The sequence below is a fragment of the Streptomyces nogalater genome (genome assembly GCF_039532885.1).
Lineage (GTDB): Bacteria > Actinomycetota > Actinomycetes > Streptomycetales > Streptomycetaceae > Streptomyces > Streptomyces nogalater.
On sequence record NZ_BAAASM010000015.1, the window covers coordinates 50,350 to 164,050 of the forward strand.

Below are 113,701 nucleotides of genomic sequence, written 5' to 3' on the forward strand. Positions count from 1 at the left end.
CACGCCAACCTGCGCGCCGCCTTCCACTACGGCGACCTGGACCAGCCGGTCCAGGTCCTGCCGGCCCGGGTCGCGCTGCCCTGGCGGGAACAGGACCTGACCGGCCGCGCCGATCCGGAGGCGGAGGCCGCACGGCTGGCCGGCGCGGACCGCCGCGCCAGGTTCGACCCGGCACGGCCCCCGCTGCTGCGGTTCCTCCTGCTCCGGCTCGGCGCACGGCACCACCGGCTGGTGCTGACCGTCCACCACATCGTGTGGGACGGCTGGTCCACCTCGGTGCTCGTACGGGAACTGTTCGCCCTGTACGCGGGCGGCCGGCTCGCGCCCGTCGCGCCGTACGGGCGGTACGCGGCCTGGCTCGCCGGCCGGGACCGGGACGCGGCACGCCAGGCCTGGCGGGAGGCGCTGGCCGGCCTGCCCGGTCCGACCCTCGTCGGCACCACCGGCCGTACCGAGGTGCCGCACGGACTGGTCGTCCACGAGCTGGACGAGGCCACCACCCGGGCGCTGACCGCGCGTACCGCGGCGCACGGTCTGACGCTGAACACCGTCGTCCAGGGCGCCTGGGCGGTGGTGCTGGGCGAGCTGACCGGCGGCCACGACGTGGTCTTCGGGTCCTCGGTGTCCGGCCGGCCGCCCGAACTGCCCGGCGTCGAGGGCATGGTCGGGCTGTTCACCAACACCGTCCCGGTGCGGGTGCGACTGGCACCGGACGAGCCGTTCCCCGCCGCGCTGCACCGCCTCCAGCGGGAGCAGGCCGCACTGCAACCGCACGACCACCTGGGCCTGGCCGAGATCCAGCGGGCGGCCGGCCTGCGCTCCCTGTTCGACACCACGACGCTGTTCGTGAACTACCCGATGGACCCCTCCGCGTGGGCGGCGGCCCTCGACGGGCGGCTGCGGATGCGCGCGTTCGCGGCCGCGGACGACACCCATTTCCCGCTCCGGCTGGCGGTGGTCCCGGGCGAGCGGCTGTCGCTGCGGCTCGGGCACCGGCCCGACGCCTTCGGCCCCGGCGAGGCGCGGCGGCTGGCCGCGCGCTGCGCCCGGGTGCTCGAAGCGGTCGCGCGCGGCCGGGACCCGCTGGTCCGCGAGCTGTCCGAACCCGTTCAGGAAGGAACGTCATGACCGAGGACCACGTATTCACCCTCACCGAGGCGGAGCGGGAGCGGACCGGAGCGGTCGCCGAAGCGCTCGCCGGGGTGGAGCCCCGCCTGGTCGACGACCGGAGCTGGCTGGACGCCTGCCGGGGGATGTCCGAGGAGCTCCCGCAGCGGCTGCGCCGCAGACTGCGGGCGTTCCGGCACGACCCGGAGGCGGACGGCATGCTGCTGGTGCGCAACCTGCCGCTGGGGCCCGCGCTCGTGCCCACCCCGGCCGTCCGGGAGTCGGTCGAGCGGGCGGCCACCCCGGCCGCCGGGACCATCGCCCTGGTCTCCTCGCAGATCGGCGAGGTCATCGCCTACCGGGACGAGAAGAGCGGCGCCCTGGTGCAGAACGTCGTCCCCGTGGCCGGCCGGGAGGAGCAGCAGAGCAACGCCGGATCGGTCCCGCTGGAACTGCACGTGGAGAACGCCTTCCACCCCTACCGGCCGGACATGGTCGCACTGCTGTGCCTGCGCCCCGACCACGACGGCGGCGCCGGTCTGCGGATCGCCTCGATCCGCCGGGCGGTCGCGCTGCTGCCGTACGACGTGCGCAAGGTGCTCGGCGAGGAACGGTTCCGCACCGAGGTCCCGCCGTCCTTCGGCAGCCCCGGCGGTCAGGCCCCGCCGCACCCGGTCCTGTGCGGCGACTTCGACGACCCCGACGTCCGGGTGGACTTCCACGCCACCCACCCCGAGGACGAGCAGGCCGCCGAGGCGATGACGGTCCTGCGGGCCGCGCTGGACACCGTCACCCGCGCCGTCTACCTGCGCCCCGGCGACCTCGCGATCGTGGACAACCGGGTCACCCTGCACGGCAGGACCCACTTCACCCCGCGCTACGACGGCGAGGACCGCTGGCTGCACCGGACCTTCATCCACCTCGACCACCGCAGGTCCCGCGCCCTGCGCGCCGACAACGGGCAGGTGCTGTCGTGAGACGGCTCGCCCTGGCCGTCACCGCCCTCCTCGTGGGGCTGGCCTCCTCGGCGCCGGCCGTCGCCGCGAGGGAAGCCGGGCCGCGGCGGGCCGCCGGGCCCGAGGTGGTCGTGATCGGCACCGGCGGCACCATCACCGGCGTCGCAAAGGACCGGGCCGGCTTCGAGGACTACGACGGCAGCGCGCTGCCCGTCGCGGACATCGTGTCCGGCCTGCGTCCGGAGCTGGACCAGGTGGCGCGGGTCGTCACCCGGGAAGGGCCCGAGCAGACCGCGATGACCGACTACTACGACCTGGCCCGGCAGGTCGACCGGGCACTGCGCACGGCGGACGCGGTCGTCGTCACGGCGGGCACCAAGTCGCTGGAGGAACTGGCCTACTTCCTCGACCTGACCGTGCGCAGCCCCAAGCCGGTGGTCGTGACCGGATCCATGCGGCCGTCCAACGTGTTCGGCGCGGACGGCCCCGCCAACCTCTACAACTCCGTCGTGCTGGCCGCGAGCGGACGCACCCGGTGCTTCGGCACGGTCGTCGCGTTCGGCAACGACATCCTCGCCGCCCGCGAGGCCACCAAGACCACCACGCTCAGGCCCGGCGCGTTCCACGCCGGAGAGGCGGGGGTGCTCGGCACCGTCGACGGCGACCGGATCCGGCTGCCGCGGGCGCCCGCCCGGGTCCAGCGGTGCGGCGAGAGCGGCTGGCGCACACCGTTCGACCTGGCCGGGATCAAGCGGGAGGAGCTGCCCCGCACCGAGATCGTCGCCTCCTACCCGGACGCCGGCGGCGAGGCGATCACCGCGTTCGCCGACGCGGGCGTCGAGGGCATCGTCGTCGCCGGCGACCCCTCGCCCGGCGAGGCCGGCGCGCTGCGCGGGGCGCTCGGCAAGGGCGTGACGGTCGTGGCCGCGGCCCGGACCGGCGGCGGCGCCGTGTACGACGCCCACGCCCCCGGCGTCCTGCCCGCCGAGGACCTGCTGCCGCAGAAGGCCCGGATCCTGCTGCTGCTCACGCTCGCCACCACCCGGGAACCCGCGGACGTCGCCGAGCGGTTCGCCCGCTACGGCGTCCCGCAGTTCACCCCCTGACCCGCTCCGGCACCCCGGACCCGCTGCCGCATCCTGGCACACCCGCACTCCCGGCACACCCGAAGGAGACCCTGTCATGACCGCCCCGACGCCCGTCCCCGAGCTGGTGGCCCGGCAGATCGCGCTGACCCCGGACCGGCCGGCGGTGGCCGCGGCCGGCAGGCAGCTGACCTACGCCGAGCTGGGCACCCGGGCCGACGCCCTGGCCCACGCCCTCGTCGCCCACGGCGCGGCACCGGACCGCCCGGTCGGCGTCCTGCTGCCGCGCGGCCTCGACCTCGTCGTCACCCTGCTCGCCGTCTGGCGGGCGGGGGCCGCCTACCTGCCCCTGGACCCCGGCCACCCCTCCGCCCGGCTGTCCGGCCTGATCGAGCAGACCGGCCTCACCCTGATCGTCACCGACCACACCGGCCACCCCCGGGTCACCGCAACCGGCGCCACCCCGATACTCCCCGACGCTCCGCCCCCGGCGGAGGGGTTCGCGTGGGCCCTCGCGGAGCCGGACGGGGCCGCGTACGTGATGCACACCTCCGGCTCGACCGGTCGCCCGAAAGGCGTGGTGATCGACCACGCGGGCCTCGCCAACCGCGTCCGCTGGGCGGTCGACTCGCTCGGGCTGGACGCCTCGGACCGGGTGCTGCAGAAGACGCCGGTGACCTTCGACGCGGCCGGCTGGGAGATCTTCGCGCCGCTCACCGTCGGCGGCACGGTCGTCCTCGCGCCGGAGGGTGCCGAGCGGGACCCGGCGGCCCTGCTCCGGGCCGTCGCCGACACCGGCGCGAGCGTGCTCCAGCTGGTGCCGTCCGTGCTGCGCGCGCTGGCCGAGGAGGACGGCTGGGACCGCTGCGGCGCGCTGCGCGTGCTGTGCTGCGCCGGCGAGCCGCTGCACGCGGAGGCGGTCCAGCGGGTGCTCGCGCTGGCCCCTTGCGAGGTCACGGTCTGGAACACCTACGGGCCCACCGAGTGCTCCGTCGACATCACCGCCCACCGCTTCGACCCCGCGCAGCGCACCGGTCCCGTGCCGATCGGCCGGCCGATCACCGGGACGCGCGTGCTGGTGCTGGACGACAGCGGCCAGCCGGCCGACGTGGGCGAGCTGTTCGCGGGCGGGGTGGGGGTCGCCCGGGGCTACCTCGGGCGGGCCGGCCTGACGGCCGAGCGGTTCGTACCCGACCCGTACGGGCCCGCCGGCGCGCGGCTGTACCGCACCGGCGACCGGGTCCGGGTGCGCCCGGACGGAGCCCTGGAGTACCTGGGGCGCATCGACCGCCAGGTCAAGATCAACGGTGTCCGGATCGAGCCGGGCGAGATCGAGGCCGTCCTGGAGGCCCATCCCGCGGTCGGCGGCGCCGCCGTCGTCCCGGTCGAGGCGCCGGGCGGCGGACCGGCCCTGGCCGCCTACGTCCGGGCACCGAAGGTGCCGGACGGGCTGCGTGACTACCTCGCCGAGCGGCTGCCGGGCACCCATGTGCCGTCGGTGCTGCTCGCGGTCGACCGGTTCCCGGCCACGTCCAGCGGCAAGCTGGACCGCGCGGCGCTGCCCGCGCCGTCTTTCGCGGCGCCGGCCGTCCGGCGGGAGTCGGCGGCCGAGGAGACGGTGGCCCGGGTCTGGCGCGACCTGTTCAAGAGCGACGGCATCGCCTCCGACGCCGACTTCTACCAACTCGGCGGAACGTCACTTCAGTTCACCCGGCTGGTCAACCGGCTGCGCAAGGCGACCGGCCGCGACCTGGCCCTCGCGGACCTCCTGACCGCCACCACGATCGCCGACCAGGCCCGCCTGCTCGACACCCGCAACGACGGGAGCGGCCCGGACGACGGCTACGGCGCGGCGGACAGCCACGGCGCGGACGACACGTACCGCCCGGTGCCACAGGACGACGAGACCGGTCTCCCCGACGGCCCGGTGCCGTTGCCCCGTACCGGGCCGCTGCCCCTGTCCTTCGGCCAGCGCCGGCTGTGGGTGCTGGACCGGATGAAGCCGCGCAGCCGCGAGTGGGTGTCCGCGCTGTTCCTGCCGGTGCCGGACGGCACGGGCCCCGGCCTGGTCGCCGCCGCGCTGGACCGGCTGGTCGAGCGGCACGAGGCGCTGCGCACGGCGTTCGTCGTCCAAGGCGGCGAACCGATGCAGCTGATACGGCCGCCGGTCCCGCTCGAACTGACCACGGCCGAGGTCACCCCCGGAGAACTGCCCGCCGTGCTCGACCGCGAGCTGGACCGCGGCTTCGACCTGGCGGGCGGTCCGCTCGCCCGGGCCCTGCTGGCCCGCGACCCCGCGCCCGGTGGCCGGCAGGTGCTGGTGCTGTCGGTGCACCACATCATCTGCGACGGCTGGTCCTCCTCGGTGCTCGAACGCGAGTTCGCCACGGTCCTCGCCGCACTGCGAGCCGGCCGCGAGCCGCGACTGCCCGCCCTGCCGGTCCAGTACGCCGACTTCGCCGCCTGGCAGCGGGAGCGGATCACGCCCGCGGCGGTGGAGCGGGAACTCGCCTACTGGCGGGCGGCGCTGGACGGCGCGGCCCCGCTGGAGCCGAGGCCCGACCACCCGCGGCCCCGGGTGCGCGACGGCAAGGGCGCGATGGTGCCGCTGGAGCTGTCACCCGAGGTCACCGAGGCTCTGGTCGCGCTGGGCCGGCGCCACGGCGCCACTCCGTTCATGACGCTGCTGACCGGGTTCGGCACGCTGCTCGCCCGCCGGACCGGACAGTGGGACGCCGTACTCGGCACCCCGGTGGCCGGCCGGGACCGGCCCGGGACCGAGGGCGTGGTCGGCTTCTTCCTCAACAGCCTGGTGCTGCGCCTGGGCCTGTCCGGCGGCATGACCTTCGACGCGGGCGTCCAGCGGGTCAGGGACGCGTGCCGGGCGGCCTTCGCCCACCAGGACCTGCCCTTCGAGCAGCTCGTGGCCGACCTCGCCCCCGAGCGGGACTCCTCGCGCACCCCGCTGTACCAGGTCGCCTTCGACCTCCACGACGAGGAGCTGACCGGATCGGCCGCCGACGCGGCGGACCTCGCGGCCCTGGTGGAGGTCTCCCGGATCGCCAAGACCGACCTCACCCTCTATCTGCGCCGCCGCCCCGACGGGGGGATGTCCGGGGGACTGGAGTACGCCACCGCCCTGTTCGAGCGGGACACCGTCGCGCGCCTGGCTAACCAGCTCGTCCTGCTGCTCCAGCGGGCCGCGGCAAACCCCGGCACCCGCCTGGACGCCCTCGATCTGCTCCCGGCCGCCGAGCGCGGCGCGCTGCTGCGCTGGAGCGGCACCCCCGCCCCGGCGTACACCACCGACGCACCCGGCCTCTTCGAGCGGCAGGCGGACGCCTCCCCCGACGCGGTCGCCCTGCGCACCGAGGCCGGCGAGGTCACCTTCGCCGAGCTGGACCGGCGGGCCAATCGTCTCGCCCACCGGCTGCGGGACCTCGGCGCCGGCGCGGACTCGGTCGTCGGCGTCCTGGTCGACCGCGGCGCCGATCTGATCACCGCCCTGCTCGGCGTGTGGAAGGCGGGAGCGGCCTATCTGCCGATCGAGCCGGGCACCCCGGCCGAGCGGGTCCGGTACATGCTGGCCGACGCCGGGGCCGGCCTGCTGGTCTCCACCACCACCGTCGAGGGCGCCCGGACCGTGTCGCCGGCTCCGGACGGCGCCGAGACGTCCCGGCCCGCCCGGCCGGCCGACCCGGAGCGGCTGGCCTACGTCATCTACACCTCCGGTTCGACGGGCAGACCCAAGGGCGTCGGGATCACCCACGCCGCGCTCGCGGGCCATCTGCGGTGGGCGGTGGACGAGTTGGCGCTCCCGGCGCCGGGCGGCGCGGCGGTGTTCACCTCGGTCGCCTTCGACCTCGGCGTCCCCAACCTGTGGGCGGGGCTGCTGGCCGGCCGGCCGACGACGCTGCTGCCGCAGGACCTGGACCTGACCGAGCTGGGTGACCGCCTGGTCGCCGCCGCCCCGCTGGCCTTCCTCAAGCTCACGCCCGGTCACCTGGAGATCCTGTCCGGGCTGCCCGAGGAGCGGATCGCCGGCCTCGCGGCCCGGATCGTCGTCGCGGGCGAGGCGCTGCCGGTCGCCCTGGCCGAGCGGTGGGCGGCCCTCCTCGGCCCGGGCCGGCTGATCAACGAGTACGGCCCCACCGAGACCTGTGTGGGCGCCACCGTCCACCCGGTCACGGCGGGCTCCGGCCGGGACGGCGTGCCGATCGGCCGGCCCCTGCCCGGCGTGCGCACGCACGTGCTGGACTCCTGGCTCCGGCCGGTCCCGGTCGGCGCGGTCGGCGAACTGTGCGTCGGCGGCGCGGGCGTCGGGCGCGGCTACACCGGCAGGCCGGAGCAGACCGCGGAGCGGTTCGTCCCCGACCCGTTCGGCGAGCCGGGCGACCGGCTGTACCGGACCGGGGACCTCGCCCGGGTGCTGGACGGCGGCGAGGTGGAGTTCCTCGGCCGCGCCGACACCCAGGTCAAGATCCGCGGCTACCGCGTCGAACTCGCCGAGATCGCCGCGGTGGTCGCCGAGCACCCGCAGGTGCGGCAGGCCGTGGCCACCGCGCACGACGGGCTGATCCGGGTCGCCTACGTCCCCGACGGCAGCGAACCCTCCCCGCGGTCGCTCACCGCACTGTGCGCCGCCCGGCTGCCCGCGTACATGCAGCCGGCCGTGTTCACCGCGCTGGCCGCGATGCCGCTGAACGCCAACGGCAAGGTCGACCACGGCGCGCTGCCCGCGCCCGTGCCCGGCGAGCGGGAACTGGTGCCGCCGCGCGGGATCGTCGAGGAACGGGTCGCGGAGATCTTCACCGGGCTGCTCGCGGCCCCGGTGGGCGCGCACACCGGGTTCTTCCGGGCCGGGGGCAACTCGATCCTCGCCATCCGGCTGGTCGCAGCGCTCCAGGACGCCTTCGACGTGGACCTGCCGATCCGGGCCGTCTTCGAGGGCCCGACCGTCGCCGAACTGGCGGCCCTGATCGAGGACTTGGTCCGCTCCGAGCTCGACGCGATGTCCGACGCCGAGCTCAACGCCTACGGAAAGGAGGACGTCAATGGACTTCGCCTTGACGACCGAGCAGCAGCGTCGTCGTGACCGGCTCCTGGCCGCGATCAGGGAGGAGCTGCCGGGACGCCGGCGCACGGACCCGGCGGACCATTTCGACCGGGAGGACTGGGGCAGGGCGGCGGCCCTCGGACTGACCGGGCTGTGCCTGCCCGAGGAGTTCGGCGGCGGCGGGCTCGGCGCCCTGGACACCGCGCTGTGCCTGGAGGCGTTCGGGCAGGGCTGCCTGGACACCGGGCTCGCCTTCGGGGTCGCCGCCCATCTGCTGGCCTGCGCGGTGCCGGTCCGGGACTTCGCCGGCCCCGAGCTGCGGGAGGAGCTGCTGAAGGGCCTGTCCACCGGCTCGGTCATCGCCTCCAACGCGATCACCGAGGACGGGGCGGGCTCGGACACGGCCCGGCTGGAGATGACCGCCCGCCGCGACGGCGACGCCTACGTGATCGACGGCGTGAAGTCGTTCGCGAGCAACGCCCCGCTGGCCGACGTGATCGTCACCTACGCGGTCACCGAGCCGGCGGCCGGGTTCCTCGGCACCAGCGGGTTCGTGGTCCCGCGTGGTCTGCCCGGGCTGAGCGTCAGCCCGCCCCTGGAGAAGATGGGCCTGCACGGCTGCCCGGCCGGCCGGATCACCTTCGACGGGGTCCGGGTCCCCGCCCGCTGTCTGCTGGGCGTCGAGGGCCAGGGCCGGGCGGTCTTCCAGCACTCGATGGGCTGGGAACGGGCCTGCCTGTTCGCGATCTACCTGGGAGTGATGACGTACCAGCTCGAGCGGTGCGTCGCGCACGTCCGCTCGCGCAAGCAGTTCCGCCGCAGGCTGGCCGACTTCCAGGCCGTCTCGCACAAGATCTCGGTGATGTCGGAGCGCCTGGAGGGGGCGCGGCTGCTGCTGTACCGCGCCTGCTGGCTCACCGACCAGGGCACCGCCGACGCCGGTGCGGTGTCGCTGGCCAAGGTCGCGGTCTCCGAGGCCGCCGTCGCCAACGCCCGGGACGCGGTACAGGTCTTCGGCGGCATCGGCTACCTCGCCTCGACCGGCATCGAGCAGCAGCTGCGCGACGCCGTGCCCAGCACGCTCTTCTCCGGCACCACGGAGATCCACCGGAGCGTCATCGCGAGGGAGAGAGGACTGTGAACCTCCAGGAACTGGTCATCCGTTCCGCCCGGCGGTATCCGGACCGTCCGGCCGTGGCGGGACCGGGGCGCGAGCTGAGCTACCGCGAACTCGACCGCGCGGCCGACGCCTACGCCCTCCTCCTCGCCCGGGCCGGGGTCGGCCACGGGGACCGGGTCGTCCTGTGGGGCGACAAGTCGCCCGAGGTCGTGGTGGCGATGCAGGCGGTGCTGCGCCTGGGCGCCGTCTACGTCCCCCAGGACGGGACGGCACCGGTCGGCAGGGTCGCCACCGTGGTCCGCGACTGCGCCGCCCGGGCGGTGTGCACGACGGGCACCCGCCTGACGGAGATCCACTCGGCGCTCACCGCCACCACGGAACCCGCCGCCGCAGCGGGCCTCGCCGACACCACAGAACCCAACCCCGCAGCCGGCCTCAACGGTGCCGCGGCACTCGACGCCGTAGCCGGGCTGGACGGTGCCGCGGTGCTCGACCTGGCGGAGCCCCTGCCCGGTGACGGTCAGGCGCCCCCGGTCGACACGGAGGTGAAGCCGGACGACCCGGCCTTCATCCTCTACACCTCGGGCTCCACCGGGACACCGAAGGGCGTGAGCATCAGCCACCGCAACGCCCGGGCGTTCGTCGACTGGGCCGTGGACCTGCTCGGCGCGGGACCCGAGGACCGGTTCGCCAACCACGCGCCGCTCGTCTTCGACCTGTCGGTGCTGGACCTGTACGCCGCCTTCTCGGCCGGCGCCTCGGTCCGCCTGGTCCCGGCCACGCTGGCCTACGCGCCCGGCGAGCTGGTGGAGTTCCTGCACCGGGAGCGGATCACGGTCTGGTACTCGGTGCCGTCGGCGCTGATCCTGATGATCCGCGGCGGCGGCCTGCTCGACCGGCCCGCCCCCGCCGGGCTGCGGGCGGTGCTGTTCGCCGGGGAGCCGTTCCCCATCGCCCACGTCCGCAGCCTGGCCGCGTGGACGAGGGCCCGGCTGCTCAACCTGTACGGCCCGACCGAGACCAATGTGTGCACCTGGCACGAGGTCGTCCCGGCCGACCTGGAGCGCGACCGGCCGGTGCCGATCGGCAGGGCGGCGAGCGGCGACGAGGTGTGGGCCCGGACCGACGCCGGCACCGTCGCCGGGCCGGGCGAACACGGCGAACTCGTCGTCACCGGGCCGACGGTGATGCTCGGCTACTGGGGCCGCACCCCCGGCTCCGGCGAGTACGCCACCGGCGACATCGTCACCGTGCTGCCCGACGGCTCCTTCGACTACGTCGGCCGCCGCGACCACGCGGTGAAGATCCGCGGCCACCGGATCGAACTCGGCGAGATCGAGACCACCTGCAACGCCCACGCGGAGGTGGAGAGCGCGGCCGTCGTCGTGGCCGGCGAGGGCATGGACGCCCGGCTGGTCGCCTTCGTCGTCCCCCTGCCCGGCGCCCGGCCCGGCGCGCTCGCACTGCGCCGGCACCTGGCGGAGCGGCTGCCGAGCTACATGATCACCGACCACGTCCATCTGCTCGACGACCTTCCGCGCACCCGCAACGGAAAGATCGACCGTCCGGCGCTGGTCCGGCGGCATCTGGCCCTTTCGAAAGGACGCTCATGAACACCGACGACGTGACCGCACGCGTGCTGGACTTCATCAGGACCGAGTTCCTCTGGTCCGACGAGGACCGCGCGATCGACGCGGCCACCCCGCTGCTGGAGTGGGGCATCATCGACTCGCTCCGGATCGCGCTGCTGCAGGCCTTCATCCTCAACGAGTGGGACGTCTCGGTGCCCACCGCCCGGATCGACGCGAAGAACTTCAGGAACGCCGCCTCGATCGCCGCCATGATCCGCGAGCTGGAGCAGGAGACCGTCCGATGAGCACCGACTTCGACATCGCCGTGATCGGCGGCGGACCCGCCGGCTCCACCGCCGCCTCCTACCTGGCCCGCGCCGGCCTCTCCGTGATCGTCTTCGAGAGCGAGACCTTCCCCCGGCCGCACGTGGGCGAGTCCCTGGTCCCGGCCACCACACCGGTGCTGCTGGAGATCGGCGCCCTCGACAAGATCGACGAGGCCGGTTTCCCGCGCAAGTACGGCGCCTCCTGGACGTCCGCGGAATCTCGTGACATCCCCCGGCTGGGCTTCAGCGGCCTCCAGCACGACTGGACCGCGGACATCCAGTTCGTGGAGCGCGACCAGCGGGGGGTGGACCGCGACTACACGTACCACGTGGACCGGTCCCGCTTCGACGCGATCCTGCTGCGGCACGCCGAGGAGCAGGGCGCGACCGTCCTCAACGGGGCCCGGGTCCTCGGCGTCGACTTCGGCGACCCCGAGGTGGTGGTCCGCACCCGGATAGCGGGCAAGCCGGTGGACTACACGGTCGGGATGGTCGTGGACGCCTCCGGCCGGCAGACGATGCTGGGCCGGCAGCTGAAGACCAAGGTGCCCGACCCGGTCTTCGACCAGTACGCGGTGCACGCCTGGTTCGAGGGGCTGGACCGGGAGGCGCTGTCCACCTCCGCGGCCCAGGCGGAGCACATCTACGTGCACTTCCTGCCGATCAAGGACTCCTGGGTCTGGCAGATCCCGATCACCGACACGATCACGAGCATCGGTGTGGTGACCCAGAAGAAACGCTTCGCGGAGGGCAGCGGCGACCTGGACGAGTTCTTCTGGGACTTCGTCGGCAGCCGCCCCGAACTGCACGACGCGCTCAAGGGCTGCCGCCAGGTCCGCCCGCTCAAGGCGGAGGGCGACTACAGCTACTCGGTCAAGGAGATCACCGGTGACCGCTACGTCCTGATCGGCGACGCCGCCCGCTTCGTGGACCCGATCTTCTCCAGCGGGGTCAGCGTGGCGCTGAACAGCGCCCGTATCGCCTCCCGGGACATCATCGCGGCGCACGCGGCCGGCGACTACGGCAAGGAGCGGTTCGCCGGCTACGAGACCAAGCTCCGCCGGGCGGTGCGCTACTGGTACGAGTTCATCTCCATCTACTACCGGCTCAACGTCCTGTTCACCGCGTTCGTCCAGGACCCCCGGTACCGGACGGACGTACTGAAGATGCTCCAGGGCGACGTGTACGACGACGAGGAGCCCAAGGCCCTGGTCGCCATGCGCGAGGCGGTGGCCGCGGTGGAGGCCAACCCCGACCACCTGTGGCACCCCTATCTGGGCACCCTCAAAGCCACCCGCTGACCGGCACCGCCCACCCCTTGAAGGAACGGAAACCCGTCATGCTCATCCTGCGACACAGCGAGGTCGCGCGGCTTCTCGACGGCTGCGAACTCGACACCATGTCGGTCGTCGCGGACGCCTACCGCCTGCACGAGCGGGGCGACACCGCGGTGCCGCACTCGACGTTCCTGCGGTTCCCCGGGCGGCCACGTGACCGCGTCATCGGGCTGCCCGCCTACCGCGGCGGGCAGCGGCCGGCGGCCGGCATGAAGTGGATCGCCTCCTTCCCCGCCAACATCGAGCGCGGGATCCAGCGGGCCAGCGCGGCCATCATCCTCAACTCCCTGGAGACGGGCCGCCCCGAGGCCCTGATCGAGGGCTCGCTGATCTCCGCCGCACGCACCGCGGCGAGCGCGGCCCTCGCCGCCGAGCTGCTCACCCGCGACCGGCGCCCCGACGGCCTGTCGCTGATCGGCTGCGGAGTGATCAACCTGGAGATCCTGCGCCATGTGCACGCGGCCCTGCCCGGCCTCACCTCGCTGGCGGTCTACGACAGTTCGCCCGAACGGTCGGCCGAGTTCGCCGCCCGGGCGGCCGAGGTGGTCCCCGGGGCGCGGGTGCTCGTGCTCGACAGCGCGGAGAAGGCGCTGGCCGCGCACGGCCTCGTCGCCATCGCCACCTCGGCCATCGAACCGCACCTGGATCTGGGGGCGGCCGAACCGGGCACGGTCGTGCTGCACATCTCGCTGCGGGACCTGCTGCCCGAGTCGCTGCCCGGCGCGTACAACATCGTGGACGACACCGAGCACGCGCTGCGCGAGCGCACCTCCCTCGACCTCGCCGTCCGGGCGGCGGGCCACCGCGACTTCATCGCCCCGACGATCGGCCGGCTGCTCCTGGACGAGGACGCCGGGACGGGCAGTGGCCTCGAGCCCGGCCGGACGGTCGTCTACGCCCCGTTCGGCCTCGGTGTCCTCGACATCGCCCTGGCCGACCACGTCCTGACCGCCGCCCGGGCCCAGGGGCTCGGCGTGCGGGTGGACGGCTTCCTGCCGGACTGACCGGCCGGGAGCCCTCGCCACCGAAGCGGGGCCAGGGCCGGTACATCCCCCGGCCGGCCCTGGCCCTCCCCTGTTCCGGCGCCCCCGGCTCCTCGCAGAGAGGCACGTCATGCCCCGAACCCCGCCCGCGGCCGACGCCCCCGCCCGGGGAGCCCCTCGGCCGCTCGCCCGCGGCCGCGCGCCGTCGGTGCGCGACGGCATCGCCCGCTTCGGCCGGAGCAACGCCGTCCACGTGTGGCACGGCCGGGCCGCGGACCTCCCCGACCCGGCCGACGTGGCCTTGCTGGACGCCACGGAACTGGACACCTTCCGGCGCCGTGGCGCGCCGTTCGCCGGCCGCTACGCGGCGGCGCACGCCGCCGTGCGCCGTATCCTCGCCGACCACTATCTCGGCGGCCCGCCGGCCGCGGTCCGGTTCGGCCGGCACCCGTGCCCGCGGTGCGGTGACCCCCTGCACGGGCGGCCCGTGATCCTGGCGCCCGCCACCCGGCTGGACTTCAGCCTGTCGCACTCCGGGCCGTACTGGCTGCTCGCCGTCACCGCCGGCGGGCAGGTGGGCGTCGACATCGAGCAGCACACCGGGCGCGGCTTGCGGGACGTGCCCCGGATCGCGTTGTCGGACGCCGAACTCGACGTCCTGAGCGGGGCCGGCAACGAGCGGGAGCACGAAGAGCTCTTCCTCCGCGCCTGGACCCGGAAGGAGGCGGTCCTCAAGGCCGTCGGAGTGGGCATCGTCGCCGATCTGCGCGGCCTGGACGCCCTCACCGGCGCGCCCGGACCGGTCCGCGTCGACCACGCCGAGCCCGGCGCACCAGGCGCCTGGACGGTCGAGGACCTCCGCCTGGGCCCCGGCCGCTCGGCCGCCCTGGCCCGCGAGCACACCCGCCCGGGCCCGGTGGTCCTACGCCCCCCGGACCCGCCGGCGACGCGGTACGACCGGTCCCGCGGCGACCCGGCATACCGGGGCCTGTGAAACCCGGCGGCACCGCGCCGCCGGGCGCCCGCCCGGACCCGTTCCGGCGGGGCGGGCGGACCGCCCGGGCCGTCGCGCCTTTCCTCTGCTCTCCAGCTTGTGCGCAGTGCCGTGGAACTGCGCACAGGCTGGAGCCCCCGTCACCCTGTCGGTCCGGCCACGAGATCTCCCCGGCCGGGGAGCACCGGCGCGAAGTCGTCCGCGAGGATGGCCTGGTGGGCGCTGCGCAAGGTCGGCCCCGGATCGACCCCGAGCTGTTCGCGCAGCAGTCCGCAGCCCGCGTGGAACGTCTCGAAGGCCTCGGCCTGCCGGTCGCTGCGGTGCAGGGCGATCATCAGCTTCGCCCGGAACGTCTCCCGCAGTGGATGCGCTCCCACCAACTGCGTGAGTTCACCGGTCAGCTGCCGGTGCCGGCCCAGGTGGAGATCGGCGTCGATCCGGCTCTCCAGCACTTCCATCCGGGCCATCTCGATCCGGGACCGCTCGTTGTCGACCAGCGCGTCCGTCACCCCGGTGAGGGTGGGACCGCTCCACAGGTCGAGTGCCGCCCGGAACCGGGACGCCGCGTCGGCGGTCCTTCCCGAACGCGCCAGCGTCTGGCCCTCTTTGGCCAGCCGGTAGAACTCGTCCAGGTCGAAGCGGGCATCCCCTCTCTCGATGCGGTAACCACGGCCGCAGCGCGTGATCGTCGCACCCCCGTGGAAGTGACCCCTCAGCCGCGAGGCGTAGGTGTAGATCTGTGCCTGATACGTGGTGGGAGGGCGCCGTTCCCACAGCACCCCGCCGAGGTCGGAGTCGGAGACGACCCAGCCGTCGGCGAGCAGCAGGGCGGCCAGTATGGTCCGTTGCTTGCAACCGCCCAGTGGAGCCTCCACCCCGTCGGACCACAGTCCGACGGGCCCGAGAACGCGGAACTCTAGCATGACCGTCAGTCAGCTCCCATCTGTGTCTCCCTGTGCGTACACGACGACAACTCCCGCCCGTCCCTTGCGGATTCGCGGGGCGGGATCTCCTTGGCGACCACCCCCTGCGGTCGCGGAGCGAGGTGCCGATCAGCTTCTGCGGCTGTCCGTGTGGGGGGAGGTGGGCGAGCAGCTGCCGCTGTTCGGCCGCGGACGGGGGGATCCGGACGCCGGCCGACTCGCGTCGAGCGGGCCCAGCACACTGATCTCCATGGCAACTCCAGGTCGATTCGCCTGAATCGGCGGGCCGGAGCCCGGTGTTTGTCAACGGTGCCATCCGGCGGGGCGGCGGCACAGTGCCGTCGTACCGGGGCCGGGATGTATTCCTCAGGTGCTGGATCATGAAGAAATCACGGTGTAGGACGGCTCCGTGTGAAAACTTCACCCCCCGCTGATGACACCGACACTGGGTGCGCTCCCCCGCGCTCCGCAGAATCGTTCCCGTAGCCACCGAGCAAGCCCACTGCGAAGGGAACCGATCGCGATGACACCGCACGCCCCGCACCCGGGCACCGTCAGGCACACCCCCGTCACCGCCGCTCCGGCCGCCCGGCTGGTGATCGAGGATCTGGACGTCCCGGCCGAACAGTGCGGCGCGCTGTTCACCGTGACCTACACGCACATCGCCCCGGCGTCCGCCAGACCCGCCGCATGACCGCCGCCGGGGCACACCGCGGCACCGCCGGCCTCCTCGGCTTCAAACGCCACCTGCGGGCCGCCGTCGTACCCGGAGAGGCCGCCTACCTGCTCTCGCAGCGCGGGGTCACCGCGCTGCGGGGGCTGCCGGCCGAGGTGCTGGCCCCGCTGCTGGACGGCACCCGCGACCGGGAGACGGTGATCCGCGACGCCGCCCCGGCCCTCGGCCCGGAGGCGGCCCGGTCGGCGCTCGCCGCGCTGGAGGCCGCCGGCCTGCTCAGGCTGCACACCGCCCCCGCCACCCCGGCGACCCCGTCCGCCGCCGCGGCCGAGGCCTACTGGGACCTCGCCGGGCTGGACGGCGAACGGGCCACCCGCGACGTGGCCGGCGCCCGGGTACGGCTCCTGGCGCTGCCCGGCACCGACCCGGCCCGGACGCACACGGCACTGCGGGAGTCCGGCATCGGGATCGCGGACGCCGGCGAGGACGCCGGGTTCGCGCTCGTCCTGTGCGACGACTACCTGGACCCCGCCCTGAGGGACGTCGACGCGGCCCTCCGCGACCGGGACACGCCCTGGCTGCTGGCCCGCACCGGCGGCGCCGACCCATGGGTGGGGCCGGTGTTCCGGCCCGGCGCCGGACCCTGCTGGTCCTGCCTGGCCGCCCGGCTGCGCGGACACCGCCGCTCGGAACTGCCGCTCCAGCACCACCTCGGACTCACCGGCCCCGCCGGCCGGCCGACGACCGGGCTGCCCGCCTGCGAGTCGACGGCGGCCCAGCTCGCCGCCCTGGAGACCGCGAAGTGGCTGGCCGGCATCCGGCACCCCGGCCAGGGCGCCGTACACATCCTGGACACCCTGCGGCTGGTCTCCGCCGCGCACCCGGTCTCCCGGCTGCCGCAGTGCCCGTCGTGCGGCGACCCGCACCTGGTCGCCCGGCGGGTGCGCGCCCCGTTCGTACCGGTGTCCCGGCCCAAGGCCGCCCAGGACTCGGGCGGCCACCGGGCGCTCACCCCGCACCAGATGCTGGACCGCTACGGCCACCTGGTCGACCCGGTCACCGGCGTCGTCAAGGAGATCAGCCGGGCCAGGCACTGCCCGGACTTCGTGGAGTCCTTCCTCTCCGGCCAGAACCTGGCCATGGGCGCCGCGTCCCTGGCCGGGCTGCGGGCCGGTCTGCGCGCGCTCAGCGGCGGCAAGGGCGTCACCGAGACCGAGGCGAGGACCAGCGCCCTGTGCGAGGCGGTGGAGCGCTACAGCGGCACCCGGCACGGCGACGAGCCGGTGCTGCGGGACACGTACGCCGCGCTCGGCCCGGCCGCCGTGCACCCCCGCGCCTGCCAGCTCTACGCCGACCGCCAGCTGCGCGACCGGCAGGCGTGGAACGCCGCCGGTTCCCGGCTCACCCACGTACCCGAACCGTTCGCCGAGGACCGCCCGACGGAGTGGACGCCGGTGTGGTCGCTGACCGGCCGCACCCAGCGGCTGCTGCCCACGTCCATGCTCTACTTCGGCCAGGGGCCCGCCGCCGACGGCCTGTGCGCCGACTCCAACGGCAACGCCGCCGGCAGCAGCCCGGAGGACGCCCTGCTGCAGGGCTTCCTGGAACTGGTGGAGCGGGACGCCGTGGCACTGTGGTGGTACAACCGCATCCGCCGGCCCGCCGTGGACCTCGACAGCGCGGACGAGCCGTACGTCGACCGGATCCGCTCCGGCTGCCGACGGGCCGGCCGCGACCTGTGGGCGCTCGATCTCACCTCGGACTTCGGCATCCCGGTGGTGGCGGCGCTGTCCCGGCGCACCGACCGGCCCACCGAGGACATCGTGTTCGGCTTCGGCGCGCACTTCGACCCGCGGATCGCGCTGCGACGGGCGCTGACCGAGATGGGACAGCTGCTGCCCGCGGTCGCGCCCGGCCCCGGCGGCACCGGTTACGCCATCTCCGACCCGGACCCGGTGCGCTGGTGGCGCACCGCCACCCTCGCCAACCAGCCCTATCTGACGCCGGATCCGGCCGCTCCGCCGGTCGCGGCGCACGGCCGCGGCTACCGGCCGCGCCCCGATCTGCGCGACGACGTGGAAGCGGTCACCGAGCTGGTGCGCGAGCGCGGGATGGAGCTGCTCGTCCTCGATCAGACCCGCCCGGACCTGCGCCTGCCCGTGGTGAAGGTGATAGTGCCCGGCATGCGTCACTTCTGGCCGAGATTCGCCCCCGGACGGCTCTTCGACATCCCGGTGGCCCTGGGCCGGTTGTCCGAACCGACGCCCTATGCCGAGCTGAATCCCGTGCCGATGTTCGTGTAGCCCGGTAACTTCTGGGCGACGACCACCTTCACCTATTATCCCTCTCAGTGCGCGTGGCCGCGGGCTAGCGGAGGGGGCCGGTAGGACGATGTCGCCACACAACGGTTTACGTCATTCGGCCGCCGAAGCGGCGGACAGTCCCGAATCGGCCGACGGGGAAACGGAGTCGGGACGGCCCGACGCCCCCGCGCCGCGCCTGGCCCGTGTCATCCTCATGGCCGCGCTGCTCAGCTTCCTGCTCATCACGATGCTCAACGTGCTCAGCGCCGGTCTGGGCACCGGTATGAACCTGGTGGCGCTGGCCTGCCTGGCCGCCATCTTCACGCTCCAGCTCAGACATTCGCGTCCCGAGGCGCACCGGGCCCCCTGGCGGCGGAAAGTGGCCGCCCTGGGGGTCCAGGCGCTTCTGACCTACCTTCCCCTCCTCGTCTTCGAGGCCGAGTGGGGCGGAATGGCCGGATTCTTCGCCGGTTCGCTGCTGCTCCTGCTGCCACCGCGCCTGGCCTGGCCGCTGTACGCCGTGGTGGGGCTGTCGATGCTGCTGCCGCCCGCGCTGGAGGGCCGCTCGGTGCTGGACAGCGTCTATCTGTGCCAGTCGACGCTGCTGACCGGCCTGATCGTGTTCGGCCTGACCCGGCTGGCCGACCTGGTGCACGTGCTGCACGACACCCGGAACCAGCTCGCGCGGATGGCCGTCACCAAGGAACGGCTGCGGTTCGCACGGGACTTGCACGACCTGCTCGGCTACAGCCTCTCCGCCATCACGCTGAAGAGCGAGCTGATCCACCGCCTGGTCCCGGCCCATCCGCAGCGGGCCCTCGCCGAGATACGCGATGTGCTCGCCATTTCCCGGCAGTCGCTGGCCGATGTGCGTACGGTCGCCAGCGGGCTGCGCGACATGTCCCTGGCGGAGGAGATCACCACGGCCGAGGGGCTGCTGACCGCGGCGGAGGTGGACATCCGCGTCACGCTGCGGCCGGGGACGATGAGCCAGCAGGTCAACACCGTGCTGGCGGCCGTACTGCGCGAGGCGGTCACCAATCTGCTGCGCCACTCCAAGGCCGACAGCTGCGTGATCGAGGCGGTCCAGGAGGGCGGCCGGGTACGGCTGCTCGTGGAGAACAACGGCGTGGACCCCGCCTACCGGGACCCGTCCGCGCACAGCGGCAGCGGCCTCGGCAACCTCGCCACCAGGATGCGCGAGATCTCCGGCGAGCTGAGCACCGACCGGGGCCCGGACGACACCTTCCGGCTCGTCGCCGAGGCCCCGGCCTTTCCCGAACGCACCCGGTCCGGCGCCGACACCGCGGTGCCCACGACCCGGAATCCGGCGGCCTGAGCCGGAGAGGAGAACCGTCGGTGACCATTCGCCTGCTGCTGGCAGAGGACATGAACATGGTGCGGGGCGCGCTGGTGGCGCTGCTCAGCCTGGAGGACGACCTGGAAGTGGTCGCCGAACTGGAGCGCGGTGACGAGATCGTGGACGCCGCGCTGGCCTGCCGGCCCGATGTCGCGATCATCGACATCGACCTGCCCGGCATCGACGGCCTGACCGCCGCCGCCCGGCTCAGGGAGAAGCTGCCCGAGTGCCGGTCCCTGATCCTCACCAGCCTCGGCCGGCCCGGCACCCTGCGCCGCGCGCTCGCCGCCCAGGTCAACGGCTATCTGCTCAAGGACGCCCCGCCGCGCGAACTCGCCAACGCGGTACGCCGGGTGGCCGCCGGCCAGCGCGTCATCGACCCCCAGCTCGCGCTGTCGGTATGGGGCACCGCGGAGACCCCGCTGACGGAACGGGAGACGGAGGTGCTGCGGCTGGCCGCGGAGGGCCTGGAGGCCGGCGAGATCGCCGACCGCCTGCACCTGGCGCCCGGCACCGTGCGCAACTACCTCACCACGGTGGTGACGAAACTCCTGGCCCGCAACCGGGTGGACGCGATCCGCATCGCCCGCGAGGCAGGCTGGCTCCCGTAACCATGCCGGCCGCCCGCTCGGCTGGGCGACGGGGGCGACCGGGCGACCGGGCGACCGGCTGGGACGGTTCCGGCTGGTCGGCCGGGCATCTGGCTGGGACGGTTCCGGCCGGCCGGCCGGGCGACCGGATGGCTGGCTGGTCGGCCGGCTCGGTGGCTGCCTGGCCGGCTACCTGGTCGGCCGGCTGCCTGGCTGGCGGGCTAGCTCGCTGGCTGCCTGGCCAGCTAGTTGGTGGACTGGCTCGCTGGTCGGCTGGCCGACTGGTCGGCTGGTCGGCCGGCGGTCTGGCCGACTACCTGGCCAGCTGATCGGCCGACCGCCTGATTGGCCGGCCGGCTCGCTGCTTGGCCGGCCGGTCTCAAAGGCCGTCTCCCCTAACCTGCCGGGTCGCCGTCAGCCGCCCCCGCCGCCCCACCACCCCCGGCGTCACCCCGCCGGAGGACGGACGAGGGCACCCGCTCCTCCTCCACGGCGGCGGTCATGCCCGCCGCGGCGAGATAGTCCATGATCCGCTCGGCGACCCCGACGGGCAGGGCCAGCGCGGTCGACACCTGGTCCGGGGTGACCGGCCAGGCCAGCCGCCCCAGCACCCACACGGCCTCCGGGCGGTGCACGAGCACACGGTACGAGGAGCCGGGCGACTGCACGGTGACGCCGTCGCGCCCGACGGTGACCGTCGCCCCGCTGGGCAGCCGCACGGGCCGCCGGCCGGGCAGCCTCGCGAGGGCGAAGCGCGCGACCGGCGACACCGGCATGGCCGACAGCAGCGGCCCGGCCAGGTCGTCGATGCCCAGCGTGCGGACGATCAGGTGGGAGAGCCGTTCCAGGTGGAGCGACAGGCAGTACCAGTCTTCCCGGCCCGCCGCCTCGTCCGCCCCGGCCATGAGGTTGGCCAGCAGGACCGGCCCCAGCTCCATGCGGCGCAGGGCCTCCTCGACCACCGGCTGCGGAGCGGTGACCCGCTCGGTGCCCCAGCGGCCGGTGAGCATCAGCTCGCCCTCCCGGTCCCCCGGCTCGACCACCACGTCCTCGGCGAGCGACCAGAGGTCGACAGTGGGTCCGCCGGCCTCGTCCGGCATGACAAACCTCCTCGTCGCCACCTTCACGTGCGAACGCTCAGCCGCGTCCACCGGGCACCTGATTGTGGGTCCGCACCGGGTGCGGCGGACACCTATCCCCTCACAGCCTCCGCGTGAAGATTTCACCCGGGCACGGGACACAAGCGGAAGCGCCGGCGCGCGGAGCGAACCAGGGCGGGAAACGGTGTCACCTGCACACCCGCGTACCCGGACACGAAAGTCCCGCCCGAACAGACAGACCGACCGAAGCCGCACCCGAACACGGCCCGGGCAAGGCCCGGACCACCCCGATCACCGCCGAGAACACCCACCGTCCAGAACACGCACCGCCGGGAACACGCACCGGAGGGGGGCGCGTACCGGTCCCGAGCCGCGCGCCCCCGAAAATCCCGGTGCCCGATCCGCTCAACCCCTAGGGGACCTGCCCGGGGCCGCTGGGGGATGGTCCCGATACCCGTACGCGCCCCGTACCGAGACCGTGGAAGCATGACCTCGACACCCCCCGCGACCCGGCTGTCCCGACTGTGCTGCGCCCTCATCCCCCTGCTCCTGCTGTCGTACGGCGTGCTGCGCCTGATCGACGGCATGGACGGCCACCACGGCCCAGGACTGGCCTGGAACGTCGGTCACTTATGCTTCCTGGCCGCCTTCCTCCTGCTAGGAGCCCTGGTGAGGGAATTACGCGCCCTGGTCCCCACGGCCACGGCCCGCAGGAGAACCGCGGCCGGCGCCGCCGCGGCCGCGGGCCTGCTCGGCGCGGCCTGCTTCGTGTGGGTGATCCTGGGCGACCTGTTCCCCACCCTCTCCGACAGGGCCCCGCTCCCCGCCCCCCTGGAGCTGGCAGGCCCCCTGGCCTTCCAACTCGGCCTGCTCACCCTCCTGATCATGCTGGTGACCACTCGCCCCAGGCAGCTCCCGTTGTGGAGCCCGGCCCTCGCGTCCGTGTTCTTCCTCCTGATCACCGTCGACCTCGACCTGATCCCCCTGGCAGCCCTCGTCCTCATGGCCGCCCTCACCCCCCTGGCCCGCCCCCGCACCCTCCATCCGGTCCGATGACCCCGGGTATGCCGGAAGCCCGGCCATCCCTGGGGGATGACCGGGCGTCATGTCGTGTGCGTGCTCCGTACCCCGGTGGACGGTTGGCGGGATACGGCCGGAGGTCTGGAGGGCTATCGAGTGCGGAAGCGGCGGTACAGGTTCCGGGCCACGTACACGCCCGGGCCGCCGAAGCCGACGATGTCGACGCGTCCGTCACCGGTGACGTCGGCGAGGAACCGGGGGTGGCGGTCGACTCGCCAGGCGCCGGCGTCGTCGTCGTACCCGAACCCGCGGCACACCAGCTGGGCGTGCTCGAACCGGCCGTCGCCGCGGTTGTGCGACACCCAGACTCCCTCGTCGCCGAAACCGACGATGTCCCAGGTGCCGTCGCCGGTGACGTCGGCGAGGAGGCGAAGGTGCTTCTTGCCCGTCCACCCCTGGGCGGCCCCGAAGTCGTTCAGGACGAGCTGTGCGGGCTCGAACGTGCCGTCACCGCGCCCGCGTGCGACGACGACACCCTGCGGGCCAAACCCGACGATGTCCGCCGCTCCGCCCCCGGTGGTCGCGAGCAGGAAGCGGGGGTGTTCCTCGGCCGAGACCCATCCCTGGTCGACGCCGAAGTCGTCGAGGACGTACAAGGGCTCGGCGAACGCGCCGTCCTCGTCCTGGAGCGAGACCCACACGCCGTCCCCGTGACAGCCGACGATGTCGACGCGTCCGTCACCGGTGGTGTCGACAAGGAAACGGGGATGCCTGTCGGCCAGCCAGCCGCCCGCCTTCTCGCCGTGCCCGAACGCCCTGAGCACCGGTTGACCGGCGAGCGGCGCGAACGTGCCGTCCTCGCCTTGGAGCGAGATCCACACGCCGTCCTCGTGACAGCCGACGATGTCGACGCGTCCGTCACCGGTGGTGTCGACGAGGAAGCGGGGATGCTTGTCGGCCAGCCAGCCGCCCGCTTGCCGGCCGTGCCCGAACGCCTTGAGCACCAGCTTGCCGCCGGCCGGCGCGAACGCTCCCGCTTCGTCGCGGGCGGACACCCGGACACCGTCGGAGGCGAGCACGACGACATCGGGCCGGCCGTCGCCCGTCGTGTCCACGAGGGTCCACAGGTCGGCGGGATTCGAGGAGGGCGCGGTGGGGTGCAGGACGCGCTCTTCGTCGTCGAACGTACCGTCGCCCCTGCCGGGCGAGGTCACCGCCCCCTTCGCGGGTTTGAGCCCGACGATGTCCGCGCGCCCCGCTCCGGCGGTGTCGGCGAGGAACCGCGCTCCGAGCCCTGCCCACCAGCCCGTTCGCCCGCCGGTCGAGGGGGTGGGCCCGTCGCTCCTCCACCCGCCGGCGTCCTGGTCGCTTCCGAACCGTTGGAGGACCAGCAGCATGTCGCTGAAGGACGGTGTCGCGTCGGGTGCCGGCCGCAGCGCGGTCGAGCGGTCCAGCCGCCAGGACCGGCGGCCGTTCCAGTGGCTCAGGGACGCCCAGCGCAGTACGGGATCGCCGAGCCGCTCGGGTTCGGCCGTGACGAACCGCCACCGCTGGCTTTCCGCATGGTCGTCGTACTCGCGCAGGACGACACGGGTGTCCTCCGCGCCGGGGTCGGCGAGGTCGAGAACGGCCCCGTCGGCGACACCCTCGATGAAGAACAGGCCCGCTTCGCCCGCGACGGGGACGACGTGCCACTGCTGGCCCTTCCGGCCGGCGGTGGCGTCCCACTGGCGGACGCCACGGTCCGCGGCGGCGGGATCGTCGAGCACCTTGCCGCTGGCCGCGTTGCGGATCACATAGGTGCGGTCCGCTGGCGCTTGCCCGCCCTGCGCGCTCGGCACGGGCGTGAGCTGCCACTGTTGCGGATTCGGGCCCCCGTCGGGGAAGTCGCGGACGACGAGCGCCCCGTCCGCGCTCGGCACGGCCTTGGCACCGAGGATTGCGCCGGTGGCGGCGTTGACGATGTGAAGTTTCAGTTCTTCCGTGGGCACGGGCATCGTGATGCCTCTTCCAGGCGGTTGGGGCGTTGGCTCGGGACGGGTGTGGCGAGGTGGTGGCCGCGGATCACGTGAAGACGTGGTGGTACGGGACGTCCCACTCGTTGGGCAGCCGCGGGTAGAACGTGTTGATCACCGTCCCGGTGAAGTCCCCGCCCCAGTTGTAGGTGACACGTACCTCGCCGTTGGCCGCCACGGCATGGTCCTTGAACCCGAGGATGGCGTCGGGATGGGTGATCGGCACGAAGGTGATCCCGCCCCACGGCGTCACCGTGACGACCCAGAGCTGGGTGTCCTCGGGCGCGCCGTTCTTCCCGCGCCAGTTCTCCCCGACCTTGTCCGGCAGGCCCACCTGAACGGTGTCGCACGTGCTCTTCGGCGCATCCCGGTGGACGGTGACGCGCCTGCGCTGCGGCTTGCGTGTGCCGTCGTCACCGCGTCCGGCGTCGGCCTGCCCCGCGGCGGGCGGCTTGGGCGTCACCTGGCCCGCGGCGCTCTCGATGAAGTACAGCGGTCGCTGGCCGAAGAAGCCGGCGGGGGTGATGTGCCAGAGGTGGCCCTTCGCCTCCTTGGTGGCCGAGTCGAGTGCGGTGGCCAGCTGGACCCCCTTGTCGTGGCTCTCCTCTTTCAGGTCGACGGGCCGCAGATAGCCGCCGTTGAAGGCGTGGACCAGCATGACCGGCCGGTTCTCGACCAGCGCGGCCACAATCGCGTTGTCATAACTGTTCACCGCCACCGGACCGCCGACCACCAGATTCGACATCGCCGTACGTTCTTGGGTGTACATCGCGGAAACCTCACCTGTTCTGGAAGTGGAGAACAACGCGTCGGATACTCGACACCGTGGCCTGTTCACATGGAGATTCGCCGGGCTTGACCGCCGCCATCGGAAACGCGAACGGCAGAAATGAGTCAGGTCATCGGCGGCCGACTGAGCCTCAAGTTACCGTAATGGGCGACGAGTTGAGTACTGCTATGGAACACTCATCACCCGATTGAGCGTGATGCGGGAAGACCCTCCACCGGGGAATCGGGCCCGTGCTAGCTTCGATTGTCAGACCACGCGTAGATACCTGTTTCCATTTCACCCAGCACGGTTCGACCGGAATCAGTCGAGGACAGGGAATGCCTTCCACCGCGTACATCCTGGAACGTGCCAAGCGCCAGCCGCTGACGAAGAAGAACCTGCGGGAACTCGATATCGAGCAGACCTGGCAGGTTATCCTGAACCACCCCAACCTGGTCTATGTCGACAACAACGGCGTAAAGCACAAGCCCGTCGGGTTCTCGGTGAACAAGTCGAGCTTCGGCACTTTCTCCGGGACCGCGTTCGAGCGGGGCTGGCTCGCCTATATGACTCTCGGGGAGCCGCTGATCGAGGAGCGGGGCGACATCGGCCAGCCCCCGCCCGACACGTTCTCCTCGCGTTCCTACGTCAACCGCAGCCAGTCCGAGATGACGTTCACCGACTCGGTCGATTTCACCGTCTCCAACGGGGTCACGTGGTCACTCCACGGGGACGCCAAGCTCACCTTCGGCGGCAGCATCGGTGCCTCGCTCCAGCTGCAATTGCAGAACCAGCTGCGCCTGGACCTCCAGTCGCAGCTCCAGGCGTCGTGCCAGAACGGGACGACGAACCGGAACTCCAACACGGTGACCAACAAGAACAGCAAGGACAGCGTCGGAGTCGACAACGCCAACACCAGCGAGACGTCCGCGAGCACGTCGGCGACGAACTCCTCGACGAACGGAATGACCAACTCGGTGGGGTTCACGACGTCGGGCAGCGCCACCGGCAACGCCTCGCTCAACGCGTCGCTGGCGCTGGGCATCGCGGCCACCGTCGGGGGTTCCCTGACCACCAGCTGGGCCTCGAAGTCGCAGATCTCGGGCAAGGTGCCGGCGAACTCCCGCGTGCAGACCCTCGTCACGCAGCGGCGCACCCGCAAGCAGTACACCTACGAGATCCCGGTGACCTTCTCCGGGCTGATCGCGGTGCGGTACGCCGTACCGGTGGCGGTCCTTTCTCCCCCGCAGCCGGGGAATTACCCCGGTCTCGACCACGTGGTGGCCCGTGACATCGGCGACATCGACCTGGCGCCCGGTGGCTTCCGCATGAAGGGACTGGCCGAGGTGGTCTCCGCGCTGGAGGTCGACCACACGATGCTCGACGTCGAGAACCTGACCCTCAGGCAGCAGACGCTCTACAAGCAGCCGTGACCGCGCGGCGCCGCCGCCACGACGACGACCAGAGGTGACGACCATGGTGTTCGACAACATCTTCAACTCCGCGGGCAAGAGCGCCGGGCTCTTCTCCGTGACCACCGACGGCTCCAAGCCACAGCCCGGTGCGGACGTCGACTTCGAGGACGCCGACGACGGTACGTACGACGACACGAGCACCAGCCTGTTCGACAACGCGATCCACGGGGCCTCCTCCCGCGCGAAGGTCGTACAGGAGACGTCGCCCGAAGCACGCGCCATCCTGGGCTTCCTCGGCTCCTTCGTCCAGACCACCCAGGCGTCGGCCGACGCCCAGGCCCGGTACGCCCGGGACCCCGGCTCGGTGTCCACGACCGCTGCCGCCGGCATGCAGGAGTCGAGTACGACGATCACGAAGCACAGCGGCCTGCAAAAGGACAAGGACCTGGCGAACAGGCCCGAGAAGGACGACTTCGCCAAGATGCCCAAGACCCCGGAGCCCCCCACCGCCCCCGAGCCCACCGCCCAGGAGCCGGAGCCCCCCAAGACACCCAAGACGCTCAAGCCGACCGCGGAGGACCCGCCCGCGTCCACCTGACCACGCGGCTTCCGAGGGGGGGCAGGGGCGGTCTCGCCCCTGCCCCCCCTCTCTCGTGCCTCACACGGGCAGCAACTGCCACTGCCGGTCCCGGTGGTCGCCCTCCGCCCCGTCCTGCGTGATCACCGTTCGGGCGTTGGTGTCGACCCGCAGCAGCAGACCGCTGTGCCGGTTCGCGATCTCGTACACCCGCGAGGCGCCGGCCACCGGGCCCACCGGGATCAGCCTCCACTGCTGGTGGTGCGCGTCGGCACCCCCGTAGGCGCGCTGCGCCACGACAGCACCGGACAGCTGCTGCGCTCCGGGGACCTCCAGGACCTTGCCGCTGCGCACGTTCTCGATCCGGTACAGCACGTCGCCGTTGTGCTGGCCCGCCGCTACCAGCCGCCACCGCTGATGGTCCCTGGGGGTGGCGAGCAGTTGGTGGACCTCGGCGCCGTCCCGGGTGGACTCACGCCACACCCCCATCCGCAGCCTGCTGCGCACGCTGGCCCAGGAGACCACCGCGCCCGACTCGGGCAGCCCGGCCAACCGCGCCGAAGCGATCTTCCGAATCCGGTTGTTGTTGTAGTCGGCGATGTAGAGGGTGTCGACGCAGTCCACAGCGAGGCCGAACGGGTGGTTCAGCTGGGCCGGAGCGGCCGGCCCGCCGTCTCCGCCGAAGCCCGCGACCCCGGTGCCGGCGACGGAGCCGATCTTCCCGTCCGTCGTCATCTTCCGGATCCGGTGATTGCGGAACTCGGTGATGTAGAGGTTGCCCGCGCTGTCCAGCACCAGCCCCACGGGGAGGTACAACTGCGCGGAGGTCGCCGGACCGCCGTCACCGCTGAAGCCGGCGACCCCGGTACCCGCGACCGTGCTGATCTTCCCGTCGGCCGCGACCTTCCGGACCCGGTGGTTCTCGCCATCGGCGATGTAGAGGACGCCCGCGCCGTCCACCACCACCGCGTGGGGGCGGTTCAACTGGGCCGAGACCGCCGGCCCGCCGTCTCCCCCGAACGCCGCGGCCCCGTTCCCCGCGATCGTGCTGATCTTCCCGTCCGTGGTGATCTTCCGGACCCGGTTGTTGTTGTACTCGGTGACATAGAGAGCGCCGCCGCTGTCGACCGCCACCCCCATCGGGATATTCAACCGGGCGGCGGTGGCGGGACCGCCGTCCCCACTGAACCCGGCAACACCGGTACCGACCACTGTGCTGATCTTTCCGTCGGCCGTGATCTTCCGAACGCGATGATTATTGGAATCGACGACATAGAGAGCGCCTTCGCTGTCCAACGCCAGCTCACGCGGCCAGTTCAGCTGGGCCGAGACGGCAGGACCACCGTCCCCGCCGAACCCCGCGACCCCGGTCCCCGCGACCGTACTGACCTTCCCGTCGGTAGCGATCTTCCGGACCCGATGGTTTTGGAAATCGGTGAAGTAGAGAGTGCCGGTACTGTCCACCACGATCCCGTACGGACGGTTCAACTGCGCCGAAACGGCAGCCTCGTTGTCTCCCTTGTATCCGGCGACCCCGGTCCCCGCGACCGTACTGATCGGCGGAACGGAGCTCTCGTCATTCGTGGCTACGGGGGCAGTGCTCATCGTTCGTCCCTTCACCGTTCACCAACCGCCCACGACAGGCGGCTGTCAATTGATTCCCGACCTGAGAAAAATCGCTGCGCCGCAAGACATCGCCTACGCCACCCCGCTCTCCCGGAGTCACGTACGAGTGCCAAGAACCTGACAGCTGCGAGTCCACCAACCGTGAGTCGGCCCCGGACTACCCCAAGAGCCGCCGTCACCCGTTCGTGTCACTCACACCGCCCGCAAGGGTGAATCTCACGCCGCCCCCGAGCGGCGCGCTCGCACGCACGGCCCACTACGACGAGACTGGCTGATTTCGCGCCTTGGAACGGAACCCTGCGGTCGAGCACGTGCACTCTCCCGCAAGGCCACGGCCGTACCGCGGTCCACGACGTCAACGAGGCCGGGCAGCAGCTGCCCCTCCCGGTGCGCCGTCCGCTGATCGGGGGAGGATCCGCGCGCCTCCGTGCCGGTTGTGCCGCGGACAGTGATCTTGGGTCGGGGTCGCCCGCTCTTGGTGGCTGCACCGGCGGCGTGGCAGTGCCCTGACACCCCGCCGTCGCCCGTCCTCGGTACGCGCCCGCACCGGCGGGCTGCGGTGCCCCGACCGCGATGATGAAGGAGCTGTGATGCCCGGCACCACCGACCGACGCGCCACCATTGTGGTGGCAGGCGCAGACCGCTGGTCGGCGCAGGATCTGGCCGAACGGATCGAGCGTTTTCGCCGGTGCCTACGAGGTGCTGAGCGCCGCTACACGTGGTGAGGCCGAGCAGGTACTGGAGGGCGCTGCCCGTCGGCCGGACGGCGTGTCGCGGCCGTGGTGGCGGCGGAGGACCTGCCCGACGGATCGGGCTCGGACCTGCTGCGGGAGACCGGCGCTGTTCCGCCGGCCGGGCGCCTGCTGCTGTCCGACAGCGGTGTCCGGGCCGGCAGTGAGGGCCAGGGCGGCATCCAGGTGCTGCCTGCCCGCCCGGACGAGGATGATCTGTGGCCGCGGCTGGAGCGGATGCTCCTACGACACGGCACCCGAGGATCAGCAGAAAGGACTGGTCAAAGGCGACCGCCGCGATGCCGACGTGTACCGCGTGGTCCGTTTCCTGCTGCTCAACCACGTCCCGTTCGACGTCCGGGACGCTCCCGCGGGACAAGCGGGGGTCACCGTGTGGATCGACGGGCGAGAGCTGCGGAACCCGCCGCTGATCACCCTGGCCGAGGCGCTGCACCTGACCAGGTACAGCGGCGGCTCCGACTACGACGTGGTCGTGGTCGGCGGCGGGCCGGCGGGGCTGACCGCGGCGATCAACCACGCCGGCCTGTTCGGCCACAAGGTGCTGATCGTCGAGAACGAGGCGCCCGGCGGCGCGGCAGGCACCGCCGTCAACGTCATCGACAACCACTTCGGCTTCCCCGACGGCATCACCGCCGGTGAGCTGGCCCAGCGAGGACTCCGTCAGGCGCTGAACATGAAAGTGGAGTGGCTCCCCGCCTGCCGGGTCGAGAGTCTGTCGACGCTGAGGGAGCTCGATACCGGCGACGGGCAGCCCCCGCTCAGGCGACTGCGGGTGACAGCGCGACACGACGACGGCCGGTCGGTCCAACTGAACGCTGCCGCCGTGGTGTTGTCCTGCGGAGTGGCCGCCCGCCGCCAGGGCGGGAAGCACGAGCGCGACTACGAGGGTCGCGGCGTCTACTACATGGCCCTGCCCGCGGACGCCGGGCAGGTCTCCAAGGACGACTCGATCGTGGTCGTCGGTGCCGGCGACACCGCGGGTCGCGCCGCGCTGATGTTCGCGGAGAAGTCCACCAAGGTCACCCTGCTCGTCCGCGGCACCTCAAAGACTCCGCGATGCTGCAGCAACTGAAGGACCGAATACAGGAGTCCGGCATCGTGGTCCGCGAGAAGACCGAGATCGACGAGTACGCAGGCACGAAGGGACGGCTCACCGACGTGCGGCTGCGGACGCCCAACGACTCCCTGGAGACCCTGCCGGTGCGCTCGGTCTACGTGCTGATCGGCGCCGACCCGGACACCAAATGGCTGCAGAGCGCAAACGTCCAGTTGACCAAGGGGTACGTGGCCACGGGTACAGACGTCACCGGCCTGGACATGCCGGCGTACGCCACCAGCGTGCCGGGGGTCTTCGCCGCCGGAGACGTGCGGTACCGCGGGGTGCGTCGCATCGCCATGGCCGCGGGAGAGGGAGCGGCGGCCGCGCTGGCCGTCCACAACTACTTCATCGGCCGGGCGCAACTACTGCAGCTGGACGGCGACACGGCCAACGCGGCGCTGAGCGCCTACTACGCCTGACCAGCCTCTCCCCCGAACACCTGATCGTCATCGCCAAGGCCGTCCTCACCCTGGAGGGGTAATGCTGGAAAGGCTCACCGATGACGCCCGAACGATGGATTCAACGACGAGATCCCCGCTCCGGTAGAGCGGAATGACAGCGTCTATGCAAGCCTCGTACCGAGGCCCTTCCCCTCGGTCCCCAATGGATCAGCGAGCGGCGTCAGACGTAAGCGGTTCACCAGTGGGCGCCGCGATGCTTGCCTTCCTTAGTTCTCCAGCTTGAACTCTGAGTTTGAGCTGGTTCTCTTCGCCAGTGGCAGGGGCGGCCTTCGAAGTCATTCCATCATCATCCGTTCTGACGGCTGGTGGGATCTGTCACCGGGCCGTTCTGCCCATAACCGGGGTGAGGTCACCCCCAGACGCGACAAGGGGCGTCAATGATGTCTTACGACGGTACGGACCAGGTGATCTTCCCAGCCGGTGCCGCGACGCAGACCAGCGCCGCAGAGGCTGCTCAAGGCGTGTGGGACGCCGTCATCGTCGGTGGCGGCATGGCGGGTTCCATCGTCGCCGAGCAGCTGGGCCAGGCGGGCTACAGGGTGTTGATTCTCGAAGCCGGCCCCGGCAAGGACCTGGACCTCGCCGAGTACGAGTCGTACCTGTCGCGGTTCTACGGCGCTGTCATCAAGGACAACCAGTCTCCGTACCCGTTCAACCCGAATGCCCGCATGCCCAGGAGCACCGACACCATGCCGGTGCATCCGGAGACACCCCGAGACGACTTCTACCTCGTGCAAGAGGACAAGTACTGCACGGACACCACCTTCACCCGGGTCCTCGGCGGCACCTCCATGCATTGGGAGGGGAAAGCGCTGCGCATGCTTCCCGAGGACTTCGACCTGCGAACCACGTACAAACAGGGCCTGAACTGGCCGCTCAGCTACAACGACTTGGAACCCTACTACCGCAAGGCCGAGGCCGAACTGGGCGTAGCCGCCGAAGTCAAGGACCAGACGTACCTGGGGATGCATTTCCCGGAGGGATACGTGTTCCCGATGCACCGCATGCCGCCGTCCTATCTCGACCAGGTGGTCGCCCGGGGTGTGGACGGCATGCGGGTCAACCTGGCGGACGACGAATACACGCTCCAGGTGCGGAGCTTTCCGCAGGCCCGTAACGGCGTGCCGAACGCCGCGTACGACGGCGGCAAGGGTTTCGTCCCGGTCGGTGCGGTGAGCACGAGCCAGGTGGAAGAGGGCGAGCGCTGTCAGGGCAACACCAACTGCGTCCCGATCTGCCCGGTACAGGCCAAATATCACTCGGGAAAGACGCTGGCCAAGGCGCTCAGCAAGGGCAACGTCAAAATCGTGACCCAGGCCGTCGCGTCCAAGGTGGAGATCAACGAGCACAACCAACGGGTGGCCGGGATCACCTTCAAGAAATACGAGTCGCTCGGCTCCGAGAAGTACACGGAGTACACGGTGGAGGGCGCCGTGTACATCCTCTGCGCGCACGCCATCGAGAACGCCCGGCTCATGCTGGCCTCCGACATGCAGCACATGAGCCGAAGCAAGCTGATCGGCCGCAACCTGATGGACCACGCGTACCTGCTGACCTGGGGCCTGCTGCCCGAGCCGGCCGGCACGATGCGAGGCACAACCTGCACGGGCGGGATCACCGACCTGCGCGGCGGGCGATTCCGCGCGACCCAGGCCGGATTCGGCGTGGACATCCACAACGACGGCTGGGGGTGGGCGACCGGCTCGCCCTACACGGACCTGGTCGAACTCGTGGACAAGCGGGGCCTGCGCGGGCGGGAGTTGCGCAGGACACTCGGGAACCAGATCTCCCGGCAGCTTCTGCTGGCCTTCATGATCGACCTGCTGCCCGACAGGAACAACACGGTCACCGTGGACGAGCGATACAAGGATGCCCTCGGCAACCTGAAGCCGGTCGTGTCGTTCAAGATCCCGGCCTACACCATGCGGGGCGCCGCGTTCGCCCGCAAGCTCGCGACCGACATCTTCGAGAAGCTCGGCGCCGAGGACAGGACCACGTACAACAAGAACAGCTACAGCGCCGTCGAGCACGACGGCCAGTGGTACAACATCGTGGGCGGCAACCACCTGGCGGGCACGCACATCATGGGGACCGACCCGGCGAACTCCGTGGTCGACCACACCCAGCACTCGTGGGACCACGACAACCTCTACCTGGTCGGGCCCGGCAGCATGCCCTCGATCGGGACGTCCAACATCAGCCTGACCATGGCGGCACTCGCCTTCCGCAGTGCGGCCCACATCGTCAAGTACCTGCGCGCCGCGAAGGCGCCGGCCGCCGTCCGCAGCTAGACGGCTTGCAGATCGACGGGTCGAACGCGACACCGCCCACCGTCCACCGCCCACGATTGGGGGAACATGTCCGTCTCAGAACCAGAGCCCGCTCCGGACCCCAAGATCAAGACCATCGAGGAGCTGTACGACTACCTTTACAAGGGGCTCCAGCTGGAGCATGCGACGCTCCCGCCCTACCTGACCGCGCTCTACTCGCTGCATCCGGAGACGAACTCGGATGCCCGGCATGTCATCAGGGTCGTGGCCGTCGAGGAGATGCTGCACCTCACCCTGGTCGCGAACGTCCTGAACGCCGTGGGCGGGAAGCCGGACCTCACCAAGCCGGGATTCGTACCGAAATATCCGACGCACCTGCCGTGTGGTCCCGATTACTTCGACGTCCATCTCCGGCCGTTCTCGCGCGAGGCTCTCGACACGTTCCTGAAGATCGAGAAGCCCCCGGAGGCAGCCACCGAGGAAGACAGGTTCGTACCGATGGACTGGGCGGCCCTTGGACTGACGTCCGACGGCGCGCCGCCGCCACCGGAGAAACTAGCGGAGCTTGAGGAATCCGGGACACTCTTCGGCGTCGTCCCTGGAGAACCCACCAAGCGTTTCTCAAGCATCGGTGAGTTCTACGAGGAGATCATCCGGGGCATCAACCACCTGGAGGACCAGGCCCGTCAGGCAGGGACCACGATTTTCACCGGCGATCCCGCTCGCCAGGTGACTCCCGAGTACTTCTACTCCGGTGGCGGCGATGTGATCGTGGTGACCGGCCGCGACACCGCGGTCGCGGCGCTGACCCTCATCGCAGAGCAGGGCGAAGGGCTGTACGGCGGAATCTACGACAGCCAGGACGAGATCGCCCATTACTACAGGTTCCAGCAGCTGAAAAAGGGGAGGTACTACCAGAAGGGCGATAAGCCAGACGAGCCTTCCGGCCCGGTTCTCCACGTCGACTGGGATGCCGTCTATCCAGTGAAGCCGGACATCAAGCTGACGGACCTCGCGGGAGACCCGGAAATCCAGGCGGCGGCCAAGGAATTCAACGAGTTCTATGCCACCTTCCTGACCAACGTCAATCTGGCCTACAACGGCCAGCCCGACCTTCTGCTCAAGGCGGTTTGGGAGATGTTCCGCGTGCGCGACAGCATGAACCGACTCATCCGCAACCCTCTCACAGGGCATCCAGGGAAGAACGCCGGCCCGACATTCGAGATCTAAGGCCGCCGAGGGAGGCGGGATCATGACACAAGCAACGGACGCAGAAAAGAATCTGCGCGATTTCGTGAAGTTCTCTGCCGCTGTGACCGGGTTCAGCGAGTTCGACCTGTGGGGAACTGGTCAGGCGGAGGCGTACTACAAGACGGTCGTGGATCAAGAAGGACCGGACGCGATCCAGAAGGCGATGGCTGTCGATCCCTCTGCCGTCCCCGCCGATCCAGTAGTGGGAAGCATCGTCAAGCTCTGGTATGTCGGCGTCTGGTACGGCCCGGAACTGGCGGGACGCATGGACGTGGCGGCCTGGACGGCGCCCGGGAAGAGCGGATCGAAGCCCGCCGTCCCGGATGACAGCCAGCCCGAGGGAAGCCAGTCCTGGCAGGCCATGTCCGCACAACACCAGGCCGGAGAAGAGCGCGCGCACGGCGGAGAGGGACGCAAACCCCCGTTCGTCGTTTCCCCCGACGCCTACACCGAGGGCCTGTTGTGGCGGGCCATCGGCGCCCACCCGTCCGGCGCGAAGGCGCCAGGCTACGGATCGTGGGTCAATCCGCCCGTTTTCGAGGACTGACAAGAGGAGGAAGTGTCATGACCAGCACGGTCCCGAACCTGGGTCCCGACAGGGTGTCACTCGGCGTGACGCCGACACTGTGGTGGAACGACGACTTTCCGCTGATCGACATCGGGATCCCGTTCGAGCAATGCGTGAGCGAGATGGCGCTCGCGGGATTCCAGGGTTGCAGCATCGGTCACAAGTAGCCGACCGACCCCGCCGTACTGAAGAAGGCACTCGACCTGCGCGGCCTGAAGGTGTCCGAGCCCTGGGTGAGCACCTACTTCACCATCGGTGACAAAGACCGGACCGTCGAAAACTTCAAGAGGCAACTGGAGTTCCTCGGGAAAGTGGGCGGCAGGGACATCGTCGTCGCAGAATTCGGGATGTCGTCACACCTGCAGCCCATCCCGGTTTTCAAGCACCGCCCCGAGTTCACCGACAAAGAATGGGGTCTCCTCACCGGAGGGCTCAACGTAATCGGCGAGTTGGCCGCGGGCAAGAACATGCGACTGTGCTACCACCATCACATGGGCACTGGCGTGCAGACGGCCGAGGACATCGACAGGTTGATGGCGGGAACCGACCCGAATTACGTGCATCTGCTGCTCGACACCGGGCATCTCCGGTTCGCGGGCGACGACCCGCTCACGGCCGTGGAAAGGCACAAGCAGCGGATCAAGCACGTTCATCTCAAGAACGTCCGCCAGCCCGTGGTCGACAAGGTGAAGAGCGACCACCTGTCCTTCCAGGGGGGAATCCTGGCAGGCGTCTTCACCGTGCCCGGAGACCCAGCAGGCGCGATCGACTTCGAGCCCATCCTCTCGACGCTGGGGCAAGCCGGCTACGAGGGATGGCTGGTCGTCGAGGCCGAACAGCACCCGGCGACGGCGCACCCGCTGACGTACGCCAAGATGGCCCACGATTACCTCACCGGAGCCCTGGGGTGGCAACGATGAACGCACGCGACATCTACCTCAGCTTCTTCATGTTCACCGTCAACCTGCACCCGGATGACCCCCAGCACACCGAGGTCGTCGTCAGGCACATGAGGGAGCTGCGGGACATCGGATACACGGGCTTCGACCTGCCCGTTTTCCCGAACGACGCGGGCGATCCCCAAGCGGACGTACCCCGCTACGAAAAGCTCAGGAAGGCCCTCGACGCGGCCGGCTTGGAGAACGTAGGTCTGACCACCAACGTGGCCACGACGCCGGCCTACAACCCCACATCGCTGCACCCCGAGGAACGCGAGGCGGCTCTGGCCTACCTCAAGTCCAGGATGGACATCACAGCGGCCCTGCGCGGCACCATCATGGCGGGCCCTGTCCTGTTCCCCTACAACGTGTTTCCCACCCACAACGGCGAACCGCTGTGGAGTGACGCGCTGCAGGACTGGCTGCGGCCCCGGTACGACATCGCGCAGCCGCTCTTCGAGCAGCTCGGCGAATACGCGGCGCAGAAGGGTGTCCGGGTCGGCATCGAACCCGTCGACCACTGGGAGACACCGGCCCCGAACATGGTGCGCGACGTGCTCGACTTCCTCGCCGGCGTGCGAAGCCCGCATATCGGCGTGTGCGTGGACAGCTCCCACGTCGTCCTCGGCAGCAGCGGCCCGGAGGCGTACCGCCGCGACGTCCGGGATGCCTCCGACCAGCAGCGCCTGCACTACGTGCAGGTGTCCCCGCCAGACCGCGGCGAGGTCGCGGACAGCTGGATCCCCTGGCGCACGTTCCTCGACCCCATCCTGCCCGTGTACGACGGCCCGCTGCTCATCGAAGTCTTCAACGCCATCCCGGCGTTCCTCACTTCGCTGCGGCTGACAAGGCGGAAGTTCTGGATCCCCATGGAGGACAAGCCAGTCCCGGGCGTGCCGAGCGCCTACGAGGTTGCCGAGGACGGCATCAAGAAACTGCGTTCGGAGCTGGCCACACTGACCGCGACCTGATCCGGGCTGCCCATCACCGACGGTCACGCGAGACGGTGAGGTCCGGGGGCACGTGACCGTCTGGTGCGAGGAAGCCGGGCGGCTGGTGGATCCGGCTTTCCTTCTGGGCCAAAGCCGGTTTGCCCCGGGCGCCGCGGAGCGCGAGATCTTCCGGTCCCCTGTAGTCTTCCCGGCACCTGGGCTGGACGCTCTGCTCGGCTGCAGCCCTGGCACCCACCGAGAAGGGCACCTGCTCGCATACGACTTCCGTCCTGACTGGGAGGCCCGGCTCGGCGATGCGTGCTCACATGTGGACAGGTCGGCTGTCGCCGACTTCGCGAGGCGACTCGCTGCTTCCGCAGCCCTTGCCTCGCGTACTGACCCTCATGCCCAGAAACGGTGAGCACCCCGGCACCTGCTCGGCAGAGCAGTGACAACCCTGCGGGGGACCGCCCTGGGACTAATAGTGATAGCGCGCTGCAAGGATCACGATCTCCCTGTCAGTGACCAGGTAGACGAGCCGGTGCTCATCATCGATCCGCCTCGACCACGCCCCGGGCAAGTGGTATTTGAGTGGCTCGGGCTTGCCGATCCCCATGAAGGGGTCCCGTTTGACGTCCTCGATGAGCCTGTTGACCCGAGCGAGCGTCTTGCGGTCGTTCTTGAGCCAGGACGTGTAGTCCTCCCAGCCCTGGTCCTCGAAGAGGAGCCTCACTCGGCACCCTCGGCGTCGACGTCCCACGCATCGGGGTCGATCAGCTCGCGTTCCGACACGTTGGCGTGGGCCAATGCGTTCTCATACGCCTTGAGCAGGCGACGAGCGTTCGCGGGAGAGCGCAGCAGGTACGAGCCCTCGCGTAGCGCCGCGTAGTCCTCGGCCGAGACGAGCACAGCATTGCCGTGCTTGGAGACGATCTCGATGGCCTCGTGATCGTCGTTGACCTTCTTGATCAGAGGAAAGAGAGCCTTGCGGGCTTCGCTCGCGGTTATCGACATGAGCTGACTCCCTACATCAAGTGGTACCGGATATCGTACCACTCACTGCCGCCCAAGGCGGAACCAAGTAGATGACACGTCATCAGGTAAGCCAGCACCATCCCAGCACGGGAACAACAAGGGGCCGACTCTCAGAAGAGCCGACCCCTTATGACCTGCATGTTTGCCAGCCGTCAACGCGGTGTTATTTCGTCCGCTCAGACATTGAACCGGAACGTCGGACACAGCGCTGTGACCTGCGTAAGCACGTCTTTGAAGCCGGTCATCCCAGCACCATCCCAGCACGGGGCCGTATCCCAGCACCATGCGGCGTCTCGGTCGCTCTGGCGGGCGGCATGATGACGAGCGTCACGGCTGGTGGTGGAGCATCGCGGTCACGCCCTCGTCGCTGGGGTCGTAGGAGATGCCGCGCAGGATCGCGACCGGTGCGCCACGGCCGCGCTGGCCGAGGATGATGCCGGCTGCCGCGGCAATGAGGTCGGTGAAGGTCTCCTCCTGCCGTTTGCCGCCGTGCTCCGTCACCCGCAGGGGCGCCACGCCTGCCGCGCCGATGGAGATGACGGTGGCGCCGCGTCGGTCGGCGCGGCCGTCGGAGTCGGCGATGACCACGGCGACGGTGGTACCGGAGTATGTGTGCAGGGCGTCGCGCAGGGAGCGGGCGGAAGCGTCGGGGTCTGCGGGCAGCAACCAGGCGCCTTCGGTGCCGGCCCGGTCGATCCCGGCGGAGGTGAGCTGGTAGCCGAGCGTGTGGCGGGCGATGATCGGCCCCTTTTCGGTGGCCAGGAAGTGCTCGGTGGAGGAGTCGAGGATCAGCTGCACGATCTCGGCGGGCTTGCCCGTCTTGGCGGACAGGGCGAGTGCCTCGGTGCCGGGGGTGACGTCGGCCAGGTCGACGTACCGCTTCTCCGCCACGGACACGGCCTTGCTGGCGACGACGACGATGTCGCCGCTACGCAGTTCGGTGCCGGTGCGGCTGAGGACACCGGTGATGGTGCCGGCGAGATCGTCGCCCGGCTGGAGTTCAGAGAGGGGCTCCAGGGCGAAGGCGGAGAAGCCGGAAGTCGGAGCGGCGGTCATCGGCGCCAAGCGACCAAGGGACCCCAGAGCGCCCCGTACGACAGCAACGGCCCAGGCGAGGTGGGCGGCCGACGCTCCTCGCTCGCCGCGCTGGCGAAGCAGGCCGCTCCGGCCTGACCCGGGCTGCTGTCCGGCAACGCCGCCTCCTCCCCGTGTCCTGTGGGAGGGGCGGCGTCACCGTGTGCGGTCATCCGCGGCGGAGGACGGGCCAAGGCGGGGGTTACCCGGCTCCTGGTCGCGGTCATGCTCCGGCTCCGCCTTTGTCTCCGGTGGCACGGCAGCCTGAAGGCGGGCGGCTGCCCGCCGGGCGACGTCGTCGGTATGACAGAGGCCGCGCACCAACAGGTCGTCGGCCTTCGGCACCATGCCGGTGCACGGTGGTCTCCTCCCGGCGCTGGTCGGTGAACTTCCTTCCGCACCGCTTGCACACTGCTCAGCGGCACGACGCCGCTTCTCCTCCCTGTCGGCGTGGGCCTCCTGGTCGCGGAAGAGGACGTCGCGTCGGGGTTTTCGAGCCCGGCCGTCAGCGTCTGTTCGCCCGTCCGTCCCAGCCGCCGCCTTCCGGGAAAGCTCGGTCCCCGCCCTCTGGATCAACCAGCTCCCATCCCGCTACATCGAACACCCCTCGAATAGCCCGCCGTCCTGGCCGTCCTCGACGCCCTCCTGAGGTGCGCTACCACAAGCCACGCAGCATCCTGGGCCACGACGAAGCGCTCGACCGCATCGCCGACGGGCTCATGGAGCGCCTCACTCCCCTCATCGACATCGCCGACCAACTCGCCATCCTTTATGACACCGAAACCCTCACCCGCGTCCGCCACGACGTCGCCTGCTACCTCGACCCGCCAACCTGATATGCCGCCGACGTCCATCTGCAATTCTGTGCACTCGGACACCCACGGCGCCGCCGCAAGAAGCCGCTCCGAAGGCGCCGCTGCGCCCTGCCGTTGCCGGCAGGGCGCAGCCAAAGGGGGTTCGGCGTGTCCCCAGCCGGGGATTGCGAACCGCTGTGCCGTCAGCTCCGGGAGACGGTGAGAGTTCGCTGGTCGAGGTCGAGGTGGACGGTGCCCCCGTCGTGTTCGCGAAGCTGCCGCCAGGCGGCGTAGCCAGTGAGGATGGCGCGCTCCCAGTCCGCGGCGCGGCAGATGCTGACTTCGAGGTGGGCAGTCATGTGACCGATCGTGGCGAGAAGTTCGTGGTCGATGTGTTTGATGTCGGTGAGGTAGCGGTGGCGGGCGGCATAGGAGAAGACGAGGGCTGAGATGCCTTCTTCGATGGCGATGGCGCGGCCGCCGTCTTCGGCTTCGTCAGTGCGGGGGTCGCTTTTGCGTTTGCGGCCCAGCAGGAAGCGGGTGACGGGTGACCAGCCGAGGACGGCGGCGTGGGCGAGGTGGAAGACGTCGTGGAATCGGTAGCCGTCTTCGATATGCGAGGCGCTGGTGAGCGGGTCGCCGGCAGGAGATCCGTCTTCCTGCGTGAGGACGACGACGGTACGACCGTCGTCGGTCTTCGTCGGTGTGAAGGTGAGTGTGGTCTTGCGGGGCAGTTGCTCGTGGGGAGGGAAGTCGGTGTCAAAGGGGGTGTGTTCGTCGCGGGGAGTGGTGCGCCAACGGTCTTTGGTCTTCTCCAGGTTGGCAGCGGCCACATCGTCGAGGTCGAGCCCGAAGCGGTGGGTCAGGGCTGCGATGTACCAGAGGACGTCGCCAAGTTCCTCGCGTAACTGGTGCTTGCCCTGCTCGAAGGCGGGGCCATCGCGCAGAAATTTCTTGTAGGCAGTGGTCAGGGACCCCACCTCGCCGGCGAGGCCGAGGAGGGGGACGAGCACGGGATCGGTGCCCTCCGCCGGGGGTTGGAGGGTTTTGACGGCCGCTTCCTGGTAGCGCTTGAAGTCCACACTCACACCTGTCTGATCTTGGGACAGCCCCGTTGGCTTACCCGACAACATGTCGTATGCTACGACAACGTCGTTGGAAACGCAGACGATTGGGGAGAGTTGTCGAACACAGGCACGCCGAGCACAGACGACATCACCTCGGTCGTCATCGACTTCCTCGCCGAGCACGAGGGCGTCTCGCCCGATGAGCTCCGCTCTGAACTGGAGCAGGGTGGGCGCGAGTTGCCCGTGGACTCTCTGCTGGTGGTCGAGATCCTCACGCGCATTGAGGAGCGTTACCACGTCGCCATTCCCGCGGACCGGGAAGCGGCCCAGGCCACCCGGTCAGTGCGGGCATTCGCCGCGGCGGTACTGGACGCCATCATTGAAAGGCAGCAGTCATGACCCCTCCCTCGGACACCCGTGACCGTGATCCTGAGCTGGTGCGGCTCGGTGAACGGCTGAAGAAGACCCGCGACTACCTGAACATGTCCCAGCAGTTCGTCTCGGATTCCACCGGCATCCCGCGCTCGGCCATCAGCGACATCGAGCGTGGCGAGCGGCGGGTGGACAGCCTGGAGCTGAAGAAGCTGGCCCGCCTGTACCGGCAGCCGGTCGCCTATTTCCTGGCCGAGGAGAAGGACGCCGACGCCAGCGAGTACTCGCTGGCCGGTCTGCCGCGGGCGCTGGCCAAGCTCACCGACGGGGACGCCAAAACAGTGCTGGAGTTCGCCGAGTACCTCACGCTGCGGCGAGCGGCAGAGCGCGAGGAGCAGGGCGCCGGCGGAGGGAGTCCGACGGCGTGAACTGGGCCTTAGCTCACCGCATCGCGTCGATCGCCGCCGTCCAGGCGCACCGCGACCTTGGCATCGACCGCACACGGTACGTCCACGTGCACCAGGCGTTGGGAGCGGCGGGCGTGGTCGGGATGGCGCAGCCGATGCCCCGGCTGTTCGGCGTGTACTTCTCCCCCGCCGACCAGGGGCCGGCCGTGCTGCTGAACGCCTCGCTCAACGCCGTCACCCAGCGGCACACGGCCGCGCATGAGCTGGGGCATCACCGGCTGGGTCATCGCACCGCCGCGGACGAGGAGATGGACCCGGCGCTGCGCTGGGGTGACGGCAGCTGGCCCGAGGAGGAGAAGACGGCGGAGGCATTCGCGGCGTGGTTCCTGATGCCGCTGCCGGCGGTGCGGGCAGCACTGGGAAGGGTCTGCGGCGGCCGGCCGTCGCGTCCCGAAGACGTCTACCGGGTGGCGCGCGAACTGGGCACGTCCTACGCCGGGACAGTTCGCCATCTGGTGAACCTCCGGCTACTAAACGCGGACAGGGCCGCCCAGTGGAGCAGGATTCCGCCCTCCACCCTCCGCAGCTCACTGGCGGGCGGCGCCGAGCTGCCTGGGCAGGCGCACGTGCACGTGATCACAGAGGCGACAGACGGCCAGATCATCTATGCCGACGCAGCCGATGTCCTGGTACTGCACCTGCCCGGCGCGGCCTTCGATGCACTGCCCAAAGGGCTGGAGCAGTGGACGAGCGACGGACCAGTCCCGCTTACGGCTGCTGTGATGACCGCCGAGATGCCACCGGGCAAGGAGGCTTCGGTGCAGGTCAACGTGCCCGCTCGCGAATGTCAGCTGCGGCTGACAGTAGTGCGCGAAGTCCCGCGCTGCGGAGTGGACGAGGTCTGGCCCGCCTGAGCACGGGCTGCAGGAATACACCGTACGTACCGGGAGGGCTCATGCACAGCTTCACCGTGACCGGACGCGACGTCGCCCACGCCTGGGTCGCCGCCTGCAACGCGCTGGACCGCAAGGACAACCCGGGCCGGACCGGCCTGCACACGGTGGTGCGCATCACCGACCCGACCAGCGACGACGCGGCGCTGCGCAGCGAGCTGGACCGGTTGCGCACCGCGCACGGGCTGTGGCCGCTGGAGACTGTGGCCAGCACCCTGTTCCCCGCGACCCTGGCGGCACGGTGCGCAGGGCCGGATGAACTCGCCGAGCGCTATCGGCGGATGTACCAGGCGATCAGGCGGTACCCCGGCAACCAGCGCGGCACCTACTTCGGCCGCCTGGTGTCCTACCCGGCGGCGTCGAAGACCGGCGTCGACCAGCTCGGCACCGTCATCGCCCGGCTGCGGTCCCAGGCAGCGGGCAACAGGATCGCCGCCGCCTACGAAATCGACCTGGCCGCACCCGCGGATGCGCACGAGGACACGGGTGCGGACCTACTGGTCCACACCGCAGGCAAGGACAACAGCTACATCGGCTTCCCCTGCCTGAGTCACATCTCCCTCCAGCTGGACCGCGACCTACGAGTCCACGCCATGGCCCTTTACCGCAGCCACTACATGTTCGAACGCGCCTACGGCAACTACCTCGGTCTGGGCCGCCTGCTCGCCTACATCGCCCAAGAAGCCGGACTCTCCTGCGGAACCCTGACCGTGGTGGCCGGGCACGCCCAGCTGGACGGACCCATCACCCAGCTGCGTCCCCTGCTGAGCGGTACCAGCCGTCTGGCGGCATGACACCCATCCGGGCGGAGTCAATGCTGCGTCCCGGTCAGCGACTGGTGTTGAGCTGCCACTTGGGCGGGAACCAAGCCGGCATCGGGTCGGACCGCTGCCGGTAGGTCTGCTTGATACGGCTGCGCCCGCTGATCCCGGCGATGTCGGGGTGGGCGACCCGCGCGTACTTGTCTACCTCGCAGAACAGGTTCTGGCAGTCGATCAGCTGCAGCCGACGCCCGCGCAACCCAGCGAAGGCGAGCCCGAGCCGGGCGAAGTGCTCATCCTGGGTGTCGGCCATGTAGCGGATGACGTCCTCCTCTATGCCGTCGGCCGCTGGCCCGAAGCACTTGCGGATCCCATCGCGCGCACCGGGTCCGGCGACGACGAAGTCCATCTCCGAAAAGGGCATCTCAGCCGCATAGTTAAGGTCAATCACGAACTGGTAGGCCAGGAACGGCCCGATCGCCGGGAAACCCAGCAGAACCCGGTAGGCGTCCTCAAGCGTCGGCGCGGACAGCACACGTTGCGGCGCGTCGGCCTCCATCATCATCTCCAGCAGCCGCAGATGGTTTTGGTGCTTACGCTGCTCGCCGAGCTGCGGCGGAGGCACGATGTAGGCGGCCGAGTACAGCCGCTGCCCTGCGGCGAAGGCCCGCGAGAGCACCCGGTCGAAAACCTGGTAGTCGTAGGCGTCCCACCGCACCTCGCCCAACGCCGCTTCCAGCAGCCGCCACGTCGAGGTCTTGTTGAAAATCTTGAACAGCAGGGTCCGGAAGAAGACCTCCTCCCACCTCTGGTCACCGCGGTAGATGACGTCGCCGATCAGGTCCTGGCTGACCCGGTCAGCAGCCCGGAAACAGTTGGTGAAGCGGTAGCGCTGCAGGATCGGATCGTCGGTGAAAGGTCCCTCTCCGCCGGCAAGCCGCGCCTCATACACCTTCTGCCGCGCCGCCGCAAACCGCCAATAGGTATCGAACACCACGGTGGGAACCAACGAACGGCCCGCCACATGGATCTCTGACAAAGGGCCGTTCTCTAAGACCTCGTACTCCGAACGCTCTTGCAACAGCATCACCATGAACTCAATATATATTCGATATATACACGCTGTCACCGAGGGGGACGTGTGGAATTGCTGTGGCAGCGTCCACGACGCAAGACACTGGTCGACTGGCCGGAGGACGTGGACGCGAGGCTCGACGTCCTGGTCCGGGCCGCAGCCGCGGCCGGGGAGCAGACATCGCGGTCCCAGATACTGGCCGCACTCGTCACCGCGGCCGAAGTCCGTCCGACCCTCATAGCCCAGCTGCTCCACTCCTACCGCCAGATGCCCGCCGACGCCCTCGACGCGGACAACTCGCGCGACGACCTGCCCTCCGTACGCTCCTCCGGACGCACCCGCAGCAGGGAATGAACCCGAGGCCACACAAGGGGCCTCTCGCACCGCCCTCCCGGTGAACTGGTCAACGCCGCAGACGCGGTAAGGCCACGGCCGCTGCTTGCGGGCCTGCCCGCCGCCGCTCACACCGTCACCGATGCGCTGAGCGCAAGCTGGAGGCGCTACTTTCGCCAGACCAGTCAGCCGCTCCCGGGGGAAGCCATGCACTGCATCGAGGCCGGACAGATCTATTCGACGTGCTGGGGCGGGACAGCCTCCCCGTCATCCTGCGCTCCTACGAGCCGGGCGCGCGAACCGTCGATGCGATCGACGAGCCCGGCCGGGACCGTGGCGTCTTCAGCATCCCCGCGTCCTACTTCCACGCCACGAACACCGGGACGGCGGGGCCGACGCCGGATCACGGGCTACTACCAGACGGGCACCCTGAACGGCTGACCGAGAGGGGATGGCCGGCGGGTCGGGGTCAACGTCGTGCCCCTGCTCCTAAGCGGTGGCCCACTCGGCCGGTCGGACGCGGCGGCGGGACCGGATGCAGCACGCGACGGCCAACCGCTCGGCGGTCGATGGGTACGACGACGGTGAAGCGCAGCCGGACGGTGAGCATTTCGGCGGTTCGGGAGATGCCCAGGCCCAGCAGCACCGTGTGCCGATGAGCTAGGCCCCGGCGCTGTGCGACCTCCCCGTCGACCGACTCGACGTCGCCGGGGACGATCCGCAAGGCGAGTGCCAGGCCGTGGATGGCCTGCTGGTGCAGCACCCCGCCGACGGTGGCGAAGGCAGGGCGCCAGGGCGCGGAAGCAACCGGGATCGCGTCGCACGGTCGGCATCACATCCGCGTGTACGACGGCCGGAGGATGACGTGGGTGCTGGCCGCCGGACACGCGGACGAGTGGACTGGCGACGACCTCGGCCAGGCAGCGGCCGTTCTGAGCGAGAGGATCGGGACGGCCGTCTGCACGAGCGGCATGGACGCCGACGCCCAGTCACGCCTCCGCGAGACATTCCTCGCCTCCGTTCACAAGAGCCTCGTCGCCGACGACTCGGCGGCGGTCGAATCCGGCCACTTCTGGAGTGCGGCGGCCGGTCCCCTCCTCGTCACCCTGAGCGCGGCGGCATAAGGTCACCTCGCCGATCCCTGGCAAGTTCGGGCAAGTTCCTCGCCTCTCCGTGACGGTGCGGGCAAGCTTTGGCACAGCATTCGTTACCGGCACCGGAGGTGGTCATCATGGCCCTGATCAAGCTCGGTAAGGACCCCGAGAGCCCCAGCGGCGGTTCCCCCACCGTCTACCTCGACGACGAGAAGGACACCTATCTCGTGCAGGGGTGGAGAGTGGAGGACATCGAGCGGCTGAGGCAGATGGACATCCCCGGCCACGAGACGGTGGTGGAGATCCCCCGGCGCATGGTGCAGTTCTTCCAGGAGGTGAAGCAGGGTGACGAGGACCCCGACGTTTGAGGAGCTGTTTCGTGACTGCCAGAGGACTGCCGTCCATCTGGAGATGCGCGACGCCTACATGAAGTCGGACCCGGCCTTCATCGACTGGAAGGCCGGTCAGACCTTCGACCCTGCCGAGCGCTGGGCCGACTGGCACGCGATCGTCACGGAGGCAACCGGGCGTGGCGTGGAGGTCCGACGTGCCCGTATCGTCTCCACGCCGGTCAGCGAGTACATCCGCTTCGAGTACGACGTGACGGACGGGCTGAACATCGCTGCCGGCGAATCCGTGCGGTGGCTGTCGCGGCGGACCGCGACCGACCTCGCCCTTCCGGGCAATGACTTCTGGCTGTTCGACTCCTCGCTCGTCCTCGTCAACCACTTCGACGGTGAGGGCGAGACGCTGGAGCTGGAGCTGACGGAAGACCCGGAGGTGGCGAAGCTGTGCGAGTCGGCCTTCGAGGCCGTGTGGAAGCGGGCGACGCCACACGCCGAGTTCGAGTTGGCCTGACGGCCTGATCCGCGCCCCCGCACATGACATCGCCATCTTCGAGCGTCCAGGAAGCCCGCAAGGCGCTCGGGAAACGCCTGGCCGAGATCCGGGAAGGAGCCGGACTCACCAAGCGAGCGCTGGCCCAGAGACTGGGCTGGCACGAGTCGAAGGCTTCGCGCTTCGAGAGAGGCACCCGTGCGCCCTCGGAGCGCGACCTTCGTGATTGGTGCAGGGCCTGTGGCGCGGAAGGCGAGGCGGAGGATCTCATCTCGACCGCCCGCGGCATCGAGGGCATGTATGTCCAGTGGCGCGATATGGAACGAGACGGTCTGGAGTTTGCGCAGAAGTCCGTCCTTCCGCTCTGGGAGCGCACCCAGCGATTCCGCATTTACTCGCCTTGGCTCATCCCTGGCCCTGTGCAGACGGCTTCCTATATCAACGCGCTGTTGACTTCCATTCGTGACCGCCGAGGACTCGTCGACGACGTGCCAGAGGCCGTCAAGGTGCGCGTGGAGAAACAGAAGATCGTTTACGGGCCTCACCAGTTCGCCATCCTTCTCGAGGAAAGCGCCCTGCGGTACCGCATCGGCGGCACCGACGTGATGGCGGGCCAGCTCGGCTATCTCCTGAGCGCTATGGCGCTGCCCTCGGTGAGCATCGGCATCATCCCCCAGAACGCCGACCGCTCGGGCCTCTGGCCCGTCGAGGGCTTCTTCCTGTACGACGACGACACGGTGAACGTCGAGCTGGTGTCGGCTCACCTCACGATCGTGGCCAAGCACGAACTTGCCATGTATGCCAGAACGTTCAGTGAGCTGTACGAACTTGCCGTCCACGGCCCGGCCGCACGTGAACTCATCACGGCAGCCATCGAATCTCTCGGGTGAACGTCTGGCAAGTATGGGCACACTCCTGGAGCCCCGCCCTTCCTTCTTCCTAGCTTTATGGGCACGGCGAAAGGCGTGCTCCGGAGGGGCCAGTGATGTTGATGGCAAGTACGGGCAAGGCAAGGAATTCGGCCGGGGAACCCGAGGCAGGCGTCGAGATCAGCGTCGCGGAGATTACCTCCCTGACCGACACCGCTCTCGGCTTTCGGCTGGGCACCACGACCCGTGAGCAGTTGGACTGCTACGTGCCGAGACTTGCCAGGGAGCTGAGTCGGCTCCTCGGCAAGGATTTGGGAGCCGACGAGGACCCCGACGTGCAGCACCTCGTCCGCAAGGCGCGGGAGATGATCGATCTCACGACCCGCCCAACCGTCGACACCCCCACGTTCGGCACCTTCTTCTACCTCCGCGAACTCGCCAACCTGTCGCGCCGGCTCCTGTGGGTCTACGCCACCCGGAACGAGCTGGGGGCACCGTGAGCGTCAGGGAAGACCAGATCATCCGGGAGCTGTCCCATTACCTCCACGAACACCCCGACGAACAACAGCCTCTGATGCCGGTCTACGACGCGGCGGTGGACCACTCGCGGCGCCAGGTTTGCACGCACGGGCAGCGGTGCCCGCTCGTGATGACGGGAGCCGTCGTCGTCGATGAACAGGCTCGCGTACTGTGCCTGCGGCACGAGGGCGGCTACGCACTCGCCGAGGCCGAACCGGAGGAGCGGGACGCCACTCTGAGCGAGGCGGCCCTGCGCCTGCTGACCGAGCAGGTCGGCATCCACGACGTGTGGACACAACCCGGCGCCGAAGGTCCGTTCCTGGTCGACGTGACCGGTCCGGGACACCACAGGTACGGACGCCGCCTTCGGGTCGGCATCCGCTACTTCTTCCGGGCCCACTCCGGCGCCGTCCTTCCCTCCATGATCGAAATGGGCGCAGCGGCCTGGCGGTCTCTCTCCGACATCGACATGCCGGCACTGCGCAGCCGCGTCGAGCGCCACCTGATGGGAACGGAATGAGCCCCCGTAACCAGCAACTCGCCACATCGCGTCCTTCGTCGCGATGGGAGGCGCACTGCTGCGCGGCATCTGGAGGAGCTGCATGTATCGAAACCGAAGCGCACCGACGGCCGGCGCAGTACGGCCCGGACCGCCCCCTCCGCCCTTCGGGACCGTCGAAGGGTTCAAGCAGCCCTGGGACGTTCGCATCGGCGACTTCCTCCTTCTCGGCCACCAGTACCAGCGCATCCGGGACATGAGGGCCGTCGGTACCTCCGCCCGCGCCCTGCACTTCGCCGGACGCCCTCCTCTCGTCATGCGCACTGGCCGGTCCGTCTTCCGGCCGGTCACATACCGCTGATCTCGCACGCTCGGGCCTCGCACCCCTCTCCACCTCCCACCACGAGGAGCTTCGCCATGCCCATGCGTTTCCGGAAGATCCACGGAGCGGGCAACGACTTCATCCTGTTCACGAATCCCGAACCCAGAGACGACGCCGCCTGGGCGAAGGAAGCGGAACGCCTGTGTGCCAGGCGAACCGGCGTGGGCGCTGACGGCCTGGTCGTCAGTCGCGTCACCGACGACCGCCCCTCCGTGTACGAAGTGCGGTGCTTCAATGCGGACGGCTCGATCGCGACCATGTGCGGCAACGCGCTGCGCTGCGCGGCCTGGGCGGCCCAGCACGACGACGGGCTCAACGTGAAGAGGCGCCTCAGGCTGCGCATGGCGGGCGTCATGCACGAGGCCGTCGTCGATCCGGCGTCCGTCTGGGTCACGGCTCAGGTGAACTCCGTCCAGCCCCGCGTCTTGCAGACGGTCATCAACGGTCAGCCGACGTGGTTCGACAGCGTGCACACCGGCACCGAGCACGTCGTCGCCGTCGTGAGTGACGTGGACGCCATCGCCACGGAAACCGTCGGCCGGGCCGTCCGGTACCACGACAACGTCGCCCCACTCGGGACGAACGTCAACTTCGTCCAGCCCCTCGGCGGCCGGTCGCTCAAGATCCGCACCTACGAGCGCGGCGTCGAGGCCGAGACACTCTCCTGCGGCAGCGGAGCCGTCGCGGCGGTCGTCGCCGCAACCATGCGCGGGCTCGTCCCCAAGGGCGAGGCCACCGTCCACAACCGGGCCGGTGAGCCTCTCACCGTCCGGCCGCACGAGCGCCAGCCGGACCGGGCCGCATGGGTAGGCGGGCCGGTCACCTACACCTTCGAAGGGGTACTCGCATGACCTTCTTCCTCGACTCCAGCTCGACCCAGGCGGCACGCAAGGCCGCCGAGGAACTCCGTGAGTGGGGGCGCGGCCGGCGCGGCCTCGGCGTCGCCCTCGTCTACGGACCCGTGTCCGCCGAGGACAGGCTCTACCACTCGAAGTGCCCCGTCGAGCAGCGGTCCGTGACCGCCCTGGGCGAGGCGCTCGACGAGATCGGGGCGCGATGGAAGGTGCTGGACCCCACGGAGCCCGGCTTCATCAAGGAACTGGTCGGCTACGACGTGGCCCTCTCGAACCTGCACGGTCCGTACGGCGAGGACGGCCGTCTCCAGGGACTGCTCGACTACCTTCGCGTGCCCTACTGCGGCAGCGGGGTCCAGGCATCCGCGGTGGCCGCCGACAAGATCCTCTGCAAGCGGATCATGCTGTCCCTCGGTGTCCCCACACCCGGCTGGCGGGTTTGGTCCGGCGGCCCGGTGAACTGGGGCAGCCGGGCCGTCATGGTCAAGCCACCCTTCGGCGGGTCCAGCGTGGGCATGAGCCTCGTCCGCGACGCGGCCGACCTGCCGCGCGCCCTCGCGGAGGCTGCCGGCGAATCCGGCGACGAAGTGCTCGTCGAGGACTATGTGATCGGCACCCCCGTGACCGTGGGCATGCTGGGGCTTCCCGGCGGCTCGGTCATCGTCTTCCCGCCACTGTCCACCGAGGCGACCGATGCCGAGTTCTACGACGCCGACACCAAGCTGGACGTGGACTCGAAGGGCACCGTCACCGTCCGCGCCGCCGAGTTGGAACCCGTCGCGATGAACCGAATCGCCAGGGACGCCCGCACACTGTGGGACGGGATCGGGCTGCGCGGTTCGGCACGCATCGACTTCATCGTCACCGAGGAGGGCGGCGCGTACGTGCTGGAGGTCAACAGCACGCCGGGCATGTCCCGTGACAGCAACTTCGCGGTCGGCGCGGCGATGGTCGGGCTCGCGCACACGGATGTGGTTCTGGCGATGCTCCACGAGGCCCTGACACGCCCGCCGTACGATGTCCCCCTGCCCACTCCCGCGTTCTCCAGCACCACGCTGACGCGGGAGGCTGCCGTCTCTGCGTAGGAGCCTGCCGCTGTGCCGCGCGTCCACGAAGTCCCCATGTGCCGACAGCTCATCAACCTCGCCGAGTGGGACCTGCACGGCGGGTGGGCGCTCGGAGACAGGATCGAATGGTCCAACCGGGCGTGCGGCCTGGCATCCCTCAGGATGATCCTGCTCGCCTACGGGTGCGAGGCGCCCACGGTGACGGAACTCCTGAAACTCGCGGTGAAGCACGAAGTCCTGACCCCGCGCGGAGCACTCCACGCGGGGATCGCGAACCTGGCCACCGAGCTGGGAGTGCCCGCCGCGGCGGAACCCGTACCCGTCCAAGAGCTGCTCGGCCGCCTCGACGACGCCCCGCTCATCGTGTCGGTGACCGAGCAGTTCCCCGAGGACGGCCGTTCAGGCGGCCACCTCGTCATCCTTCGCGGCTACGAGGGTGGTCCCGACCCGCTGCTCCTTTTCCGGGACCCGTCAGCGTGGGGCCAGACGCACGATCGCGTCCCGCTCAGCCGCCTGTCCCATTCCTACACCGGACGCGCGATCACCTTCGCGCCCCTGACCCCGACGGAGAGTGCCGATGACCGAGGCTGACGGCGAAACGGCTCAGGCCGCAGGCGGTCGCAGGATCGCCGTACTCGGAGAAATGCTGGAGCTGGGCGACGAGGTGGTGGAGGCTCACCGCGAGATCGGCCGCTTCGCGGCTGAGAGCGGAGTCGATCTCGTCGTAGCAGTCGGCGGAGACCTCGCCGAGCAGCTCGCCCTCGCGGCGGGCGCAGCGGGCGTACCCGAGGTGGCGATGGTGGGCGACAACAAGACCGCCGCTGCCTACCTTCACACGGTCATCAGGCCGGGCGACACCGTTCTCGTCAAGGCTTCGCGCGGTGGACAGCTCTGGCAGATCGCCCAGTCCCTCTCCGGCCAGACCGTCACGAACCTGTCCGGTCAATCTGCGGACTGAGGTCGCCCTCAGCCGGGTCCTCACTCTGGGCGTCGACCACCAACAATGCGTCCTCGGCAGTCACCGCGTGAGCACTGGGCCGGCGGCGAGGGGGCGGGGCGGGGGCCGGACCCGGCACGGGCGATCGCTCAGGCTGCGGACGCGAAGGCGGATTGCATGATGTCGCGGCATCGGTCCCATGACTCCGGGACCAGGTGCCCGTAGATGTCGACCGTGGTCTTGATCGACTTGTGGCCGAGCCAGCGCGAGACCTCGTGGATCGGGATACCGGCCGCCAGCGCGGTCGAGGCGAAGAAGTGCCGCAACGAGTGGGGGTGGTACTTCGGTTTGCCCTCGGCGTCCACCAGCCCGGCCGCCACGCACGCCTTCTTGAAGTGGTACGCGTAGGTATTGGCGGTGGGCATGATGCCCTTTCCGCGCTCGCGGGGGGCGAAGAACACTTCGACCTGCCGCGTCTTCCCCGCTGCGGTCTGGAAGGTGAGCGGGACCGGCTTCCACAGTTGCTCGTGGGCGTCGATCTCGGCACAGAGGAAGCCTGCGGCGGGGATGTCGCGGTACTCGCCCTCCTCACGGTGCTTGAGGGGGACGAGGCGCGTCTTGCAGTCCTCGCGGTGTGCCTTCGAGCTGATCTGCCAGCGGATGCGGATCACGTCGTTTCGCAGGCAGCCGACGTGGAAGGCCAGGGCCTCGCTGACTCGAAGGCCGGCCCCGGCCTGGAGCCAGACGGTCAGCTTGTACTGCGGAGACATGTGCTCGTGCAGTAGGCGGACCTCGGCCAAGGTGGGGATCTCGTCCTCGTCCACCGCATGGTTTCCGGGGGCGTTCTTGACGTCCTTGGTCGGGTCCTCCCGGATCCGCTTCTCCTCCTTCGCGGACCAGAAGATGTGCTTCACCATCTTCATCCGGTCATAGACCGTGCTGGCCGCCAGTTCCTTGGCGATGGCCGCCTTGAAGTGCTCGATGTCCCTCTTCGTGACCCCGGCGATCGTCTTGCGACCGAGCCTCGGTATGAGGTGGTTGTCGATGAAGCCCTTGTAGTTCGCGTACGTGGACTCCGCGACGATTCGGCGGGCGAGCCAGTCCTCGGCGTAGGCGCGGACCGTGATCTTTCCCGCGTTGGGGTCGATATAGAGGCCCTCGTCCTTGTCGGCCTCGACCCTTGCGGCGAAGGCGTCGGCTCCGTTCGGCCCGGTCTTCTTGTCGAAGGTCTTCTCCCGCTGACGCGCGGTCCTGCCTCCGGGCTCGCGATACCGCACGGTCCACGGGTGGCCGCACCGGGATTTCGTGCACGGATAGGTGGAGACCTTGGGGTCGGACTTGCAGCGCTGGAAAACGGTAGCCAAACAGAGCCTTTCGTGTTCTGAGTCACGGCCAAGCAGCCGTTACCCGTAGTGGTCTTCGAGGTAGGCGATGATGTCGCGCTCACGGAATCTCAGGAGACGCCCGACCTTCTGAGCCTTGAGTCCCCACGCCCGGTACTTGTTCTTGACGGTGATCTCGCTGACCCTGAGCCACTCGGCCACCTCTTCGGGGGTCAGCAGCCGATTACTCCCTCCAGCGGTCAATTCGCCACCTTTCCGCTTGTCTCTGTGAAGCCTCGGATGCCAAAGAGCATTCGCATCACCCTCCAACGGTTGAGGTGCCGTTGCGGTTCAGCAACGGGCACCCGGTCGTCTGTGCAGCAGAGGACGTGCCCTTCTCCCCATGCGAGTTGACGGCGCGACCCCCTGCGTTCGCCAAAACCCCGCCGCCGGGCGCGACCGAGCGCGAACTCATCAATGGTCGCGACGATCGCCGGTTTGACTAACCGGCGATCATGGTCTATGTTGCGCGCCGCGCCGGGACGGACTCGGGAGGGTCACGGGCCGGCCGCAGCCAGAGAGCAGGCCGTAATGAGCACGGCGCCATCTGTGACGCACTGACGGGCCGGTAACGCAGACCCCAGAAGGACAGCCCGGCAGCGACGGCACTGTAGCGGCCACCACCTGGAGGAGGGCCAAGCGTTCAGGGGGCCAAGAGCAGAGGGGTGAGCGGAGGAAGGGAGCGGATCGAATAGCGGAATCAGACGGACGAGCCCCTCAAGGCCACAACAGCAGATCTGCCTCACGGCGCGGGACCCCGAGCCTTGTCGCAACCCTGGCCTCGGCGCAGTAACTGCACAATCTGGCCTGGCGTTTGCCGGGGTGTTGTACGTTGACATGATCCCGGCCGAGGGTCCAGTCTTTCGAGGTTCTTTCTTGTCTGCCGTGGGCGAATGCCAGGAGACACGCGCCCTGCCCCGCGCGCCACCTTCCGACAAGCAACCCGACGACCGCTCTAGGCGATCGCGACAACGCTTGTCCGGCGGGCCGAATCAGCACACCTCAGCGCCGATCGCGGGGTATCACCCCATGACTCTCTGCGACTAGTACAGAGTTTAAGAGCCAACCCTGGATCTTGACGCGCTTCCGTGCGTATGCTCGTTGCCCCTCCGGGCATCGAACACCTAAGCGGCATGACCTGCCCCGGTAGGTCGAAGCTTGCCAGCCATCACCACACTGATCCCATTCCACCGGCCGCGTCAGCGTGGCAACACAGCAAAGGAGTTGTTACATGCCTTCCACTCTCCATGAACCACTGCCGTCCACGAGGTGCCGGTCGATCCTTGCGTCCGGGGGGACGATGAGTGTTTCGACGCCCGGGAAGCCGAGAAGGCGTCTTGCGACGGTACGAAATCTGACTCTGGGAAGGTGCGGAATCCGACCCCTCACGTCGGAATCCGACCGGTGCGGAATCCGACCCCTCGTGTCGGAATCCGACCCCTCGACGTGCCGGAATCCGACCCCCGCACGGTACGGAATCCGACCCCCAGAACCGTAGAGAACCTAAGTTGAACCGTAAAGGCAGTAGTGTGGTGCCGCCGTCACTCGGCTACCGACTGGCAGGTCGACGCAGCCGGCCACACCTCAGCCCGCCAGCACGGTCACCTCGACCACCTCGGCGAGGACGGTCGGTCTGCGCGTCACCGACGCGAAGTGGCATGCGCACCGTGCCGGGCATGCGCACCGGCCGACTCCTCCGGGTCCCGGATGATCACCGGCAGTTACGAGGGACGGGCCCGGAGCGGAAGGCAAGCTGCGGGAGACGGGAACCGTCCCGGTCACGTCCTCGACAGGGGGACACGGCTGATCGCCTCACCACCGTGTGGTGGGGACCGGGGAGAGGTCAGCGGGACCGTGGCGAGCGCTAGATCGGTCCCCGCAGTCCCGTCGACCTGATCGGGGACCGGCGACCGCGTAAGCCAGGGTCTGGTCCCCGGGACCGGACCACGGCGCTCAGGAAGTCGCGGGGACCGAGAGCAGCGATATGGGGACCGAGGCCCCCGAAGTGGGGACCGCCGCGGGGACCAAGCCGTGAAGCCGGATGCTGCCGAGCGGCATGACGGCAGCGCAAGGAACCGCTGCCTTACCGCGGAAGTGGCTGCTCAGGGCCCTGAACTGCACGGGGACCGAGGGGCACCAAGTCGGGGAGACCCCACCCGGGGACCGGGGACCAACCAGTCGGGGACCGACTGCGGGACCGACCCCCATCCGGGGACCACCGACCACGGGGACCGGGGACCGAACCGGGGACCGGGGACCGGGGACCGGGGACCGAACCGGGGACCGGGGACCGGGGACCGGGGACCGAACCGGGGACCGGGGACCGAACCGGGGACCGGGGACCGAACTGGGGACCGGGGACCGAACTGGGAACGGCGCCGACCCCATCCGGGAGCCATCGACCCCGGGGACCAACCACCGCCGAGACGGGACCGGCCTCGAACGCCGAGTCCAGAGGGCAAGGGGAAGCAAGCGGCTGGTCCCGACCGAGGCCCAACGGCACAGCGTCCGCCCCCGCGAGCCGGCACAGTCCGTGGACCAATTCGTCCGGCTGATCCGCTGTGAGGGCCTGCCAGGCGGTCGGGACGGCCACTGAGCCTCGCTCTGCAGAAAGTGCGGAACGACGACGTCACCGAGATAAGGAGTGCCCGCCGACAAGACATGCAACGAGTTCGGCACTGTCCGTGCGGAGTACACGTGGGAGGTCAGCTGGGATTTTTCGCTCCGAGGGCGGCCCGCAGGCGGCCTCCAGCGCGAAGCTCGCCGCATCGACCAGCCAGTGGCTCGTCCAGCCCGACGGGCTCACCTCGGCCCGCGCGAGTTCGACCGACGCCGTCGAACTGCCGCGACTACCCAGCCCATGACCGTTTCACGAGGCTCGAATCCCGATGACGAACCTGAAGTACAACGGCGACACCCCGACGCGTTCTCCCAACCCCACCTCGGTCTCGGACCGAGCAAGTTGGGGCGGAAGCGTAGCTTCCGCCGAACCCGCCCCCGAGGGGGCGGGAGGGGACCTGCACCGGGGGCCGCAGGTCCTGGAGGCTTCGACCGGGGGCGGGCCGAAGCCGGGGCAGGAGGAGAAGCCGACCGAGCATCAGAGCCGCCGTGAGCGCGCTGTCCGCGCCCGTCAGCGTCCGCGTCAGCCGCCCGAGAAGAAGCGCCTGCACCAGCCCAACACCCGTTTCAACGACGAAGAGTTCGATCTGATCAAGTCCGCCGCCGCCCGGTGCAACCTGTCCGTCGCCGGGTTTCTCGCCCGCTCCGCGCTCGCCGCCGCCCGTGATCTCGACCGCACCAGCGCCGAGATCGCCGACGAACGCGAACTGATCACCGCCCTGTTCGACAGCCGCCGCAGACTCGGCTGGGCCGGCAGCAACCTCAACCAGGCGGTCAAGGCCCTCAACTCCGGCGCCGAAGCCCCGCAGCTCCAGGCAGCCATCGCCGCCGTCCGCCGGGCGGCCGAGACCGTCCACGCCGCCGCCACACAATTGATCGAGCAGCGCACGTCGTGATCCCCAGCGTCAACGAGTCCGGCTCCCGGACCATCGGTCTGCTGGCCTACCTCTACGGGCCCGGCAGGCACGAGGAACACACCGACCCGCACCTCGTGGCCTCGTTCGACGGCATGTCCCCCGACCCCGGCCGTGACCCGGCCGCCGCCCTCGAAGACCTCCAGCAGCTCCTCGACCAGCCCGTCATGGCCCTCCCCCGGCACGCCCGTCCCGCCAAGCACGTCTGGCACACCTCCGTCCGCACCGCGCCTGGCGACCGAACCCTGTCCGACGAGGAGTGGGGTGAGATCGCCCGCCGGATCGTGGCCGCCACCGGGATCGATCCCGGTGGCGGCCGGCCCGGCTGTCGCTGGGCCGCCGTCCGCCACGCCGACGACCACATCCACATCGTCGCCACCCTGGTGTGCGAGGACGGCAGCCGCCCCGACGACTTCCGCTCCGGCAAGCGTGCCCAGGCCGAGTGCCGCCTGATCGAGAAGGAGCTGGGCCTGCACCAGGTCGCGCCCGGCGACGGCACCGCTGCCCAGCTGCCCACCAGCGCCGAGCGGCACAAGGCCGAGCGGCAGGGCCGCGAACGCACCGCCCGCGAGGAACTACGCGAAACCGTGCGGCGGGCGGTGGCCGGCGCGGCGGGCGAGGAGGAGTTCTTCGACCGGCTGGCCGCCGCCGGCCTGCTCGTCCGCAAGCGCACCGCGCCCTCGGGTGACCTGCTCGGCTACAAGGTCGCCCTGCCCGACGACCGCAACAAGGACGGCGAGCCGGTGTTCTACCCCGGCGCACGCCTGGCCCCGGACCTCTCCCTGCCCCGCATCCGGGAACGCTTCACCGGCGCCCTCGATGACGGCCAGGGCGCCACGCCCGTCGAGCCGCCCTCGCCCACGGGGCCGGGCGGCCCGTCCGCCGCACGCCGCCGGACGGCTTCGGTGGCGTGGCAGGCGCTGCTCGTCATCGAGCAGGCCGACGATGCGGTCGCCGCCGCGTACATCGCCTCGGCCGGCGAGGTCCTGGACGCGCTCGCGAAGACCTCCTCGGCGCATACCCGGGCGGAGTTGCGGGAGGCCGCCGTCACCTTCGAGCGGGCCTCCCGTTCCCACGTGCGGGCCGAGCGCGGCCACGACCGGGCGTTGCGGCAGGCCGCCCGCGACCTTGTCCAGGGTGGTCCCACCCTCGGCCGCGGGGAGGACGGGGCGACCACCGCGATGGCGATCGACATGCTGTTCTTCCTCGTCACCGCCGCCCTCCACTGGCACGCGAAGAAGGGCCACGCCCAGCAGGCCGCCGCCGCCCGCCAGGCCGCCGAGCACCTGCGGGCCGCCTATCAGGCCGCCGCCGCCCAGCCGCTGGGTGCCCTCTACCAGCGCGGCCGGCGCCTGGGCCGACCGCTCCTGCAGCGGCAGACCACCGTGCTGCGCCAGGCCGTGCCGGAGCTGGCGGAGCAGGTCCTGGCCGAGCCCGGCTGGTACGCGCTCGCCGCGACCCTCACCGACGCCGAAGCCGCAGGCCATGATCCCGCCGAACTCCTCACCGGCGCCGCGGGGCGCAGGGAACTCGATACCGCCGAGTCCGTCAGCGACATCCTGGTGTGGCGCCTGCACCGCAGCGCCGACTTGCCCGCCGACACCAGTAACACGGTGGTCACCGATCGCAGTTTCGAGCGCGCAGCCAGCCCAACGAGGCTGCAGGCCAGGGCCAGACTGGGCCCCCAAAGCGGCCGGCTCTCAACTTAGGCACTTGTAAATCCCGTCCGGCTCGGCCGTAATCGCTCGTTCCGGCCTCGGGCACTGCAGCAGACAGCCACAGGAGTTCGAGCCGCACCGTGCATATGCTCAAGGATGATCGCCGAGTGACGGCGATTCGGCTCTTGATGCTCTTGGTCAGCCCATCGGGATGTTGAACTTCGAGATGAGCTGGGAAGGGGCGGCATGCGCCATCAGCCACGCGATGGCACACTCGACCACCCGGCGGTGTCCTCCCCTGCCTGGTCCACAGGCGGCCGTACCAAGGTCAGCAGGCGACGCAGCAGCAGAGCCTCGTCCGTGTCACGCGGGACCGTCAGCGCGGTACGCAGGGCCTGTTCGGCGTGTGCGGCGAGCAGCTCTTGCGCGGCCCGCCAACGGGTCTCGGCATCGGCCTCGGGAGCCGTGACCACCCGGCACCACAGGGTGGTCGCCGCCTCCGGGAGCCCTTTGGCAGTCGGCAGTCGCGCTACGCACATGCTGGTCAGCCGTCAGACGCACCGCGGCCCGAATCCAGCCCAAGATGTCGAACGCCGCCTCCCGGCCTTCCACCGCCAGCCATGCCTTGACCACGGCCTGCGGTGCGCGGCGCCGATGGTCGTCAGCAGCGGCACCTGCAGCCCCTCACCGAATCCGGTGTGCCGACCTCCTCCAGGAAGGTATGGGCTTCGGCGGCCGGGTCGTCGGCTCCCTGGGCAACAAACCCGCGTCGGGCGAGGCCGGCTGCTGCTCGAAGTCGAAACCGGTGAGTGTGTGGAAACCCATGGATGGCAGGTCCCGCAAGGGCTCCAGTTCGTTCTGGGGAAGCGGCCGTGAAGTGATCAGCAGCCGTCAAGTACCGTGCGGCCGGATCTCCCGCGCGAGGTTCTTGACAATCAGCTTCCGGTCGCCCGGCGAAGCGGCCGAAAGCGTGAATGGATGCATTGCTTCCGTTTCTATTCCTGCCTGGGTCGTTGAGCACATGGGTGGCGTCCGCACCGGGTTCTCCTTGGGCGACTCGCCGTGCACGTCACGCCGAATCACAGGAAGGAGAGCCCGCATGCATCTGACGCCACATGAGCAGGAGCGGCTCATGATCCGTGTCGCGGCGGATCTGGCCGAACGACGACTCAGGCGCCAGCCTGATCTCAAACTGAATTACCCGGAAGTCATGGCGCTGTTGGCGGCTTACGTGCTGGAGGAGGCCCGCCACGACACGAAGACGGTCGCCGAGCTCATGGATACCAAGCTGAGCGATGTGGCGAAGTCGCTCAAGATCCCCAATAAAAACGCCAGCGGCAACTTGACGGACTTCGAGGTCATGGACGGCGTGCGGGAGATGATCCGCGACGTGCAGATCGAGGCGACGTTCAAGGACGGCACGAAGCTCGTGACCATCCCGGACCCGCTCGGCAAGGCGGACCCTGACGCGAAGGTCTACCCGGGCAAGTACGAACTTCTCGCGGACGACGGTCAGCACGCGGTGACGTTCAACGCGGACGACCACGAGGACTCCCTGATGGAGGGGCCGCTGTGGGCGAAGAACACCGCGAAGCGGCCTATCCAGGTCGGCTCCCACTTCCACCTGGGCGACGTCAACGCATGCCTCAAGTTCTTCAAGGACGAGGGATGCACCGACCCGGCCGACGATGACGTGAAGGGGAAGCGGCTGCACATTGCGGCCGGCACGTCGGAGCGGATCGAGCCGGAACACGTGTGCAGAGTGTGGGTGGTGCCCATCAAGGGAGACCAAGTGGTAAAGGGCCTTCAGCGCGGTAAGACCGACAACGATTGGTCGGTGGCCCCATGAGTGGTAGCTCCAGTCAGACGAGTGGTGTTGTGCAGTCGACGCCGCGCGAGCTCAGCTTCACCGCTCGCCCTCCGGTGCCGCTGTGGCGGAAGGATTACGCCACGCTGTACGGCCCGACGAAGGGCGACCGGGTCAGGCTCGCCGACACGAACCTCATCGTCGAGATCGAGGAGGACTGGTGCGGGGGGCCGGGCCGTAGCGGCGACGAGATGCTTTTCGGCGGCGGCAAGGTCATCCGGGAGTCGATGGGCCAGTCGCATATCCCCAGGAGCGACACCACACACAATCCCGTGGACACGGTGATCACCGGTGCGCTGATCATCGACTACTGGGGTGTGGTGAAGGCCGACGTCGGCCTGCGAGACGGCGAGATCGCGGCGATCGGGCAGGCTTACAACCCGGAAACGATGACACCGAAGCCCTACACGGCCGAGGAGAACCGGGGCGGGCGTGCCTCGCACTTCGTGGTGGGGCCGGAAACCGAGGTGATCTCCGGCAACGGGCGGATCCTGACCGCGGGCGGCATCGACACCCATGTGCACTTCATCGGCCCCGGGCAGATCCACGAGGCACTCGCGTCGGGGGTGACCACGCTCATCGGCGGCGGCACCGGCCCCGCGGAAGGCAGCCGGGCCACCACCGTGACGCCTGGCGAGTGGCACCTGCGGCGGACGTTCGAGGCCCTGGACGCCTACCCGGTCAACATCGGCCTGTTCGGCAAGGGCGGCACGATCTCCTACGAGGCGCTGGAGGCCCAGATCCTTGCCGGCGCCATCGGCCTCAAGGTCCACGAGGACTGGGGAGCCACCCCCGCGACCATCGACAAGGCGCTGAAAATTTGTGACGACTACCACGCCCAAGTCGCCCTGCACGCCGACTCGATGAACGAGTCCGGGTTCGTCGAGAACACCTTCAACGCCACCAAGGACCCCGACACCGGCAAGCCCCGGGGCATTCACGTCTTCCACGTCGAAGGCGCCGGCGGCGGCCACGCACCGGACATCATGAAGCTGGTGGGCAAGGGCTACGAGAGTGTCCTGCCCGCGTCGACCAACCCGACCCGGCCCCTGACGGTCAACACCGTCGCCGAGCACATGTACATGATGGTCGTCTGCCATCACCTCAACCTCGAGGTCCCCGCGGACAAGTCGTACGCCGACTCGCGTATCCGGCCCTCCACCATGGCCGCCGAGGACTGGCTGCACGACACCGGCGCCATCTCGATGATGTCCTCCGACTCGCAGGCCATGGGGCGTATCGGCGAGATGATCACGCGGACCTGGCAGACCGCGCACGTCATGAAGAAGCGCCGCGGTCACCTGCCGGAGGACACCGACAGGCACGACAACTACCGCGTCAGGCGCTACATCGCCAAGTACACGATCAACCCGGCCATCGCCCATGGCATCGACCAGCATGTCGGCTCCGTCGAGGTCCACTCCCCCGATGAGCTCAAGACCGCGGCCCCCCATCAGCGCAAGGTCGCGGACCTGGTGCTGTGGGAGCCGAAGTTCTTCGGCGTCAAGCCACACATGATCATCAAGGGCGGACAGATCGCCTACGCGCAGCTCGGCGACGCCAACGCGTCGATCCCGACACCGCAGCCGTACCTGCCCCGCCCGGTGTGGGGGGCATGCGGCCGGGCCCCGGGAGGCAACTCCTTCAACTTCGTGGTGCCCCAGGCGGTCGGCATCAAGACGACGTACAACCTGACCAAGGGGGTGAAGCAGACCAAATCCACTCGTGGCCTGACCAAGCAGAGCATGCAGCTCAACGATGAGTCGCCGGAGATCGAGATCGGTCCCGAGACTTTCAGCGTCACCATCGGAGAGGGTGAGGGCACGGGCACGGGTACGGGCACCGAGCCCGGCACAGGGAAACCGGGCGCGAACAGGGGCACGACCACTGACGTCCGCACCGTGCTGAAGAAGGCCCTTGCGGACGGTGCGGACGACGATGACGAGCCAGACGACAAGCTGATGTTCGAGAAGAACCAGCCGCCGAATCCGGAGCTCTACGAGACCGAACTGCCCATGGCTCAGCGGTACTTCCTCTTCTGAGCGCGACGCGGGCCCGGCGGCGCTCTGCCGCCGGACCGCCTGCTCCGGAAGTCCCTCCTCCTGAACTCCGTACCTGCGAAAGGCAGGCCACCGCTCCCATGAGCCATGCCGCCCTGCTCGTCCTGGCCGACGGCCGTTTCCCCGCCGGTGGGCACGCCCACTCCGGCGGTGTGGAGGCCGCGGTCGCCTCGCACGGTGTCCACGACGCCGCAAGCCTGGAGGCGTTCTGCCGGGGCCGCCTGCACACCGCCGGGCTGACCGCGGCCGGCCTCGCCGCCGCGGCCGCCACCGGATACGACCCGATGACGCTGGACGAGGCCGCCGACGCACGCACACCCGTACCGGCACTGCGGCAGGTCGCCCGCAAGCTCGGCCGGCAGATGCTGCGTGCCGCCCGGGCCGCCTGGCCCTGCCCCGAGCTCGACCAGATCGCCCACCGCCTGCCGCAGGGCGCACACCAGCCCGTGGTCCTGGGCGTAGCCGCCCGCGCCGCCGGCCTGACGCCGTTGGACGCCGCCCAGTGCGCCGCGTACGAGAGCATCGGCGGCCCCGCGACGGCGGCGGTGCGGCTGCTGAGCCTCGACCCGTTCGACGCGACCGCCCTCCTTGCCCGGCTCGCCGGCGAACTCGACGACGTCGCCGCCACTGCCGCCGAAGCGGCAGCACGGCTCGCCACCGACGGTGTCGCAGCCCTGCCCGCTGCCTCCTCGCCGCTCCTAGACATCACCGGCGAACAGCACGCCGCCTGGCCCATGCGGCTCTTCGCCTCCTGACACCCCCCATACCGTTCGGAGTACGCCATGCACCTCGACCACGACACGACCCGGCCGCACCACCACACGCCCAGCGCCGAGGCACTGCGCCCCGACGGCAGCCGCCGCGCCCTGCGCATCGGCCTGGGCGGGCCCGTCGGATCCGGCAAGACCGCCACCGTCGCCGCACTGTGCCGCGCCCTGCGCGACCGGCTGTCCATCGCGGTCGTCACCAACGACATCTACACCCGCGAGGACGCCGAGTTCCTGCGCCGCGAAGCCGTGCTGCCGCCGGAGCGCATCACCGCCGTCGAGACCGGCGCCTGCCCGCACACCGCGATCCGCGACGACATCTCCGCCAACCTCGAAGCCGTCGAACAGCTGGAGGAGTCACTGCCCCCGCTGGACCTGATCCTCATCGAGTCCGGCGGTGACAACCTCACCGCCACCTTCTCCAAGGGGCTCGTCGACCACCAGGTCTTCGTCATCGACGTCTCCAGCGGTGACGACATCCCCCGCAAGGGCGGCCCCGGTATCACCACCGCCGACCTCCTCATCGTCAACAAGACCGACCTCGCCCCCTACGTCGGCGCCGACCTGGACACCATGGCCGCCGACGCCGGCCGGCAGCGCGGCAACCTCCCCGTCGTCTTCACCAGCCTCGCCTCGGACGACGGCATCCAGCCCGTCGCCGACTGGGTCAACGGCTGCCTGGCCGCCTGGCGCACCGAGGCCGCCGTATGACAGCCACCGCACCGCACCCGGGCCCACCGCCCACAACGGCGCCCCCCGCACCGACCGCCGCAGGAAGCGAGACGGACAGCGGTCACACAGACGGGGAGCACATGGCCGGACGAGTGCACCCAACGGACCCCGAACTCTCCGGGGTCCGGGCCACCGCCTTCATCAGGGCCGCCCGCAACGGCTCCACCACGACCGTCCCCCTCATGCGCAACAGCGGCCCCTTCCACTTGCACCAGACGCAACCCCACAACGGGTGGGCCCGGGTCAGCGTGATCAGCTCCATGTGCGCACCCCTCGGCGGGGACCGACTCGCCCTCGACATCACCGCCGAGGAACACGCCAGGCTGGAGGTGACCACGCCGACCGCCACCATCGCGCTGCCCGGCGCCACCACCGCCCCCGCCACCTACGACGTCCGCCTCACCGTCGCCGACCACGCCATGCTGTCCTGGCTGCCCAAACCCCTGATCAGCGCCTCGGGCAGCACCCTGCACCAGACCTGCACCGTCGACCTCGCGCCCACCGCCGCCGTCCTGCTACGCGAGGAGCAACTCCTCGGCCGCACGGCCGAACCCCCAGGCCACCTCACGACCCGCCTCACCGTGTACCGCGGCGGCCACCCCGTCCTCGACCAGCACACCGCCTACGGCGGGACGGCACCGGCCTGGGACGGCCCCGCCGTGCTGGGCGGACACCGCGCCGCCGGCCAGCTCCTCGTCGTGGACCCCCACCTCACCACCGGCCGCCCGTCGATCCTCATCGGTGACGACCCCGAGAAGGGCTACGCCGTTCTCACCCCGCTCGCCCAGCACCCCGCCTACCTGGCCACCGCCACCGCCACCACCCTCCACCAGGTGGGCAAGCTCCTCGACACCGCGCTCGAACACATCCGGAACATGTAGCCGGGACCAGCCTGACATCACCAAGGAACCACCATGCACGGCCACGGCGAGCCTGTGACGCCCTACGAGGTCATGCGCTGGTTCAGGGACCCCACCGGCATCCCAGCACGATCCCAGCACGGTAGGGATGAGCAGGGGTGATACCAGGTGACGAATGGTCAGATTTCCCAGCACCATCCCAGCACGGGAAAAAATCAGGGGTCCGACCCGGGAGAGTCGAACCCCTTCTGACCTACACGTTTGCCAGATCAGCGATGTAGTGGTATGTCACCCGCTACACATTGAACCGAAACTCCACCACATCCCCGTCCTGCATCACGTAGTCCTTGCCCTCCATGCGGGCCTTGCCCTTGGCTCGGGCCTCGGTGACGGAGCCGGTTTCTACCAGGTCGTCGAAGGAGATGACCTCGGCCTTGATGAAGCCCTTCTGGAAGTCGGTGTGGATGACACCGGCCGCCTCGGGGGCCGTGGCGCCCTTCTTGATCGTCCAGGCGCGGGACTCCTTGGGGCCGGCCGTCAGGTACGTCTGCAGGCCGAGGGTGTCGAAGCCGACGCGGGCCAGGGTGGCGAGGCCGGGCTCGTCCTGGCCGACGGACTGCAGGAGCTCCAGGGCCTCCTCCTCGTCCAGCTCGGCGAGGTCCGCCTCCAGCTTGGCGTTGAGGAAGATCGCTTCGGCGGGGGCGACCAGGGCTCGCTGCTCGTTCTTGAAGTCCTCGTCCACCAGCTCGTCCTCGTCGACGTTGAAGACGTAGAGGAAGGGCTTCGTGGTCAGCAGGTGCAGGTCGTGGAGGAGCTCCGCGCGCTCGCTGCCCTGGACGATGCCGTGGGCGAAGAGCGTGTCGCCCTTCTCCAGGATCTCCTTGGCCTCCTCGACGGCCTTGACCTTGGGCGCGATGTCCTTCTTGATCCGCGACTCCTTCTGGAGGCGGGGCAGGACCTTCTCGATGGTCTGGAGGTCGGCGAGGATCAGCTCGGTGTTGATCGTCTCGATGTCGTCCTTCGGCGAGACCTTGCCGTCGACGTGGACGACGTTCTCGTCCTTGAAGGCGCGGATGACCTGGCAGATCGCGTCGGACTCGCGGATGTTCGCCAGGAACTTGTTGCCCAGGCCCTCGCCCTCGGAAGCACCGCGCACGATGCCGGCGATGTCGACGAAGTCCACCGTGGCCGGAAGGATGCGCTCCGACTTGAAGATCGAGGCCAGCTTGGCGAGGCGGGCGTCGGGCACGCCGACCACGCCCACGTTCGGCTCGATCGTGGCGAACGGGTAGTTGGCCGCCAGCACGTCGTTCTTGGTCAGGGCGTTGAACAGGGTCGACTTGCCGACGTTGGGCAGGCCGACGATTCCGATCGTGAGCGACACGTTGCGACTTCCCGTAGTTGAGTGGGCCAGGGGCTGCCAGGGGCCAGAGACCGACACTGGCCGATCCACCAGTTTACGGCGTCCCGCGCGTCCGCCTCGCGAGAGTGCCGGACGCCCGGCCAAGCTCCCCCGCCCGGCGTGTCTGGGGGCTGATTCAGCACATAAACAGACCTAGGTTGGTCCCTGTGGAGCAACACAGGCAGCGACCCCCGAACGACGGACCGCGACGCGGCATGCCGCCGCCCCAGCCCCCCAGGGGCCGGCGGCAGCCCCCGCCGTCGCCCTCCCCGTCGCCGTCGCCGGCCCCTGGGACGTCACACGGTCCCCGGGGCTCGGAGGCGCCCGTTGCTCCGCCTTCTCCAATGCCCTCCCAGGGCCGACGGCGCCCCGGCGGTGCCCGTGGGGGCAGCGGCGGCAGCGGAGGTGGGGGGCGGTCGGGTGCCGGCCGATCCGCTCGGCGGGCCGGGGTGGCGTCCGCGACCGTGCCCCCGGGACCCCGGTTGCCCAATCCCCGGCTGACCGGGCTCGGCAGCGGGCTGTTCTGTGCCGTGGCGATGTTTCTGCTCGGCTGCCTGGACCAGTTGCTTTTCGGTGCCTCCCCGACGGTCTACGGCGTGCTGTTCCTGCCGGTGTGCGCACTGACCGCGCTGTGGGTGCGCGGCGGGGACGTGCTGAGCGCGCCCGTGGTCCTGCCGATCGCGTTCGCGGTGGGGCTGCTGCCGGTCGCCGAAGGCGGCGGGGGGCTGCTCGGCCGGCTGATGGGGCTGGTCACCGGGCTCGCCACCCAGGCCGGGTGGCTGTACGGGGGGACGCTGCTCGCCGCGGCGATCGTCCTCGTCCGCCGGGTGCGGTGGGTACGGGGACGCCAGCGGCGCGGCTGACGGGGACGCCAACTGCGCGGCTGACCGCCCCGGCCCGGGAGCGGGATGCCTGACGGCCCCGACCCAGGCACAGCATGCTGAAGCCCCCGGCCCGGACGCGGCACGCCCGACGGCCCCCGGCCCGGACGCGGCACGCCCGACGGCCCCCGGCTCACGAACGGCACGCCTGACGGCCCCGGCCCGGAAACGGGATGCCTGACGGCCCCGGCCCGGGCGCGGCACGCCTGACGGCTGGCCGGCTCACGGACGGCACGCCCAACGACCCCAGACCACGCACGGCACGCCTCGGCCTCGACCCCGATTCAGGCCTGGTACAGCTGACGGCCCCAACCCAGGCGCGGCACGGCTGAAGCCCCCAGCCCACGGACGGCACGCCCAACGACCCCAGACCACGCACGGCACGCCCGACGACCCCGGCCCACCGACAGCACGCTCGACCGTCCCGGCCTCGATTCAGGCCGGCGCGGCTGACGGAACTCCGGCCTGGGGCCCGGTAGGGCCGGCTAAGCCTCACCCCCGGACCTCGCCCCCGGATCTCACCCCCGCGCCCCGGTCGGCGGGCCGGGAGGGCGAGCGTCGTCCCGTCAGGCCGACTGTGCCGCCCTCATCGCCGCTCCCACGATTCCCGCGTTGTTCTGGAGTCGTGCCGGGACGATCTCGGCCTTGACCTCCTCGATGAGGTGCAGGAACTTGTCCGCCTTGCGGCTGACCCCGCCGCCGATGATGAACAGTTCCGGTGAGAAGAGCATCTCCACGTGCTGGAGATACCGCTGGACGCGGTGCGCCCACCGCTCCCAGCTGAGGTCGTGGTCCTCCTTGGCCTTGCTGGAGGCGCGCTTCTCGGCCTCGTGGCCGCCCAGCTCCAGGTGGCCCAGTTCGGTGTTGGGGAGCAGGACGCCGTCCACGAAGACCGCGCTGCCGATGCCGGTGCCGAAGGTGAGCAGGATGACCGTGCCCCGGCGGCCCCGGCCGGCGCCGAACTCCATCTCGGCGACGCCCGCCGCGTCCGCGTCGTTCACCACGGTCACCGGCAGGCCGCCGAGCCGGTCGCCGAGCAACGCGCGCGCGTCGGTGTCGATCCAGCCCGGGTCCACGTTGGCCGCCGTACGGACCGTGGCGCCGCCGGTGACCACCCCGGGGAAGGTCAGGCCGACCGGCCCGGTCCACCCGAAGTGGTCCACGACCTGTTTGACCCCGTCGGCGACGGCCTCGGGCGTCGCCGGGTGCGGGGTGAGCACCTTGTGACGCTCCTGTGCCAGGTCGCCCCGGTCGAGATCCACAGGGGCGCCCTTGATGCCGGATCCGCCGATGTCCACGCCGAAGATCTGCATGGCTCCACGTTACGACGGACCACCGACGGTCACGCCGCGGGCGTACCGCTCCCGCCGCGCTCGGCCACCAGTGCCGCCGCCTCCTCGCGCAGGTCGCGGCGCAGTTCCTTGGGCAGCGAGAAGGTGATGGTCTCCTCGGCCGCCCTGACCAGCTCCACATCGCCGTAGCCGCGCTCGGCGAGCCACTGCAGGACCTGCTCCACCAGCACCTCGGGCACGGAGGCTCCGGAGGTGACGCCGACGGTCGTCACGCCCTCCAGCCAGGACTCGTCGATCTCGTCGGCGAAGTCGACGAGGTGGGCGTCGCGGGCGCCGGCCAGCTTGGCGACCTCGACCAGCCGCTTGGAGTTGGAGGAGTTGCGCGAGCCGACGACGATGACCAGCTCGGCCTCGGCGCCCATCTGCTTCACCGCGAGCTGGCGGTTCTGGGTGGCGTAGCAGATGTCGTCGCTGGGCGGGGAGACGAGGCCCGGGAACTTGGTCTTCAGGGCGTCGACGGTCTCCATGGTCTCGTCGACGGAGAGGGTGGTCTGGGAGAGCCAGACGACCTTGGAGGGATCGCGGACCTCGACCTTGGCGACGTCCTCGGGGCCGTCGACCAGCTGGATGTGGTCGGGGGCCTCGCCGGAGGTGCCGATGACCTCCTCGTGGCCCTCGTGTCCGATCAGGAGGATGTCGTAGTCCTCGGCGGCGTACCGGACGGCCTCCTTGTGGACCTTGGTGACCAGGGGGCAGGTGGCGTCGATGGTGGCGAGCCGGCCCTGCCGGGCCTCCTCGTGCACCACGGGCGCGACGCCGTGCGCCGAGAACATGACGATGTTGCCGGGCGGCACTTCCTCCGTGCGCTCCACGAAGATGGCGCCCTTTTTCTCCAGGGTCTGCACCACGTACTTGTTGTGGACGATCTCGTGCCGGACGTAGATCGGGGCCCCGTACTGCTCCAGGGCTTTCTCGACGGCGATCACGGCGCGGTCCACGCCGGCGCAGTAGCCCCGGGGGGCGGCGAGCAGGACACGGCGGCCAGACGAAGCGGTCATGCGTCCCATCGTAAGGCCGCGTTCGGAAGCACAAAGATCGCTTCCCCACACTCCGCGGGGAAGACTTGTGTGTATGTCCAACACCGGAACGACGACCTCCGGGGCCGATGCGGATCATCGCCTCCGGCGCAGTCTGGGCCTGCGGGACCTCGTTGTCTACGGGCTGCTGTTCATCGCCCCGATGGCGCCGGTCGGGGTGTTCGGGGCGCTGGACGCCAGATCGCACGGCGCGGTGGCGCTGGTGTACGCGGTGGCGACGGTCGCCATGGGGTTCACGGCGTTCAGCTACGCGCAGATGGTGCGGGTCGTACCGCGGGCGGGGTCGGTGTACGCCTACGCGCGCGCGGGGCTCGGCAAGGGCGCCGGGTTCGTCGCCGGCTGGATGGCGATGCTGGACTACGTGCTCATCCCCGCGGTGGCCTATCTCTTCTCCGGGATCGCGATGAACGCGCTGGTCCCGGAGGTGTCCCGGTGGGTGTGGACGGCGCTGGCCGTGGTGCTCACGACCCTGCTGAACCTGTGGGGCGTACGGGCCGCCGCGCGCGTGGGCTTCGCCGTGCTGGTCCTGGAGATCGCGGTCCTGCTGGTGTTCGCGGTCTCGGCCGTCGTGGTGCTGGTGCGGGAGGGGGCGGAGCGGGGACCGCTGTCGCCGCTGACCGGGGACGGCACGCAGGGCGGGTTCGCGGCGGCCGCGGTGCTCGGCGCGGTGTCCGTGGCGGTCCTGTCGTACCTGGGTTTCGACGCGATCGCGACGTTCGCCGAGGAGGTCACCGGGGGCTCGGCGCGGGTGGCGCGGGCGCTGCTGTTCTGTCTGGCGCTGGCCGGGGTGCTGTTCGTGGCGCAGACGTATCTGGTGGCGCTGCTGGAGCCGGTGTCGTCCGCGGGGCTCGCGCGTGATCCGGGGCGGCAGGGGCCGGCCTTCTACGACGCGGTGGACTCCTCGGTCGGCACGTGGCTGCACGATCTGGTGGCCGCGAGCAAGGCGGTCGGGGCGGCGTTCGCGGCGCTGGCGGGGCAGGCGGCGGCCGGGCGGCTGCTGTTCGCGATGGGCCGCGACCGGCGGCTGCCGCGCGGGCTGTCCCGGACGGACGGGGGCGTGCCGCGGGTCGCGCTGCTGTGCGCGGCGGTGGTCACGCTGGTCGCGGCGGGGTGGGCGGCGCGCCGGGACGACGGGCTGGACAAGCTGGTCTCGGTGGTCGACATCGGCGCGCTGTCCGCGTTCACGCTGCTGCACGCGAGCGTGGTGGGGTATTTCCTACGGCGCCGGCGGGAGCTGAGCTGGTGGCGGCATGTGCTGGTGCCGGTGGTCGGGGCGGTCATCACGGTGGCCGTCATCGTGGCGGCGTCCGGGGTGGCCCAGGTGGTGGGGGCGGTGTGGCTGGTGATCGGCCTGGGGGTGCTGGTGGGCCAGCGGGGCCGGGTTCCCGGATAACCGCCTGGGTGCGCCCCGAAGGGGCGCGGGGAACCGCGCGGGCAATCAGAACGGACCCGCACCCGGCAACGCGCGCCCCCGCCCCCACGGTGCACGGCCGCACGGCCGCCCCCTTGTCAGTACCGGCCGTTACTCTCGACCGCATGGCTGTGAACACGTCCCCGGAGTCCCCCCTGCCCGTAGGCGAGGTGTCACGGCTGATCGGGGGATGGATCGACCGGCTCGGCGCGGTGTGGGTCGAAGGGCAGATCACGCAGTTGTCGCGCCGCCCCGGCGCCGGTGTCGTGTTTCTCACGCTGCGCGACCCGTCGCACGACATCTCCGTCAGCGTGACCTGCTATCGCCAGGTCTTCGACGCGGTCGCGGACGTCGTCGGCGAGGGCGCCCGTGTCGTCGTCCTGGCGAAGCCCGAGTGGTACGCGCCCCGCGGTCAGCTGTCCCTGCGCGCCGCCGAGATAAGGCCCGTCGGCGTCGGCGAGCTGCTGGCCCGGCTGGAGCAGCTGAAGAAGTCCCTGGCGGCGGAGGGGCTCTTCGCGCCGGAGCGGAAGAAGGCGTTGCCGTTTCTGCCGCAGCTCATCGGGCTGGTCTGCGGCCGGGCCTCCGCCGCGGAGCGGGACGTGCTGGAGAATGCCCGGCACCGCTGGCCCGCCGTGCGCTTCGAGGTGCGCAACGTCCCCGTGCAGGGCGTGCACGCCGTTCCGCAGGTCGTGCAGGCGGTCAAGGACCTCGACGCGATGGACGAGGTGGACGTGATCATCGTCGCGCGCGGCGGCGGCAGCGTGGAGGACCTGCTGCCCTTCTCCGACGAGCAGCTGGTGCGGGCGGTGGCCGGCTGCCGTACGCCCGTGGTGTCGGCGATCGGGCACGAGCCGGACAACCCGCTGCTGGACCACGTCGCCGATCTGCGCGCCTCCACGCCGACGGACGCGGCCAAGAAGGTCGTACCCGACGTGGGCGAGGAGCTGGAGCGGGTGCGGATGCTGCGGGACCGGGCGCGGCGCTGCGCGGCCGCGTTCGTGGAGCGGGAGGAGCGCGGGCTGGCGCACGCGCTGACCCGGCCCGCGATACAGGATCCGCACCGGATGCTCGACGAGCGCGCCGACCATGTGCTCTCCCTGCTGGAGCGCGGCCGGCGGACCCTCGGGCATCTGCTGGACCGCGCGGACTCGGAGCTGACGCACACGCACGCGCGCGTGGTGGCCCTCTCCCCCGCGGCGACGCTGCGGCGCGGCTACGCGGTACTGCAACGGGCGGACGGGCACGTGGTGCGCGATCCCGCCGAGGTGACGGCGGGCGAGGCGCTGCGGGCCCGCGTCGCCGACGGTGAACTGACGGTGAAGGTGGACGGATGACGAGCAAGGTGGACGAGGCGCTCTCCTACGAGCAGGCCCGGGACGAGCTGATCGAGGTCGTACGGCGGCTGGAGGCGGGCGGTACGACGTTGGAGGAGTCCCTGGCGCTGTGGGAGCGCGGCGAGGAGCTGGCCAAGGTGTGCCGGCGCTGGCTGGAGGGCGCACGGGCCCGGCTGGACGCGGCACTGGCCGAGGAGGAGAAGGGCGCCGAGGGGACGGGCGAGTAGCCGGTAACCGGTACGAACCACTCCGGCTGCCTGCCGACCGGTACGGCCGGCAGGGCTGTCGCCGGTCAGCCGCTACGGCACCCGGAGTGCCTGCCGGCCGGTACGGCCACCGGGCCAACGGCCGACCCACACGGCACCCGGACCATCGACCGCCCCGCACGGCCACTGGGCTGCCGGTCAGGCGGTATGGCACCCGGGCTGCCGGTCAGCTCGTACGGCACCCGGGATGTCTGGCAGCCGGTACGGCACCGTGGATGTCTGGCAGCCGGTCCTGCCTCTGCGCCGTCGGTCACGCCCGTGCGGCCACCCGTGTTGTGAGGCGGATCACCGCACCCCCGTCTTAGTTGAACGTTAAACCTCATTGGCGTAGGGTCGACCCCGTCAGCCGGTCCGGCCTCCCGTCGGACCGGACGCGCACCCCAGGAAGTACACGCATGTCTCTCGTTCTTGACCCCGCCGCCCAGGACCTGCTGTTCCGCGAGGCCCGTACCGCCAACACCTTCACCGACGAGCCGGTGACCGACGAGCAGGTGCAGGCGATCTACGACCTGGTCAAGTACGGTCCCACCGCCTTCAACCAGAGCCCGCTGCGCATCACCCTGGTCCGCTCCCCCGAGGCCCGCGAGCGCCTGGTCGGACTCATGGCCGAGGGCAACCAGCCCAAGACCGCCGCCGCCCCGCTGGTCGCGATCCTCTCCGCGGACAACGAGTTCCACGAGGAGCTGCCGGCCCTCTTCCCGCACTTCCCGCAGGCCAAGGACGCGTTCTTCAGCGAGCGCCAGGCCCGGGAGAGCGCCGCCGCGTTGAACGCCACCCTCCAGGCCGCCTACTTCATCATCGGCGTCCGCGCCGCGGGCCTGGCCGCCGGCCCGATGACCGGCCTCGACTTCGAGGGCGTCCGCAAGGAGTTCCTGGACGACGACCACACCCCGCTGATGGTCGTCAACATCGGCAAGCCGGGCCCGGACGCCTGGTTCCCGCGCTCCCCGCGCCTGGCCTACGAGGACGTCGTCACCACCGTCTGACGGCTCCCGTGCATGTGAGGAGGCCCCCGGCAGTGCCGGGGGCCTCCTCACATGCACGGGGGAGCGCGCGGTCACGCGCGGGCGGTCACTCCATCTTCAGCGCCGCCGCCAGCGTCGTCAGGTCCTCGAAGGAGGCGGTGCCGGCCACCACCGTGGTGGAGCCTGGGGTGTCCTCCAGGACCAGGGCGTCGTACCGGCCGCCGGTGTAGCGGGTCCAGGTGCGGCCGCCGATCCGCTCGGTCCGCTGGGTGGCCGAGCCGCCCTGGGTCGCTTCCTCGATGACGTCGGCGCGCTTCTGCGTCGACTGCTCCACCTGCGCGTACTGGCCGTCCGGGGTCTGGAAGCCGAGGTGCCAGCGGTTGGCGTCCTTGCCCCGGGAGCGTACGGAGGTCGGTTTCCAGGTACTCGGCAGGCCCTCGGGCGCGGCCACCGGGTAGCTCGCCGCCCGGCGGGCCGTGAGCAGCTCGACCCGGTAGTCGACCCGCTGGATCTCGGGAGCGTGATCGTCGTGCGGGATGGTGAAGAAGTACACGACCAGCGACGCGACGACGATCAGGGCCAGGGAGAGGACCATGTCCCGGGCCGTCTTCTGCTTGCGGTTCGAACCTGCCACGTCCCCTATCGTCGCAGGTGTCCCAAGCGCTCATCCGTGGGGTCCCCTGCTCATTTTGTATGCCTAACGATAGAGTCGGGTCCAAGACCCTCATCCGGCCGTCGTCGTATCAGAAAGGTGCGCTCCGATGACCGAACACCATCACCTGCCGTCCGAGCTCGATGTTCCCTCGGAGGCTCCCGACCGCAACCTCGCCCTGGAGCTGGTCCGGGTGACCGAGGCCGCCGCGATGGCCGCCGGCCGTTGGGTGGGGCGCGGTGACAAGAACGGCGCCGACGGTGCCGCGGTGCGCGCCATGCGGACCCTCGTCTCCACCGTGTCGATGAACGGCGTGGTCGTCATCGGCGAGGGCGAGAAGGACGAGGCGCCGATGCTCTTCAACGGGGAGCACGTGGGCGACGGCACCGGTCCCGAGGTGGACATCGCCGTGGACCCGATCGACGGCACCACGCTGACAGCCAAGGGCATGCCGAACGCGATCGCCGTCCTCGCCGCCGCCGAGCGCGGCGCGATGTTCGACCCGTCCGCCGTGTTCTACATGGACAAGCTGGTCACCGGCCCCGAGGCGGCGGACTTCGTCGACATCAACGCGCCCGTCGAGGTGAACATCCGCCGGATCGCGAAGGCCAAGCGGTCCGCGCCGGAGGACGTCACCGTGGTCATCCTCGACCGGCCCCGGCACGAGGGCCTGATCCGGGAGGTCCGGGAGGCCGGCGCGCGCATCAAGCTGATCTCCGACGGCGATGTGGCCGGTTCGGTGTACGCGCTGCGCGAGGGCACCGGTGTCGATCTGCTGCTCGGTATCGGCGGCACCCCCGAGGGCATCATCTCGGCCTGTGCCGTGAAGTGCCTGGGCGGGACCATCCAGGGCAAGCTGTGGCCGAAGGACGACGAGGAGCGGCAGCGCGCGATCGACGCCGGACACGATCTGGACCGGGTGCTCACCACGGACGACCTGGTCTCCGGGGAGAACGTCTTCTTCGTCGCGACCGGCATCACCGACGGGGAGCTGCTGCGCGGGGTCCGGTACCGCTCGGAGACGGCGCTGACCGAGTCCATCGTCATGCGGTCGAAGTCGGGGACGGTCCGCCGGATCGACTCCGAGCACCGGCTGCGGAAGCTGCGGGCCTACAGCGCGATCGACTTCGACCGGGCCAAGTAACGCCCGAGGGCCCGCGAGCCGAGAGCCCCCGAGCCGAGGGGCCGCGAGTCCGTAAGCCGTGAGTCCGTAAGCCCATCGAGTCCACGAGCCCGTAAGCCCGTGACCCGCGAGAAGGGGCACCCCCGCACGCCGGGGGTGCCCCTTCTTCCGCTGTCTCAGCCCGCCATGCGGTTCGCCGCCGCTCGCGCCGCCTTCTTCAGCTCCACCTCGCGGCGGCGCCGACGCGCCAGGACCACCCGGCGTTCGGCCGCCGTCAGGCCGCCCCAGACGCCGTAGGGCTCGGGCTGGAGCAGGGCGTGCTCGCGGCACTCGACCATGACAGGACAACGGGCGCAGACCCGCTTGGCCGCCTCCTCGCGGGACAGCCGGGCGGCGGTCGGCTCCTTCGACGGGGCGAAGAACAGCCCGGCCTCGTCGCGCCGGCACACCGCCTCGGTGTGCCAGGGTGCGTCTTGGTCCCTGTCTCGCGCTGGCACCCGCTGGACCGGAACGCCAGCTACCTGCAGGGACGAATGCGGCGGTTGCAGCACGGTCTACTCCTGACGACGGCTTCGCGAGCGAGAGACGATGCAGCAAGGCCTACCCGCTGTGCGCGCGCCTATGCACAGCGTTGGCGGCGGCAAGGTCGCGGCGGCTCGTTCCCGCCCCCTGCCCCGGCGCCGCCGACGGACCGGATCGTTCCGGTCACCGGCGGATTCGCGACCGTCAACGGCCCGGGTGCCGACGCGGCTTCCGGTCGGCCTTGTCCTGGACGCGCCGCAGGATGTCCGAGACGGTCCGGCCACGCCGGGGCCGTGCCTCCACGGCGCCGAGGACCGCCCAGCCGTCGACGTGGACGACCGGCGCCGCGGGGTCGGCCGAGTCCAGCGGGCTCACCTCGAACCTGCCGAGCACCCCGCCCCCGGTGCCGTGCAGCGAGATGTTCTCCGGGACCCGGATCCGGACGTCGCCGAAGACGGAGACGGCCTTGATGACCACCTGCTGGTACTCGAAGATCGCCTCGCTGAGATCGATCTCCACGCTGCCGAAGACCGCGTACGCGCGCAGCCGGCGCCCGGCGCGCAGCCGGCCCCGGCGCACGGCGCTGCTGAACACCGCCACCACGCCGGCGTCGGCCGCCGCCGGGATCCCGCCCGGCTCGGGGCGGGGCGCGAGGGCCGTGCGGGCGGGGGCGGCGGGCAGGTCCCGGATGAGGTCCTCCAGCTCGCCCACCGTCTTGGCGTACAGCGCCCCGTCCACGCGTTCGGCGTGCTCGTCGGGGGTCAGCCGGCCCTCGGCCAGGGCCTCGCCGAGTATGCCGGCGGTCCGGTCGCGTTCGGCGTCCGAGGCGCGCAGCTCGGTCGCGGGTGTGGGTGCGCTCTGCTTGTGAAGGTCCACGACGGCAGCGTATCGAAAACACGATAGATCGCGATAGCCCCCCGAGGGCGCCCCGGATGTGCCCCAGGGTCACCGACTGAGCCTTACCTCACAGGTTCGCCGCCGACGGCAGGTTCTACGCTGGACAGGCTCGCCAGCGTCGGCGGGCGGCCGTCCGTCAGAGTGAGGAATGGGCTGAGATGCCTGAGTTCGCGTACACCGATCTGCTCCCCCAGGGCGAGGACACCACTCCGTACCGGCTGGTGACCTCCGAGGGCGTGTCCACCGTCGAGGGACCGGACGGCCGGACGTTCCTCAAGGTGGAGCCGGAGGCGCTGCGCAAGCTGGCCGAGGAGGCCATCCACGACATCCAGCACTACCTGCGCCCGGCCCACCTGGCGCAGCTGCGCCGGATCATCGACGACCCCGAGGCCTCGGCGAACGACAAGTTCGTGGCGCTGGACCTGCTGAAGAACGCGAACATCGCGGCGGCCGGCGTGCTGCCCATGTGCCAGGACACCGGCACGGCGATCGTCATGGGCAAGCGCGGGCAGAACGTGCTGACGGCGGGCGAGGACGAGAAGCATCTCTCGCACGGCATCTTCGACGCCTACACGAAGCTCAACCTGCGCTACTCCCAGATGGCTCCGCTCACCATGTGGGAGGAGAAGAACACCGGCTCCAACCTGCCGGCCCAGATCGAGCTGTACGCGACCGACGGCGGCGCCTACAAGTTCCTGTTCATGGCCAAGGGCGGCGGCTCGGCCAACAAGTCCTTCCTGTACCAGGAGACCAAGGCCGTCCTGAACGAGTCCTCCATGATGAAGTTCCTGGAGGAGAAGATCCGTTCGCTCGGTACGGCCGCCTGCCCGCCGTACCACCTGGCGATCGTCGTCGGCGGCACCAGCGCGGAGTTCGCGCTGAAGACCGCGAAGTACGCCTCCGCGCACTACCTGGACAACATGCCGGCCGAGGGCTCGCCGCTCGGCCACGGCTTCCGGGACAAGGAGCTGGAGGAGAAGGTCTTCGAGCTGACGCAGAAGATCGGCATCGGCGCGCAGTTCGGCGGCAAGTACTTCTGCCACGACGTCCGCGTGGTCCGGCTGCCCCGGCACGGCGCGTCCTGCCCGGTCGCCATCGCCGTCTCCTGCTCCGCCGACCGCCAGGCGCTGGCGAAGATCACGCCCGAGGGCGTCTTCCTGGAGCAGCTGGAGACCGACCCGGCGCGCTTCCTGCCGGACACCACGGACGAGCACCTGGACGAGTCGTCCGACGTGGTGAAAATCGACCTGAACCAGCCGATGGACACGATCCTCGCCGAGCTGACCAAGTACCCGGTCAAGACCCGGCTGTCGCTGACCGGTCCGCTGGTCGTGGCCCGTGACATCGCGCACGCCAAGATCAAGGAGCGGCTGGACGCGGGCGAGGAGATGCCGCAGTACCTGAAGGACCACCCGGTGTACTACGCCGGCCCGGCCAAGACCCCCGAGGGGTACGCCTCCGGTTCCTTCGGCCCGACCACGGCCGGCCGCATGGACTCCTACGTGGAGCAGTTCCAGGCGGCGGGCGGCTCGAAGGTGATGCTCGCCAAGGGCAACCGCAGCAAGCAGGTCACCGACGCGTGCGCGGCGCACGGCGGCTTCTACCTCGGCTCCATCGGCGGCCCGGCCGCCCGCCTGGCCCAGGACTGCATCAAGAAGGTGGAGGTCCTGGAGTACGAGGAGCTGGGCATGGAGGCCGTCTGGAAGATCGAGGTCGAGGACTTCCCGGCGTTCATCGTGGTGGACGACAAGGGCAACGACTTCTTCCAGGACCCGGCGCCCCAGCCGACGTTCACCTCCATTCCGGTACGGGGTCCCGGCCTGGCCTAGTACGCGGGTCCCGGGGCGGGCGTCGTACGAGGGGTGCCCGCCCCGGGCCGGCGGTCAGCTGAAGCGCTGGGCCGCCGAGCCGTCGCAGGTCCGGAGCCTGACCCGCTCCTTCGCCGCCGCCAGGGTCAGGCACAGGCCCGGTGCCGCCGCCGGGCGGAGGGTGCCGGACTGGCGGACGAACCGCTGGTTGGCGCCGCCGTGGCAGTTCCACAGGACTAGGCCCGTGCCCGGGGTGTAGGAGCCGTCCGGGACGTCCAGGCAGCGGTCGTGGGTCAGTTCCAGGTGCAGCGCGCCGCGCCCGGTGTCGTGCCACCAGCCCTGGTTGCGGCCCCCGTGGCAGTCCCAGCCGATGACCTCGGTGCCGTCGGCGCTCGCCGAGCCCGAGGCGTCGAGGCAGGCACCGGTGGCCTGGCCGGTCAGCGGGCCGAACGCGTCGTCCCAGGCGCCCGGGTGCAGCTCGGGCGTGCCGGTGCTCGCCGGGTCGGCGCACCCCGCCTCGCGCAGCCCGGAGTCGTACAACCGGGTCAGGCACGCGGCGAAGGCGGCGTGGCCGCGGGCGTTGGGGTGGAAGGACTGCCGTACCGAGTTGGCGTCGGGCGGGAAGGGATTGGCCAGGTCGACGTACAGGCCCCGCGCCCAGGTGTCCTCCATGCAGACCTCGTGGCCGTGGAAGAGCCGGGAGTTGTCCAGGTAGCGGGCTCCGCTCTTCCGGGCCGCCTCACGCATGCCGCGTTCGAAGAGCGGGACGGCGCTGTTCCGGCCCCAGGCGCTGTCGGAGTCGTAGCCGGTGCAGCCGCCCGCGAGCTTGCCCGGGAAGCCGGGGTTGTCGTGGATGTCGGGGCCGATGGGGCTCGGGTAGCCCATGAGGACGAGTTCGTAGTCGCCGTCGGCGTAGCCCGCGTCCCGCATCACCGTCTTCAGGTCGGCGACGGTGGCCTCCACCTTGGGTACGAGGGCGTCCACCCGGGCCTGCCAGCCGGGCGCGTACTTCGGCTCGCAGGCGCCCTGGAGGGTGAGGTAGCGGGTGACGCAGTCGGTCATCACGGGCCCGAACTGGAGGTCGTCGTTGGCGCCGGCGACGAGGACGATCATCTTGATCCGGGTGGTGCGCGCCTTGACGGCGAGGCTGTCGCTCTGGACGAGCTCGTCGGCGTACTGCCGGGTGCCGCCGATGCGGATGTTGCCGGTGGAGGCGCCCGAGCAGGAGACGTTGTAGGTGACGTCGGCCGGGATGCCGGTGCGGTGGATGGCGGCCTGGGGTGAGCGGTGGCACCAGTTGTCCGGGCCGTTGGTGCCGGGGTCGTAAGTGCCGACGCCCTCGCCGGATATCTCGCTGTCACCCAGCGAGATGAGCGAGGTCTTGCGGTCGGCCAGGGGCCGCTGGGCCGGGTCGCCGTAGAGGGCGGTGGCCTCGGCGGCCCGGACGCGTTCCAGGTCGGGCGGGAGGGGGGTGGCCGCCGTGGCGGCGGGGGCCGCGTGGGCGGTGGGGGCCGCGAGGCCCGCGAACACGGTGGCGGCCGTCGCGACAGCGGCGGCCGTACCTCTGATCCTGGATCCGATGGATCCGACGCGTTGCATGACGCCTCCCCGAAGCAGGTGTTACCCCCGGTATTTACTGGCGGGTAGTCAGATAGGGAATACATGCGACGCGACACGTGCTCAGGTTTTCGGAGGTACGACGATGACGACCGAAGAGCCGCAGTACCGGATCGAGCACGACTCGATGGGCGAGGTCCGGGTCCCGGCCCATGCCAAGTGGCGCGCGCAGACCCAGCGCGCCGTCGAGAACTTCCCCGTCTCCGGACAGCGCCTCGAACGCGCCCACATCGAGGCCCTGGCCCGCATCAAGGCGGCGGCGGCCAAGGTGAACGCCGGGCTGGGCGTGCTGGACGAGGACATCGCGGGGGCGATCCAGGAGGCGGCCGGGGAGGTCGCCGCCGGCCGCTGGGACGAGCACTTCCCGGTGGACGTCTTCCAGACCGGCTCCGGCACCTCGTCCAACATGAACACCAACGAGGTCATCGCGACGCTGGCCACCGAGCGGCTCGGCCGTGACGTGCACCCCAACGACCACGTCAACGCCTCGCAGTCGTCCAACGACGTCTTCCCGTCCTCGATCCACATCGCGGCCACCGCGGCCGTCACCCACGACCTGATCCCGGCCCTGGAGCACCTGGCCGCGGCCCTGGAGCGCAAGTCCGCCGAGTTCGCGGACGTGGTGAAGTCCGGGCGGACCCACCTGATGGACGCCACCCCCGTCACCCTCGGCCAGGAGTTCGGCGGGTACGCGGCCCAGGTCCGCTACGGCGTCGAGCGCCTGCGGGCCTCCCTGCCCCGCCTGGCCGAGCTGCCGCTGGGCGGCACGGCGGTGGGCACCGGCATCAACACCCCGCCCGGGTTCTCCGCCGCCGTCATCGAGGAGGTCGCCCGGGTCACCGGGCTGCCGCTCACCGAGGCCCGCGACCACTTCGAGGCGCAGGGCGCCCGCGACGGCATCGTGGAGACCAGCGGGCAGCTGCGGACCATCGCGGTCGGCCTGACGAAGATCGCCAACGATCTGCGCTGGATGTCCTCCGGCCCGCGCACCGGCCTGGCCGAGATCCGGCTGCCCGACCTCCAGCCCGGCTCCTCGATCATGCCGGGCAAGGTCAACCCGGTGGTCCCCGAGGCCGTCCTGATGGTCGCCGCGCAGGTCATCGGCAACGACGCCACCATCACCACGGCCGGCGCGGCGGGCAACTTCGAGTTGAACGTCATGCTCCCGGTCCTCGCCAAGAACGTCCTGGAGTCGATCCGGCTGCTCGCCAACGTCTCCCGGTTGCTGGCCGACCGGACGATCGACGGCATCACCGCCGACCGCGAACGCACCCGCGAGTACGCCGAGTCGTCCCCGTCCGTGGTCACCCCGCTGAACAAGTACATCGGTTACGAGGAGGCCGCGAAGGTCGCCAAGAAGTCCCTCGCCGAACGCCGGACGATCCGCGAAGTCGTCCTGGAGGGCGGGTACGTGGAGCGCGGGGACCTGACGCTCGACCAGCTCGACGAGGCGCTGGACGTCCTGCGGATGACGCGCCCGTAGCCCGCGGGCGAACGTTTCCGGCCACCCGGGGCGGCCGTGACGCGCGCCGCAGCGTCGTATGCCGGAGGCACCTAAAATCTGTCCATGACGGACGACGGAGCGATGGCACGAGTGACGGCGGGAGCGGCGGCGCGCTGGACCCCGGGGACGCACATCCTGTGGCGCTACCGGGAGAACGGGGGCGAGCAGTTCCACATCGCCCGGCCCGTCACCGTCGTACGCGACGACGCCGACCTGCTGGCGGTGTGGCTGGCCCCCGGCACCGAGTGCGTGAGACCGGTCCTGGCCGACGGCACGCCCGTGCACCTGGAGCCGCTGGAGTCCCGCTACACCAAGCCGCGCACCGTCCAGCGGGACCGCTGGTTCGGCACGGGCGTGCTGAAGCTGGCCCAGCCCGGCCGGCCCTGGTCGGTGTGGCTGTTCTGGGAACCGGGCTGGCGGTTCAAGAACTGGTACGTCAACCTGGAGCAGCCGCTGGTGCGTTGGGCGGGCGGGGTGGACTCCGAGGACCACTTCCTGGACATCTCGGTGAACCCGGACCGCAGTTGGCACTGGCGGGACGAGGACGAGTTCGCGCAGGCCCAGCGGGACGGGCTGATGGACCCGGCGACCGCCGAACGGGTGCGGGCGGCGGGCCGGCAGGCGGTGGACGTGATCCGCGCGTGGGGGCCGCCGTTCCCGGACGGCTGGCAGAACTGGCGCCCGGATCCCTCCTGGGCGGTACCTTCTCTACCCGAGGACTGGGACCGCACGCCCGCGCATGTGTCCTCATGAGACCCTTGATGCGCCCCCGGGCGAGAAACGTAGGATCGTCCTCCGCAAGGGCGCGTGAACGCAACTACCGGAGCATGCGCCGGGGCTGACCGATCGTCACCGAGGGACGGCAGGACGTGAGCGAGGGGTACCAGGGCACCACCACGAAAGCCGGCCCCGCGGGAATCCCGTTCCCTGGGCACGTATTGCGGGTATCGGGACTTCGGCGGGACCAACTGCGCGCCCGGCGCATCCGGCGCGCAGCCCCGGACGGACGGATGCGACACGCGTGACGGAGCAGCCCACCTCCATCGAGCGCCCCCAGCCGGGCGCCGACCCCGCGGAGGCCCGCGGGGCGTTCCTGTGTGCCCCGGAGCAATCCGCGCGGCAACCCGGCGAGCCGGCCTTAGCCGCGCAGGCCCGTGCCGACACCACGCCCGCCGGCCCGGGCACGGCCACGCCCCGTGGCAAGGGAGAGGACGGCATGGGGAAGGAGCACCCGGTGGGCGGCCCCGAACACTCCCAGCCCGCCATCACCGAACCCGACGCGCTGCGCCCGCGGCCCGCGCCGGACGGCATCCCGGCGCAGCCCGGCACCGACCCGGAGCGCGCGCCGGGCGGCCCGGAGCGCCGGACCGGGCGGACGGTGCCGTCGGGCCGGCCGATGCCGATGCGGCGGGACGGCGACCGGCTCAGGTTCGTGGGCGCGGCCACCCGGCGCATCGCCCGCGGGCTGGACCTGGACGAGATCGTGATGGGTCTGTGCCGGGCCACCGTGCCGACGTTCTCCGACGCGATCCTGGTCTATCTGCGCGACCCGCTGCCGGTCGGCGACGAGCGGCCCATCGGTCCGGTGGTGCTGCGGCTGCGGCGCACCGACCGGATACCGGACGAGCGGGACACCGACGGGGTGCTGCTGCCGTCGGCGTTCGAGCCGGAGCCGGAGCCGTCGGTGCTGGCGGACCTGTCGGCGCTGACCACCGAGTTGTGCGAGGTACGGCCGGGCGGCGCGCTGAACGAGGTGCTGCGCGGGGTGCGCCCGGTGTTCGCCGACGCGCCCGCCGCCCGGGCCGCGCTGCCCGAACTGCTCGGCGAGAGCGGGGAGGCGGTGGTACCGGACGGGCAGCACGCGATCCTCGCGCCGCTGCGCGGCCGGCGCCGGGTGATCGGCGCGGCGCTGTTCCTGCGCCGACCGGACCAGCCGGCGTTCGAGGCGGACGACCTGCTGGTGGCCGCGCAACTGGCCACGCACAGCGCGCTCGGCATCGACAAGGCGGTGCTGTACGGCCGGGAGGCGTACATCGCCGACGAGTTGCAGCGCACCATGCTGCCCGAGACCCTGCCCCGGCCCACCGGTGTCCGGCTGGCCTCGCGGTATCTGCCGGCGGCGGAGACCGCGCGGGTCGGCGGCGACTGGTACGACGCGATCCCGCTGCCGGGCAGCCGGGTCGCCCTGGTCGTCGGCGATGTGATGGGCCACTCGATGACCTCGGCGGCGATCATGGGCCAGCTGCGCACCACCGCGCAGACGCTGGCCGGGCTCGACCTGCCGCCGCAGGAGGTGCTGCACCACCTGGACGAGCAGGCGCAGCGCCTGGGCACCGACCGCATGGCGACCTGCCTGTACGCGGTCTACGACCCGGTGACGCACCGCATCACGATCGCCAACGCCGGCCATCCGCCGCCCGTGCTGCTGCACCTGGGCGGCCGGGCGGAGGTGCTGCGGGTGCCGCCGGGCGCGCCGATCGGGGTCGGCGGGGTGGACTTCGAGGCGGTGGAGCTGGACGCGCCCGCCGGGGCGACCCTGCTGCTGTACACCGACGGACTGGTGGAGTCCCGGCTGCGGGACGTGTGGACCGGGATAGAGCAGCTGCGCGAGCGGCTGGCGGCGACCGCCCGGCTGACCGGGCCGGATCATCCGCCGCCGCTGGAAGCGCTGTGCGACGAGGTGCTGGACATGCTCGGCCCGGGCGACCGGGACGACGACATCGCGCTGCTCGCGGCCCGGTTCGACGGAATCGCGCCGAGCGATGTCGCGTACTGGACGCTGGACCCGGAGCACACGGCCCCCGGCCAGGCCCGCCGGCTGGCCCGCCGGGCGCTCGCCCGCTGGGACCTGGAGGACCTGTCGGACTCGGTGGAGCTGCTGGTCAGTGAGGTGGTGACGAACGCGGTGCGGTACGCGTCGCGGCCGGTGACGCTGCGGCTGCTGCGCACGGACGTGCTGCGCTGCGAGGTCGGCGACGATGTGCCGCAGCTGCCGCGCCTCAGGCAGGCCCGGGCCACCGACGAGGGCGGGCGCGGCCTGTACCTGGTCAACAAGCTGGCCCGGCGCTGGGGCGCGACCCGGCTGAGCACCGGCAAGGTGGTCTGGTTCGAGCTGAACCGCTGAGCCGTCAGCCGCCACGACGCCGAGGGGCGCCCGGAGTTCTCTCCGGGCGCCCCTCGGCGTCGTGCGGGCCCTACGGGCCGAAGTGGAAGCCGTCGTCGTCGTCCGGGTCGGGCGGGCCCTCGGTGGTGGGTTCCGTCGGCAGCCCGGTGGTGGGCGTCCCGGACGGCGTCTGCGAGGGCGTGTGGGACGGCGTCCGGCTCGGCGTCTCGGACGGCGTCTGCGACGGCGTGTGGGACGGCGTCTCGCTCGGGGTCTCGGACGGCGTCTGCGACGGCGTCGTGGACGGGGTCGGCGGCGCGCTGCTGGTGGGCGGCGGGGGCGGTGCGACGGCGGCGCCCTGGGTGGTGTCCAGGTCGAACGCGGAGCGGTCGGTGACGCCGAAGGTGTAGGCGGCCCAGATCTCCGCCGGGTAGCCGCCGCCGTTGATCCGGCCGCGCCCCGGAAGCAGTCCGGTCGCGCCCTCCATGGACACATGGCCGTGGGTCTTCGGGTCCTCGCCGAACAGGCCGACGGCGGTGACCAGGTCGGGGGTGTAGCCGGTGAACCAGGCGGACTTGTTCTCGTCGGAGGTGCCGGTCTTGCCCGCCACCTGCTGGCCGTCGCGCAGCGGGTTGTCGGCCACGGACCGCTTGGCCGTGCCGTCGTCCACCACGCCGGTGAGTACCGAGGTGACCGTGTCGGCGACCGTGCGGCTGAGCACCGTGCCGCCGACGGGGTCCGGTATGTCGACCGAGCGGCCCTGGCTCTCCGCCGACTTGATGATGGTCGGGGTCACCTTGTGGCCGTGGTTGGCGAAGGTGGCGTAGATGCCGGCCATCTCCAGGGGGCTCGCGCCCATCGAGCCGAGCGTCTGGGCGGGCACCGCCGGCATGCCCTTGGTGTCCATGCCGAGGCTGCTCGCGGTGCTCATGACGTCGTCCATGCCGACGTCCACGCCCATCTGCGCGAAGACGGAGTTGACGGACTTGTTCATCGCCTCCTGGACGGTGATCTTGCCGTAGTCGACGTCGTCCTCGTTGGGCGGGGCGAAGCCGACCGGGCTGCCGTGGTCCACCACCGGGCGCCGGTTGCCGCCGTCGTAGACGGTGTCGGCGGTGATGGGCTTGCCGTCCTGCGTGGTGGCCTCGCGCTCCAGCGCGGCGGCGAGGATGACCGGCTTGAAGGTGGAGGCCGGCTGGTAGTCCCTGCGGGTGGCGTTGCTGTAGTAGTGCTGGTGGTAGTCCTGGCCGCCGTACAGCGCGACGATCTTGCCGGTCCCGGGGTCCACGGAGACGGCGCCGGGCTGGATGTCGCCGTCGACCTTGCGCTTGGACTTGTCGAGCTTGCTGGTCAGCTCGCTGCGGACGGCCCGCTCCAGCGCGGCCTGCTTCTTGCGGTCGATGTTGAGGGTGATGGTCCACCCCTTCCCCGCGACCGCGTTCTCCGCCTGCGACTGGGTCAGGCCCTCCTGCGCCATGAGCTGCTGTTCGAGCTGCTGGTTGGCCAGCTCGACCAGATAGCCCTTCTGCCCGTCGAGCCCGGGGGCGCCCTTGGGCTCCTTGATCTTGGGGAAGTGCATGGCCGTGCGCCGGTCCTTGGGGAGCCAGCACTCCTCGACCATGTTGTCCAGGACGTAGTTCCAGCGCTCGGTGACCAGCCGCTTGCCGGTGTCGGTCGCCACCGCCCAGTCGTACTGGCTCGGTGCCTGGAGCAGCGCGGCGAGGTAGGCGCCCTGCTCGACCGTGAGGTCCTGGGCGTCGACGCCGAAGTAGGCCTGGGCGGCGGCCTGGATGCCGTAGGCGTTGCGACCGTAGTAGCTGGTGTTGATGTAGCCGGCGAGGATGTCGTCCTTGGACTTCTCGCGGTCCACCTTCAACGCGATGACCACTTCCTTCAGCTTGCGCGTGACGGTCTGGTCCTGGTTGAGGTAGTAGTTCTTGACGTACTGCTGGGTGATCGTGGAGCCGCCCTGCTTGCCCCGGCCGCGCAGGGTGTTGAGCAGGCCGCGGGCGGTGCCCTTGAAGTCGACGCCGGAGTCGCTGTAGAAGCTCTTGTTCTCGGCGGCGACGAAGGTCAGCTGGACCTTGCGGGGCACTTTGGACAGATCGACGATCTCGCGGTTGACCTTGCCGCTGCGGGCCAGCAACGTGCCGTCGCTGTACTTGTAGACGTTGCTCTGCTGCCGGGCGGCGGCATTGCCCTCGGGGATGTCGACGTACAGGTACAGGCCGACGAAGCCGAGGATGGCGAGCAGGCACACTCCGAAGACGGTGCCGAGGATCTTCTTCCAGGTGAACATCCGGCGCAGGAGGCTCTTGGGGGGTTTGCCGGCCGCCGCGGGATCGGAGCGGCGGCGCTTGGACGCCGCGCGGTGACCACCACGCTGTCGCGCTCGTCTCTCTTCCGCTCGTCCCATGGGTCCCTACGCTCGCTTCCGTCTCGGGGTCAGCTCCGAAAGCTAACACCCGCCTATATGACAAAGGGCGACCGATCCGGTCTTTTACGGACGTGACAATCAGCACCCACCCGTAGGGAACCGACGTTCGGGGGCGGTACAGGGTTGCCCGTTCCGGGAAAAGTGATATCACTTAGCTAGACCGACGTTAGTTGTTCCACTGAACGGGGGACCACCCATGTCCGACATACCCGAGATGCCCGCCCCGCGAGTGCGCGAGTTCCAGGCCCACAGCATCGGCGGCGGGCTCGCGCTGCTGCTCGGCCTGCTCGGGCTCGGTGCCGCCGCCGCGCTCTTCGGGACCGCCGGGGCCGTCTCCGCGGCCGGCGTCCGGGGCGGGCTCATCGCCGCCGGTGCCGTCGTACTGCTCGCCGCCCTCATCGCGATGCGCGGCCTGAACACGGTCGCGCCGGGCGAGGCCCGGGTCGTCCAGCTCTTCGGGCGCTACCGGGGCACGATCCGGCAGGACGGCCTGCGCTGGGTGAACCCCTTCACCTCCCGGACCCGGATCTCCACCCGGGTGCGCAACCACGAGACCGCCGTACTGAAGGTCAACGACGCCTACGGCAACCCCATCGAGCTGGCCGCGGTCGTGGTGTGGAAGGTGCGCGACACCGCCCAGGCCACCTTCGAGGTGGACGACTTCGCCGAGTTCGTCGCCACCCAGACCGAGACGGCCGTGCGGCATATCGCCATCGAGTACCCCTACGACGCCCACGACGAGGACGGCCTCTCGCTGCGCGGCAACGCCGAGGAGATCACCGAGAAGCTGGCCGGCGAACTCCAGGCGCGCGTGGAGACGGCCGGAGTGGAGATCGTCGAGTCGCGGTTCACCCATCTCGCGTACGCACCCGAGATCGCCTCGGCGATGCTCCAGCGGCAGCAGGCGGGCGCGGTCGTCGCGGCCCGGCGGCAGATCGTCGACGGCGCCGTGGGCATGGTGGAGGCGGCGCTGGACCGGATATCGGAGGCGGACATCGTGGAGCTGGACGAGGAGCGGAAGGCGGCGATGGTGTCGAACCTGATGGTGGTGCTGTGCGGGGACCGGGCGCCGCAGCCGGTCTTGAACACGGGAACCCTCTACCAGTGACGGACTCCCCCAAGCCACCGAGGGACCGGCCGCGGCAGCGCAAGCAGGTGCTGCTGCGGCTGGACCCGGCGGTGTACGAGGCGCTGGCCCGGTGGGCCGGGGACGAACTGCGGTCGGCGAACGCGCAGATCGAGTTCCTGCTGCGGCGCGCCCTCGCGGAGGCGGGGCGGCTGCCGGGGGACGCGGGCCCGCTGCCCCGCCGGGGCCGGCCGCCCGGCGACTCCGACCCCCGCACCCCACCGGCCTGAGCCGGGCTTCCCACCGAGGGGCCCGGCTGTCGTCGTACCCGGGGTTTCCCACTGTTACGAAACCCTGACAATGGCGTCCCACCTGCGCCGTCGCCCTGCTGCGGACCCACAGTGCACGGGGTGTATACATCGCAGGTATACACGCTGTGTAGAGTGCCGCCATGTCCATCGGTCACACCCTCCTCGGACTCCTGGAGTCCGGCCCGCGCCACGGCTACGACCTCAAGCGCGCCTTCGACGAGAAGTTCGGTCACGACCGGCCGCTGCACTACGGCCAGGTCTACTCCACGATGTCCCGGCTGCTGAAGAACGGTCTCGTGGAGGTCGACGGCATCGAGGCCGGCGGTGGCCCCGAGCGCAAGCGGTACGCCATCACCGACGCCGGCATCACCGACGTCGAACGCTGGCTCGCCACCCCGGAGAAGCCGGAGGAGTACCTCCAGTCGACCCTCTACACCAAGGTCGTCCTCGCCCTCCTCACCCACCGCGACGCCGCCGACGTCCTCGACACGCAGCGGTCCGAGCACCTGCGCAGCATGCGCATCCTCACCGACCGCAAGCGCAAGGGCGACCTCGCCGACCAGCTGATCTGCGACCACGCCCTGTTCCACCTGGAGGCCGACCTGCGCTGGCTGGAACTCACCGCCGCGCGCCTCGACAAGCTCCGTGCGGCGGTGACCCGGTGACCCCTCCGCCCGGCTCCCTGCTCGCCGCCGAGAACCTGCGCAAGACCTTCGGCCCCACGGTCGCCCTCGACGGCGCCGCCTTCTCCATCCATCCCGGCGAGGTCGTCGCCGTGATGGGCCCCTCCGGCTCCGGAAAGTCGACGCTGCTGCACTGCCTGGCCGGCATCGTGCCGCCGGACTCCGGCTCGATCACCTACGACGGCCGGGAACTGGCCGGGCTGAGCGACAGCGAGCGCAGCGCGCTGCGCCGCAGCGACTTCGGGTTCGTCTTCCAGTTCGGCCAGCTCGTCCCGGAGCTGACCTGCGTGGAGAACGTGGCCCTGCCGCTGAGGCTGAACGGCCGCCCCCGCAAGGAGGCCGAGCGGGCCGCGCTCACCTGGATGGAGCGCCTGGAGGTGGACGACCTCAAGGGCAAGCGGCCCGGCGAGGTCTCCGGCGGCCAGGGCCAGCGGGTCGCGGTGGCGCGGGCGCTGGTCACCGGGCCCCGGGTGGTGTTCGCCGACGAGCCGACCGGCGCGCTCGACTCCCTCAACGGCGAACGGGTGATGGAGCTGCTGACCGACGCGGCCCGCTCCACCAACGCGGCCGTGGTCCTCGTCACCCACGAGGCCCGGGTGGCCGCCTACTCCGACCGGGAGATCGTCGTACGCGACGGCAGGTCCCGGGACATGGAGCGCGCCATATGAACCTCCGGCAGTGGTCCAGGGACCTGGGCATGGGCGTCCGGTTCGCCGTCACCGGCGGGCGCGAGGGCTGGGTCCGGATGGTGCTGACGGCGGTCGGCGTCGGCCTGGGCGTGGCACTGCTGCTGCTGACGACCGCGGTGCCGAACGTCCTGACGGCACGGCACCAGCGCGAAGAGGCCCGCCTGGACCTCACCTACAGCGCGGCCGTGCCGTCGAAGGGCGAGAACACCGTGCTGGTCGGCATGGCCGACACCAGGTGGCACGACAAGGACGTCCGGGGCCGCTTCCTGCAACCCGAGGGCCCGCGGGCGCCGCTGCCGCCGGGCGTGGACCGCTTCCCCGCGCCGGGCGAGATGGTGGTCTCCCCCGCGCTGAAGAAGCTGCTCGCCTCCGACGAGGGCAGGCTGCTGCGGGAACGGCTGACGGAGCGGATCACCGGCACGATCGGCGAGCCCGGGCTGATCGGCTCGCACGAACTGGCCTACTACGCGGGCGCCGACCGTCTGGTGGTCAAGGAGGACAGCGCGAACGTGGTGCGGCTGACCGCGTTCGGGGACCGGCACCCGACAGCCGAACGGGCCGACCCGGTGCTCATCATGATGACGCTGGTGGTGTTCGTCGCCCTGCTCACGCCGGTCGCCGTGTTCATCGCCGCGGCCGTGCGCTTCGGCGGCGAGCGGCGCGACCGCCGGCTGGCCGCGCTGCGGCTGGTCGGCTCCGACCGCCGGATGACCCGCCGGATCGCGGCGGGCGAGGCGCTGGCCGGAGCGCTGCTCGGCCTCGCCGTCGGTACGGTGTTCTTCCTGCTCGGACGGCAGGCGGCGGGCTCGGTGGAGGTGCTGGGCGTGAGCATCTTCCCCAGTTATCTGAACCCCTCCCCCGCGCTGGTCGCCCTGGTCGCGGTGGCGGTTCCGGCCGCCGCGGTGGGGGTGACACTGTTCGCGATGCGTGGGGTGGCCGTCGAACCGCTCGGCGTGGTGCGCACGGCCAAGCAGGCCCGGCGGCGCCTGTGGTGGCGGCTGCTGCTGCCCCTGATGGGCCTCGCGCTGCTGTACCCGATGATCGGCAAGGGCCGGTCCAACGGCGACTTCAACCAATACCTTGTCGTCGGTGGCGTGTTGCTGCTCCTGGTCGGCGTCACCGCACTGCTGCCCTGGCTGGTGGAGGCGGTCGTGGCCCGGCTCGGCACGGGCCCGGTCTCCTGGCAGCTGGCCGTACGCCGGCTCCAGCTGAGCAGCGGCACGGCGGCCCGCATGGTCAACGGCATCGCCGTGGCGGTGGCCGGGGCGATCGCGCTGCAGATGCTGTTCGCCGGTGTGGAAGGGCAGTACACCCGGGACACCGGCAAGGATCCGCAGCGGGCGTCGGTGGAGATCAACCTCTCGGACGGGTCCGCGCTGCCCGAGGCCGCCCGCGAGTTCCCCCGGACCAAGGGCGTACAGGCGGCGGTGGCGATCTCCTCCGGCTCGATGGGCGACCGGCGCCGCGACCCCGGCAGCACGGTCGGCCTCACCGTCGGCAGCTGCGCCGCGCTGCGCGAACTGGCCAAGCTGCCGTCCTGCCGGGACGGTGACGTGTTCGTCGTCCCGGACGCGCGCGACGAGCCCGACGACCTCGCCCTGACCCGGCCGGGCCGGCACGGCTTCATCGACGCCACCTATTCGGACGGCGTGCGCGGGCGCGAGATCCCCTGGACGGTACCGGCCGGAGTGCGCCAGGTCAGCGCGCGCAAGGACGCGCTCCAGTCGTACGTCAACGGCCTGCTGGTCACCCCGTCCGCGCTGCCGGCCGCGGCCGCGCCGACGCTGTACCACCAGGTCTATGCCCGCCTGGACCTGTCGGTACCGGAAGCGGACCAGTACGTGCGCAACACGGCGGCCCGGGTGGACCGGCTCTCGTCCGTCTGGCACTGGGCGGCGACCACCCAGTCCCGCAAGTACGCCTCCCTGCGCACCGGCCTGTTCCTCGGCGCGGTCTGCGTGCTGGCGCTGATCGGGGCCAGCCTGCTGGTCTCCCAGCTGGAGCAGTTGCGCGAGCGGCGCAAGCTGCTGTCGTCGCTGGTCGCGTTCGGCACCCGGCGCCGCACGCTGGGGCTGTCGGTGCTGTGGCAGACGGCGGTACCGGTCGCGCTCGGCCTGCTGCTGGCCTCGACGGTGGGCCTGGCCCTGGGCTCGGTGCTGCTGAGGATGACGGCCACGGCGGTGTCCGTGGACTGGGCGAGCGTGCTGTCGATGGCCGGCGCCGGGGCGGGCGTGGTCCTGGTGGTCACCTTGCTCAGCCTGCCGCCGCTGCTGCGCATGATGCGGCCTGAGGGGCTGCGTACGGAGTAGGCGGCGCTCCGCGCCCGAAGGGGCGCGGGGAACCGCGCGCCCAGCCACCCACCGGCCCGCGGCCGCGCGCCTCGCACGACCGCCCTCCCCGGAGCGCTAGTCGGCGGCGTCCAGCACGCGTACCGGCAAAGCCCGCAGCGCGCCTCGCAGCGCCGCCGCCAGCTCCTCGTACTCCGCGGCGCGGGCCGCGCCCGCGCGCATGGCGAAGGCGACCCGGCGGCTCGGGGCGGGGTCGGCGAAGTAACCGGTGAGCAGCTGGCTGCTGCGGGAGGTCTCCAGCTTCAGCGCGGTGCGCGGCAGCAGCGTGCAGCCGAGGCCGCCCGCCACCAGCTGGACCAGCGTGGACAGTCCGGCGGCCGTGGTGGTGACCGGGGCGTCCTCGCGGCCCGCCTCCCGGCAGATGTCGAGGGCCTGGTCGCGCAGGCAGTGGCCCTCGTCCAGGAGCAGCAGGTGCAGCTCCTTCAGCGCCTCGCGGGGTATGCCCTCCCGGCCGCCGAGCCAGTGGTCGAGCGGGGTGACGAGCACGAAGTCCTCGTCGAACAGCGGGAGTTCGAGCACACCTGGGACGCCGAGCGGCACCGCGAGCAGCAGCAGGTCCAGCCGCCCGGAGTGCAGGCCGTCGAGCAGGCTGGCGGTCTGCTCCTCGTGCACCTGGAGGTCGAGCAGCGGGTAGCGCTCGTGCACCAGCCGGAGCACGGCCGGCAGCAGATACGGCGCGACGGTCGGGATCACCCCGAGACGCAGCGCGCCCGTGAACGGCGCCCGGACCGCCTCGGCCTCCTCCAGCAGCGCGCCCACCTCGTCCAGCACGGCCCTGGCCCGCACCGCCAGCCGCTCCCCCGCGGACGAGAGCAGTACCTTGCGCGTCGTACGCTCAAGGAGGGTCACGCCGAGGGTCTCCTCCAGCGCGGAGACGGCGCCGGACAGCGCGGGCTGGCTCATGCCGATGGCCGCCGCCGCGTCCCGGAAGTGCAGATGCTCGGCCACGGCGACGAACGCCCGCAGCTGCGACAGGGTCGGCTGCCGTCGCTTCCCGTTGCCCACGGTCACTGATAACCGCCTCCAATCAACACGACCGAGTGTAGCTATTTCCCTAATCAATGCACCCTGTGCCACCATCGACAGAGTCCAACCCCTGGGAAACATCCCAAAAGGGAAGTTTCTTCGCTGCAAGGAGAGCCTGTGCTCACTGTCGGTGACAAGTTCCCCGAGTTCGATCTGACCGCCTGCGTCTCGCTGGAGAAGGGCAAGGAGTTCGAGCAGATCAACCACAAGTCCTACGAGGGCAAGTGGCTCGTGGTCTTCGCCTGGCCCAAGGACTTCACCTTCGTGTGCCCGACCGAGATCGCCGCGTTCGGGAAGCTGAACGACGAGTTCGCCGACCGCGACGCCCAGATCCTCGGCTTCTCCGGTGACTCCGAGTTCGTCCACCACGCCTGGCGCAAGGACCACCCGGACCTGACCGACCTGCCGTTCCCGATGATGGCGGACCCCAAGCACGAGCTGATGCGCGACCTCGGCATCGAGGGCGAGGACGGCTACGCCCAGCGCGCCGTGTTCGTCGTCGACCCGAACCACGAGATCCAGTTCACGATGGTCACCGCCGGTTCCGTGGGCCGCAACCCCAAGGAGGTCCTGCGGGTGCTGGACGCCCTGCAGACCGACGAGCTGTGCCCGTGCAACTGGTCCAAGGGCGACGAGACCCTCGACCCGGTCGCGCTGCTGGCTGGTGAGTGATCCGTGTCGATCGACTCCCTGAAGTCCCGTATCCCGGACTACGCCAAGGACCTGAAGCTCAACCTGGGCTCGGTCATCGGCAACTCGGAGCTGCCGGCGCAGCAGCTGTGGGGCACGGTGCTGGCGACCGCGATCGCCTCCCGCTCCCCGATCGTGCTGCGTGAGCTGGAGCCGGAGGCGAAGGCGAACCTGTCGCCGGAGGCGTACCAGGCCGCCAAGTCGGCCGCCGCCATCATGGCGATGAACAACGTCTTCTACCGCACCCGGCACCTGCTGTCCGACCACGAGTACGGCACCCTGCGCGCGGGCCTGCGGATGAACGTCATCGGCAACCCGGGCGTGGACAAGGTCGACTTCGAGCTGTGGTCGTTCGCGGTCTCCGCGATCAACGGCTGTGGCATGTGCCTGGACTCGCACGAGCAGGTGCTGCGCAAGGCCGGCGTGGAGCGCGACACCATCCAGGAGGCGTTCAAGATCGCCTCCGTGGTGCAGGCGATCGGCGTCACCGTTGAGGCCGAGGCCGTCCTGGCCGAGTAGGACCCCTGTCGAAGACCCCGCTCACCCCTGGTGGGCGGGGTCTTCGTCGTCCCCGGCGTCCTTGGCGCTCTTGTCCTCGACGGCGCTCTTGTCCTCGACGCCCTCGACGCCCTTGGCACCCTTGGCACCCTTGTCCCCCGCGGGCCCGGGATCCTCGCCGACGGTTTTCCGGGGACCCTCGCCGGGGGGCGGAGCGCCTTCCTCCGCCCCGGTGGCCTCGTCCTCCCCGTCCGCACCGGACTGCTGCTGCGCGTACGTCCGCAAGTAGCCCACCACCGTGTTCGTCACCGCGACCAGCGGTACCGCCACCACGGCGCCGCCGATGCCGGCCACCATGCCGCCGGCCGCCACGGTCAGGACCACCGCCAGCGGATGCACCCGGACCGCGCGGCCGAGGATGAACGGCTGGAGCACATGGCCCTCGATCTGCTGCACCGCGAGCACCACCACCAGCGTCATCAAGGCCGTGAACACACCCTGGGTGACCAGGGCGACGATCACCGCGAGCGCGCCGGAGGCGACCGCGCCGACCAGCGGGATGAAGGAGAACAGGAAGATGAACACGGCCAGCGGGACGGCCATCGGCACGTCCAGGAAGTAGATGCCGATGCCGATGAAGATCGCGTCGATGAGGGCGACCAGCACCGTGCCGCGCACATAGGCGGTCAGGGTGCGCCAGGCCCGCGGGCCGGCCCCGGCCACGCCCGGGCGGGCGGCGGCGGGCACCAGTTTCAGGAACCACTCCCAGATGCGCTTGCCGTCGTAGAGCAGGAAGAGCGTCGAGAAGAACACCAGCAGTATGCCGGTGAGGGCCTCCACGATGACCTGGACGCCCTCCAGGCCCGCGGACGTTATCTGGTCGGCGTTGGCGCCGATCGCCTCGCGGAGGTTCTTGGCGATCTGGTTGATCTGCTTGTCGGTGACGTGGAAGGGGCTCTTCAGCAGCCAGTTGCGCAGGTCGTCGATGCCGGACTGGATCTGGTTGGAGAGCGTGTCGATGTTCTCCATGACCTGCCAGGTCACGAACCAGCCCATGAGGCCGATCACCACGAACCCGCTGATGGCGGTGAGCGCGGTGGCCGGGCCGCGCGGCACCCCGCGCCGGGTGAGCCGGGCGACCGTCGGCTGGAGCAGCGCGGTGACCAGCAGGGCGATGACGAACGCGAAGACCACCAGCTGGACCGCGCTGATGACCCGCATCAGCACCCACAGGGTGCCGGCCAGCACCAGCAGCCGCCAGCCCGCCTCGGCGGCGACCCGGACACCCCAGGGCACGGCCTCGGCGGGGTCCGGCCGGCGGCCGGACGCGGTCCGGCGAACGGGCGGCGCGGCGCGGCGGGCGGGCGGGTCCGCCGGCTCGGCGGCGGACACCTCGGCCGCCGGGTCGGGACCGGGCTCGTCCGCCTCCTTCTCCACCTCCGCGCGGCGCTCGTCCAGCCGCTCGCTCATCTCGGCCAGACCACGTCCGATCCGGCCCAGCCACCGTGGCACTCGCGCCATGCTCCGTCCTCTTCCCCCGCGTCCCCGGGTGCTCGCCACCACTCCCCCGTGGAGTCGTCCGCGTACGACCGTACAGGGCGAAAGCCCCTCCCCTGGGGACGGGGAAGGGCTTCGCGAGGTCGAGCCGGGGCCGGGTGGGCCGACGGACGGCCTAGTACCAGTGGTTGCCCTGCCAGAACGTCCAGGCCTCGCAGGGGCTGCCGTACCGCTCGTTCATGTAGTTGAGGCCCCACTTGATCTGGGTCGCCGGGTTGGTCCGCCAGTCGGCACCGGCCGAGGCGTACTTGCCGGCGGGCAGGGCCTGGAAGAGACCGTAGGCACCGGAGGAGGCGTTGACCGCCTGGTAGTTCCAGCTGGACTCGTGGTCCACGATGTTGCTGAAGCACTGGAACTGGCCGCCGGGCACCATCTGGCGCGCCATCGCCTGGATCTGCGCCACGCTGTAGCTGCCCTGGACCGGGAAGCTGGAGGAGTCGCGGACGTCGGTCCCGCCGCGGCTGGCCGCGGCCTTGGCCTCCAGGCGCTCCTTGGCCTCCTTGGCGGCCTCGGCCGCCTTCTTCTCGGCGGCCGCCTTCTTCGCGATCGCGGTCTCGGCGGCTGCCTTGCGGGCCGCCTCCTCGGCGTCCTTCTTGGCGCTCACGTCCGCGGCGATGGCCTGTGCGTCGGCCTGCTGCGTCAGGGACGCGGTCTGGACCTGCGCCTGCTGACCCGCGGGTATGTCCGCGAGGAGCGTGGTGTCGGCTGCCGTCGCCTCGGCGGCGTCGTTGGTCTGCGCGGTGCTGCCCGAGGCAACGCCGACGACGCTTCCGACAGCGGTGACCGCGGTGGCCGAGGCCACTGCGAATCCCCGGACCGAAATCCGGCTCACACGGTTTCCTTCCAGCATCGCCCGCTTCGGTGACCCTGGCGGACGCGATCGTGCCCCTGGCACAGGCCTCCCAACTGCGGGGTCACGGGAGGCGCGGGCCCGGTGGGCAACTCCCCGACGGGGAGCGCCGCGTGGTGCGCGGGCGGCATACGACGACGCTATGGAGTTGATGGGGCCTACGGGGTGCCGTACCGCTGGGGGTACGGCTGTGTCGTATGCGGGGGCCTGACAGGAACGAGACTCTGCCGTAACCGGACGCCGTGTGGCAATTCTGTGTTGCGTGTGAAAGCTCACATCCCGTTTGGCCCAAAGGATTTCAGGAAAGTCCCACGCATGACGGCGCCGCCCGGCTAGGCTCGTGAACCTTTGCCGGACGGCGCCAAGTGGCGACAGGGCCGGATCAGATGTGGCCGTCCTCCAGCATCTCGGTCACCAGCGCGGCGATCTGGGACCTTTCGGACCGGGTCAGCGTGACGTGGGCGAAGAGCGGATGCCCCTTCAGCTTCTCCACCACGGCGACGACTCCGTCGTAGCGGCCCACTCTCAGGTTGTCCCGCTGGGCCACGTCATGGGTGAGGACCACCCGGGAGCCCGCGCCGATCCGGGACAGCACGGTCAGCAGGACGTTCTTCTCCAGCGACTGCGCCTCGTCCACGATCACGAACGCGTCGTGCAGCGAGCGGCCGCGGATATGGGTCAGCGGGAGCACCTCCAGCATCCCGCGCGCGGTGACCTCCTCGATGACCTCGCGGCTGGTGACCGCCGAGAGGGTGTCGAAGACGGCCTGCGCCCACGGGCTCATCTTCTCCGCCTCGGTGCCCGGCAGATAGCCCAGGTCCTGCCCGCCGACGGCGTACAGCGGCCGGAAGACCATCACCTTCTGGTGCTGACGGCGCTCCAGCACCGCCTCCAGGCCCGCGCACAGCGCCAGCGCCGACTTGCCGGTGCCGGCCCGGCCGCCCATCGAGACGATCCCGATGTCCGGGTCCAGCAGCAGGTCGAGGGCGATGCGCTGCTCGGCGCTGCGGCCCTTGATGCCGAACGCCTCCCGGTCGCCGCGCACCAGGCGGACGTTGCCCTCGGCGGTGACCCGGCCGAGCGCCTTGCCGCGCTCGGACTGGATGGTCAGGCCGGTGTGCACGGGCAGGTCGGCCGCCTCGGGGACGTACACGTGTCCTTCCTCGAAGAGGATGTCCACCTGTTCGCCGGGAAGGGTGAGTTCGGACATCCCGGTCCAGCCGGAGTTCTCCGTGATGGCGAGTTCGGCCCGGTACTCCTCGGCGAGGAGGCCCACGGAGGACGCCTTGATCCTCAGCGGCAGGTCCTTCGACACGACGGTGACGTCGTACCCCTCGGCCTGGAGGTTGCGGGCCACCGCGAGGATGCGGGAGTCGTTGTCGCCCAGCCGGTAGCCCGTGGGCAGCACGCTGGGGTCCGAGTGGTTCAACTCGACCCGGAGCGTTCCGCCGAGGTCCCCGGTCGGGATGGGGGCGTCGAGGCGGCCGTGCCGGACCCGGTAGTCGTCGAGCAGGCGCAGGGCCTGCCGGGCGAAGTAGCCGAGTTCGGGATGGTGCCGCTTGGCCTCCAACTCCGTGACCACCACGACCGGGAGCACGACCTCGTGCTCCTCGAAGCGGGTCAGGGCGTTGGGGTCGGCCAGCAGGACGCTGGTGTCGAGAACATACGTGCGCCGGTCGGGCTTGTGGCGCTTTGTGCTGGTCACCACGGAAGGACGTACCCCCTCGGATGTGGTCGGGGAGCGACGAGGAGTTGCTGGACCGGTGTCTGGCCCCCGCGCACGGCGGGCCGTGAACCGGCCCTCCGCGGCTGATTCCGTGCCGTGACCGCACGGTCGGGCTGGTGCAAAGGGCCTCCCGGGCGGACGGCCCCGAGCCGCCCGCTGAGAACCGACGCCCGTGGTTCGGGTGTCGACCTGTTGGGTTTATGCCCTCGAACACGCGCCGCCATGCAAATGCGGCCACCGGCGACCCGGTGAACTCCTTGTTACGTCCGCGCCAATCGGGGCGTACGACGACGCCCCGCCGCCGGGCGGCGACGGGGCGGTGCGGGCCGGTCAGCCGCCGTAACGGCGGTGACGTGCGGCGTAGTCGCGCAGGGCGCGCAGGAAGTCGACCTTCCGGAAGGCCGGCCAGAAGACCTCGCAGAAGTAGTACTCGGAGTGAGCGGTCTGCCAGAGCATGAATCCGGACAGCCGCTGTTCGCCGCTGGTGCGGATGACCAGGTCGGGGTCGGGCTGGTCGCCGGTGTAGAGGTGACGGCCGATCATGTCCACGTCGACGGACTCGGCGAGGTCCTCCATCGACACGCCCCTCTCCCGCGCCTCGTGCAGCATGGAGCGCACGGCGTCGGCGATCTCCTGCCGGCCGCCGTAGCCGATGGCCACGTTGACGAGTATGCCGTCGGTGTGACGGGTGGTCTCCTCGGCCTCTTTCAGCGTGCGCTGCATGCCGGCGGGCAGCAGGTCCATCGTGCCGACGTGGTGCACCCGCCAGCGGCCGTCGGCGGCGAGGGTGCGGACGACGTCCTCGATGATGCCGAGCAGGGGGACCAGTTCCTCCTGCGGGCGGTCGAAGTTGTCGGTGGACAGCAGCCACAGGGTGACCACCTCGACGTCGGTCTCGGAGCACCAGCCGAGGAATTCCTCGATCTTGTCGGCACCGGCCCGGTGCCCGTGCACGGTGCTGGAGCCGGACGCCTTCGCCCAGCGGCGGTTGCCGTCCATGATGACGCCGATGTGCTTGGGCACCTGAGCGTGATCCAGGTGACCTTCCACCCGGCGTGCGTAGAGCCTGACGAGCAGACCGCGCAGCTTGTCGCGCAGGTTCACGTGACCCTCCGGGGGTTGGGCGCGGGGGCAGGGGGGTGCCGGAGCCGTAGGGGGTGCCGGAGCCGTTGAGCCTACCGCTGCCGGAGGCCCGGTCCGGTCCGGGGTTTGGCCATGGGGCGGTGTCGTACGCCGCCGGGGCCGCGCCCCTTTCCGGGGGACGCCGGGCCGGGGTTGGGCGGTTCCGGAACCCCGCCGTCCTCCGCCATAAAAAACGGGCCGGTCCGTGGGGGGGAGACGGACCGGCCCGAGGGGGGGTTTCCACCATAACCCTTCGTAAGTGATGGTGGGTGCATCGGCACCCCACAACTACTCTCCGGAATCGCCCGGCGACTCGGGGGCGACCGCGGCGGACGTGTTTCAGGGGTGTTTGCGGGGCCTTTCACAGTGGAATCCCAGGAAAATCCGGTCGAATGCGAAGGAATTCGCAAGGATCAGGCCGTCTTGAGGGAAACACGGGGATGTCGTGTCGCGTCCCCCCGACGGGCGACCCCGCCGATGAAGGGCGGACTTGACCGTTCCGCTACGGCGTCCCGGCCGGGACCGGCATCCCGGCGGCGGCCCCGAGCGGCTGCACGGCACCGCGCGGCCCCCTCCACCGCGCGGTGCCGACCGCGCGGCTTTGCCTGCGCGAATTACCTTGGTCCGAACTTACGTGACAGGTGGGGCTCATGTGAACCCGGCGGGGTAAGAACGCGGAAACCCGGTGCCGTCGCCGCCACGGCACACGCATGTCTCACCGTTCCGGTTTGCGTACGTCGAACAGATGCCGGGCGCTGTGCGCGACGAACGGCCCTTCCTCCCGGATCCGCTCGTGCAGGGCCCGGAGCCGTGGCTCATAGGCCTCGACCGTGAAGCCCGGGACCATCCAGACGACCTTGCGCAGGAAGTGGACGACGGCGGCGATGTCGTAGAACTCCATCCGCAGCCGCTCCGCCCGCAGACCGGCCACCTCCAGCCCCGCCGCCTCGGCGTCGGCCCGCTCCCGCCCGGGGTCGCGGGCGCGGCGCGCCTCCTGCGGTAGCGGTCCGAGGAAGTACTCGACCAGCTCGAAGACGCTGGCGGGCCCCACGTGCTGGGCGAAATACGTCCCGCCGGGCCGCAGCACCCGGGCGATCTCCGCCCAGTGCGGGCGCACCGGGTGCCGGCTGAGCACCAGGTCGAACGCCTCGTCGGCGAAGGGCAGCGGCGCGTCGTCCGGGGCGGCGACCACGACGGCGCCGCGGGGCCGCAGCAGGCGGGTGGCCTTCGCCACGTTCGGCGGCCAGCCCTCGGTCGCCGCCACCAGCAGCGGCCGGGCCGGCTCGGCCCGGCCGAGCGCGAAGTCCAGCACCTCCCCGCCACCGGTCTGGATGTCCAGCGCGGCCTCGGCCGCCGCCAGCCGCTCCCCCGCCGACCGGGCGTACCCCCACGACGGCCGTGCCTCGTGGGCCCGCCCCTCGAACCACGAGAAGTCCCACCCCTCGGTGGGCACGGCGGCGCCTTCGGCCACGAGATCCTCGAAGGAGCGGTCGGCAGTCATACGGCCATGGTCCCAGGGGGCCCGCGCGGGTGCCCGCGGATTTCCGTGCCGGGCGGCCTCGGCGGTCGGGCGGGCCCGCCGTCCGGGAATCCGGGCGGACGTGTCGCCGCGGTGCGCGCCGCCGGCCATCGGGCCCGCACCGCGGTGATCGTTCCCGGGCGGTCAGCGGATCAGGGGTGCGACCTGCTCCGCCGCGAAGCGGATGAAACCCTCCGGGTCGGGTTCGTCGGCCGTCGGCTGGAGGACGACCGTGTCCGCGCCTGCCTCGGCCAGGCGCCGTACCGCCTCGGCCACCGTGCCCGCGTCCCCGGCGACGCCCGGGCCGGGCACCGCCGCCAGGCCCTCGGCGGCGAGTTCGGCGCGCAGCCGGGACTCGGCGTCGGCACCCGTGGCGGTCAGGAGGTAGACGACGATCCGGTGCGGGCCGGTGCGGCCGGCCGCCCGCCGCCCCTCCTCGATCAGTTCTCGGGCCCGCCGTACGCCGTCCGCCGACGTGGCGGAGGTGAGGAGGGTGCCGTCGGCCTTCTCGCCGGAGAGCCGGAGCGTACGGGGCCCGGTGGCGCCCGCGAGGACGTCGACCGGGCGCTGCGGCGGCCAGTCGAGGGCCACGTCGTCCAGCCGGACGTACCGCCCGCTGACGCTCAGCCGCTCCCCGCGCAGCAGGGCGCGCAGGGCGTCGAGGTGTTCGCCGAGGAGGCCGAGCGGCGAGGCGGCCCGGGCGCCGACCTGGCCCATCCAGTCCTGCACTCCGTGCCCCACGGTCAAAACGGCCCGGCCGGGGAACATGCGCTCCAGCGAGGCCGCCTCCATCGCGGTGACGGCCACGTTCCGCAGCGGCACGGGCAGCAGCCCGATGCCGACCCGCACCCGTTCGGTCCAGGCGAGCGCGGCGGCGGCCGTGGACACGCCGCCCTCCAGGAAGCAGTCCTCCCACAGCCACAGTTCGTCGAGTCCCGACTCGTCCGCGACGCGGGCGACGGCCCTGAGTCGCTCGGGCGGGAGCTGGGGGCGGAACACGGCACCGAGTCCTGTCATAGCGCCCTTCCTAGTGGGGAGGACGGGAAAGGACAACACATTTACGGACGCGGCGGGTTGGCGCGCGGAAGGGGAGGGCGGGGCATGGGGCGCTGGCGGGACGGGCGGGGGCGGCTGACCGTGCGGACGGACACCGGGGAGGTGCCGGCCGCCTCCGTGCCGCTGGAGATCGCGGCCTCCTACCGGGCCCGCACCAAGGGCCTGCTGGGCAGGGACGCGGTGGACGGGGCGCTGCTGCTGTCACCGGCGAGCGGGGTGCACACGTTCGGGATGCGGATCCCGATCGACGTGGCCTACCTGGACCGCCGCCTCACCGTCATCGCCGTGCGCACGATGCCCCCGGGCCGCCTGGGCCTGCCGCGCCCGCGCGCCCGGCACGTGCTGGAGGCGGCGGCCGGGGCGATGGCGGGGTGGGGGGTACGGGCGGGCGTACGGGTCGAAGTGGAGACAGAGGCGGAGGCAGAGGCAGAGGCAGAGGTCGAGACGGAGGGGTGACCGGTGGCCGTCGGGCGGGTCACCGGTCGGTGCGGGGGAAGGACACCTCGACCCGGCGGTTCTTCTTGCGGCCGGCCTCGGTGGCGTTGTCGGCGATCGGGTACTGCTCGCCGTAACCGCGGACGTCGAAGGTGACGGACGGGGTGTTCAGGTGCTGGTCCAGCACGGCCTGTACGGCGTTGGCGCGTCGCTTGGACAGGGCGACGCCGTGGGTGGTGGTGCCGAGGCTGTCGGTGAAGCCGAAGACACGGACCCGGGTGGCGTGCTGCTTCCTGATCTCCTCGGCGATGCCGGCGATGCGGGTTCTGGCCTCCTCGCCGACACTGGCGCTGTCCTTGCCGAACAGCACCTCGGCCTGGAGGGCGAAGGTCACGTCGGCGTTGGTGTCCTCGCGCCGTTCCTCCCCGCTCTGCTCCTCCACGACCAGCTTGATGTCCAGCACCTTGGCCTCGGCGAGCGTGGCGCCCTCGGGGATCTTCAGGTCGGGGTCGGTGGGGTCGACGTCGACGGGGGCGGTGGCGGAGGGTTCGGTCAGGGGCGGTTCACCGGGGCCGGTGCCGTCGGCGGCGGCCGGGACGGCGGGCAGGTTCAGGGCGCACAGCAGCAGGGCGCCGGCGAGGGCGAGACGGGGTGTGGTGGTCATGTGCGCCTCACCCGGAGACCCGGATGCCGGCGGAGGTGAACGTCGGCAGCTGGAAGTCCACGTCGATCACGCCGGCCGGGGGCGCCGGGAACTGCATGAAGACGGCCAGGGTGGCACCGGACTTGAGGGTGGTGAAGCCGGTGGTCGTCAGCGGCCGGCCCTCGGTGTCCCGCAGCACGTAATACCGCTTCTTGCCCTTCGGGTCGACCAGCGTGGCACCGCCCAGCGATCTGCCGTTCTTGATGATCTCGGTTTCGTTGCCGCTCAGCGCGGAGGGGATGACCGCGGTGCGGGCCCCGTCGTTCTTCAGCGTGCCGTTGACCGTCACGAAGCCGCCCGAGTCGCGCTCGGCGGAGGTGATCTGCAGGAGCAGGCCGTCCGACCCGCGCAGCTCGGCCAGCGGCCGGCCGGGGTCCTCCTCCTGGGTGCTCGGGCCGGAGTCGCCGGCCGTGGAGGCGGACGCCGGTCCGCTCGGCTTGTCCTGTCCGCCGCCGCTTCCCCCGCAGCCGGTCACCCCGACGGCCAGGCCGGCCGCAACGGTCAAGGCGACCAGCCCTGTGCGGGCCTTCGCGGTGAACCGCATGCTCATCACTGTCGCTTCCTTCGTCATCGGTCGTTCGCCGGGGAGTCGGCCAGGTGGACGTCGAAGAGGTCCTCGGGCCCCGGCAGCTCCGTGGTGTCGTCCGGCTCGGGATGCCAGACCTTGTCCTCGCAGGTGAGCGGGGGCAGCGGAGCCTCCTCGGGCGGTTCGTCGCCCCCCTCGGACGGCTCGGTCCCCTCCTCGGGCGGCCCGGGCTCCTCCTCGCCCGGTCCGGGCAGCTCCTCGGGGGGCGTGCAGAGCGGTTCTATGACGGCCCTGGCGTGCGCCGTCGCGTGGACGTTCTCGGTGCCGGGTACGACGGAGTCGCCCACGGACTTGTTCGTCCGGGCGTCGACCACGTAGCTCAGCGGCGCGTCGAACGCGCAGCGCACCGACGCGTCGTTCCGCGCGGCGAGCTGGTCGGCGCGCCAGCAGGAGTCGCCGGCGCCCGCCCCGTCGAAGATGGCCCGCCAGCTCGCCGGGTCGTCCAGGTTCTCCAGCCACAGGTCGGCCAGCTGGTCGCGGGTCTCCTGCGCCGCCGCCAGGGCCGCCGCGTCCGCCGCCGTCTGGGCGCCGCCGCGGTTCACGGCCGCCTGGCCGACCGCGAGGTAGGCCAACGCGAGAAAGAGCAGGCCCGCCACCACCGTGAGGTAGATGGGGAAGGCCTGCCCCGTGTCGTGCCGTGCGGGAATCAGCCGCCGGTGACCTCGGCGATCTTGTTGGTGATCGCGTCGTAGATCGACTGGCCGATGCTCGTGCCGGTGATCGCCAGGACGATCGCGACGACCACCGCGATGATGCCGAGGTACTCCACCGCGGTCTGTCCCCTGTCGCCGCGCGCGGCCCGGGACTGCAGATACGCGACGGTGGTGCGCAACCATTCGCTCACGGTCTTCCCCTCCAGCTTGGCCTGCGGTCCGGGCACCGTACGGCCGGACGCCCCCGCCCCCGAAGGGCCCCAGGGCCCAACCGCGGACCCATGCGTTCCGCCGCGCCGCCATCTCACGCCACCCCCAGCCACTTCGCGGTCGCCTGGGACCTGGTGGTGCTGTGGAGCTTGGCGAAGATGCGGTTGATGTGGTTCTTGACCGTCTTCTCGGTGATGAAGCAGGCGGCGGCGATCTGCTGGTTGGTCATGCCGGACGCGATGAGGTCCATGATCTCCGCCTCCCTCTCGCTCAGCCGGAACCGCGAGCGGAACGACTGTCCCACAGGTGATTGCAATCGCGAAAGAGTCGAGGGCTCGGAAATTGCCGTGATTTCAGGGGAGTTGGGACTGACGTGTGCAGACGCATCGGACCGGAGTGCCGCCAGTAACGCCCTCGTCGCCCCGGGCGTCACCTGCGGACGGCCCTCCCGTACGTCCCGTACCGCCCGCACCAGCTGCTCCGCCGTGAACTCGCCGTGCACCAGGTATCCCCCCGCCCCCAGCCGCAGCGCCTCGCGTACGGTCCGCGTCTCGTGGCTGTAGGTGAGCATCATGACGGGGGCCAGCGGCACCAGGTGGGGCAGCGCCGAGATTCCGTCCACCCCGGGCATGCGGACGTCGAGCAGGATGACGTCCGGCCGGTGCCTCAGCGCCGCCTCGTACGCCTCGCGGCCGTCACGTGCCTGAGCCACCACCGTGGTGCCGGTGCCGTCCGTGAGCAGGGCCGCCAGTCCGGCCCGGACCACCGGGTTGTCGTCGGCGATCAGCAGCCGCAGCGGCGGGGTGGCCGGGGCCGGCGGCGGGAAGTCGGACCGTGGGGTACCGGGCAGGGGCCGCATGGCGCCTCCTCTCAGGGTGTGCCTGGTGTGTGGGCCGTGGGATGCGCGGGGGCGTGGGACGCGGACCCGCCGGACGGGTGGGCGGCTCCGGGTTCACGGGGTCCGGACAGGGGGATCTCCAGGCGGACCTCGGTGCCCCGGTCGTGGGTGCCCCGGCCGATCCGGATGCGGGCGCCCGCCTGCGCGGCCCGCTCGACCATGCCGAGCAGCCCGAAGTGACCGTGGTCGCGCAGCCGCTCCAGGGTGGTGCCGGGCGGCAGACCGGTGCCGTCGTCGTGGATCGCGAGACCCAGCAGGTGTCCGTCGACCGTCGCCCGTACGTCCACCCGGGCGGCGGACGCGTGACGGTGGGCGTTCTCCAGGGCCTCGGTGGCGATGGCCAGGACGTGCCGGGCCACGGGCGCGGGCAGGGACGGGAAGGGGGCGGGGTCGTCCGCCGGCCAGTGGCAGCTGACCTTCAGGCCCGTACGCCGGGTGAACTCCCGGGCCTGGCAGGCCAGGGTCTGCCAGAACGGGATCTCCTCCCCCGCCCGCGCGGGGTCCCGGCGCAGGTCGGCCAGCAGTTCCCGGGACTCCGCCGCCGCCCGGCGCGCCGAGCGGGAGACCAGGTCCGCCTGCTGCCGGATGCGGGCGGGGTCCGGGGCGTCGGCCGACGCGGTCGCCGCCAGTCCGTCGGCGGCGAGGGCCACGCCGTACAGGGTCTTGGCCACGGAGTCGTGCATCTCCCGGGCCAGCCGGGCGCGTTCGGCGCTCACCGCCTCCGCCGCCGCGAGGCGGGCCCGTGCCGTGGTCAGGGCCTGGGTCGCGGCGCCGAAGCGGAGCATCAGGTTGCGCAGGGTCGAGCCCATGGCGCCCGCGACGACGCACAGGCCGGGCAGCAGCAGGGCCTCGGCGACGGGCTCGGGCCGGCCGGCCTTCAGGGTGGTGTGGACCAGGAGCAGGATCAGGGCCTGCAGCGAGGCGAAGCAGGCCGCGCCGCGCCAGCTGTAGACCAGGCCCGCCAGCAGCGGGGTGCAGACGCTGACGTAGGCGAGGGTGGTGTCCGGGCCGGCCGAGACCAGGAGGAAGGAGCCGAAGAGGGTGTCGGCGGCCAGCAGGCTGGGGTGGCGCAGCAGCAGGGGGCCGAACCGCTCCCAGTCGCGGAAGAGGACGTAGGACACCATGACGGTGACGACCACGGCCGCGCCGGCCAGCCGGACGCCCAGGCCGGGGGCGGCGTTGAGGAGGGCGGCGGGCGCCGATACGACGATCATGGCCAGCCGGAACCCGAAGACCTGCCGGCACATCGCCTGAAGGGCACTGACCTGAAGCTTCTCGGAGGCCTCGCCCCCCGGAACGCTCTCACGCACCGCCCGCCCCGGCCGCGCGAGGAGACCGCGGGCACCGAGACGCCCCGGCAGCGCCCAGCGCCCTCCGGCACCGAGACGCCCCGGCCACAGCCGGCGCGATCCGCCGCCCGCGCCGCGCGCCCACGCCCAGGGACCTCCGGCACCCACCGGCCCGGACCGCGCCCCTTCGGCACCCGCCCGCACCCCGGGGCCGCCGGCACCAAGGCGCCCCGACCGCGCCCCGGCACCCTCGGAACCAGGACGCCCCGGCCGCATCCCCGGAGCCCCGGCACCCAGGCGCCGCGGTCGTGACCAGCCGTGTCCGGGGCCCGTGCCGCGTAACCGCTCCAGTAAGCGCGCCCCCTTCCCCGTCACGCCCGTCGTCGTCACGTTCGTCCTCACTTCCCGGTGAGCGAGCCGAAGTCGACACCGGAGCCGAGCAGCAGGCCCGCGCCCAGCAGGAGCATCGTCGCCGGGACCATGAACGTGGTGATCATCAGCGTGGCCTTGGGCACCGCGCGCGCGGCCTTGCGGCGGGCGTTCTGGGCGTCGGTGCGGCGCATGTCCTTGGCCAGGGAGACCAGGGTGTCCACGATGGGCGCGCCCAGCTCCTCCCCCTGCTGCAACGCCGTCACGAACATCGCCACCTGCTCGGAGTCGTTGCGCCGGCGCAGCTCCGCGAAGGCCTCGCGGCGGCTCATGCCGAGGTCCATCTGGCGCAGGGTGATGCGCAGTTCGTCGGCCCAGGGGCCCTCGTAGCGGGCCGCGACCCGGTCCAGGGCCTGGCGGAAGCCGAGTCCCGCGCCGACCACCACGGCCAGCACGTCCAGGAAGTCGGGCAGGGTGCGTTCGATGACGTGTCTGCGGACCCGGATCGCCGACCAGAGGCCGACCTCGGTCCACAGCGCCCCGAAGGCCAGCAGGAGCAGCGCCACGAACCACTGGCCGCGCAGCAGGAAGACCAGGAAGCCGACGCCGCCCAGCGCGCCGTAGACCGCGCGGCGGGCCGCGTAGCGGTCGATGGTCAGGCCGCCGGGGTTGCCGGCGAGGTCGATCCTGCGGCGGTAGCGGGCGACCAGCCGCGGGCCCATCAGGCGCAGTACCAGGGGCGCCCAGCGCATGCCGAGGCGGTCGACGACCGAGCCGACCGCGCCGGTGCGGGTGGCGCCGACCTCCAGGGCGACGGCGAGGTCGGCGGGGAGCCGGGCGTCCGCGCGGTACATGCGCAGGCCGGCGAAGACACCCCCGACGCCGGCGCCCGTCAGCAGGGCGAGCAGGAACTCCACGGGTCACCTCCCTCAGACGTCGATCCGGCTCAGCCGGCGGATCAGGACGAAGCCGACGGCGTACAGGACGAACGCAACGAGCACGCAGGCCTGGCCGGCGGGGGAGCCGGTCATGCGGTCGAGCGCGCCGTCCTTGACGCCGTTCATCAGGAACAACGCGCCGACCCCCAGGACGGGTACGGCGTACGAGGTCATGGTCACCTGGGAGAGCTGGGTGCGGATCTCGCGCCGGGTCTCCTTGCGCTCCTCCAGCGTCTCGGTCAGATTGCGCAGCGCCGAGACCACCTGCCCGCCCGCCCGGTTGGACAGCACCAGCGTGGTGACCAGGACGACGAGTTCCCGGGAGGGGAGCCGGTCGGCCAGCTCGCCGAGGGCGTCCTCCAGGGAGTGACCGACGGCCAACTGGTCGGATACCTTGGCCAGTTCCTCGCCGGCCGGGGCCTCCAGCTCCTCCGCGGCCATGCCGATCGCGGTGCGCAGGGCGAGGCCGGCGTGCGTGGCGTTGGCCAGGATGCGGGCCAGTTCCGGGAGTTGGCCGATGAAGCGTTCGATGCGCTTGTGGCGCTGCCAGTTGAGGAACTGCAAGGCCGCCCAGACGCCGAGGAGTCCGGCGAGCGGGCCGAAGAACGGCGCCAGGGTGGCCTGGCCGACGAGCCACAGCGCGGCGACGGCGGCGATCATGGCGGCGAAGAACTCGCCGGGGGTGACGCCCAGGCCGGTCGCCGCCAGGCGCCGCTCCAGCCAGCGGCCGAAGCGGGTGCGGCGCAGCCGCCGGTCCAGGGCGGCGAAGCGGCGGCCCCGGCCGGCCGCCGGCGGCGGGCCGGTGTGCGCGAGGCGGTCGACGAGGGCGGCGCGCCGGGCCCGGCCGGAGGCGTAGGCGTGCACGCCGGCCACGGCCAGGACGCAGGCCAGCAGGGTCGCGCCGGTGGCGAGCTGGGCGAGGGTGCTCGGTTCCATGGTGGGGGTGTCCTACCTGGCTTCTCGGGTGGCGAGCTGGTCGGCGGAGCGGGCCACGCCGAAGGCGCCCGGGATGGGCTGGCTCGCCATGTAGAGGCGGTCGGCGGTGCGGCGCGGGAGCGGGAGGTGGCGGAAGGTGCCGTGGACGCGGCCGTCCGGGGTCATGGGCCGTGCCTCGAAGCGGGCCGCGGTGGCCAGCCGGTACGGCTCCCCGCCGTGGCTGTCGAGCAGCGCGATCTCGGTGATGCGGCGGGCGCCGTCGGCGAACCGGGTGAGCTGGACGATGACGTCGACGGCGCTGTTGATCTGGTCGTGCAGGGCGACGAAGGGGACCTCGACGTCGGACATCGAGGCGAGGGTCTGGAGCCGGGTGAGGGCGTCCTCGGCGCTGTTGGCGTGCACGGTGGCCAGCGAGCCGTCGTGGCCGGTGGACATGGCCTGGAGCATGTCCAGGGACTCGCCGCCGCGGACCTCGCCGACCACGATCCGGTCGGGCCGCATGCGCAGCGAGTTGCGGACCAGGTCGCGGATGGTGACCTGGCCCTTGCCCTCCACGTTCGGCGGGCGGGACTCCAGGCGGACCACATGGCTCTGCTGGAGCTGGAGTTCGGCGGAGTCCTCGATGGTGATGATGCGCTCGTGCGGCGGGATCAGCCCGGACAGGGCGTTCAGCAGGGTCGTCTTGCCGGTGCCGGTGGCGCCCGAGACGATGATGTTGAACTTGGCCTGCACCAGGCCGGCCAGCAGGTACACCATGTGCTCGTCCAGCGAGCCGAAGCCGATCAGCTCCTGGAGGGTGAAGGAGCGCGGGAAGCGGCGGATGGTGAGCACGGGGCCGGACAGGGACAGCGGCGGGATGATGACGTTGACCCGCTCGCCGGAGGGCAGCCGGGCGTCCACCATCGGATGGGACTCGTCCACCCGGCGGTTGACCGTCGAGACGATCCGCTCGATGGTCTGCATCAGCTGGTCGGCGGAGACGAACCGCAGGGGCAGCTGTTCGACCCGGCCGCCGCGCTCCACGAAGATGGCGTCGGGCCCGTTGACCATGATCTCGGTGATGGACGCGTCCTCCAGCAGGGGTTCCAGGATGCCGAGGCCCAGTGCCTCGTCCACCACCCGGCGGATCAGCTGGGCCCGTTCGACGGTGGACAGCACCGGTCCCTCGCGGCTGATGATGTGGCCGAGCACCCGTTCCAGGCGCGCCCGGCGTTCGGCGGCGGCCAGCGCGCTCATCTCCGCGAGGTCGATCTCCTCCAGCAGTTTGGCCCGGTAGGAGGCGACCAGGTGTCCGTCCTCACCCCGGCTGCCGTGCTCCTCCGGAGCGCTGATGCGGGCCCGCAGGCTCATGGGTCCCTCGCCTCCTTTTGTCAGTAGTCGAGCGGCATGGTCGCGGACTTGGTGGCGTCGCCCAGGTCCCACACCAGGGTGGGGATGTGGACGGTGGCGGTGACGGTGACCGTGTCGGCTCCTTCGGCGGCCGAGCAGGACACCTCCAGCACGCCGCTCACCGCGTCGGCGCAGGCCCGGGCGTAGGACTGGTCCAGGGACGCGGCCCGCGCCCCGGCCCGGGCCGCCGTACCGGCCTGCTCGGCGGCGTAGGCGACGGCACCGAGCTGCAGCCCGGCCAGAGCGACGATCAGCAGGACGGGAACGAACCCGAGGTATTCGAGCGCGACCTGTCCCCGGTCGCGCGGCCGCCGGCCGGGCGTCCCGGCGCACGGTCCGGTGGGCGGCGGCTCGGCGCCCGGTGGGCGGTACGACGGCCCGGCACCCGGTCGGCGATCCGACGTCTCGGCGGGCGCCCGGCGATCCGGCATCTCGGCGCGCGGTCGGCGTTTCGGCATTTCAGCGTGTCACCTCCTCCACGGTTCCGGCGTGGCCGCGCACGGTGGCGGGGAAGGAGATCACGCCCGGGAAGAGGACCGGGACCTTGACGGAGACGTCGGCCGTGACGTAGCCGGAGGTGCTGCACCGCACCGACGCGTCCCCGCGCCACGCCCCCGACAGGTGCTTCAGCCCGGCCCGGGAGCACGCGGCCTGCCGGGCGCCGCCCCGGGGCGCCGCCGTGGCGGCCCGTACCGCCTCGTCGGCGGCGTTCCCGGCGAGCGTGAAGGTGTAGCCGACCAGCACGGCCTGCCACATCAGTACCAGCGTCAGCAGGATCAGCGGGGTCATCCCGAGCAACTCGACGCTGACCTGTCCCCGGTCCCCGTCCGGCCTCCTCATGGCGCCGCTCATTCCTTCCGCCGCCGGAAGCCCACCGTTGCCCGGCCGGTTCCCCGGTGGGCGGGCTGCTCCCCCGCCTTGGCCAGCCCCAGCTCCGCCGCGAGCGCCCACAGCGCCTGCTTCACCGTGCTCCTGCCGTCGAGTTCGTGCAGCCGTCCGGCGTCCACGACGCCTTGCAGTTCCCTGAAGGCCGCGGGTACGGCGGTCCGGGCCAGCGCGGTGCCGGTGATGCGCTGCACCAGCGCGGGCTGGATCTCCGTCGTGCGCGTGTGCCGGTTGACGACGACCGTGGTCTCCTCGGCCTTGCGGATCTGGAGCCGGTCCCACATCCGTACGGTGCGTTTGGCGGCGCGTACGGCGATCACGTCCGGGGTGGTGACCAGCAGCGCGGTGTCGGCCGTCTCGACGGCCGCCGCGCCGGCCCCGCTCAGCTGGGCGCCGCAGTCCACGACGACGGCCTCGTAGCGCGAGCGCAGGGCGCCGACCATCTGACGGGTGGCCCGTTCGGTGACCTCCTCGCCGCGTTCCCCCTCGGCGGGCGCGAGGAGCAGGGCGAGCCCGGTGTCGTGGCGGAAGACGGCGTCGGCCAGGACGCGCGGCGAGATGTCGGTGATGGCGGCGAGGTCGGCCACCGACCGGCGGAACTGGACGTCCAGGTAGGAGGCGATGTCGCCGCTTTGCAGGTCCAGGTCGACCAGCGCGGTGGCGCGGCCGGAGGCCTGGGCGGCGAGGGCCAGCTGGACGGCGGTCAGCGTGGCGCCGACGCCTCCCTTGGCGCCGCTGACCGTGACGACGGTGCCCCCGGCCCCGGCGGGCGCCTCGGCCCCGTGCCCGAGATGGCGTCGTACCCCCGCCGACCACTGGGCGACGGCCTGCACCCGGCCGGCCAGTTCCTCGTACGACAGCGGGAGCCCGACCAGGCCGCGGGCGCCCGAGTCCATGGCGGCGGCGAACAGGCCGGGGCTCGCGTCGCTGGTGACGAGGACGACGCCGGCGGCCGGGAAGCGCAGCGCGACCTCGCGGATCAGTTCCAGCGCCGGTACGGGACCGATGCGTTCGTGGACGACGACGATCTCGGGCAGCTCCTCGACCGACTCGGCGGCCAGCCGGGCGAGGGTGTCCACCAGCTGGGTGGAGTCGGTGACCGGGGGCTGCGGTTCGGCGTCGGGGAGCTGGCTGAGCAGGGTGGTGAGGGAGCGGACGGCGTCCGGGTCCGCGCCGGCCGGGAGGATCCTGGTGGGCATGGCCGCCTCTCACTTGTCCGTCGCGAGTTCGTAGGTGCGGTCCTGGTCGGGGACGCTGGTCTCGCTGCCGGGGGCCACGAGCGCGAGCCGGACGCGCTGGGCGAAGGACTCGGCGTAGGTGACGCGCTGGGCGTCGAGGGTGGACAGCGCGAAGGTGATGGGGACGGCGTCGGTCGGCCGGCGGCGGCTGTCGTCGCCGTCGGGGTCGAGGGCGGTGATCCGGCCGACGTCGAGGACCCGGGCGTTGGTGACGATGATCTTCGACTGGTCGGGGTCGCCCTCCTTGCGTCCCTCGAAGGTGGCGTAGACGTTGACGAGCGAGCCGGGGGTGATCTTCCCGGCCACACCGGTCGCCGCGTCGACCATGATGGCGACCTCCTGCTGGCCGGGCTGGAGGGCGGGCCGGTCCACGATCATGTCGGTCTGGAGCAGGGAACCCGCGCGCAGGGTGGTCACGGCGATCTTGCCGCGGATCTGCGCCAGGTCGGTGACGGCGTTGCCGGACAGCCACCGCCTGGGCATCTCGATCTTCTCGAACTGGTCGGTGTCCAGGGCGGTGTACGGCTTCACCTCGGACCTGACCCGGTAGGCGGTGGTCTCGGGCCCGACCTTCGTGTTCACGTCGTGGACGAAGGAGAGCACGCCGGCGAACGCGCCCAGAGCGCACAGGGCCGACAGGATCAGGAGTATCACGCCGCGGCGCTGACGGGAGTTCATGAACCGTGCAACCTCATTGGGGGAATCGGTCGAGCGGGACGGGTCAGGTTCGCGCAGGTCAGGCGGGCGTTCGC

Annotated in this window: 107 protein-coding genes and 3 pseudogenes (1 of these 110 cut by a window edge); 67 read left to right on the forward strand and 43 right to left on the reverse strand. The window is 71.0% G+C overall.

All coding sequences use genetic code 11. The features are described 5' to 3' along the window. The 10 genes from ABD350_RS13915 to ABD350_RS13960 form a co-directional block, all read left to right on the forward strand. Positions 1-1,128, forward strand: a 1,128-nt coding sequence (locus tag ABD350_RS13915) for a condensation domain-containing protein (RefSeq protein ID WP_344348314.1), incomplete at its 5' end; no start/stop codon positions are given. Further along, positions 1,125-2,084: a TauD/TfdA family dioxygenase gene (locus ABD350_RS13920; protein ID WP_344348316.1), complete on the forward strand. Its 960-nt coding sequence runs from the start codon at positions 1,125-1,127 to the stop codon at positions 2,082-2,084. The genes ABD350_RS13915 and ABD350_RS13920, both read left to right, overlap by 4 nt. Then, positions 2,081-3,169: an asparaginase gene (locus ABD350_RS13925; RefSeq protein ID WP_344348317.1), complete on the forward strand. Its 1,089-nt coding sequence runs from the start codon at positions 2,081-2,083 to the stop codon at positions 3,167-3,169. Before ABD350_RS13920 ends, ABD350_RS13925 begins: the two co-directional genes overlap by 4 nt. 76 nt (positions 3,170-3,245) lie before the next feature. After that, entirely contained in the window at positions 3,246-8,243 is a 4,998-nt protein-coding gene (locus ABD350_RS13930; RefSeq protein WP_344348318.1) for an amino acid adenylation domain-containing protein, read from the forward strand. Then, complete coding sequence (locus tag ABD350_RS13935; protein ID WP_344348319.1) at positions 8,203-9,345, forward strand: acyl-CoA dehydrogenase family protein; 1,143 nt, start codon at positions 8,203-8,205, stop codon at positions 9,343-9,345. The genes ABD350_RS13930 and ABD350_RS13935 overlap by 41 nt, the downstream gene beginning before the upstream one ends. After that, positions 9,342-10,937, forward strand: coding sequence for an AMP-binding protein (locus ABD350_RS13940; RefSeq protein ID WP_344348320.1), 1,596 nt, complete (start codon positions 9,342-9,344; stop codon positions 10,935-10,937). Before ABD350_RS13935 ends, ABD350_RS13940 begins: the two co-directional genes overlap by 4 nt. Next, positions 10,934-11,200, forward strand: coding sequence for a hypothetical protein (locus tag ABD350_RS13945; protein ID WP_344348321.1), 267 nt, complete (start codon positions 10,934-10,936; stop codon positions 11,198-11,200). Before ABD350_RS13940 ends, ABD350_RS13945 begins: the two co-directional genes overlap by 4 nt. Then, the gene (locus ABD350_RS13950; protein ID WP_344348322.1) at positions 11,197-12,522 is read left to right on the forward strand and encodes an NAD(P)/FAD-dependent oxidoreductase; all 1,326 of its coding nucleotides are present in this window, start codon (positions 11,197-11,199) and stop codon (positions 12,520-12,522) included. The genes ABD350_RS13945 and ABD350_RS13950 overlap by 4 nt, the downstream gene beginning before the upstream one ends. 38 nt (positions 12,523-12,560) lie before the next feature. Next, positions 12,561-13,562 (forward strand): 2,3-diaminopropionate biosynthesis protein SbnB, encoded by a 1,002-nt coding sequence (gene sbnB / locus ABD350_RS13955; RefSeq protein ID WP_344348323.1) that lies wholly within the window; start codon positions 12,561-12,563, stop codon positions 13,560-13,562. A 109-nt stretch (positions 13,563-13,671) separates the two neighbouring features. Further along, positions 13,672-14,535: a 4'-phosphopantetheinyl transferase family protein gene (locus ABD350_RS13960; RefSeq protein WP_344348324.1), complete on the forward strand. Its 864-nt coding sequence runs from the start codon at positions 13,672-13,674 to the stop codon at positions 14,533-14,535. Positions 14,536-14,675: 140 nt separating this feature from the next. On the opposite strand, the gene ABD350_RS13965 is transcribed toward ABD350_RS13960, so the two are convergent. Next, the gene (locus ABD350_RS13965; RefSeq protein ID WP_344348326.1) at positions 14,676-15,458 is read right to left on the reverse strand and encodes an AfsR/SARP family transcriptional regulator; all 783 of its coding nucleotides are present in this window, start codon (positions 15,456-15,458) and stop codon (positions 14,676-14,678) included. Positions 15,459-15,981: 523 nt separating this feature from the next. Between ABD350_RS13965 and ABD350_RS13970 the strand changes: the two genes are divergently transcribed. From ABD350_RS13970 to ABD350_RS13985, 4 genes are all read left to right on the forward strand, one after another. After that, on the forward strand, positions 15,982-16,152 hold the full coding sequence (locus tag ABD350_RS13970; protein ID WP_344348327.1) for a hypothetical protein: 171 nt from the start codon (positions 15,982-15,984) through the stop codon (positions 16,150-16,152). Continuing rightward, positions 16,149-18,437 carry a TOMM precursor leader peptide-binding protein gene (locus tag ABD350_RS13975; RefSeq protein WP_344348328.1) on the forward strand — a complete coding sequence of 763 codons (2,289 nt, stop codon included), beginning with the start codon at positions 16,149-16,151 and terminating at the stop codon, positions 18,435-18,437. Before ABD350_RS13970 ends, ABD350_RS13975 begins: the two co-directional genes overlap by 4 nt. A 214-nt stretch (positions 18,438-18,651) precedes the next feature. Then, positions 18,652-19,776: a sensor histidine kinase gene (locus ABD350_RS13980; RefSeq protein WP_344348330.1), complete on the forward strand. Its 1,125-nt coding sequence runs from the start codon at positions 18,652-18,654 to the stop codon at positions 19,774-19,776. A 20-nt stretch (positions 19,777-19,796) separates the two neighbouring features. Further along, complete coding sequence (locus ABD350_RS13985; RefSeq protein ID WP_344348331.1) at positions 19,797-20,408, forward strand: response regulator transcription factor; 612 nt, start codon at positions 19,797-19,799, stop codon at positions 20,406-20,408. Between the two features lie 374 nt (positions 20,409-20,782). On the opposite strand, the gene ABD350_RS13990 is transcribed toward ABD350_RS13985, so the two are convergent. Next, the gene (locus ABD350_RS13990; RefSeq protein ID WP_344348333.1) at positions 20,783-21,487 is read right to left on the reverse strand and encodes an NADH oxidase; all 705 of its coding nucleotides are present in this window, start codon (positions 21,485-21,487) and stop codon (positions 20,783-20,785) included. Between the two features lie 486 nt (positions 21,488-21,973). Here ABD350_RS13990 and ABD350_RS13995 point away from each other — a divergent pair, with 486 nt between their 5' ends. Further along, on the forward strand, positions 21,974-22,543 hold the full coding sequence (locus tag ABD350_RS13995; RefSeq protein ID WP_344348335.1) for a hypothetical protein: 570 nt from the start codon (positions 21,974-21,976) through the stop codon (positions 22,541-22,543). Between the two features lie 113 nt (positions 22,544-22,656). Here ABD350_RS13995 and ABD350_RS14000 read toward each other — a convergent pair whose 3' ends face one another. Both ABD350_RS14000 and ABD350_RS14005 read right to left on the reverse strand, forming a co-directional pair. Next, on the reverse strand, positions 22,657-24,504 hold the full coding sequence (locus ABD350_RS14000; protein WP_344348336.1) for an FG-GAP-like repeat-containing protein: 1,848 nt from the start codon (positions 24,502-24,504) through the stop codon (positions 22,657-22,659). A gap of 67 nt (positions 24,505-24,571) precedes the next feature. Continuing rightward, positions 24,572-25,291 carry a hypothetical protein gene (locus ABD350_RS14005; protein ID WP_344348337.1) on the reverse strand — a complete coding sequence of 240 codons (720 nt, stop codon included), beginning with the start codon at positions 25,289-25,291 and terminating at the stop codon, positions 24,572-24,574. A 338-nt stretch (positions 25,292-25,629) separates the two neighbouring features. On the opposite strand from ABD350_RS14005, the gene ABD350_RS14010 reads away from it, so the two are divergent. Both ABD350_RS14010 and ABD350_RS14015 read left to right on the forward strand, forming a co-directional pair. Then, positions 25,630-26,724, forward strand: coding sequence for a hypothetical protein (locus ABD350_RS14010; RefSeq protein ID WP_344348339.1), 1,095 nt, complete (start codon positions 25,630-25,632; stop codon positions 26,722-26,724). A gap of 43 nt (positions 26,725-26,767) precedes the next feature. Further along, positions 26,768-27,304 (forward strand): hypothetical protein, encoded by a 537-nt coding sequence (locus tag ABD350_RS14015; protein WP_344348340.1) that lies wholly within the window; start codon positions 26,768-26,770, stop codon positions 27,302-27,304. A 60-nt stretch (positions 27,305-27,364) separates the two neighbouring features. Here ABD350_RS14015 and ABD350_RS14020 read toward each other — a convergent pair whose 3' ends face one another. Continuing rightward, positions 27,365-28,888, reverse strand: coding sequence for an NHL domain-containing protein (locus ABD350_RS14020; protein ID WP_344348341.1), 1,524 nt, complete (start codon positions 28,886-28,888; stop codon positions 27,365-27,367). Between the two features lie 611 nt (positions 28,889-29,499). Here ABD350_RS14020 and ABD350_RS14025 point away from each other — a divergent pair. The 8 genes and pseudogenes from ABD350_RS14025 to ABD350_RS14060 all read left to right on the forward strand — a co-directional run bounded on the left by ABD350_RS14025 (position 29,500) and on the right by ABD350_RS14060 (position 37,219). Further along, the gene (locus tag ABD350_RS14025; RefSeq protein ID WP_344348342.1) at positions 29,500-29,634 is read left to right on the forward strand and encodes a hypothetical protein; all 135 of its coding nucleotides are present in this window, start codon (positions 29,500-29,502) and stop codon (positions 29,632-29,634) included. A 217-nt stretch (positions 29,635-29,851) separates the two neighbouring features. Continuing rightward, positions 29,852-31,179 (forward strand): annotated as a pseudogene (locus ABD350_RS14030) (NAD(P)/FAD-dependent oxidoreductase). A 419-nt stretch (positions 31,180-31,598) separates the two neighbouring features. Continuing rightward, complete coding sequence (locus ABD350_RS14035) at positions 31,599-33,512, forward strand: GMC family oxidoreductase (protein WP_344348343.1); 1,914 nt, start codon at positions 31,599-31,601, stop codon at positions 33,510-33,512. A 66-nt stretch (positions 33,513-33,578) separates the two neighbouring features. After that, positions 33,579-34,721: a ferritin-like domain-containing protein gene (locus ABD350_RS14040; RefSeq protein WP_344348344.1), complete on the forward strand. Its 1,143-nt coding sequence runs from the start codon at positions 33,579-33,581 to the stop codon at positions 34,719-34,721. A gap of 22 nt (positions 34,722-34,743) precedes the next feature. Then, positions 34,744-35,289, forward strand: a complete 546-nt coding sequence (locus ABD350_RS14045; RefSeq protein ID WP_344348345.1) for a hypothetical protein — start codon at positions 34,744-34,746, stop codon at positions 35,287-35,289. 17 nt (positions 35,290-35,306) lie between these two features. Next, the gene (locus ABD350_RS14050; protein WP_344348347.1) at positions 35,307-35,477 is read left to right on the forward strand and encodes a hypothetical protein; all 171 of its coding nucleotides are present in this window, start codon (positions 35,307-35,309) and stop codon (positions 35,475-35,477) included. A 12-nt stretch (positions 35,478-35,489) separates the two neighbouring features. Then, positions 35,490-36,230 (forward strand): annotated as a pseudogene (locus ABD350_RS14055) (TIM barrel protein); the annotation flags it as partial. Continuing rightward, complete coding sequence (locus ABD350_RS14060) at positions 36,227-37,219, forward strand: sugar phosphate isomerase/epimerase family protein (RefSeq protein ID WP_344348349.1); 993 nt, start codon at positions 36,227-36,229, stop codon at positions 37,217-37,219. The pseudogene ABD350_RS14055 and the gene ABD350_RS14060, both read left to right, overlap by 4 nt. 439 nt (positions 37,220-37,658) lie before the next feature. On the opposite strand, the gene ABD350_RS14065 is transcribed toward ABD350_RS14060, so the two are convergent. The 3 genes from ABD350_RS14065 to ABD350_RS14075 form a co-directional block, all read right to left on the reverse strand. Next, positions 37,659-37,913 carry a Txe/YoeB family addiction module toxin gene (locus tag ABD350_RS14065; RefSeq protein WP_344348351.1) on the reverse strand — a complete coding sequence of 85 codons (255 nt, stop codon included), beginning with the start codon at positions 37,911-37,913 and terminating at the stop codon, positions 37,659-37,661. Then, a complete protein-coding gene (locus tag ABD350_RS14070) occupies positions 37,910-38,194 on the reverse strand; it encodes a type II toxin-antitoxin system Phd/YefM family antitoxin (RefSeq protein WP_344348352.1) in 285 nt (94 codons plus the stop codon). Before ABD350_RS14070 ends, ABD350_RS14065 begins: the two co-directional genes overlap by 4 nt. A gap of 348 nt (positions 38,195-38,542) precedes the next feature. Further along, entirely contained in the window at positions 38,543-39,271 is a 729-nt protein-coding gene (locus ABD350_RS14075) for a coenzyme F420-0:L-glutamate ligase (RefSeq protein ID WP_344348353.1), read from the reverse strand. Between the two features lie 668 nt (positions 39,272-39,939). On the opposite strand from ABD350_RS14075, the gene ABD350_RS14080 reads away from it, so the two are divergent. Next, positions 39,940-40,125 carry a hypothetical protein gene (locus ABD350_RS14080; protein WP_344348354.1) on the forward strand — a complete coding sequence of 62 codons (186 nt, stop codon included), beginning with the start codon at positions 39,940-39,942 and terminating at the stop codon, positions 40,123-40,125. A 161-nt stretch (positions 40,126-40,286) separates the two neighbouring features. Here the strand turns inward: ABD350_RS14080 and ABD350_RS14085 are convergent, their stop codons facing one another. Continuing rightward, positions 40,287-41,165 (reverse strand): nucleoside triphosphate pyrophosphohydrolase family protein, encoded by an 879-nt coding sequence (locus tag ABD350_RS14085; protein WP_344348355.1) that lies wholly within the window; start codon positions 41,163-41,165, stop codon positions 40,287-40,289. Positions 41,166-41,264: 99 nt separating this feature from the next. On the opposite strand from ABD350_RS14085, the gene ABD350_RS14090 reads away from it, so the two are divergent. From ABD350_RS14090 to ABD350_RS14105, 4 genes are read left to right on the forward strand one after another with little or no spacing between them, the layout of a single operon-like run. After that, the gene (locus ABD350_RS14090) at positions 41,265-41,549 is read left to right on the forward strand and encodes an acyl carrier protein (protein ID WP_344348356.1); all 285 of its coding nucleotides are present in this window, start codon (positions 41,265-41,267) and stop codon (positions 41,547-41,549) included. After that, a complete protein-coding gene (locus ABD350_RS14095) occupies positions 41,546-41,950 on the forward strand; it encodes a helix-turn-helix domain-containing protein (RefSeq protein WP_344348358.1) in 405 nt (134 codons plus the stop codon). The genes ABD350_RS14090 and ABD350_RS14095 overlap by 4 nt, the downstream gene beginning before the upstream one ends. Continuing rightward, positions 41,947-42,843, forward strand: a complete 897-nt coding sequence (locus ABD350_RS14100; protein WP_344348359.1) for an ImmA/IrrE family metallo-endopeptidase — start codon at positions 41,947-41,949, stop codon at positions 42,841-42,843. The genes ABD350_RS14095 and ABD350_RS14100 overlap by 4 nt, the downstream gene beginning before the upstream one ends. Before the next feature lie 41 nt (positions 42,844-42,884). After that, a complete protein-coding gene (locus ABD350_RS14105) occupies positions 42,885-43,676 on the forward strand; it encodes a thymidylate synthase family protein (protein ID WP_344348360.1) in 792 nt (263 codons plus the stop codon). Between the two features lie 34 nt (positions 43,677-43,710). Here ABD350_RS14105 and ABD350_RS14110 read toward each other — a convergent pair whose 3' ends face one another. Next, the gene (locus tag ABD350_RS14110; protein WP_344348361.1) at positions 43,711-44,736 is read right to left on the reverse strand and encodes a nucleotide kinase domain-containing protein; all 1,026 of its coding nucleotides are present in this window, start codon (positions 44,734-44,736) and stop codon (positions 43,711-43,713) included. A 48-nt stretch (positions 44,737-44,784) separates the two neighbouring features. On the opposite strand from ABD350_RS14110, the gene ABD350_RS14115 reads away from it, so the two are divergent. Then, positions 44,785-45,072 (forward strand): hypothetical protein, encoded by a 288-nt coding sequence (locus ABD350_RS14115; protein ID WP_344348362.1) that lies wholly within the window; start codon positions 44,785-44,787, stop codon positions 45,070-45,072. A gap of 448 nt (positions 45,073-45,520) precedes the next feature. Here ABD350_RS14115 and ABD350_RS14120 read toward each other — a convergent pair whose 3' ends face one another. Then, positions 45,521-45,814, reverse strand: a complete 294-nt coding sequence (locus tag ABD350_RS14120) for a hypothetical protein (protein WP_344348363.1) — start codon at positions 45,812-45,814, stop codon at positions 45,521-45,523. Positions 45,815-45,911: 97 nt separating this feature from the next. On the opposite strand from ABD350_RS14120, the gene ABD350_RS14125 reads away from it, so the two are divergent. The 10 genes from ABD350_RS14125 to ABD350_RS14170 all read left to right on the forward strand — a co-directional run bounded on the left by ABD350_RS14125 (position 45,912) and on the right by ABD350_RS14170 (position 52,130). Further along, a complete protein-coding gene (locus tag ABD350_RS14125) occupies positions 45,912-46,175 on the forward strand; it encodes a hypothetical protein (RefSeq protein ID WP_344348364.1) in 264 nt (87 codons plus the stop codon). A 107-nt stretch (positions 46,176-46,282) separates the two neighbouring features. After that, positions 46,283-46,513: a hypothetical protein gene (locus ABD350_RS14130; RefSeq protein ID WP_344348365.1), complete on the forward strand. Its 231-nt coding sequence runs from the start codon at positions 46,283-46,285 to the stop codon at positions 46,511-46,513. Next, a complete protein-coding gene (locus ABD350_RS14135; protein ID WP_175252253.1) occupies positions 46,491-47,003 on the forward strand; it encodes a DUF6879 family protein in 513 nt (170 codons plus the stop codon). The genes ABD350_RS14130 and ABD350_RS14135 overlap by 23 nt, the downstream gene beginning before the upstream one ends. Positions 47,004-47,026: 23 nt before the next feature. Next, complete coding sequence (locus ABD350_RS14140; RefSeq protein WP_344348366.1) at positions 47,027-47,872, forward strand: helix-turn-helix domain-containing protein; 846 nt, start codon at positions 47,027-47,029, stop codon at positions 47,870-47,872. A gap of 101 nt (positions 47,873-47,973) precedes the next feature. Beyond that, a complete protein-coding gene (locus tag ABD350_RS14145) occupies positions 47,974-48,351 on the forward strand; it encodes a hypothetical protein (protein ID WP_344348367.1) in 378 nt (125 codons plus the stop codon). Then, positions 48,348-48,890, forward strand: coding sequence for an NUDIX hydrolase (locus tag ABD350_RS14150; protein ID WP_344348369.1), 543 nt, complete (start codon positions 48,348-48,350; stop codon positions 48,888-48,890). Before ABD350_RS14145 ends, ABD350_RS14150 begins: the two co-directional genes overlap by 4 nt. Positions 48,891-49,286: 396 nt before the next feature. Next, positions 49,287-50,102, forward strand: coding sequence for a diaminopimelate epimerase (dapF, locus tag ABD350_RS14155; RefSeq protein WP_344348370.1), 816 nt, complete (start codon positions 49,287-49,289; stop codon positions 50,100-50,102). Next, complete coding sequence (locus tag ABD350_RS14160) at positions 50,099-51,190, forward strand: D-alanine--D-alanine ligase family protein (RefSeq protein WP_344348371.1); 1,092 nt, start codon at positions 50,099-50,101, stop codon at positions 51,188-51,190. The genes dapF and ABD350_RS14160 overlap by 4 nt, the downstream gene beginning before the upstream one ends. A gap of 36 nt (positions 51,191-51,226) precedes the next feature. After that, entirely contained in the window at positions 51,227-51,763 is a 537-nt protein-coding gene (locus ABD350_RS14165; RefSeq protein ID WP_344348372.1) for a C39 family peptidase, read from the forward strand. Then, the gene (locus ABD350_RS14170) at positions 51,750-52,130 is read left to right on the forward strand and encodes a glutamate ligase domain-containing protein (protein ID WP_344348374.1); all 381 of its coding nucleotides are present in this window, start codon (positions 51,750-51,752) and stop codon (positions 52,128-52,130) included. The genes ABD350_RS14165 and ABD350_RS14170 overlap by 14 nt, the downstream gene beginning before the upstream one ends. 128 nt (positions 52,131-52,258) lie before the next feature. Here ABD350_RS14170 and ABD350_RS14175 read toward each other — a convergent pair whose 3' ends face one another. After that, a complete protein-coding gene (locus ABD350_RS14175; protein ID WP_344348375.1) occupies positions 52,259-53,473 on the reverse strand; it encodes a tyrosine-type recombinase/integrase in 1,215 nt (404 codons plus the stop codon). A gap of 39 nt (positions 53,474-53,512) precedes the next feature. Further along, positions 53,513-53,695, reverse strand: a complete 183-nt coding sequence (locus tag ABD350_RS14180; protein WP_344348376.1) for a helix-turn-helix domain-containing protein — start codon at positions 53,693-53,695, stop codon at positions 53,513-53,515. Positions 53,696-56,379: 2,684 nt separating this feature from the next. Between ABD350_RS14180 and ABD350_RS14185 the strand changes: the two genes are divergently transcribed. Both ABD350_RS14185 and ABD350_RS14190 read left to right on the forward strand, forming a co-directional pair. Then, positions 56,380-57,006, forward strand: coding sequence for a plasmid mobilization protein (locus ABD350_RS14185; RefSeq protein ID WP_344348378.1), 627 nt, complete (start codon positions 56,380-56,382; stop codon positions 57,004-57,006). After that, positions 57,003-58,733: a relaxase/mobilization nuclease domain-containing protein gene (locus ABD350_RS14190; protein WP_344348379.1), complete on the forward strand. Its 1,731-nt coding sequence runs from the start codon at positions 57,003-57,005 to the stop codon at positions 58,731-58,733. Before ABD350_RS14185 ends, ABD350_RS14190 begins: the two co-directional genes overlap by 4 nt. 203 nt (positions 58,734-58,936) lie before the next feature. Here ABD350_RS14190 and ABD350_RS14195 read toward each other — a convergent pair whose 3' ends face one another. Continuing rightward, positions 58,937-59,221 (reverse strand): hypothetical protein, encoded by a 285-nt coding sequence (locus ABD350_RS14195; protein ID WP_344348380.1) that lies wholly within the window; start codon positions 59,219-59,221, stop codon positions 58,937-58,939. Between the two features lie 560 nt (positions 59,222-59,781). Here ABD350_RS14195 and ureA point away from each other — a divergent pair. The 6 genes and pseudogenes from ureA to ABD350_RS14225 form a co-directional block, all read left to right on the forward strand. Then, positions 59,782-60,132 (forward strand): annotated as a pseudogene (gene ureA / locus ABD350_RS14200) (urease subunit gamma); the annotation flags it as partial. A gap of 108 nt (positions 60,133-60,240) precedes the next feature. Further along, a complete protein-coding gene (locus ABD350_RS14205; protein WP_344348494.1) occupies positions 60,241-60,531 on the forward strand; it encodes an urease subunit beta in 291 nt (96 codons plus the stop codon). Between the two features lie 29 nt (positions 60,532-60,560). Continuing rightward, on the forward strand, positions 60,561-62,591 hold the full coding sequence (gene ureC / locus ABD350_RS14210) for an urease subunit alpha (protein ID WP_382466695.1): 2,031 nt from the start codon (positions 60,561-60,563) through the stop codon (positions 62,589-62,591). A 98-nt stretch (positions 62,592-62,689) separates the two neighbouring features. Further along, positions 62,690-63,364, forward strand: a complete 675-nt coding sequence (locus ABD350_RS14215; protein WP_344348381.1) for an urease accessory protein UreF — start codon at positions 62,690-62,692, stop codon at positions 63,362-63,364. A gap of 27 nt (positions 63,365-63,391) precedes the next feature. Next, the gene (gene ureG / locus ABD350_RS14220) at positions 63,392-64,087 is read left to right on the forward strand and encodes an urease accessory protein UreG (protein WP_344348383.1); all 696 of its coding nucleotides are present in this window, start codon (positions 63,392-63,394) and stop codon (positions 64,085-64,087) included. Positions 64,088-64,188: 101 nt separating this feature from the next. After that, positions 64,189-64,989 (forward strand): urease accessory protein UreD, encoded by an 801-nt coding sequence (locus ABD350_RS14225; RefSeq protein WP_344348384.1) that lies wholly within the window; start codon positions 64,189-64,191, stop codon positions 64,987-64,989. Between the two features lie 274 nt (positions 64,990-65,263). Here ABD350_RS14225 and ychF read toward each other — a convergent pair whose 3' ends face one another. Next, positions 65,264-66,352 (reverse strand): redox-regulated ATPase YchF, encoded by a 1,089-nt coding sequence (gene ychF / locus ABD350_RS14230; RefSeq protein WP_344348385.1) that lies wholly within the window; start codon positions 66,350-66,352, stop codon positions 65,264-65,266. Positions 66,353-66,852: 500 nt separating this feature from the next. Here ychF and ABD350_RS14235 point away from each other — a divergent pair, with 500 nt between their 5' ends. Continuing rightward, the gene (locus tag ABD350_RS14235; RefSeq protein WP_382466696.1) at positions 66,853-67,233 is read left to right on the forward strand and encodes a DUF6542 domain-containing protein; all 381 of its coding nucleotides are present in this window, start codon (positions 66,853-66,855) and stop codon (positions 67,231-67,233) included. A gap of 584 nt (positions 67,234-67,817) precedes the next feature. On the opposite strand, the gene ppgK is transcribed toward ABD350_RS14235, so the two are convergent. Further along, positions 67,818-68,564: a polyphosphate--glucose phosphotransferase gene (gene ppgK, locus ABD350_RS14240; protein WP_344348387.1), complete on the reverse strand. Its 747-nt coding sequence runs from the start codon at positions 68,562-68,564 to the stop codon at positions 67,818-67,820. Between the two features lie 29 nt (positions 68,565-68,593). Continuing rightward, positions 68,594-69,610, reverse strand: coding sequence for a 4-hydroxy-3-methylbut-2-enyl diphosphate reductase (locus ABD350_RS14245; RefSeq protein WP_344348389.1), 1,017 nt, complete (start codon positions 69,608-69,610; stop codon positions 68,594-68,596). A gap of 64 nt (positions 69,611-69,674) precedes the next feature. Here ABD350_RS14245 and ABD350_RS14250 point away from each other — a divergent pair, with 64 nt between their 5' ends. From ABD350_RS14250 to ABD350_RS14265, 4 genes are all read left to right on the forward strand, one after another. After that, positions 69,675-71,033: an APC family permease gene (locus ABD350_RS14250; protein ID WP_344348390.1), complete on the forward strand. Its 1,359-nt coding sequence runs from the start codon at positions 69,675-69,677 to the stop codon at positions 71,031-71,033. 143 nt (positions 71,034-71,176) lie between these two features. Then, entirely contained in the window at positions 71,177-72,385 is a 1,209-nt protein-coding gene (gene xseA / locus ABD350_RS14255; protein WP_344348391.1) for an exodeoxyribonuclease VII large subunit, read from the forward strand. Then, positions 72,382-72,612, forward strand: a complete 231-nt coding sequence (locus ABD350_RS14260) for an exodeoxyribonuclease VII small subunit (protein ID WP_344348392.1) — start codon at positions 72,382-72,384, stop codon at positions 72,610-72,612. Before xseA ends, ABD350_RS14260 begins: the two co-directional genes overlap by 4 nt. Positions 72,613-73,046: 434 nt before the next feature. Next, complete coding sequence (locus ABD350_RS14265; RefSeq protein ID WP_344348393.1) at positions 73,047-73,637, forward strand: malonic semialdehyde reductase; 591 nt, start codon at positions 73,047-73,049, stop codon at positions 73,635-73,637. A gap of 85 nt (positions 73,638-73,722) precedes the next feature. Here the strand turns inward: ABD350_RS14265 and ABD350_RS14270 are convergent, their stop codons facing one another. Further along, positions 73,723-74,250 (reverse strand): DUF4245 domain-containing protein, encoded by a 528-nt coding sequence (locus ABD350_RS14270; protein ID WP_344348395.1) that lies wholly within the window; start codon positions 74,248-74,250, stop codon positions 73,723-73,725. Positions 74,251-74,377: 127 nt separating this feature from the next. Here ABD350_RS14270 and glpX point away from each other — a divergent pair, with 127 nt between their 5' ends. Next, positions 74,378-75,412: a class II fructose-bisphosphatase gene (gene glpX, locus ABD350_RS14275; protein WP_344348396.1), complete on the forward strand. Its 1,035-nt coding sequence runs from the start codon at positions 74,378-74,380 to the stop codon at positions 75,410-75,412. Between the two features lie 155 nt (positions 75,413-75,567). Here glpX and ABD350_RS14280 read toward each other — a convergent pair whose 3' ends face one another. Continuing rightward, positions 75,568-75,942 (reverse strand): WhiB family transcriptional regulator, encoded by a 375-nt coding sequence (locus ABD350_RS14280; protein WP_189997456.1) that lies wholly within the window; start codon positions 75,940-75,942, stop codon positions 75,568-75,570. 175 nt (positions 75,943-76,117) lie between these two features. Continuing rightward, positions 76,118-76,789 (reverse strand): DUF1707 SHOCT-like domain-containing protein, encoded by a 672-nt coding sequence (locus ABD350_RS14285; RefSeq protein ID WP_344348397.1) that lies wholly within the window; start codon positions 76,787-76,789, stop codon positions 76,118-76,120. A gap of 179 nt (positions 76,790-76,968) precedes the next feature. Between ABD350_RS14285 and ABD350_RS14290 the strand changes: the two genes are divergently transcribed. Next, entirely contained in the window at positions 76,969-78,639 is a 1,671-nt protein-coding gene (locus tag ABD350_RS14290; RefSeq protein ID WP_344348398.1) for a fumarate hydratase, read from the forward strand. A 54-nt stretch (positions 78,640-78,693) separates the two neighbouring features. Here the strand turns inward: ABD350_RS14290 and ABD350_RS14295 are convergent, their stop codons facing one another. Beyond that, positions 78,694-80,217, reverse strand: coding sequence for a ricin-type beta-trefoil lectin domain protein (locus ABD350_RS14295; protein WP_344348400.1), 1,524 nt, complete (start codon positions 80,215-80,217; stop codon positions 78,694-78,696). Between the two features lie 103 nt (positions 80,218-80,320). On the opposite strand from ABD350_RS14295, the gene ABD350_RS14300 reads away from it, so the two are divergent. The 3 genes from ABD350_RS14300 to ABD350_RS14310 all read left to right on the forward strand — a co-directional run bounded on the left by ABD350_RS14300 (position 80,321) and on the right by ABD350_RS14310 (position 84,863). Then, entirely contained in the window at positions 80,321-81,718 is a 1,398-nt protein-coding gene (locus ABD350_RS14300) for a class II fumarate hydratase (protein WP_344348401.1), read from the forward strand. An 84-nt stretch (positions 81,719-81,802) separates the two neighbouring features. After that, complete coding sequence (gene fomD, locus ABD350_RS14305; protein WP_344348402.1) at positions 81,803-82,492, forward strand: cytidylyl-2-hydroxypropylphosphonate hydrolase; 690 nt, start codon at positions 81,803-81,805, stop codon at positions 82,490-82,492. Between the two features lie 268 nt (positions 82,493-82,760). Further along, on the forward strand, positions 82,761-84,863 hold the full coding sequence (locus ABD350_RS14310) for a SpoIIE family protein phosphatase (RefSeq protein WP_344348404.1): 2,103 nt from the start codon (positions 82,761-82,763) through the stop codon (positions 84,861-84,863). 70 nt (positions 84,864-84,933) lie between these two features. Here the strand turns inward: ABD350_RS14310 and ABD350_RS14315 are convergent, their stop codons facing one another. Beyond that, the gene (locus ABD350_RS14315; protein WP_344348405.1) at positions 84,934-87,258 is read right to left on the reverse strand and encodes a transglycosylase domain-containing protein; all 2,325 of its coding nucleotides are present in this window, start codon (positions 87,256-87,258) and stop codon (positions 84,934-84,936) included. A 217-nt stretch (positions 87,259-87,475) separates the two neighbouring features. Here ABD350_RS14315 and ABD350_RS14320 point away from each other — a divergent pair, with 217 nt between their 5' ends. The 5 genes from ABD350_RS14320 (at position 87,476) to ABD350_RS14340 (ending at position 92,337) form a co-directional block, all read left to right on the forward strand. Further along, complete coding sequence (locus tag ABD350_RS14320; protein ID WP_344348406.1) at positions 87,476-88,387, forward strand: SPFH domain-containing protein; 912 nt, start codon at positions 87,476-87,478, stop codon at positions 88,385-88,387. Then, positions 88,384-88,635, forward strand: a complete 252-nt coding sequence (locus ABD350_RS14325; protein ID WP_344348407.1) for a type II toxin-antitoxin system antitoxin — start codon at positions 88,384-88,386, stop codon at positions 88,633-88,635. The genes ABD350_RS14320 and ABD350_RS14325 overlap by 4 nt, the downstream gene beginning before the upstream one ends. Before the next feature lie 161 nt (positions 88,636-88,796). Next, positions 88,797-89,321, forward strand: a complete 525-nt coding sequence (locus ABD350_RS14330; RefSeq protein WP_344348408.1) for a PadR family transcriptional regulator — start codon at positions 88,797-88,799, stop codon at positions 89,319-89,321. After that, positions 89,318-90,007, forward strand: a complete 690-nt coding sequence (locus tag ABD350_RS14335; RefSeq protein ID WP_344348409.1) for an ABC transporter ATP-binding protein — start codon at positions 89,318-89,320, stop codon at positions 90,005-90,007. The genes ABD350_RS14330 and ABD350_RS14335 overlap by 4 nt, the downstream gene beginning before the upstream one ends. After that, a complete protein-coding gene (locus ABD350_RS14340) occupies positions 90,004-92,337 on the forward strand; it encodes an ABC transporter permease (protein ID WP_344348410.1) in 2,334 nt (777 codons plus the stop codon). The genes ABD350_RS14335 and ABD350_RS14340 overlap by 4 nt, the downstream gene beginning before the upstream one ends. Positions 92,338-92,433: 96 nt before the next feature. On the opposite strand, the gene ABD350_RS14345 is transcribed toward ABD350_RS14340, so the two are convergent. Next, entirely contained in the window at positions 92,434-93,387 is a 954-nt protein-coding gene (locus ABD350_RS14345; protein ID WP_382466698.1) for a LysR substrate-binding domain-containing protein, read from the reverse strand. Between the two features lie 132 nt (positions 93,388-93,519). Here ABD350_RS14345 and ABD350_RS14350 point away from each other — a divergent pair, with 132 nt between their 5' ends. Further along, entirely contained in the window at positions 93,520-94,074 is a 555-nt protein-coding gene (locus ABD350_RS14350) for a peroxiredoxin (protein WP_030778760.1), read from the forward strand. Positions 94,075-94,077: 3 nt separating this feature from the next. Further along, a complete protein-coding gene (locus ABD350_RS14355; protein WP_344348411.1) occupies positions 94,078-94,611 on the forward strand; it encodes an alkyl hydroperoxide reductase in 534 nt (177 codons plus the stop codon). A gap of 21 nt (positions 94,612-94,632) precedes the next feature. Here ABD350_RS14355 and ABD350_RS14360 read toward each other — a convergent pair whose 3' ends face one another. From ABD350_RS14360 to ABD350_RS14385, 6 genes are all read right to left on the reverse strand, one after another. Next, positions 94,633-96,111 (reverse strand): AI-2E family transporter, encoded by a 1,479-nt coding sequence (locus tag ABD350_RS14360; protein ID WP_344348412.1) that lies wholly within the window; start codon positions 96,109-96,111, stop codon positions 94,633-94,635. Positions 96,112-96,262: 151 nt separating this feature from the next. Further along, positions 96,263-96,979 (reverse strand): aggregation-promoting factor C-terminal-like domain-containing protein, encoded by a 717-nt coding sequence (locus tag ABD350_RS14365; RefSeq protein ID WP_465270410.1) that lies wholly within the window; start codon positions 96,977-96,979, stop codon positions 96,263-96,265. 400 nt (positions 96,980-97,379) lie between these two features. Then, complete coding sequence (gene phoH2 / locus ABD350_RS14370) at positions 97,380-98,705, reverse strand: RNA 5'-3' helicase PhoH2 (protein ID WP_344348414.1); 1,326 nt, start codon at positions 98,703-98,705, stop codon at positions 97,380-97,382. A gap of 348 nt (positions 98,706-99,053) precedes the next feature. Further along, the gene (locus ABD350_RS14375; protein ID WP_344348415.1) at positions 99,054-99,827 is read right to left on the reverse strand and encodes an isoprenyl transferase; all 774 of its coding nucleotides are present in this window, start codon (positions 99,825-99,827) and stop codon (positions 99,054-99,056) included. A gap of 733 nt (positions 99,828-100,560) precedes the next feature. Next, positions 100,561-101,346 (reverse strand): class I SAM-dependent methyltransferase, encoded by a 786-nt coding sequence (locus ABD350_RS14380; RefSeq protein ID WP_344348416.1) that lies wholly within the window; start codon positions 101,344-101,346, stop codon positions 100,561-100,563. Between the two features lie 162 nt (positions 101,347-101,508). After that, positions 101,509-102,381 carry an LLM class flavin-dependent oxidoreductase gene (locus ABD350_RS14385; protein ID WP_382466699.1) on the reverse strand — a complete coding sequence of 291 codons (873 nt, stop codon included), beginning with the start codon at positions 102,379-102,381 and terminating at the stop codon, positions 101,509-101,511. 84 nt (positions 102,382-102,465) lie between these two features. Between ABD350_RS14385 and ABD350_RS14390 the strand changes: the two genes are divergently transcribed. Further along, positions 102,466-102,876: a DUF192 domain-containing protein gene (locus tag ABD350_RS14390; protein WP_344348418.1), complete on the forward strand. Its 411-nt coding sequence runs from the start codon at positions 102,466-102,468 to the stop codon at positions 102,874-102,876. A 19-nt stretch (positions 102,877-102,895) separates the two neighbouring features. On the opposite strand, the gene ABD350_RS14395 is transcribed toward ABD350_RS14390, so the two are convergent. The 14 genes from ABD350_RS14395 to ABD350_RS14460 form a co-directional block, all read right to left on the reverse strand. After that, positions 102,896-103,519, reverse strand: a complete 624-nt coding sequence (locus ABD350_RS14395; RefSeq protein ID WP_344348419.1) for an OmpA family protein — start codon at positions 103,517-103,519, stop codon at positions 102,896-102,898. Between the two features lie 7 nt (positions 103,520-103,526). Continuing rightward, positions 103,527-104,108, reverse strand: a complete 582-nt coding sequence (locus ABD350_RS14400) for a hypothetical protein (RefSeq protein ID WP_344348420.1) — start codon at positions 104,106-104,108, stop codon at positions 103,527-103,529. 17 nt (positions 104,109-104,125) lie between these two features. Next, a complete protein-coding gene (locus ABD350_RS14405; protein WP_344348497.1) occupies positions 104,126-104,794 on the reverse strand; it encodes a pilus assembly protein TadG-related protein in 669 nt (222 codons plus the stop codon). Further along, entirely contained in the window at positions 104,791-104,988 is a 198-nt protein-coding gene (locus ABD350_RS14410; RefSeq protein ID WP_344348498.1) for a Flp family type IVb pilin, read from the reverse strand. The genes ABD350_RS14405 and ABD350_RS14410 overlap by 4 nt, the downstream gene beginning before the upstream one ends. Before the next feature lie 113 nt (positions 104,989-105,101). After that, positions 105,102-105,866 carry a response regulator gene (locus ABD350_RS14415; protein ID WP_344348421.1) on the reverse strand — a complete coding sequence of 255 codons (765 nt, stop codon included), beginning with the start codon at positions 105,864-105,866 and terminating at the stop codon, positions 105,102-105,104. Positions 105,867-105,877: 11 nt separating this feature from the next. Continuing rightward, entirely contained in the window at positions 105,878-107,470 is a 1,593-nt protein-coding gene (locus ABD350_RS14420; protein WP_382466700.1) for a sensor histidine kinase, read from the reverse strand. Positions 107,471-107,592: 122 nt separating this feature from the next. Further along, positions 107,593-108,480: a DUF5936 domain-containing protein gene (locus tag ABD350_RS14425; RefSeq protein ID WP_344348423.1), complete on the reverse strand. Its 888-nt coding sequence runs from the start codon at positions 108,478-108,480 to the stop codon at positions 107,593-107,595. Positions 108,481-108,492: 12 nt separating this feature from the next. Continuing rightward, positions 108,493-109,437, reverse strand: a complete 945-nt coding sequence (locus ABD350_RS14430) for a type II secretion system F family protein (protein WP_344348424.1) — start codon at positions 109,435-109,437, stop codon at positions 108,493-108,495. Between the two features lie 12 nt (positions 109,438-109,449). Further along, a complete protein-coding gene (locus ABD350_RS14435) occupies positions 109,450-110,787 on the reverse strand; it encodes a TadA family conjugal transfer-associated ATPase (RefSeq protein ID WP_344348425.1) in 1,338 nt (445 codons plus the stop codon). A gap of 20 nt (positions 110,788-110,807) precedes the next feature. Continuing rightward, the gene (locus ABD350_RS14440; RefSeq protein WP_344348426.1) at positions 110,808-111,284 is read right to left on the reverse strand and encodes a TadE/TadG family type IV pilus assembly protein; all 477 of its coding nucleotides are present in this window, start codon (positions 111,282-111,284) and stop codon (positions 110,808-110,810) included. Between the two features lies 1 nt (position 111,285). Next, positions 111,286-111,666: a pilus assembly protein gene (locus tag ABD350_RS14445; RefSeq protein WP_344348427.1), complete on the reverse strand. Its 381-nt coding sequence runs from the start codon at positions 111,664-111,666 to the stop codon at positions 111,286-111,288. Between the two features lie 8 nt (positions 111,667-111,674). Further along, positions 111,675-112,910, reverse strand: coding sequence for a CpaE/TadZ family protein (locus ABD350_RS14450; RefSeq protein WP_344348428.1), 1,236 nt, complete (start codon positions 112,908-112,910; stop codon positions 111,675-111,677). Between the two features lie 9 nt (positions 112,911-112,919). Then, on the reverse strand, positions 112,920-113,627 hold the full coding sequence (gene cpaB / locus ABD350_RS14455; RefSeq protein WP_344348429.1) for a Flp pilus assembly protein CpaB: 708 nt from the start codon (positions 113,625-113,627) through the stop codon (positions 112,920-112,922). A gap of 58 nt (positions 113,628-113,685) precedes the next feature. Next, on the reverse strand, positions 113,686-113,701 hold the end of the coding sequence (locus tag ABD350_RS14460; protein WP_382467016.1) for a hypothetical protein. Its footprint extends 860 nt past the window's final position; the window shows 16 of its 876 coding nt (coding positions 861-876); the start codon falls outside the window, past its right edge; the stop codon is at positions 113,686-113,688.

What these genes read in the sequence shown, in the direction of transcription:
- ABD350_RS13920 (WP_344348316.1), top strand. Translation starts at nt 1,125, where the DNA reads ATGACCGAGGACCACGTATTCACCCTCACCGAGGCGGAGCGGGAGCGG.
- ABD350_RS13930 (WP_344348318.1), top strand. Translation starts at nt 3,246, where the DNA reads ATGACCGCCCCGACGCCCGTCCCCGAGCTGGTGGCCCGGCAGATCGCG.
- ABD350_RS13935 (WP_344348319.1), top strand. Translation starts at nt 8,203, where the DNA reads ATGGACTTCGCCTTGACGACCGAGCAGCAGCGTCGTCGTGACCGGCTC.
- ABD350_RS13945 (WP_344348321.1), top strand. Translation starts at nt 10,934, where the DNA reads ATGAACACCGACGACGTGACCGCACGCGTGCTGGACTTCATCAGGACC.
- ABD350_RS13950 (WP_344348322.1), top strand. Translation starts at nt 11,197, where the DNA reads ATGAGCACCGACTTCGACATCGCCGTGATCGGCGGCGGACCCGCCGGC.
- sbnB (WP_344348323.1), top strand. Translation starts at nt 12,561, where the DNA reads ATGCTCATCCTGCGACACAGCGAGGTCGCGCGGCTTCTCGACGGCTGC.
- ABD350_RS13960 (WP_344348324.1), top strand. Translation starts at nt 13,672, where the DNA reads ATGCCCCGAACCCCGCCCGCGGCCGACGCCCCCGCCCGGGGAGCCCCT.
- ABD350_RS13965 (WP_344348326.1), bottom strand. Translation starts at nt 15,458, where the DNA reads ATGCTAGAGTTCCGCGTTCTCGGGCCCGTCGGACTGTGGTCCGACGGG.
- ABD350_RS13970 (WP_344348327.1), top strand. Translation starts at nt 15,982, where the DNA reads ATGACACCGCACGCCCCGCACCCGGGCACCGTCAGGCACACCCCCGTC.
- ABD350_RS13975 (WP_344348328.1), top strand. Translation starts at nt 16,149, where the DNA reads ATGACCGCCGCCGGGGCACACCGCGGCACCGCCGGCCTCCTCGGCTTC.
- ABD350_RS13980 (WP_344348330.1), top strand. Translation starts at nt 18,652, where the DNA reads ATGGCCGCGCTGCTCAGCTTCCTGCTCATCACGATGCTCAACGTGCTC.
- ABD350_RS13990 (WP_344348333.1), bottom strand. Translation starts at nt 21,487, where the DNA reads ATGCCGGACGAGGCCGGCGGACCCACTGTCGACCTCTGGTCGCTCGCC.
- ABD350_RS13995 (WP_344348335.1), top strand. Translation starts at nt 21,974, where the DNA reads ATGACCTCGACACCCCCCGCGACCCGGCTGTCCCGACTGTGCTGCGCC.
- ABD350_RS14000 (WP_344348336.1), bottom strand. Translation starts at nt 24,504, where the DNA reads ATGCCCGTGCCCACGGAAGAACTGAAACTTCACATCGTCAACGCCGCC.
- ABD350_RS14005 (WP_344348337.1), bottom strand. Translation starts at nt 25,291, where the DNA reads ATGTACACCCAAGAACGTACGGCGATGTCGAATCTGGTGGTCGGCGGT.
- ABD350_RS14010 (WP_344348339.1), top strand. Translation starts at nt 25,630, where the DNA reads ATGCCTTCCACCGCGTACATCCTGGAACGTGCCAAGCGCCAGCCGCTG.
- ABD350_RS14015 (WP_344348340.1), top strand. Translation starts at nt 26,768, where the DNA reads ATGGTGTTCGACAACATCTTCAACTCCGCGGGCAAGAGCGCCGGGCTC.
- ABD350_RS14020 (WP_344348341.1), bottom strand. Translation starts at nt 28,888, where the DNA reads ATGAGCACTGCCCCCGTAGCCACGAATGACGAGAGCTCCGTTCCGCCG.
- ABD350_RS14025 (WP_344348342.1), top strand. Translation starts at nt 29,500, where the DNA reads ATGCCCGGCACCACCGACCGACGCGCCACCATTGTGGTGGCAGGCGCA.
- ABD350_RS14035 (WP_344348343.1), top strand. Translation starts at nt 31,599, where the DNA reads ATGATGTCTTACGACGGTACGGACCAGGTGATCTTCCCAGCCGGTGCC.
- ABD350_RS14040 (WP_344348344.1), top strand. Translation starts at nt 33,579, where the DNA reads ATGTCCGTCTCAGAACCAGAGCCCGCTCCGGACCCCAAGATCAAGACC.
- ABD350_RS14045 (WP_344348345.1), top strand. Translation starts at nt 34,744, where the DNA reads ATGACACAAGCAACGGACGCAGAAAAGAATCTGCGCGATTTCGTGAAG.
- ABD350_RS14050 (WP_344348347.1), top strand. Translation starts at nt 35,307, where the DNA reads ATGACCAGCACGGTCCCGAACCTGGGTCCCGACAGGGTGTCACTCGGC.
- ABD350_RS14060 (WP_344348349.1), top strand. Translation starts at nt 36,227, where the DNA reads ATGAACGCACGCGACATCTACCTCAGCTTCTTCATGTTCACCGTCAAC.
- ABD350_RS14070 (WP_344348352.1), bottom strand. Translation starts at nt 38,194, where the DNA reads ATGTCGATAACCGCGAGCGAAGCCCGCAAGGCTCTCTTTCCTCTGATC.
- ABD350_RS14075 (WP_344348353.1), bottom strand. Translation starts at nt 39,271, where the DNA reads ATGACCGCCGCTCCGACTTCCGGCTTCTCCGCCTTCGCCCTGGAGCCC.
- ABD350_RS14095 (WP_344348358.1), top strand. Translation starts at nt 41,546, where the DNA reads ATGACCCCTCCCTCGGACACCCGTGACCGTGATCCTGAGCTGGTGCGG.
- ABD350_RS14105 (WP_344348360.1), top strand. Translation starts at nt 42,885, where the DNA reads ATGCACAGCTTCACCGTGACCGGACGCGACGTCGCCCACGCCTGGGTC.
- ABD350_RS14110 (WP_344348361.1), bottom strand. Translation starts at nt 44,736, where the DNA reads ATGGTGATGCTGTTGCAAGAGCGTTCGGAGTACGAGGTCTTAGAGAAC.
- ABD350_RS14125 (WP_344348364.1), top strand. Translation starts at nt 45,912, where the DNA reads ATGACGTGGGTGCTGGCCGCCGGACACGCGGACGAGTGGACTGGCGAC.
- ABD350_RS14130 (WP_344348365.1), top strand. Translation starts at nt 46,283, where the DNA reads ATGGCCCTGATCAAGCTCGGTAAGGACCCCGAGAGCCCCAGCGGCGGT.
- ABD350_RS14140 (WP_344348366.1), top strand. Translation starts at nt 47,027, where the DNA reads ATGACATCGCCATCTTCGAGCGTCCAGGAAGCCCGCAAGGCGCTCGGG.
- ABD350_RS14145 (WP_344348367.1), top strand. Translation starts at nt 47,974, where the DNA reads ATGGCAAGTACGGGCAAGGCAAGGAATTCGGCCGGGGAACCCGAGGCA.
- dapF (WP_344348370.1), top strand. Translation starts at nt 49,287, where the DNA reads ATGCCCATGCGTTTCCGGAAGATCCACGGAGCGGGCAACGACTTCATC.
- ABD350_RS14160 (WP_344348371.1), top strand. Translation starts at nt 50,099, where the DNA reads ATGACCTTCTTCCTCGACTCCAGCTCGACCCAGGCGGCACGCAAGGCC.
- ABD350_RS14165 (WP_344348372.1), top strand. Translation starts at nt 51,227, where the DNA reads ATGTGCCGACAGCTCATCAACCTCGCCGAGTGGGACCTGCACGGCGGG.
- ABD350_RS14170 (WP_344348374.1), top strand. Translation starts at nt 51,750, where the DNA reads ATGACCGAGGCTGACGGCGAAACGGCTCAGGCCGCAGGCGGTCGCAGG.
- ABD350_RS14185 (WP_344348378.1), top strand. Translation starts at nt 56,380, where the DNA reads ATGACGAACCTGAAGTACAACGGCGACACCCCGACGCGTTCTCCCAAC.
- ABD350_RS14195 (WP_344348380.1), bottom strand. Translation starts at nt 59,221, where the DNA reads ATGTGCGTAGCGCGACTGCCGACTGCCAAAGGGCTCCCGGAGGCGGCG.
- ABD350_RS14205 (WP_344348494.1), top strand. Translation starts at nt 60,241, where the DNA reads ATGGAGGGGCCGCTGTGGGCGAAGAACACCGCGAAGCGGCCTATCCAG.
- ABD350_RS14215 (WP_344348381.1), top strand. Translation starts at nt 62,690, where the DNA reads ATGAGCCATGCCGCCCTGCTCGTCCTGGCCGACGGCCGTTTCCCCGCC.
- ureG (WP_344348383.1), top strand. Translation starts at nt 63,392, where the DNA reads ATGCACCTCGACCACGACACGACCCGGCCGCACCACCACACGCCCAGC.
- ABD350_RS14225 (WP_344348384.1), top strand. Translation starts at nt 64,189, where the DNA reads ATGGCCGGACGAGTGCACCCAACGGACCCCGAACTCTCCGGGGTCCGG.
- ppgK (WP_344348387.1), bottom strand. Translation starts at nt 68,564, where the DNA reads ATGCAGATCTTCGGCGTGGACATCGGCGGATCCGGCATCAAGGGCGCC.
- ABD350_RS14245 (WP_344348389.1), bottom strand. Translation starts at nt 69,610, where the DNA reads ATGGGACGCATGACCGCTTCGTCTGGCCGCCGTGTCCTGCTCGCCGCC.
- ABD350_RS14250 (WP_344348390.1), top strand. Translation starts at nt 69,675, where the DNA reads ATGTCCAACACCGGAACGACGACCTCCGGGGCCGATGCGGATCATCGC.
- xseA (WP_344348391.1), top strand. Translation starts at nt 71,177, where the DNA reads ATGGCTGTGAACACGTCCCCGGAGTCCCCCCTGCCCGTAGGCGAGGTG.
- ABD350_RS14260 (WP_344348392.1), top strand. Translation starts at nt 72,382, where the DNA reads ATGACGAGCAAGGTGGACGAGGCGCTCTCCTACGAGCAGGCCCGGGAC.
- ABD350_RS14265 (WP_344348393.1), top strand. Translation starts at nt 73,047, where the DNA reads ATGTCTCTCGTTCTTGACCCCGCCGCCCAGGACCTGCTGTTCCGCGAG.
- glpX (WP_344348396.1), top strand. Translation starts at nt 74,378, where the DNA reads ATGACCGAACACCATCACCTGCCGTCCGAGCTCGATGTTCCCTCGGAG.
- ABD350_RS14290 (WP_344348398.1), top strand. Translation starts at nt 76,969, where the DNA reads ATGCCTGAGTTCGCGTACACCGATCTGCTCCCCCAGGGCGAGGACACC.
- ABD350_RS14295 (WP_344348400.1), bottom strand. Translation starts at nt 80,217, where the DNA reads ATGCAACGCGTCGGATCCATCGGATCCAGGATCAGAGGTACGGCCGCC.
- ABD350_RS14300 (WP_344348401.1), top strand. Translation starts at nt 80,321, where the DNA reads ATGACGACCGAAGAGCCGCAGTACCGGATCGAGCACGACTCGATGGGC.
- fomD (WP_344348402.1), top strand. Translation starts at nt 81,803, where the DNA reads ATGACGGACGACGGAGCGATGGCACGAGTGACGGCGGGAGCGGCGGCG.
- ABD350_RS14315 (WP_344348405.1), bottom strand. Translation starts at nt 87,258, where the DNA reads ATGGGACGAGCGGAAGAGAGACGAGCGCGACAGCGTGGTGGTCACCGC.
- ABD350_RS14320 (WP_344348406.1), top strand. Translation starts at nt 87,476, where the DNA reads ATGTCCGACATACCCGAGATGCCCGCCCCGCGAGTGCGCGAGTTCCAG.
- ABD350_RS14330 (WP_344348408.1), top strand. Translation starts at nt 88,797, where the DNA reads ATGTCCATCGGTCACACCCTCCTCGGACTCCTGGAGTCCGGCCCGCGC.
- ABD350_RS14340 (WP_344348410.1), top strand. Translation starts at nt 90,004, where the DNA reads ATGAACCTCCGGCAGTGGTCCAGGGACCTGGGCATGGGCGTCCGGTTC.
- ABD350_RS14360 (WP_344348412.1), bottom strand. Translation starts at nt 96,111, where the DNA reads ATGGCGCGAGTGCCACGGTGGCTGGGCCGGATCGGACGTGGTCTGGCC.
- ABD350_RS14380 (WP_344348416.1), bottom strand. Translation starts at nt 101,346, where the DNA reads ATGACTGCCGACCGCTCCTTCGAGGATCTCGTGGCCGAAGGCGCCGCC.
- ABD350_RS14385 (WP_382466699.1), bottom strand. Translation starts at nt 102,381, where the DNA reads ATGACAGGACTCGGTGCCGTGTTCCGCCCCCAGCTCCCGCCCGAGCGA.
- ABD350_RS14390 (WP_344348418.1), top strand. Translation starts at nt 102,466, where the DNA reads ATGGGGCGCTGGCGGGACGGGCGGGGGCGGCTGACCGTGCGGACGGAC.
- ABD350_RS14395 (WP_344348419.1), bottom strand. Translation starts at nt 103,519, where the DNA reads ATGACCACCACACCCCGTCTCGCCCTCGCCGGCGCCCTGCTGCTGTGC.
- ABD350_RS14400 (WP_344348420.1), bottom strand. Translation starts at nt 104,108, where the DNA reads ATGAGCATGCGGTTCACCGCGAAGGCCCGCACAGGGCTGGTCGCCTTG.
- ABD350_RS14415 (WP_344348421.1), bottom strand. Translation starts at nt 105,866, where the DNA reads ATGCGGCCCCTGCCCGGTACCCCACGGTCCGACTTCCCGCCGCCGGCC.
- ABD350_RS14420 (WP_382466700.1), bottom strand. Translation starts at nt 107,470, where the DNA reads ATGCGGCCGGGGCGTCCTGGTTCCGAGGGTGCCGGGGCGCGGTCGGGG.
- ABD350_RS14430 (WP_344348424.1), bottom strand. Translation starts at nt 109,437, where the DNA reads ATGGAACCGAGCACCCTCGCCCAGCTCGCCACCGGCGCGACCCTGCTG.
- ABD350_RS14435 (WP_344348425.1), bottom strand. Translation starts at nt 110,787, where the DNA reads ATGAGCCTGCGGGCCCGCATCAGCGCTCCGGAGGAGCACGGCAGCCGG.
- ABD350_RS14440 (WP_344348426.1), bottom strand. Translation starts at nt 111,284, where the DNA reads ATGCCGAAACGCCGACCGCGCGCCGAGATGCCGGATCGCCGGGCGCCC.
- ABD350_RS14445 (WP_344348427.1), bottom strand. Translation starts at nt 111,666, where the DNA reads ATGAGGAGGCCGGACGGGGACCGGGGACAGGTCAGCGTCGAGTTGCTC.
- ABD350_RS14450 (WP_344348428.1), bottom strand. Translation starts at nt 112,910, where the DNA reads ATGCCCACCAGGATCCTCCCGGCCGGCGCGGACCCGGACGCCGTCCGC.
- cpaB (WP_344348429.1), bottom strand. Translation starts at nt 113,627, where the DNA reads ATGAACTCCCGTCAGCGCCGCGGCGTGATACTCCTGATCCTGTCGGCC.